Source organism: Streptomyces sp. BBFR102, assembly GCF_051397025.1.
In the GTDB taxonomy this organism is placed as follows: Bacteria; Actinomycetota; Actinomycetes; order Streptomycetales; family Streptomycetaceae; genus Streptomyces.
The window spans coordinates 1,569,399-1,684,741 of sequence record NZ_CP195757.1 but is presented as its reverse complement, the minus strand read 5'-3'; the positions used below and the strand labels follow the sequence as shown (position 1 = coordinate 1,684,741).

Here is a 115,343-nt window from a genome sequence, read left to right as displayed (position 1 = left end):
GCGGCCAGTACGGCGCCGGAGCCTGGACGACCAGCGAGTCGATGCGCTGCGCCTGCACCACGGGGCCGAGTACGGTCCCACCCGACACGGTGTTGCTCACCACGGCCCCCGCGCCCGCCTCGTCCCCGTCCACCACAGAACCCCTCCCCGAAGTCCGGTTGCCGTTGCTCACATTAGGCGACATGCCCCCGATCGTCCCGGGGCCGTGCCCCGGACGCGGCACCTCTCGGCTCGCACACCGCCTCCCGTACGGGCGGCTCGTCCGACCCCGCGAAGAACGCCGTCACCCGTCCCGCACACCCCCCACTCGCCAGAGTCCCGTGCTCCCCGTCGGCCACCACCAGCAGCGACCCCCCGGTACGCGCCCGCATCGCCCGCGCCCAGGGCAGTGGCGTCACCACCTCGTCCCGGTGGGCCACCAGCAGCAGCGGGCCACCGGCCCGGCCCGGCTCCACCGGCGGACGCGCGGGGGCGGGCAGGCCCGCGCACGTGCTGGTGCCCGGGACCTCGCCGCTGCCGGGGATCATCGGGCGGGTCGCCCCCAGCACCGGGTAGGCGGCCCGGCGTTCGCCGTAGGCCGCCCACTGCTCCGCGAACGACCCGGCGTGGGTCACCTGGGAGCAGAGCAGGGCGGTGCCCGCGAACGGCGCCACCAGCGGCGGCGCGGCGGCCCGCGCCTTCCCGTCGCCGCCCCCGCCCGGCGCCCGGCCCCGGGCCAGCGCCACCAGCGCGGTCGCCGCCTCCGCCCGGCCGGCCGGCTCGGCGTCCAGGTATTGGTCGGCCTCGGCCCGCCCGTACGTCCCGGCCGGGGTGCGCAGCGGACGCGCCGTCAGCCGGTCGCGCAGGGCCAGCAGCCGGGTGCGTACCTCGCCCGTGGTGGCGCCCAGCCGGTAGCGGCCCGAGCGGCCGGCGAGCCAGCCGGTGAACCCCTCGAACCGCTCCTCCCGCGCCCGCGTCACCCCCTCCAGCAGGCCGCGCAGGTCCGGGTCCGGGGACATGACCGACTCCAGCAGCATCCGGCCGGAGCGGGAAGGGAAGAGCGTGCGGTACGTGGCGCCGAGGCTGGTGCCCCAGGACACGCCGTAGTAGTGGAGCCGGGGCGCGTCCAGTGCCGTACGCAGCGCCTCCAGGTCGCGGGCGGCGTCCGCGGTGGTCAGGGAGGCGACCCAGGCGGGGTCGGCCTCCGCGCAGGCGGCGTGGGCGCGCGCCAGCCGGTCCCAGTAGGCGCGGGCGAAGCGGCGGGCGGGGGCGGCGGGCCGCGGGCCGGCGTCCAGGGACTCGGCGGCCGGACAGGCGGCCGGGCGGGAGCGGCCCGTGCCGCGCACGTCGAGGCCGACCAGGTCGTAGCGGTCCAGCAGGCCCCGGGCGCCGCCGCCCGCGACGCCCACCGGCATCAGCCGTCCGGAGACCCCGGGGCCGCCCGGGTTGAGTGCCAGCGGCTCGGCCCGCCCGCCGCCCGTGGAGGGCAGCACCGCCACCGCCAGCTCCAGCCGCCGCCCCCGGGGCGCCGCCCAGTCGAGGGGCACCGTCAGCGTGCCGCACCGCAGTCGAGCCGCGTGCTGGGCGTACGCCGGACGGTGCTCCGCCGCACCCCACACCTGCGCCTCGGCCTCGCTCGGTTCCGGGCACGTACCCCACGCCAGCTCGCCGACCCGCGCCTGTTCCCTGCTCCCGGCCGCCTGCTGACGGCCGTCACCGTCCGCGCAGCCGCTCGCCAGGACCCCGCCGAGCACCACCCCGGCCACCACCCGCACACCCCACGACCGCCCGCCCACCACACCTCCACCCGCGACAGACCCGAGCCCAGCCCCGCCGACGATAGGCACCCCGGCCCTCCCGCCCCGCCGACGCGCCCCGGCCCTGAGCCGACCGGGTGGCGACGTGGACGGGGGCCGGGCCCCCTTGCCGCGCGTCGGACCAGCGCGTGCCGAGACGCGGCGTCTCCCGCGTCTTCGGCCGACCACGCCGTCCGAGAGCCCCTCGCCGCCGCAGTCCGCCCTCGCCGGCGAGCAGCCCGTGCGCCCGCCGGCCCCGCGTGAACGCGCCGCACCTTCCCGGCTCCGCCCGCGTACCGGAGACATACCGCCGGCGCCGGTCCGGGGGGACGAGCCGTACGCCGGGCGGCCCCGCGCGCCCCCTGCCGAGCCCGCCGCCGGACCGGCTCCGCCCGTCCCCTTCCGCCGCGGCAAGGCCGCCTCAGCGTGCGCCGCGTCGCCGGGCCGGGCAGCGTGAAACCCCGCCTGCGGCGACGCATGACGCCGCGGGCGGGGTCGAACGAGACGGTCGTACCGCAGTGACGGCCGGGGGCCCGGCGCCCCCACCGCTCAGTTGTCGGAGTAGCTGAAGTCCCCCACCGTCCACGCGCTGACGTCCTCGATCGCCACGCGGTACATGCCGCCCGTCTCGGGGATGCCCACCGTGCCCTGGAGAATCCGCGCCACGTGGAAGTGCAGGTGCCGGGGCGGACCGTCCTCACGCCGCTCGTCGGTGAAGACGGCGGCGAACGCGCCGAGCTGGACCGAGTCCGCCAGGACCTCCGAGACGCGTTCGCGCCACACGGCCTCGGGAGCCAGCCGGCCCGTGATGACGGCGCCCCCGGTGACCACGGTCAGAGACATCTGATTGCTGCGCCCGGACTCCACCAGCGCGGCGACGTCAACGAGCAGTGCGTCAGTCTTCGACATGGAACCCGAGTCTAATCCCCGGTGGGCCGCCCCGAGCGGCGCCGCTCACCTGGCGGCGGCCCGCTGCCGGGACGCCTCGTAGAGCACCGTGGTCGCCGCGTTGGCCGCGTTCAGCGAACTGGCCGCCCCCGCCATCGGGATGCTCACCGTGACATCGCACCGCTCGCGCCACGCCCCGGCCAGCCCCGACGTCTCGTTCCCCACCAGCAGTAGCACCGGCTGGGTGAAGTCGAAGTCGTAGACGTCCGCGTCCCCCTTCTCGTCGGTCGCCACCAGCACGAGCGGACGGCCGCCCGCGCGCCGCCGCTCCACCCAGTCCAGCACCTCGGCCGGCGAGGGCACCCGTACGGTCGGCAGCGAGAACAACGACCCGGTCGTCGCCCGCACGCTCTTCGGGTCGTACACGTCGGCGGCGTGCCCCGAGACGATCATCCCGTGCGCCCCGAACGCGTCCGCCGACCGGATGATGCTCCCGATGTTGCCCGGGCTGGTCGGCCGGTCGAACAGCACACCCAGGAAGTCCGGCCCGGTCCCGATCCGGTCCAGATCGTCCGCCGGCACCTCCACCACGGCGATGACCTCGGGCGCCCCCTCGCTCTTCTCCCCCAGCTCCGCCATCAGCTCCGGCGCCAGCGCGACCCGCTCGGCCCCGACCGTCCCCAGCAGCTCCCGGGCCCACCCGGACAGCTTCCGGCTCCCGTCGTACAGCAGCGTCGTCACCGGCCACCCGTACTCCACGGCCAGCGAGATCGGCCGCACGCCCTGCACGAGGAACTCCCGCAGCTGATTGCGCTTCTTCCGGTTCCCGAGCAACGCCTCCCACTGCTGGAACCGCGCGTTTCGAGAAGTGACCCGCTGCACGGCCGGCATCCGTCCTCCAACATGATCGACACTGACGATGCGCCCCGATCATGGCGGAAACCGCACCAGCGAATGGGAAAGCGTACCTGGGGCGGGTGCGGGGGCCGGCGGGTGCGGCCCTGCGGCGCTTCGCCGACTCCTCGGTTGCGCGACCCCTTGGCCTCTTCCACTGTGGGACAAGGACCTCGCCGGGCCGGGCCGCACGCTTCGCAGGCCCCGACCGGACGCCGCACCCGGCGACGCGGGCGGCCTCCGGTGCGAAGGCGGACGCGGGCTCTCCCACATCGCCTTCACCACACCGGGCGAGGACCTCGGCAACGAGTGGCTCGAACCGGTCACCGACGAGGTGTACGGGCAGCTGCCGAAGAAGGGAGCGACGGCATGACCGTCCTGGACGAGACCTACCGGCTGGCAGACGGCGCCGAGATCCCGAGGCTGGGTCTTGGCACCTGGTTCATCGACGACGACAAGGCGGCCGACGCGGTCCGCGCGGCCGTGGGGATCGGCTACCGCAACATCGACACCGCCCAGGCGTACGGCAACGAGCGCGGCGTCGGCGAGGGGGTGCGCACCTCGGGAGTGCCCCGGGAGGAGCTGTTCGTCTCGACCAAGCTCGCAGCGGAGATCAAGGACCACGATCGGGCGCTCGCCGCGATCGACGGCTCGCTCGACGAACTGGGCCTGGACCACATCGACCTGATGCTGATCCACAGCCCGCAGCCGTGGGACGACTTCCGCGGCGGCGACTACGCCGAGGGCAACCGCGCGGCCTGGCGCGCCCTGGAGGAGGCCCACCAGGCCGGCAAGATCCGCTCCATCGGCGTCTCCAACTTCCAGCGCCACGACGTGGAGAACATCCTGCGGGGCGCCACCGTCGCCCCGCAGGTGAACCAGTTGCTCGTACACGCCGGCAACACCCCCACCGAACTGCTCGCGTACTGCGAGAGCGAGCAGATCCTGGTCGAGGCGTACTCGCCGATCGCGCACGGCGCGATCCTGAAGAACGCCGAGGTCAAGGCGATGGCGGAGAGGTACGGGGTCTCCGTCCCGCAGCTGTGCGTCCGCTACACCCTGCAACTGGGCACGGTGTCGCTGCCCAAGACGGCCAACCCCGACCACATGCGCTCCAACGCCGAGGTCGACTTCGCGATCTCCGAGGCCGACATGGAGACCCTGCGGGACCTGCGGGACGTGGACTACGGCGAGGACAGCGTCTTCCCCGTCTACAGCGGCAAGTGACGCCGGACCGCCTCGCGCCGGTGTCGCGGCCGATGCCGGCGAGCCGGGCTTCCTGGCCGCCGGAGGCCGTGAGCTGGCCGGGAGTCCTACGGAAGCGCATCCGGCGGAGCCGTCCCCGGCCTGCCCCGCACCTTCGGGATCTCTCTGACCGAAGCCCGACACCGCACGGAAGGCGAGCACCACGGCCCCCTGGAAACCCTCCGGCCTGGAGCGGATCGGAGCGGCGGGAGAACTGCGTCTGGAGTCCGAACGCGCCGACGGCAGCACCGGCGTGGACGCCGCCTACCGGGAGAAGTAGGGCCAATAGCCGACTCGGCCCGCGCCCTCCACCCTGTGCTTGGAACCTCGCTGATCGACAGGGCCGCCGCCACGCGCCCGGAACACGACCCACCCTGCGTGGTGTCGCTGGCGCCCCCGGCAGGACTCGAACCTGCGGCCAAGCGCTTAGAAGGCGCCTGCTCTATCCACTGAGCTACGGGGGCCGGTGCGGTGTGCCCGGGTACCGGGTGGTCCGGGGGCTGTGGCCGGGCACAAGGATAGGGCTCCGGCCGGGCTGGCCCGGTTGCTTCACGCGCGTGGCATGATGTGGAGGTTCGGTGAAGCACAGCGATAATCGCAGGTGAGTGCCGATCGCGCAGTTCTTTTGACGCCTTGTGCGGTGGGTGTTGTGCACTCGTTATACCTGCGTCACCTGGAGATCTGACCTTTCCCGCCATACGGGGCGATCGGGAACGGTGTGAGAGTGGGCCGACCCGGTCGGCGAGCGCACCGGTTCGGGCGGATGGCGGCGCGGGGTCAGCGCCCCATCCGCAGGCCGTCCCGGTCGGCGCCCCGGCCCAGCACCGCCTTGCGGACGGCCGCCAGTGCGGCGGTGTCCTCGGGGGCCGGGGCGGGGGCCTCGGTGGCGCGGGCGAGGTTGACCAGGCGTAGCGGGTCGTTGGCCATGCGGTGCGGGATGTACTCCGCGGAGGCCACCTCCCAGGCGGCGCCGGGCTTGCGGGGCGCGGTGAAGGTGAAGCGGGCGGCGGAGCCGAGCTGGCCGCGCGGGTCGGTCATCTCGCCGGCGACCTGGTCGCCCATGCCGTAGACCACCCAGGTGCCGTTGACCTTCTCGTACGCCTGGGGGACGTGGGCGTGGGTGCCGAGGATCAGGTCGATGTCGCGGCGGCCCTCGCTGCGGGAGGCGGTGAGCTGTTCGGCGACGGCGCGCTGCTGCCGGTCGGGGGCCTCCTGCCACTCCGTACCCCAGTGGACGCTGGCCACCACGACGTCGGCCCCGGCGGCGCGGGCCGCCCGCGCGTCGGCGACGACCTGGTCCGGGTCGAGTGCGTCGACGAGGTGGGGCTTGCCGGGCGGGACCTCCTTGTTGGTCCAGTGGGCGTAGGAGAGGTGGGCGACGTGGGCGTCCCCGGCGCGCAGCAGGAGCGGCCGGGCGCGGTCCTCCGGCGCCCGGGCGGTACCGGTGTGGGCGACGTCGGCGCGGTCCAGGGCGTCGAGGGTCCTGCGGACGCCCTCCTCGCCGTCGTCCATGGAGTGGTTGGAGGCGGTCGAGCAGGTGTCGTAGCCGGCGCCGCGGATCGCCCGGGCGATGTGCGGGGGTGTCTTGAACAGGGGGTATCCGGTGAACGGCCCGTAGTCCTCGCCGACGATGGTCTCCAGGTGGCAGACGGCCAGGTCGGCGCCGGCGGTGACGGCGCGGGCGCCCGCCAGCATCGGCCCGAAGTCGTACCGCCCGTCGTTCTCCGGCGCGAACGGGTCGGGTCCCGCGTCCCGGTCGGGTACGCCCGAGGCGTCGGCGGCGGCCTGCCGGATCACCGCGTCGTGGGCGAGGATGTCGCCGGTCGCGACCAGGGTGAACCGCCCGGGCCCCGGCGTCGGGGGAGCGGCGGCGCCCGGCCGGGGCGCGGGCGGCGCGGGTTCAGGGCCGGCGCAGCCGGCGGCCAGGGCGCCGAGGGCGAGCGCCGCGGCCAGGGTGGCGGTGCGGCGGCGGGTGAGGGTGCGGTGGTGGGGCGGGGGCATGGCCGACTCCGTGAGGGTGGGGGCGTTACCTCCAGTTATGTGATGATCCGACCGAACGGCATGCGGAGGGAGTGGGCGCCTCGGCGCAACGGAGCAGCGGCGTCACCCGGCAGGCGTGGCGGACGGCGGTGCGGTCCGGCCGCCCCAACCCTTTCGGGTAGGGGGATTCGGTCGACGTCTCGTGGAGGTTCCGCCGGGACCGGGCAAATCGGTCCGCCCGCCGCCTAGGGTGCGGGCTGTACGTTCACGCCCCGTCACCCGGCGTGCGCCGACCGTTCCGTACGGGGCGGTCGCGCCGCGCGAAACGGGTGCCGGATGCCCGTGACCGGGCGTGGCAGGGGGGTCGGGGCGTGCCTACCAGGGAGTTGTACGTGTCGAAGAAGAAGCTGTGGCTGCGTTCGGCGGCCTCCGTCGGCGTGCTGGCGCTGGCCCTCACCGCGTGCGGCGGGGACGACGGCGCGGGCGCCACCACCGACAAGGGTGGGTCCGTCTCCAAGGAGCCGGCCAAGGAGAAGGCTGAGGAGGAGAAGGGCGGCGGCGAGCTGGCGGCCGGCGAGAAGGCGACCAGCGAGTTCGACGAGGGCGGCACCAAGGTCACCTACGAGATCGTGGCCCAGAAGGTCGACGTCGGTACCGCCGAGGACACCAAGAAGCTGGTCTCCGACCCGAAGAAGGCGGCCGGCCTGGTCCCGGCCGTGGCGCACGTCGAGTTCACCGTGAAGGACGGCGGCCCGGTCGCCGACTACCCGGACGTCGGTCGCGAGATCGAGCTGTACGCGGACGGGCAGCGCGGCACGATCCTGATCGGCGCCTCCGACGACGCCCCCGGCTGCGAGAAGAGCACCGAGGTCAAGGACTGGAAGGCCGGGGAGAGCCACGTCCTCTGCGACACCTACATGGTGCCGGAGGGGGCGAAGGAAGTGACCGTCCAGTGGGCGGCCGACAGCGACACCGACCCGTTCATCTGGAAGTTCGCGAACTCCTGAGTCCGCGCCCACGGCGGTGTGCCGACGTGTCCGGGCCCACGCTCCTCGGCGGAGCGCGGGCCCGGTGTGCTGTGCGGGGCGGGGCTGCCGCGGGTCGACGGCGGCCTCGCCGGACGGCCGGGACCCGCTCCGCCTCCGGAGCCTCGTCAGCCCGGAGGCCGAAGCCGGACCTGGCGTCGAAGGCGGCGCCGCACCGGGCTTCTTCGTGCCGGTGACCCGGTGACCGGTGACCCGGTGGTCGGTGGTCGGTGGGGGCGGTGCCCTTGACGGGTGCCGGGGCTGGCCGCCGACGTGGTCGGCCTGGAACGCGATGCCGCTGTACGTCGGGCCGACGATGCCACTGTAGATCCGGATCTCCGGGAGACCTTCGAGGCGGGCGGAGGCGTGCGAGGGTGCGCCGGGGCGTGGCCGGGGAGGGCGTCGCGGGGCGCGACTCGGGGCCGGCGTTCCCTTCCCGTGTCCGGCGATCGGGGAATCGCGGAGACCTGTGCGCCGCTCTGCCGCGGCGGCGCGAGTTCCTTCCCCGGCCGCCGCCGGGCCCCGCCGCCAGGTGACAGCCGCGCGGAAATGCCCCATACGCTTCAAAATGGCGCCAAAATTGGGCATTCTTCGCTTGTGGTGACCTTGGACGTACGGCCTCAGCTCCTGGACGCTCTCTCCGCCCTGCGCGACCGCGTCGCCGCCGCGCGCTTCCCGCTACCCGTGCCCGGCGCCCCCCGAGCCCGCGTCAGCCGCGACGAACTCCTCGCCCAGCTCGACGACTACCTGCTGCCCCGCCTCCGCGCCCCCGAGGCCCCCCTCCTCGCGGTCATCGGCGGCTCCACCGGCGCGGGCAAGTCCACGCTGGTCAACTCCCTGGTCGGACGGCAGGTCAGCGAAGCGGGCGTCCTGCGCCCCACCACCCGTACCCCGGTCCTCGTCTGCCACCCCGACGACCACCACTGGTTCGGCGCCGGACGCGTCCTGCCCGGCCTCGCCCGCATCCCGCACCCCACCCGGCACACCGGCACTCCCGACCCCGACCCCGACCACGACGAGGACGACGACACCCCCGGCGGCCCCGGCGCCCCCGTGCTGCGCGTCGAGACCGCGCCGACCCTCCCGCGCGGCCTCGCCCTCCTCGACGCCCCCGACATCGACTCCCTGGTCACCGGGAACCGCCTGCTCGCGGCCGAACTCATCGCCGCCGCCGACATCTGGGTCATGGTCACCACCGCCGCCCGCTACGCCGACGCCGTCCCCTGGCACCTCCTGCGCACCGCCAAGGAACACGACGCCACCCTCGTCAGCGTCCTCGACCGGGTACCGCACCAGCTCGTCGCCGAGGTCTCCCGGCACTACGCCGCGCTCCTCACCAAAGCCGGGCTCGGCGACGTCCCCCGCTTCACCGTCCCCGAACTCCCCGAATCCGCCGGGGCCGGCGGCCTCCTCCCCGCCACCGCCGTCGCCCCCCTCCGCGCCTGGCTCACCCACCGCGCCCAGGACCCCGACGCCCGCCGCCACGCCATGTCCCGCACCGCCGAAGGCGCCCTCGACTCCCTGCGCGCCCGCATGCCGGAACTGGCCTCCGCCGTCGCCGCCCAGTACGCCGCCTCCCTCCGCCTGACCGGCGCCGTCGAGGACGCGTACGCCGGGCAGTACGACCGGCTGCGCGCCCGGCTCGACGACGGTGAGGTCCTGACCGGCGACGCCGTCAACCGCTGGCGCAGCTTCCCCCTCGACTGCACCGGCACCGAACTCCTCGACTCCCTCGTCGACGGGCTCGTCTCCCTGGCGCTGTGCGCCGTCACCGCCGCCGACGCCGCCGTCGAGGAGACCTGGCACACCGAACCCGCCGCCCGCGCCGACCGGCTCACCGCCGACCCACCCGACCACGCCGCCGTCGAGCACCGCCTCGGCATGGCCGTACGCCGCTGGCGCCGCGTGCTGGACGAGTACGTGGAGGACGAACTGCGCGGCTACGAACGGGCCGCCGCACCCGACCCGGAAGCGGTCGCCGGACTCCTGGGCGCGGTGCTGCTCGGCGGTCGCCGGGGCCGCGCCGCGGGCAAGGGCCTCGCCGAACGCGTCGGCGCCCAGGGCGCGACCCGGCTCCGCGACCGGGCCGGACGCCTTCTCGACGAGTACCTCGACCGGGCGGTGCACGCCGAACGCGACCGGCGGCTGGCCGCCGTCGAAAGCCTCGGAGTCCACCCCGAGCCGCAGGCCGAACTCATCGCCGCCCTGTCGGTCCTTCAGAAGGAGAGGTGACGCGACGGTGACCAGCACCGCCGAGCACGCCCAGCAGACCGAGGAAGCAGAGGAGACGCGGGAGAGCGAGGGCCCCCCGCCCCCGGCCGGGGCCGCCGCCGACTCCGGGGCCTGGGACGACGGGCTCATCGCCCGCCGTGCGGCCGCCGCCCCCGGGGGCGGGCAGCCCGCGGTGCCAGGCTTCCCCGCGCCGCCCACCACAAGGCCCGCGCCCGACGCGGACGGCGGCGCCGCCGACGACCTGTCGGCCCGTCTGGACGCCCTGCGCGAACTGACCGGGCTCTCCCGGCCGCGCGTCGACGCCGCCACCCTCGCCGAGGCCGGCCGCGTCCTGGACGACGCGGCCGCCCGGCGCCGCCTCTCCCGCAGACACACCGTCGTCGCCCTCGCCGGAGCTACCGGAAGCGGCAAGTCCACGCTCTTCAACACCCTCGCCGGAGTGACCATCTCCGACACCGGCGTCCGCCGCCCCACCACCTCCGCCGCGCTCGCCTGCAGTTGGACCGACGGCGCCGCCGCACTCCTGGACCGCCTGGAGATCCCCGGCCGCCTGCGCCGTCGCCCCGTCCAGGGCCCCGACGGGCCCGGCCCCCTCGACGGCCTGGTCCTCGTCGACCTGCCCGACCACGACTCGGCAGCCGCCGAACACCGCGCCCAGGTCGACCGCGTCCTCGCCCACGTGGACGCGGTGATCTGGGTGGTCGACCCGGAGAAGTACGGCGACGCCCTCCTCCATGAGCGGTACCTGCGCCCCATGGCCGGGCACGCCGAGGTCACCTTCGTCGTCCTCAACCAGGTCGACCGGCTCCCCGAGGACGCCGCCGACCAGGTCCTGGACGACCTGCGCCGCCTCCTCGACGAGGATGGCATCGCCCTCGGCGAGCACGGCGAACCCGGCGCCACCGTCCTCGCCCTCTCCGCCCTCACAGGTGACGGCGTCGGCGAACTCCGCGACTGCCTGGGCCAGCTCACCTCCGAACGCCGCGCCGCCGCCCGCCGCATCGGCGCCGACCTCGACGCCGCCGCCGACCGGCTGCGCCCCGTCTACGTGCCGACCGGCCGGGTCGGACTCAGCGAGGAGGCCCGCGAGGCGTTCACCGACCGCCTCGCCGAAGCCGTCGGCGCCGCCGCCGCCGGCCAGGCCGCCGAACGCGCCTGGCGCCGCAACGCGAACCGCGCCTGCGGCACTCCGTGGCTGCGCCTGTGGCGCTGGTACGAGGCCCGCCGCGCGCCCCGTACCGCGGAGCGGCCGCCCGGCGACATCCCGGACGGCGAGGCGACCACGGCCCGCCAGCGCGTCGAGCAGGCCGTCCGCGTCGTCGCCGACGAAGCCGCGTCGGGCCTGCCCGCGCCCTGGGCCGGCGCCGTGCGGGAGGCCGCGGGGCGCGGCGCCGACGGGCTGCCCGAGGCCCTGGACGGCCTCACCGCGCCCGAGCCGGCGCCGGCCCGCCCGCCCCGGCCCGGCTGGTGGCCGGTCGCCGTGCTGGCCCAGGTGTCGATGACGCTCCTCCAGGTCGTCGGCGGTGTCTGGCTGCTGGCGCAGGTACTGGGCGTGTTCCCCCCCGACCTCCTGCCGCCGGTCCTGCTGATGCTCGCGGGCATCGTCGGCGGCCCGTGCGTCGAGTACGGCAGCAGGCTGGCCGCCCGGGGGCCCGCCCGCCGGTACGGGGCCGACGCCGAACGGGCGCTGCGCGACGCGGCGGCCGGCTGCGGACGGGCCCGCGTGCTCGACCCGGTCGCGGCGGAACTCCTGCGGTACCGGGAGGTGCGTGAGCGGTACGCGCGGGTGCTCGACCCGGTGGGCGGGAGCGGTGCCCGGGGGCGAGCGGGCGGCAGTACCGGCGGCCGGGTGGGCGAGTTGTCCACAACCGGTCGGTAACCCACAGGCCCGAACAGGCGCTTCGCGGCCCGGCCAGAGTGGGCGGCGCGCGGGGCACCGGCCCCGGCACGGCTCCGGAGAGCCGGGCCGGAGGGCCGGGCCGTCCCGGGCACCGGTGGGCAGGTGACGGCGCGGGCGGTCCGCGCGGCCTCCCTCCGCGCCTGGCGGGGAGTGGACGAAGATGAACGAGACGATGGTCACCGTGGTCGGCAACGTGGCGACCACCCCGGTGTACCGGGAGTCGGCGCACGGCCCCATGGCCCGCTTCCGGATGGCGGCCACACCGCGCCGCTGGGACCGGGAGCGGCAGACCTGGACCGACGGCCCGACCAGCTTCTACACCGTCTGGACCACCCGGCAGCTGGCCTCCAACGTCACGGCCTCGGTCACCGTGGGGGAGCCCGTCATCGTCCAGGGCCGCCTGCGGGTCCGCGAGACCGAACGGGGCGGCCAGCAGTGGACCACCGCCGAGATCGACGCCGCCTCGGTCGGCCACGACCTGACCCGGGGCACGGCGGCGTTCCGGCGCGTCCGCAAGCCGGCCGGTACGTGGCCGGGTGCGACGGGGACCCAGGACAGCCGTTCCGCGGCGGCGGCGCAGCGGGCGGCGGGGGGTACGGGCGGCGCCGGCGGGGAAGGGGGCGGGGCGGCTTCATCAGGGGTGGAGCCTGATTGGAGTGCGAGTGGCGTGGGGGCTGGTGGGGAGTGGGGAGCGGGGGGTGGTGTCGACGGGGGTGCGGGTGCCGACGCCGGTGCGGATGGGGATGCGGTGACTGAGGCTCAGGCTGGTGCTGGTGCTGGTGCTGGTGCTGGTGCTGGTGCTGGTGCTGGTTCGGGAGCGGGAGCGGGAGCCGGGGCACGTCGGCGGGGGCGGGCCGCCTCGAAGGGGCGGGTGGGCGCCAAGGGGCGGGGCCTGGCGGAGGGCGGGGAAGGCGCTGGTGGAGACGGGAAGGGCGGGGAGAGCTGAGGGCGGGGGCAGTGCCCGTCACCGCCGTCAGGAAGGGTGCCCCTCGACCCGCAACGGGACCACGACCCGCAACGGGACCACGACCCGCAACGGGACCACGGCCCGCCGCGCGGCCCTGAGCCGGTTCGACCTTCCCCCGTGCCGTGCCCCATACAGCCGAACAACCCCCGCCCCCTCCCCATGGGCCGCCTATGCCTTCCTTACGCCCCTTCCCCCCGACTTCTGGCGCCCCGTCAATAACGATTCCGACGCGGATCGATTGGCCGGAAGCTCTCATGGGCAAGGCTTCTCCTTCGCCTCCTAGGATGCCCGGCGTAGCTCACGGGGCACTTGATTCTGCTGGCGGGACGACTTCCCCCCTCGTGAACACGTCCCGCCCGGAGGGGAATTGCATGTTTTCTGTTAGAAGTCGGGCCATTTCGCGCCTGGCGGCGGCGACCGTGGCGTCGGGCCTGGTCGCGGCAGGTGCCCTGACCGGAGCCGGGACCGCGGCGGCCGACGAGGCGGCGGCCGGGCACCCTGGCGGGGCCTCGGCCACGCTGAGCGGGCTGAAGACGTACGACCAGGCCGTCATCCGTGGTCAGGGCGGAGACCAGAGGGTGTCCGCCGGGCTCTTCGAGATGGTGGTCGACGGCGGCGGCTCGCTCCAGACGTACTGCATCGACATACACAACCCCACGCAGAAGGAGGCGAAGTACCGGGAGACCGCCTGGGACGCGACCTCCCTCAACGCCAACAAGGACGCCGGGAAGATCCGCTGGATACTCCAGAACTCCTTCCCCCAGGTGAACGACCTCGCGGCGCTGGCGAGCAAGGCCGGCGCGGGCGCGCTGACCGAGAAGACGGCCGCCGCCGGTACGCAGGTGGCCATCTGGCGCTACTCCGACGGTGCCGACGTCGAGGCGCTCGACCCGGCGGCCGAGAAGCTCGCCGACTACCTGGAGAAGAGCGCGCGGGCGCTGGCCGAGCCGAAGGCGTCGCTGACCCTCGACCCGCCGGCCGTCTCCGGCAAGGCCGGCGAGAAGCTGGGTCCGGTCACCGTCCACACCGACGCCGACAGCGTCAGCGTCACCGGTCCCGCCGACGCCTCCGCCGGCGCCACCGTGGTCGACGAGGCGGGCAAGCCCGTCACCGAGGCCGCCGACGGCAGCCGCCTCTTCTTCGACGTGCCCCCCGCCGAGGAGGGCGCCGAGCACAGCGGCAGCGCCACGCTGACCGTCCAGGCGTCCACCACCGTCCCGGTCGGCCGCGCCTTCGCCTCGGACACCAAGAGCCAGACCCAGATCCTCGCCGGTTCCAGCGAGTCGACCGTCTCCGCCACGGCCACCGCCAACTGGGCGGGCAAGGGCCCGGTCCCGGCCGTGTCCGCCGAGAAGAACTGCTCCGCCTCGGGTGTCGACCTCATCGCCTCCAACCAGGGCGACGAGGACTTCACCTTCGAGCTGATGGGCGTCGAGCACACCATCGCCGCGGGCAGGACCCGGACGGTCACGGTCCCGCTCAAGGAGGACCAGGCGTACGACTTCACGATCACCGGCCCGAACGGTTTCGAGAAGCGCGTCACCGGTGTCCTCGACTGCAAGACCGCCGGTGAGACCGGTGGTGGCGCGCAGCCGTCCAGCGAGCCCAGCCCGGTCTCCGCGCGCAGCACCCCGGTCGGCGGCGACGGCCAGGACCTGGCCGCCACCGGCGGTTCCAGCGCCACCCCCGTCATCGGCGGCATCGCCGTGGCCCTCGTGGTGATCGGCGGCGCGACCGTCCTCCTGCTCCGCCGCAAGAAGGCCTCCACCGAGAGCTGACCCGTCCCGGCGCGGCAGCGCGCCGTCGGTCCGCCGCCGTCCCGGCGTGCGGCGGACCCCCGCACGGGACCCCGCCCTGACCCGGGTCCCGGGCCCCGGCGCCGGGGCCCGTCCCTCCGGCGGGCCCCGGCGTTCCGCGCGTAGGGCGGCGGCCCGGGACCCCGGGCCGCCGCCGGACCGCGAGCCCCCTGTGGTACCCGTTTTCGCCGTGCGCCGCCCGTGCGGCAAGATGGGTGTATCTGCCCACACGGCGGAGCTGACCACCCACACGCCTGATCCAGACTGCCGGACGGTTTCTCTTGGCTGAGTACATCTACACCATGCGCAAGGCGCGTAAAGCGCACGGCGACAAGGTGATCCTCGACGACGTCACGCTGAGCTTCCTGCCCGGCGCGAAGATCGGCGTCGTCGGGCCCAACGGTGCCGGTAAGTCGACGGTGCTGAAGATCATGGCCGGGCTGGAGCAGCCGTCGAACGGCGACGCGTTCCTCTCCCCGGGCTACACCGTCGGCATCCTGCTCCAGGAGCCGCCGCTCGACGAGTCCAAGACGGTCCTGGAGAACGTCCAGCAGGGCGTCGCCGAGACCAAGGGCAAGCTCGACCGGTTCAACGAGATCGCCGAGCAGATGGCGACCGACTACTCGGACGCGCTGCTGGAGGAGATGGGCAAGCTCCAGGAGGAGCTGGACCACGCGAACGCCTGGGACCTCGACGCCCAGCTGGAGCAGGCGATGGACGCGCTGGGCTGCCCGCCCGGCGACTGGGCCGTCACCAACCTCTCCGGTGGTGAGAAGCGCCGCGTCGCGCTCTGCAAGCTGCTCCTGGAGGCGCCCGACCTGCTCCTCCTCGACGAGCCCACCAACCACCTCGACGCCGAGTCGGTGAACTGGCTGGAGCAGCACCTCGCCCAGTACCCGGGCACCGTCGTCGCCATCACCCACGACCGGTACTTCCTGGACAACGTCGCGGGCTGGATCATGGAGCTCGACCGTGGCCGCGCCATCGGCTACGAGGGCAACTACTCCACGTACCTGGAGACCAAGCAGACCCGTCTCAAGGTCGAGGGGCAGAAGGACGCCAAGCGCGCCAAGCGCCTCAAGGAAGAGCTGGAGTGGGTCCGCTCCAACGCCAAGGGCCGCCAGGCCAAGTCCAAGGCGCGCCTCGCCCGGTACGAGGAGATGGCGGCCGAGGCCGACAAGATGCGCAAGCTGGACTTCGAGGAGATCCAGATCCCGCCGGGCCCGCGCCTGGGCAGCGTCGTCGTGGAGGTCGAGCACCTCAGCAAGGCGTTCGGCGACAAGGTCCTCATCGACGACCTCTCCTTCACCCTGCCGCGCAACGGCATCGTCGGCGTGATCGGCCCGAACGGCGCCGGCAAGACCACGCTGTTCAAGATGCTCCAGGGCCTGGAGGAGGCCGACTCCGGCTCCATCAAGGTCGGCGAGACCGTCAAGATCAGCTACGTCGACCAGTCGCGCGCCAACATCGACCCGAAGAAGACGCTGTGGGCCGTCGTCTCCGACGAGCTGGACTACATCAACGTCGGCCAGGTCGAGATGCCCTCGCGCGCCTACGTCTCCGCCTTCGGCTTCAAGGGCCCGGACCAGCAGAAGCCCGCCGGCGTCCTCTCCGGCGGTGAGCGCAACCGCCTCAACCTCGCGCTCACCCTCAAGCAGGGCGGCAACCTCCTCCTCCTCGACGAGCCCACCAACGACCTGGACGTCGAGACGCTCTCCTCGCTGGAGAACGCCCTGCTGGAGTTCCCCGGCTGCGCCGTGGTCGTCTCCCACGACCGCTGGTTCCTGGACCGCGTCGCCACGCACATCCTGGCGTACGAGGGCAACTCCAAGTGGTTCTGGTTCGAGGGCAACTTCGAGTCGTACGAGAAGAACAAGGTGGAGCGGCTCGGCGCCGACGCGGCCCGTCCGCACCGCGCCACCTACAAGAAGCTGACCCGGAGCTGACCCGCGTGGCCCGTCACCTCTACCGCTGTCCCCTGCGCTGGTCGGACATGGACGCCTTCGGGCACGTCAACAACGTCGTCTTCCTGCGGTACCTGGAAGAGGCGCGGATCGACTTCATGTTCCGGCTGGCGCCGGGGAACGGCAGCAGGTCGTTCTCCGGCGGCTCCGTCGTGGCCCGCCACGAGATCGACTACAAGCGCCCGCTCGTCCACCGGCACGAGCCGGTGCTCGTCGAGTCGTGGGTGACCGGTATCCGCGGCGCCTCGCTGACCATCGCCTACGAGGTCAAGGACCCCGACACCGAGGAAGGACCGGGCACCGTCTACGTCCGCGCCTCGACCGTCGTGGTCCCCTACGACTTCGAGACGCAGCGCCCGCGCCGTATCACCGACGAGGAGCGGTACTTCCTGGAGAAGTACCTCCCGGAGGAGCCCGGTCCCGAGGACGCGGGCGTGCCGGGGGCGCGGACCGCGTGAGTACCGCACCCCTGCGCCCGGCGGACCGCGGGGAGGCGGCCGATCTGGCCGCCTTCCTGCGCCGCCTGGTCCACTACGACAAGGCCGCCGCCGTCCGCCTCCAGCTCACCGGGGAGCGGCTGGCGGTCTTCGGGCGCCCCGCCTCGTTCGAGGTGCTGGCGGTCCGCACCGTCCTGCTGGACTCCGCACCGGCAGCCCTGGACCGCACCGTCTCCGCGGGTGAACTGCTGGAACTGGTCCACGCCGAGGCCGAGCCCGGCGCGCCCTTCGGCGTCCCGGCGGCGGTGACCGGCCCGCCCTGGGCCGGGGTCCTGCCGCCCCGCACCGGCTGGCGGCCCGAACCGGGCCTTCCCGCCCCCGAGGCGCTCCGCGCGGCCGTCGCCGGCGTCGTCGCCGAGTTCCGCACCCGCACCGAGGCGCTGGCGCCCGAGGAGCGCACCCGTTCCGCGCTCGACGCGATCGGCCACGAGATCTGGTCCCGGCCGCTCGGCGACACCGCCCTGCCGGTCCGCGCCGCGCACGCCGCCCACGCCATGGGCTTCCTGCGCCCCGCGCCGGTCCGGGCACCCGCCGCCCCGGCCGAGCCGTTCGCACTGCGCTCGGCGGGCGCCTGGCTGCGGCTGCGTACGCCGTACGGGTCGGTGGCGGTACGCCGGGCCGGGCTCGGGGCGTTCGGGGTCAGCGTCCGCTGATCCACGAGGGCCCGGCCGCCCAGGTGCCGCACATCGGCCCGTACGACGAGGAAGGCCCCACCCTCGCGCGGCTGCACGACGACCACCTGCCCCGCCACGGCCTCCGGCCGCGCGGCGAGCACCACGAGATCTACCTCTGCGACCCGCGCCGCACCGACCCCGCCCGCCTGCGCACCATCCTCCGCCAGCCGGTCGAACCCTCCGACGGCTGACCGGACGCAAGCGGCCCCGGTCACTCCCCGCGCTGCTCCGGGTCCGGCCACACCCCGAGATGGTCGCTCTCCAGCTCCAGCAGGACCCGGTCGCGCAGGTCGAGGGCGGCGACGTGGTCGGCGGGGAGCTGGAGGCGCCCGGCCCGGTCCAGCATCGCGTACTCCCGGGCCACCACCGCCTCCTGGCCGGTGGCCGCGTCGACCTCGGTGCGGCGCAGCACCTCCGTGGACGTGCGGCCGTCGCGGATGGCGACCGTGCGCCGCACCTCGGAGGCGACCGCCTGGTCGTGGGTGACGATGACGATGGTGGTGCCCAGCTCCTCGTTGGCGGTGCGGAACGCGGCGAAGATCTCCTCGGCGGTGTGCGAGTCGAGTTCGCCGGTCGGCTCGTCGGCGAGGAGGACCGCCGGTTCGTTGGCGAGGGCCACCGCCAGCGCCACCCGCTGCTGCTGGCCGCCGGACATCTGGTGCGGTCGCCGGTCCCGGCAGTGCGCGACGCCCAGCAGGTCCAGCAGCTCCTGGGCGCGGCCGGCGCGCTTGCGGGCGCCGCCGCGCAACTGCATCGGCAGCGAGACGTTCTGCGCCGCCGTCAGGTACGGGAGCAGGTTGCGGCCGGTCTGCTGCCAGACGAAGCCCACCACCTCCCGCCGGTAGCGCAGCCGCTCCTTGGCGCCCATCGACAGCAGGTCGCACCCGGCGACGGTGGCCGCCCCGGCGCTCGGCTCGTCAAGGCCGGCCAGGATGTTCATCAGCGTCGACTTGCCGCTTCCCGAGGCACCGACCAGCGCCATCAGCTCGCCCTCGCGCACCAGCAGGTCCAGCCCCTGGAGCGCCTGCACCTCCACGCCGTCGGCGGAGAAGATCCGCACCAGCCGGTCGCAGGTGATCAACGCGTCCTGGCCGTACGCCGGACGGTCACGGCGGGCCGCGGCCCGCGCCTCCAGCTCGGCCAGCGACACGCCGCCGGTGCCGGGCCCGGGTTCGGTGGGGTGGGTCATGGTCGAACTCCCGCCTTGGATGCCGTACGGAATGGGGCACGCGCCCGCGTAGAACGGTCCCGGGGACCGGGGCGGGACCTCACCGGCCGTCCCCGGCGCGCAGTTCGGTCGCCGCCGTGCGGCGCGCCGTCCACCATGCCTGCGTGGCGGCCACCGCCACGGTCAGCAGGATGCTCCCGGCGGCCGGCAGCAGCAGCGACCAGGAGTCCGCCCGCAGCTGGACGGCGACCGCGTCGAAGCCGGGCGGCAGGGCGAGCCGCTCCAGGTTCACCCCGTCCACCATCAGCGCGATCGCGGCCCGCCCGACCAGGACGCAGCCGACCGCCGCCAGCAGCGCCTGCGGCAGCGCCTCCAGGACCAGCAGCCGGCGCCCCTGCCGCGCGCTCAGCCCCATCGTGCGCAGCCGCGCGAGCAGCGCCGTCCGCTCCGAGGCCGACTGGAGCAGCGCCAGCAGCACGGCGAGCGCGGCGAAGGCCACCCCCGCCGCGACCGCGCCGGCGTAGAGGCGCTCGGCGCCGGACTGGAGCGGCGAGTCGGTGAGGGCGGCGCGTTCGGAGGACCGCAGGGTCAGCTCCGTGTGCGTCCCGCCCGCCGCCGCGGCCTTCTTCAGCGCGGCGTTGTCCAGGCCGGTGCCGGCGGCGAGGACGAGCGTCGGGAGCGCCTTCGGCAGCCGCGCCCCGTCGACCAGCAGGAACTCCTGGTCGGGCAGGGCGGGCGTGGTGGCGCGCACCTCGGTGACCTGGACGGTGAACCGGCCCAGCGGCCCGCCCCAGCTGTGCCGTCCCTCGCCGAGCAGCTCGGCGGTCTTCGGCGAGGCGATGGCGGCCAGGACGGGCCCGGTCTCCTCGGTGGCCGCCGGGCCGGGCGGCGCCTCGCGCAGGATCTTCGGGTCGAAGGCGCCGAGTCCGCTCTCCCGCGCCAGCCGCGCGTACCCGCCGGGCTCGACCACGGCCATCGCGGTGGTCGTGCCGTCGGGCAGGGAGAGGCTGTAGTCGAGGTGGGCGGCGGTGACGTGCCGTACGCCGTCCACGGCGGCGATCCGGTCGGCGAACCCGTCCGGGAGCGCTGCCCGGCTGCGCTCCACCCGGGCGTCGGCGCCGGTCGCGAGGAGGGCCGCGCGATCGCGGGCGTCGTCGATCCCGGCGAGCACCGCGCCGCCGAAGGCCGCCGTGGTCAGTGCGATCAGCACCGCGAGCAGCGGCAGGACCTGCGCCGGTGAGCCGCGCCCGGTGCGGGCCACGGCGAGGAAGCCGAGGGCGCCCCGGGTCCGGGCGAGCGGGCGCAGGGCGAGGCGCAGCGGCAGCGGGTAGAGGCGGACCAGGACCAGCGCGGCGATCACCGCGACCAGCACCGGCGCGGCGGCGACCAGCGGGCCGGTGCTGGTCGCCGCGTCCGGACCGCCGCCCCGCAGCGCGAGCACCGCACCGGCGGCGAGCAGCAGCAGGCAGAGTTCGGCGACGGTGCGGCGCCGGGAGGGGCGGGCCAGCACCAGGTCGCCGCGGGCCTCGTGGACCCGGGGTGTGCGGTGGGCGAGGGCGGCGTGTACCGGCAGAGCCAGGCAGGCGAGGACGGCGACGGTCGCCGACGCGGCCAGCGAGGGCCAGGCACGGGCGTCGGGCAGCAGCAGCCAGGCCAGCGCCTGCCCGGCGGCGGCCGCCGGGAGCACCACCACGGCGGTCTCGGCCAGCAGCCGTCCGGCGATCCCGGCTGCGGAGGCGCCGCGCGCTCGCAGCAGGGTCAGCTCGGGGCGCCGCCGGGCCGCGGTCAGCGCCTGCGCCATCAGCAGCACCACAGCGGCGACGGTGCCGACCCCGACGAGGGCGACGGCGGTCACCGAGGAGACGGCCCGGCCGAGGCCGGCGAAACCGTCCAGTGCCCCGACGAGCCCGGTGCTGATCTCGGCGTCGGCGGAGACCACCGTCCGCAGCCGGGACTGGAGCGGCCCGCCGTCGAGCGAGGCCAGCCCCGCCTGGAGCGCCGGCGCGTCCCGCGCGGTGAGCCCCGTGGTGTCGGGGCTGATCCGCCAGTACGTCTGGGGGAGCTGGTCCAGGCCGTACAGGAACGGGCCCGCGTCGGGGGCGAGCAGCAGGGCCGCCTGCCAGTAGTAGCTGGTGGTGAAGGGGGTGCTGCTGGGTGCGGCGAGCAGGCCGGGGGCACGCAGCACGTCGGTGTGGGACCAGTAGGTGGTCCGGGGCGCCAGCGGTTCGACGACGCCGGTGATCCGCACGGCCATGTCCGGGCCCTGGACGGCGGGCAGATGGACGACCGAGCCGGGCTTCAGCCGCATCGTCTTCGCGGTGGCCCGGGTGACGACGGCCTCGGCGCTCCGGTCGGCGGCACGGACGCCCTCGCCCTTCGGCCAGGCCCCGTCGAGCAGCCGGGCATGGTCGGTGAGGCCGTCCTGGGCGGCGACGAGGAAGCGCGGCGGGAGCCCGTCGGGCCGGGGCAGGCCGGGGTCCTCGGAAGGCAGCGGTTCGGACAGCTGCACGCCGAGGGAGCTGTCCTTCGGCGCGGCGGTCAGCGGCGCCGGGAGGAGCGCGTCGATCTCCGCGCCGACCTCGCGCAGCGTCGCCGCGCGCACCGCCTCCTCCCGTAGGGCGGGGGACTGGTGCGGACCCGGCGGGCTGCCCAGCACCTCGACCGCCCCGCCGGCCGGTCCCGCGCCGGCCATCGCGTGGCGCAGCCCTTCCGCCTCGGCGCCCTCCACGGCGCGCGGCAGCGCCCCGGCGAGGAAGGCGGTCACGAGGACCAGGACGGCGAGGGAGAGCGCCTGGAGCGGCGCGGCCCGCAGCCGGGTGCGCACCCAGGGGGCGGCCGTTCGTCCGGCCATGTCAGCGGCCTCCCTCGTGGCGCAGGGTCACGGTCGGGTCGCCCCGGCGCAGAGCGAGCGCGGCGACGATGAGGAGGGGGACCGCGACGACCGCGGCGAGCAGCGCCGCGACCTGGCCCGCGGGGAGTTCGACGAGGACCTCCGGGAGCGGCCTGGTCGCCTCCCCGGTGAGGACGACCAGCGGCACCACGGCGCGGGCGAGGACCGCGCCGAGCAGTGGGCCGACCAGTAGGGCGATGCCGATCAGCACGGCCTGTTCGATGGCGATGAGCCGGGCGAGCTGGCGGCGGGGGGCGCCGAGGGCGCGCAGGACGGAGAGTTCGGCGCCGCGTTCGCGCAGCGATCCGGCGGCGCTGACGGCGAAGCCGACGGCGGCCAGCGCGGCGGCGACCACGGCGACGGCCAGCAGGGCGGCCTGCGGGCCCGCGCCCAGCGGGTCGTCGCGCAGCCGCTCGCCGATGGCCTGCCGGTCGGTGATCTGCTCCGGGTCGGTGTCGGGCCGGGCGGCGAGGGCGGCGGCGGTCTTCGCCGCGTCGCCCGGCGCGGTCCGCAGCCACCACTCGCCGGGGACGGGGGCGTCTGCGCCGATGGCGTGGAGGGCGGCGTTGACGGCCGCCAGGTCCAGCAGGAGCGCCCCGCCGTCCTCGCCCTCGTCGGCGCCCGGGGACCGGTCGCCGGTGGTGGGCACCGCCGCGACGGTGCCGGTGATCTCGGCGCTGAGCGTCTCGGAGCCCACCGGCACGTCGACCACCGACCCGGTGCTCGCGCCGCTGGAGGCGAGGAAGCGCGGGGTGGCGACGGCGGTCAGCCGCGGCGGTTTCGGCCGCTCGGCGGCGACGGTGACGTCGACGCCGGGCGCCGCCTCGGACTCGTAGAGGTAGGGGGAGTCCACCGTTGTCGGGGCGACCCCGGTGAGGTAGGTGACGCGCAGCGCGGTCCGAGCGGTGGTGGCGGGCTTCAGCGGGGTCACCTGCGGGGCGCCGCCCTCCACGGTCTCCTCGCCGGTGTCGCGGTGGCCCTCCCAGGCGAAGCCGTCCGGCAGCGGCACCTGTGTGCCCGGGCCGTCGTCGCCCGCCGGTACGGCGCGGAGTTCTTCCACGGTGAGTTCGTGGCGCTGACCGCGCTCGGCGGGCTGGTCGACCTGGAGCCGTATCTCGGTGACGGTGTAGGGCGCGGCGGCGTCGCGGACCCCGCCCTTCCCGCCGCCGAGCGGCACCTCGACGTCGCGCACCCGGCCGTCCGCGGGCAGCGCCCCGGCGTGGAGCAGGTGGCGGGAGCCGAACCGGTCCTCGACCACCACCGTCAGCCGGGGCGCCAGCGGCTCCCCGTGGTCCCCGCCGACCGCCTTCAGCCGCGTCGTCAGCACCGCGCGGCCGGTCTTCTCCGGCAGCGGCACCCCGGCCCGGCGCGGGGGAGCGGGGCGCAACCGCCGGGCGAGCTGTTCCCGGTCGCCGAGGTCCTCGCGGAGCAGCAGCCCGTCGGCGGCGAACCCGGCGTCCACGGAGAGGACCTCCGCCGTCCGGTTCCCCGCCAGGTCCATCGTGGAGCGCAGCACCGGCGCGGCGTCGCGTACGCCGTCCAGGCCCCCGTACACCGGGCCCCGGGCGGCCTCCGGCACCCGGCCGCCCGCCACCCGGACCTCGGCGCCGGCGGCGAAGTCGGCCTGGTCGCGCTGGGACCGTTCCCAGGTGGCGCCCTGGGCGACGGCGAGCATGCCCATCGCCATGGCGAGGACCATCAGCAGCACCGGGCCCGCGCCGCGCAGCGGGCGGCGGCTGAGCTGCCACCCGGCGAGCGCCCCCGCCAGCCCCCGGCCCTTGGCGGCTTGCCGCTCGGCGAGCTTCGCGACCGGCGGCAGCAGGCGCAGGGTCAGGACGGTGCCCGCGAGCAGGGCGAGGGCCGGGGCGGCGACCAGTAGCGGGTCGACACCGAACTCCCCGCCGTCCGGGGCCGCCTGACGGTCCAGCTGCCAGTACGCGGCCCCGGCGACGACCAGCAGCGCCACGTCCGCGCCCGCCTTGACCCAGCCGGGCAGCGCCCCGGTACGGGCCCCGGTCCGCTGCTCGCCGGAGGCGGCGGAGAGCGCCGGGGCGACCACGGCGAGGGCGCAGCCCAGCGCGGTCGCGGCGGCCACCAGCCAGACGGCGGGCGTCGGCGAGGTGTCGAGCCGCAGCCCGATCCGCTCCAGCGCGCCCTGCCCGGCCAGCAGCCGGGTGAGCGGCCCGGCGAGCAGCGGCGCCAGGACGACGGCGGGCAAGGCCAGCAGCAGCGCCTCCACGGCGGCGAGCGCGGCGACCCGGCGGCGCGAGGCGCCCCGGGCCAGCAGCAGCCCCGTCTCCCCGGCCCGCTCGGTGCTCAGCAGCCGGGCGACCAGCAGCAGCGCGTACCCGGCGAGCAGCACCAGTTGGAGCGCGACCACCAGCAGCGTGGTCCGGGAGACGGTCAGGGCCCGCTCCGAGCGCTCCAGGACCTGCGGCAGCCCGGTCCTCGCCGAGGCGCCGGGACCGAGTACGGGGTCCTTCGCGAGGCGGGCGGCGCCGGCGGTGGCGGCCCGGGCGAGTCTGTCGGTCGCGGTGATGTCGAGGGTGGCGTGGTCGGCGGTCGCCAGCCAGCCGGTGGGACCCGGAGCGACCCGGGGTGCCGCCAGCGCCTTCGGGCCGGTGAGCAGCGGGCCGTACGTGGTGAAGTCGACGGTGCGCTGGCCGCGTCCGCCCAGCTCGTCGAGGAGCCAGTACGGCGCCGAGGTGTCGGCGGGCCGGTACAGGCCGGTGATCTCCACGGTCAGGGTGCGGTCGCTGGCCCGGTCGGTGAGCGTCAGCGGCTCCCCGCCCGGCGCCAGCCGCAGCGCCGCCGCGGCACTCTCCGGCAGCGCCACCCGCAGCGGGTCGGCGCGGGTCCCGCTGCCGCCGTCGCGCGGCCACTTTCCGGCGCCCAGCCGCAGCTGGGAGCGGTCGAGGGCGGCGAGATGGGTGAGCGGCGGCTCCTCGCCCGCCCGCGCCCCGGGCAGCGCGTACGTGGCGGATCGCGGCAGCGTCCGTACGGTCACCGGCAGCCCGTCGAAGGTGCGGCGGGCCCCTTCGGCGACGGCCCGGTCGGCCACCTCGCGGTCCTTCGGGCCGGGTTCGCCGCGGACGACGAGGGCCGCGTCGGCGGCGGCGCGGTGGTCGAGGGTGTGGCGCAGGGCCGCCTCGCCCACCGAGCCGGAGAAGGCGGTGAGGGTGGCCAGGACCGAGGCGGTGAGCAGGACGGCGACGAGTGCGGCGGTGAGCAGCAGCCGGTGGGCACGTAGCCGCAGGAGCACGAACCTGGTCACGAACATCCCCCGTATCCCCGTCGTGGGGAGGCCGCCCCCTACCCGCAGCCGTCCCGCACGTCTGCGGGGAAGCCTGTCCGGGACAGGGGGCCGCCACAACGCCTCGGGAACCGACTTGATCAGATTGTGACCGGAATGCGCTTACCTGGTGCCGGAATGTGCGCATCCCCTCACGCAGGGGAGGGGATGCGGGGGAGCCGGGCGGGGATGGAGGAGGGGCGGCCGGTCAGCCCTCGGTGTTGACCATGGAGGCGGCGGCGTACGTCAGGTAGTTCCACAGGAGCCGCTCCTGCTCCTCGGGCAGGCCCAGCTCGTCCAGGGCCACCCGCATGTGCCCCAGCCACGCGTCGTGCGCGGCCCGGTCGACCTTGAACGGGGCGTGGCGCATCCGCAGGCGGGGGTGGCCGCGCCGGTCGCTGTAGGTGCGGGGGCCGCCCCAGTACTGCATCAGGAACAGGGCGAACCGCTCCTCGGCCGGGCCGAGGTCCTCCTCCGGGTACATCGGCCGCAGCAGGGGGTCCTCCGCGACCCCCTGGTAGAAGCGGTGCACCAGGCGACGGAAGGTCTCCTCGCCGCCGACCTGCTCGTAGAAGGACTGCTCCTGAAGCGTGTCGCGCGGGTCGTTAGTCACGTGACCATGGTGGCAGACGCGGGGGCGGAGGGCCGGGGACCTAGGGCCGGGGGCCCAAGGTCCTTCGGCCGGGCCGGGCCCCGGGGTCCCGGGGCCGTCAGGGCGGTGCATGCGGTGGCCTCGCTCCGACGGGGGCAGCACAGTGGAGGCATGACTGATCCGCGGGGAGCCGAGGGGACGCAGCCGGGCGCGGGCGGGGACGGCTGGGAGCAGGTGGTGGCGCGGGCGCGGGCCGGGCTGGTGCGGGACATCGCCGACCAAGGGGGCTTCGACGGGGAACCGGAGTGGCGGGAGGCGTTCGCGGCCGTGCCACGGCACCTCTTCGTGCCGAGTTACTTCGGGCCCTCGGCCGGCGGGTGGCGGCGGATGTGGGGCGAGGACCCCGACCCGCTGCGGCGCCGGGCCTGGCTCGGCGGGGTCTACACCGACACCCCGCTCGCCACCCGGCTGCGCGACGGCGAACTCCTCTCCTCCAGCAGCCAGCCCTCGCTGATGGCGAAGATGCTCGCCGACCTGCGCGTCCGCGAGGGCGACAAGGTCCTGGAGATCGGTGCGGGCACCGGCTGGAACGCCGCCCTCCTCGCCTACCGGCTCGGCTCCGCCCACGTCACCACCGTCGACCTCGACCCGGACATCACCGACTCCGCCCGCCGCCACCTCGACGCGGCCGGGCTCCACCCGCACGTCGTCACCGGCGACGGTGCCCGTGGCTGTCGCGCCGACGCGCCGTACGACCGCGTCCTCGCCACCTGCGCGCTGGACACCGTGCCGCGCCCGTGGTTGGAACAGACCCGGCCCGGCGGGCTGATCCTCACGCCGTTCGCGACCGGCCTCGTCCGCCTCGCCGTGCGCGGCCCCGACCACGCCGAGGGCCGCTTCCTGCCCACCCCGGCCTACTTCGTCCCGCTGCGCGGCACCGAGCCCCGCCCGGGCCGGGAACCGTCCACCGAGGGCATCGCCCGCCACCTGCTCCACAACGAGGGGTTCCGTTTCCTGCTGACGCTCACCGCCGGGCGGCTTCGCCCCGCCGAGGCGCTGGAGGTGTGGCGGCGCGAGCGGCACCCGGTCCGCGAGCGCTTCGGCCTCACCGCCGACTCGGGCACCCTGACCGCCTGGCTCGACGACCCCGGGGGGCCGTACCGCTGGCAGCTGGAATGACCCCGGGCGTACGCGCGAGGCCGCGCCCGCCCCGTCACGGGAGCGGGCGCGGCCTCGCGCGGAAGGCGGTGGCGGATCAGTCGCGGTGCAGGGTCAGCGTGGTCCAGGCGCCGACGTGGACCCGGTCGCCGTCGGAGAGCGGCACCGGCACGTACGGCTGGATCGGGTCCTCACCGCCGTTGACGGTGGTGCCGTTGGTGGAGTTCTGGTCCACCACCGCCCAGCCGCCGTCCGGCTGCTGCACCAGCATCGCGTGCTGGTGCGAGACGCCCGGGTCCTCCGGCGGCACCGACAGGTCGATGTCCGGGGTGTCACCGGTGGAGTGGCGCCGGCGGCCGATCGTGAACTGGTTCCCGACCAGCGCGTGGCGCTGCTCAGGCGAGTACGCCGGCAGGTTGAGCCCGTTGGCCTCGGGGCCGCTGCGCTGCATCATCGCCATGAAGTAGCCGCGGTCCGGCCCCACCGACACCGACCAGGCCGCCGGAGCCGACGGCGCGGGCGCCCCCGGCGGCCGGCCCTGCGCTCCGGGACCCTGCGGCCCCGGACCCTGGGGCGCGCCCGGTCCGCCCTGCGGCGCTCCGGCCGGGGCGGACGGCGGGGACAGCACCCAGTCGTCGTCCCGCCCGCCGCCGGTCCGCCCGGCCGGGCTCGGCGCCGGCGCGGGGAAGGCCCCGCCGCCGGTCGCGGGCGGGGGCGGCGGCGGGGCCTGCGCGGGGCCGCCCGCGTACGGCGGCGCCGGGTAGGCCGTGGGCACGCCCGGCTGGTTCGGCACCACCGGCGGGGGCGGCGTCTGCTGGGGGCCGGGGGTGAGCGGCTCGGCGGGGCGGTTCACCTGCGAGGGCCGCGAACCCTGGTACTCGTGCGACCGCGGGGGCGTGCGGAAGCCGCCGGGCGGGGAGCCGGCCGGGGGCCGGGGGGCGGCGGGGGTGTACGAGGTGGCCATGTTGGTGAGGAAGTTCCACCGGCACTCCTCGCAGAACGGCTCGTCGGCCTCGCGCGGGGTGTGGCACTGCGGGCACAGCTGCGGCCGGGCGCCGGCACCACCGGGGCCGGGACCGCCGGGGCCGGGACCGCCGGGCCGGCTGCCCGGGCCGGGCGGCGGGTAGCCGTGGCCGGGGGCGGGCGGCGGCGGGGGAAAGCCGCCGACGGGGCGGCCGGGGCCGGCCATGCGGTGGCCGCAGACCTCGCACCAGTCGTCGGCGTCCGACTGGTGTCCGTTCGGGCAGGTCGGCATGGTGGGCCTTTCCCCTCTTCTCCGGCGGCCACGGGGCCGCGTGTGTGCCCGGGGGCACGTCGTCGTCTCGTCGGTGTACGGCACCGCCGCCCACCACGGGCACCGCGCACGGCGACCGCAGTCGTCAGTGTCGGCGGTGACCGCACGGACGGCAATGCCCGCCGTCACGCCCCGGATCGAGGCGCAGGCGGGTGCTGGTGCAGGCGGGCCGTCTTCGTCGAGCGGGTGTCCAAGGTCATCTCGTCGGCGTCCTCGACCCGTGCCTTCAGCCGCACAGTACCGTTCGCCTCGTCGAGCACGTCCACCACCTTGGCCAGCAGCTTCGCCGTATCGGCGTGGCCGGAGGCGCCCGCCAGCTGCACCGCCCGGCCCAGCTTCGCCGTCGCCCCGTCGACGTCCCCGGCCTTGCGGGCGGCCAGCCCGTCCTGGATCGCCTGGGCCAGTTCCGCCTGGCCCGTGTAGTGCGCGACCTGCGGGTTCAGCGCGGTGGAGGCCGCCGCGTCGTCGGTCCACACCGCCCGCACCAGTCCCTGGGCGAGCGGTGCCACGCCGCCCTCGCCCCGAGGTACGGCCAGCGAGACACGGGCGGCCAGCATCTCCCGGCCCACGTCGGCGGCGGGCACCCGTACACACAGGTGGTAGTCGCGGGACTCGTCGCCCCACGAACCGGTCGGATAGTCCCCGGCGCGCGGCCCGGCCTCGATGCGACGCGCCGTCAGATCGGCGACGGCGGGCGCCACTTGCTTGACGAAGACGACCTCCGCGCCCTGCGGCGTCCACAGCCGCAGCGCCACGTCGGCGACCTCCTTGCCCATCGCCGCCTCCATCATCCGCCGGAAGTCCGGGGCGAGCCCGGCCGGGTCGGCGACGATGTCGGCCGAGCCGAGCAGCGCCGTGGCGATCCCTGTGACCTCTTTCACCTCCCAGTCGGTGCCGACGCCGCGCGCGTCGCAGGTGAACCGCCCGGCGCAGGCGTCCAGCGCGGCCCGCAGCTCCTCGGGCGTCTCGTGCTCGTTGCGCCCGTCGGTGAGGAGGATGCCGTGCCGGACGCCGGCCGGTTCCGAGGTGAGCAGCCGCTCCGCCAGCCGCAGCCAGGTGCCGATCGCGGTGCCGCCGCCCGCCCGCAGCCCGAGCACCGCCTCCCTGGCCTCCGCCCGCGTCCGGTCGTCGGCGGTGGCCAGCCGCCCGTCACCCGGGTAGATCTCCCGGGCGACGTGGGTCCCGGCGATCACCGCGAACCGCGTCCCGTCGCGGAGCGCGGCCACGGCGGTCCGGGTGGCGTCCCGGGCGTGCCGCATCTTCGAGGAGGGGTGGTCCATCGAACCCGAGCAGTCCACCATCAGCGCCACCGCCGAGGCCGTCCCCGGTGCGGCGGCGGGCGCCGGTACGCCGCCGAGGGTGCCGCCACCCGTGGCGGTGACCGCCACGATCGCGTGGACCTCCCGCCCGCCCTCCGGCAGGAACTCGTTCTGGTAGACCTCCACGGCGAACCGCGGTACGTCCGGTTTGGCGAAGTTGGCCATCAGTTCGGGTCCCCCCTGGGAACCGCGCGGCCCGGTCGGCCCGGCCGCGCGGACAGCGTCGACGTACGCCGGGCGCCTTCGGCCCGGCCCGGTCAGCCCGATCCTGCCCCTGAGCGGCGGCCGGTCAACCCTTCGCCACGCCCGGCGTGTCCGGTACGTACCGTCGGCGGACCGGCGCCGCCGCCGGCACGCGGGGTCAGGCGCTCTCCCGAGGCGGCACGTCGAAGGGGACCACGGCCACGGTCACGTTGTCGTGCCCGCCGCCGTCCAGCGCGTGGCCCACCAGGACCTGGGCGCTGTGCAGCGGGCGGGTGAGGGCGTCGGCCGGGAGCGCCGCCGCCATCTGCTCGGCGGACTCGGCGTAGTTCCACAGGCCGTCGCTGCACACCACGGCGACACCGGGCCGGTCCGGTTTGAACGAGGCGGTGTGCGGGTCGAGTTCGTAGGCGTCGGCGCCGAGCCAGCCGGTGATGGCGTGGGCCCGGGCGTCGGCGTGCGCCTCGGCCTCGCTCATCAGGCCGGCGGCGACCATCTGGGCCGCCCAGGAGTCGTCCTCGGTGAGCCGGGCGGCCGGCCCCTCGCGGTCCGCGGGCACCCAGTAGACGCGGCTGTCGCCGATCCAGCCGACGACCAGCAGGCCGCCCGCCGCCACCGCGCCGACGATGGTGCAGGCCGGGGCGTTCTGCCGGGGTGCCTCCGCGTCGGCGGGCCGCTCCTCGGCCAGGTCGTCCACGGCGCGGGCCGCCGCGACGATCGCCTCGTGCATCGCCGTCTGCGGGTGCGTGCCCTGCCCGAGCGCCGTGACCAGCGCATCCGTGGCGGCGCGGGAGGCGGCCAGGGAAGCCTCGTCGGGCCGGGTCGCGGACGACACCCCGTCACAGACGATCGCCACCACGGCCGGTGGGCCGTCCGGCAGCGCCGCCGGGGCCAGCGCGAACGCGTCCTCGTTGCGGTGGTGGCGCAGCCCCCGGTCGCTGACGGCCGCGGCCCCCGCGATCACCTCCTCCATGTGGTCGCGTGCGCGCGGCTGGGCGTGCCCGCAGTTCTCGCAGTACCCGTCCGGGTCCACCCGCCCGGCCCGGCACGCCACACAGGTCTTCGCCCCGCCGCTCGCGGGAGCGGCCACGGCGGCCCGGGGATCGGCGGGGGCGTCGCCACCGGCCGGCTCCTCCTCCGCCTCCACCTCGGCGGGCGGCAGCGCGGAGACCGGGTCGACCAGCGTCGGCGGCCCGCTCCCGGCGGGCGGCGCGGGCGGTGCGGTCCCTGGCTCGGCGAGCGTGAAGTCGCCCGGCTCACCGGCGGACACGGGTCCTTCCCCGGCTCCGCTCCGCGCCTTCGGCACGTGCTCCCCGGCGGCGGGCGGCGCCCCCCACGGCTGCCCGGGCGCGGGTGCCGGAGCGCCGGCGGGACCGGGCTCGGCCGGGGGAGCCGGGGAGTCCTCCGGAGCGCCCGGCAGCGGCGCGCCCGCCGCGTCCGTGCCCGGCACGTCCTCCGCCCGGTGCGGCGGCGAGGCCGCGCCGGGGTCCGCCGACGACGGTACGGGCCCGGCGTCCGGCCAGGTCACCGGGGTGCCCGCGGTGGCCTGGGCGGCCGGCCCGTCGGGCGAACCCGTGCCGGGGCGGTCCCGGGGCGGCTCGGGCAGGGACGACAGGTCGAACCCGCACGCCCCGCAGAAGTGGTCGGCCGGCTCCAGCGGCTCCTCGCAGCTGGGGCAGGCGGAGAGTTGGGGAATCCGCGACATCAATCACACCATCGTCCGGGGGCGGAAGCGGTTGGCCCGCTCCACCAGTTCGATCCGCTCCTCGCCGCGCCGGGCGAGTCTGGCCAGCGTCCGGTAGGCGCGCTCCAGACCGAATCTGAGACCGCGCTCGTCCAGTTCGCTGCCCAGTAGCACCGTTCGGGCCGTGCCACCGGCCCGAAGCCCGGAACCGGAAGCTCCGTCGGGCGTCTGCCCCGGGCTACCCGAGAGTACCCAGTCGAGTGCCGTGCCCAGCACCTCCGCGGCCAGCCCCTCCCGGCGGACCGGGTCGAGTCCCAGCCCCTCCAGCGCCTCCAACTGGGCCGCCGCCGCCGTCAGGTCGGCCAGCAGGGGTTCGGCCGGGTCACGTCTGCGCAGCCGGGCGCGGATCGCCGCGACCCGCGCCGCGGTGTAGTGGATGGAGGCCTCCGGAACCGACTCCAGGGTCCGTACTGCCTCCTGGCGCAGCCCCGCCGCCCACTGCACGCGCGCCAGCGAGAACGCCGCGCTGACGAAGCTCGGGTCGCAGGCCCACACCAGGCGGTAGTACTCGGCGGCGTTCTCCCCCTGCCCGAGCACCTCGGCGGCCAGGCCCAGCGCCAGCTTGGGCGCCGGCTCGCCGGGGAACGCGTCGTACAGCGCGTCGAAGGCGAGCGCCGCCCCCTCGAAGTCCCGCGATACCAGGCTCGTGACACCCCGGTACCAGACCAGGCGCCAGTCGTCCGGGACGTAGCGCTCCAGTTCCCGCAGCCCCGCCTCGGCGGTCGCCACCCGGCCCCCCTCCAGCTCGGCGCGGAGCCTGCGCAGCCGCAGTTCCGGCGAGTCGACCGGGGCCAGCGCGAGTGCCGAGGCCAGCTCACCGGGGGCGGCGGCCGCCAGCCCCGCCAGGAACCCGGCGTTCGGGTCGCCCGGGTCGACCCGGGGCATCGGCAGGGCCAGCGCTGCCGCCGCCGGGTCCGGGGCGCCGTGCGTCGCCGCGCCGTGCGGCACCGGCACCGGGGGCGCCCCGGCCGTCGCCTCCGGCGCGTTCACCACCCGCCTGAGCCCGCGGGTGACCGGCGCGGGACGCTCGCCGAGCCGCGACACCACCCCGTCGTCCGGCACCGCCTCGGTGTCGGTGACCCGCAGTTCGGGCCCGAAGAGCGTGGAGACCGCCGGACGCGGCCGCCCCGACTGGAGCGCCACCACCTCCCGCAGCACCCCCGTCAGCTGCTCCGCCATCTCCTCGGCCGTCGCGAACCGCCGCGTCGGATCAGGGTCGGTGGCGCGGATCAGCAGCCGGTGGAACGACTCGTACGTCCACAGGACCGGCACGTCGTGCGGGTCCGGGAGGCTGTCCGCGTAGACGGTGGTGTAGCCCTGGAAGTCGAAGGTGAGGACGGCCAGGGTGCGCGCGACCGTGTACAGGTCCGAGGCGACGGACGGGCCGTGGGTGGCGACCTCGGGGGCCTGGTAGCCGACCGTGCCGTAGATCGCCGACTCCTCGTCGTCCATCCGCCGGACCGCGCCCATGTCGATCAGTTTGAGCTGGCCCTCGGTCTGGATGGCGTTGTCGACCTTGAAGTCGCAGTACAGCAGGTTCCGGCTGTGCAGGTGGCCCAGGGCCTCCAGCGCCTCGATGCCGTACGCGCACGCCTGCTCCACCGGCAGCGGGTCGCGCCGCCCCTCGGGGGTGCGCCGCTCGTTGGCCAGTTCCTTGAGGGACTTGCCGCCGACGTACTCCATCACGATGTAGCCGTCGAGGGAGCCGGTGCGCTGGTCCAGGTGCTCCACGAAGTTGTAGATCCGCACGATGTTGGCGTGCTCGATCTCGGCGAGGAAGCGCCGCTCGGAGATGGCCGCCTCCATGGCGTCCTGGTCACCGGTGTCCAGCAGTCCCTTCAGCACCACCCACCGGTCCGACACCGCCCGGTCCACCGCGAGGTACACCCAGCCGAGCCCGCCGTGCGCCAGGCACCCCACCACCTCGTACTGCCCGTGCACCACCTCACCCGCCCGCAGCTTCGGCACGAACGAGTACGGGTGCCCGCACGTGGTGCAGAACCCCTCGGTGCGGCCCGGCCGCTCACCGCGCGCCCGGCCCACCGGCGCCCCGCACTCCGCCCGGCTGCAGAACCGCTTGCGCTCCGGCACCTTCGGGTCGGCCGCCACCGCCGTACGCGGATCGGGGCGCGGGACGTCCGGCACCGACACCAGGCCCACGCCCAGGCGCCCGCGCTGCGAGGAGCTGTTCGAGGCCGAACTGCGCACCGACACCGAGCGCGTGGTGGCCCGCCCCGACTGCGACCGCGACAACTGCCCCGACACCGACCGGCGCGAGGAACGCGACCCCGCCGAGGCCGCCGAACGCGCCGACGCCGAGCCGCGCGCCGAACGGCCCGAGCGCGCGGAGCCGCCCGCCGCCAGCGCCGTCGGCGGCGAGGAGAGCGAGCCGTCGGGCGAGACCACCGGCGCCATCCCGCACTCGTCGCAGTACAGCTCGCCCCCGCCGACGTCCTCGTACGCGCCGGTGCACCCCGGCCGCTGGCAGCTCCGTCTCACGCCCCGCTCCTCCCGTCGTCACACTCGCCCGGTGCCAGCGCCTCGGCGGCGGCCCGCTGGAACCTGAGGACGGACTCCTCGGCCACCCGCAGATCGCACGGGGCGCTCCACAGCACCCGCCGCGCCGCGTCGTACCGCTCCGCCAGCACCGGGTCCTCCGCCAGCCCCAGCCGGGACACCTTCGCCCGGTACGCGTCCAGCCGCCCGCGCAGCTCCGCGCGGACCGCCAGCGGGGCCGTCACCGCCGTCAGCGAGGCGCGGGCCCGCTCCAGTTCGTCGTCGGCCCGCCGCTCCAGCGACTCCAGCAGCGGCGAGAGCCGGTGCCACCGGCCGTGCCTGCGGTGGTCGGCCGCCGCCGACAACTGCTCCTTCAGCGCGCTCGGCGGACCGCTCACCGCCGGCACCTCCGAGGCGGCGATCTTCGCCAGCACCTCGCCGCGCGCCGTCCGCGCCTCCGCCAGCGTACGGTCGGCCCGCGACAGCACGTCCCGCAGCCGGGCCAGGCGCGCCTCGGCGTCCTGGCGCACCTGGAGCACCGCCTCGATCTCCCGGCGCACCTCCTCCAGCGCCCGCGCCTCCCGGTCGTAGCGCCGGGTGTCCGGGCGGCCCGCGCCGGGCGTGGCACCGCCGTCGGAGGCCACCCAGAAGGAGAGCGGGTCCGAGACGGCCTGTTCGCGCAGGACCGTCAGCACCCGCCCGATCCGCTCCAGGTCGTCCCCGGCCGGATGCTCACCCGGCACCACCCCCACCGACCTGGCGAGCGACTTCGTCCGGCGCTGCTCGGCGGCGAGCAGGTCGATCCGGGCGGGCAGCGCCGACCACACCGCGTCGGCCGCCACCACCACCGCCAGCGACCGGGCGTACAGCGTGTTCATCCGGTCCACCAGCTCGGCCGGCGACAGCCGTTCGGCCAGCACCGCCGACCCTGGGCCGCCGCCCGGCGTGCCCGGCACCGCCACCGAGGCGCCCCGAAGCAGCTCGCGGAGGGCCGCCAGCTCCTCCCGGCCCGGCCAGCGGCGCCGCGACCGCACCGCGCGGGCCTCGGCGACCACCGCCGAGTACACGTCGAAGTACGCCCACAGGCGGGTGATGTCCGCCTCCGTCGCACGCCACCGCTCAGCCGTCGTCCCGGTCAGCGCGGCGCCCTCCAGCAGCCGCCGCCCGGCGTGGTCCTGGAGGGCCAGCAGCGAGGACTCGACGGCCTCCCGCTCCGCGGCCAGCCGCGCCAGCGCGCGGTCCGCCTCGTCCCTGTCGAGCACCGGCCCACCGGCCGTACCCCTGGGCCCCTCGGACCCGGGGTCCGCTCGCGCGACACCCATCGCTCCCCTTTCACCGTGCGCCCGCCGGGCGACCACCGCCCGGCGGCCCGCCGCCGCATCCGTCCCGTGCGTACGCGCCCTGTCCCGCCGTCCCGGTCAGTCCCGGTAGGTGGCGGGCGGCGGCCCGGGGGACTTCCCCAGGCCGGCCTTCAGCCACGTGTCGTACGACTGCTCCCAGCCGTCCTCGCGGTACTCCACCAGCACCTGGTTGACCCGGGCCACCAGGTCCTTCGCGTCCTTGTGCATCGCCACGCCGTAGAACTCCTCGGTGAACGGCTCTCCCACCAGCTTCACCATCGGGTCCTGCGCCGCCTGTCCGGCCGCCAGCGCGCTGTCGGTGACGACCGCGTCGACCTCGCCGAGCTGGAGCCGCACCAGACAGTCCAGCTGGTTGGGGACGGTGGTGGAGATGTCCGCGCCGTGCGACTGCGCCTCCAGTTCCGACAGGGCCGTCGACCCGGCCGCCGCGCAGACCTTGCGGCCCCGCAGCGACGGGTCGTGACCGGTGATCCCCGACCCGTTCGGCACCAGCAGTTGCTGGCCGGTCTCGAAGTAGGCGGTGGAGAACGCCACCTCCTTGATCCGGTCGCAGGTGATGGTCATGGTGCGCACCACCATGTCCACCTCGCCGCTGTCGATCGCCTGGACCCGTCGGTTGGTGGGTATGGCCCGGAAGACCACGGCCTCGGGATCGCCCATCAGCTCCGCCGCTATGGCCCGCACCAGGTCGATGTCGAAGCCCTCCAGGGAGCCGGTGGCCGGGTCGCGGTAGCCCCACCGGTAGCTGTTCTGGTCGATGCCGACGATCAGCTTCCTCGGCTTGTCCGTACGGGACTTGATCCGCTTCAGCGTCGGCCCCTCCGCCGGCGAGGGCCGCGCCGTCGACTCCTCGGGCCGCTCGCACGCCTCGGCCCGGACCGGTTCGGCCGCCGCCGGGCCGCGCGGGGTGCCCTCGTCGTGGGTGCCGAGCGTCGCCTCACCCACCCGCTGGAGCGGCAGGAGCGCCAGCGTGGCCGTCAGCGTGCACGCCGCCGCCATCGCGGTCACCCCGCCCCAGCCGCGCAGCCGGGCCCGGGGGCGCCGCCGCTCACGGTCGCTACGGTTCATGGCGTCTCCTGTCACCGGTACTCCGCCAGTCTGCGGGCGATGCCGACCCCGGCCCCCGCCGTGCCCAGCGCGGCGAGCGCCAGCGCCCCCGCGACCAGCCCCGTCAGCGCGCCCCCGCCGGCCCGGGCGGCCCGCTCGAACTCGTCCTGCTCATGGGCGAGGGCCTTCTCCAGCGCGGCGTCGAGACGGTCGAAGGAGGCACCGGTCGCCTCGTCCTTCCCGGTGCCGATCACCCGCTTCAACGCCTGCTCGTACTCGCCCGCCTCGTCGTACTCCCGGGCCTTCAGGTGGCGCTCGCGCCACTCTCCGGCCCGGTCGACGGCGGCCCGTACCGGGTCGCGGCCTCCCGCGTCGTCGGCCAGCTCCAGCGCCCGCCCGAGCAGCCCGCCGGCCTCGCCTTCACCCTCCGGGCCGAGCAGCCGCGCCATCTCCGCCCGGTACGCCACGTCGTAAGTGTCCTGCCCCGCGAAGCTCCGCCCCGCCGGAACCGTCACCGCGCCCCGCGCCACCAGCGTCAGATTCTCCCCGCCCCGCGCCTTCAACGCGCTGATCCGCGCGTCGTTGAGCACGTTCAGCGACCGCACCCCCCGCTCGTACGAGTCGAAGAGCGCGCCGGACGCCAGCGTATGACCGACTGCCACCCACACCAGCAGCACCCCGCACGCGGCGGTGGCGCCGAGCAGCCCCACGTTGAAACGCCGGTTGGTCCGCCGGTACAGGGCGTGCTGCACCCCGCCCAGCGCTCCCACCGTGAGCACCCCCAGTCCGACCGCCACCCACGGGAAGTCCCGCGCGGTGGCGTAGTCGGTGCGCAGCCGCTCCTCCTCCGCCTTGTAGAGCCGTTCGGCGGCGGGCAGCATCTCCTCCTGCATGAGGTCGTTGGCGTTCCGCAGCCAGGCACCGCCGAGCGGCAGCCCCTGCCGGTTGTTGGCCCGGGCCGCCTCGATCCGGGCGGTGTACACCGGGAGCAGCCGGCTCAGCTTCTTGATCTCGGCCGCCGACTCGGCCGACCCGTCGGTCGCCGCCGCGGCCGTCACCAGCTTCCGCGAGGCCGTCGCGATCCGCCGGTCGTACCGCTCCCGCACCTTCGCCGGCTCCAGCCCTCCGGCCAGGAACCCGCTGGACGCCGCCGTGTTGGCGTCGGCCAGCGACCGGTACACCGCCGCGGCGTCGGCGGTCAACGGCTGCGACCGCCTCAGCACGTCGTGCGCGGCGTCCGAGCGCTCGGCCACCTGGAACGACGCCACCACCCCGAACGCCCCGATCAACACCGTCAACAGCCCCGCCACGACCCGCAAGCCGCCGGGGACGGTGCGGGCCTGCGCCCGGAGCCGCGCGGGCAGGCCGGGGCCGGCGGGGGGCTCCGGGAGCGGGCCCGCGGCGCCGGGCCGCCGACCGGGCGGGGCGGGAGCCGGCACGGGCGGGCGCGGCGGTGGCACGACCGGCGCCGGCACGGCGGAACCCGGCGGCGCCCCGCCCGTCGGCTGACTACTCACGCGACCTCCCCCTCGGCCCTGTCGGTGAACACCCTTCCCCGGGCCCGGGGAAGCCAGTGCTCGGCCGCCAGTATGGCCGCACTCCCCGCGGACCACACGGGCGTTCACCTGATCCGGCGGCCGGGTCACCCTGACCGGTGCGCTCCTACGGGCCCGTTCTGGAATACGCGTCGGACAGGGGAAACGGTTCCCGGGGCGGGCACGGGCGTCCGTACGCCCGGCACCCCGGCCCGCCCCTCGCGCCGTTGTCCGCGCAGTTCCGGCGTCCCCCGGGAACGGCTCGGAGCCGCCCCGGCTTCAAGGCGCCACCTCCACCCGCCTGGAGGCCGCCTCACGTCCCCGTGCCGCCCCCTCTCACCCGAACCACTCCCGCACCCGCGCACAGGCCCTCGCTTCGGCGCCCACCGCGTCCAGCCCCAGCAACACCGCCCCCAGCACCGGCGCGGCCTCGACCACCCGTGCCCGCGCGAGTGGCGCCCGGCGAGCCAGCGCCGCCCGCACCCCCGCGTCCAGCCCGGGCCGGCGTGCGGCCAGGATGCTCCCGCCCAGCAGCACGGGAGCCGGCGAGCCGAGCAGCCCCAGCCGCCCCAGCGCGACCGCCGCCATGGTGGCGACCTCCTCCGCCAGCCGGTCCACCAGGCCGGCCGCCACCGGGTCCCCCGCCTCCGCCACCGTGAAGAGCACCGGCGCCAGCTCGTGCCGCCGCTGCGCCGGTACGTCCCCCAGGTGCAGCGCCTCGATCAGCGCGTACATCGACCCCAGTCCGAAGTGCGCGGGCAACGCCTGGGCCAGGGCGGTGGGTTCGCCCCGCCCGTCCTCGGCGCGGGCCGCGTGCCACAGGGCCTCCTCGGCGAGGCCGCCCCCGCCGCCCCAGTCGCCGGAGACGCGGCCGAGGGCGGGGAAGCGGGCGGTCCGGCCGTCGGGGAGCATGCCGGCGCAGTTGATGCCGGCACCGCAGACCACGGCGACGCCGCGGGGGGCGGCGTCCTCCAGGAGGCCGGCGCGCAGGACCGCGAAGGTGTCGTTGCGGACCGCGACCGCCGCGCCCCAGCCGCGTGCGGTGAGCGCGGCGGACAGCCGCTCCTCCTCCACCGGGAGGTCGGCGTTGGCGAGGCAGGCCGACACCTGGGCGACGGGCAGGTGCCCGGCCGCCTCCTGGGCCCGGCCCACCACCTCGGCCAGCGTGTCCACGGCCCGTTCGACGCCGGTCGCGGGCGGCCGGAAGCCGCCGCCGCGCGCGGTGCCCGCGACCTCGCCGTCGGCCCGCACCACGGCCACGTCGGTCTTGCTGTTGCCCGCGTCGATGGCGAGCACCGCTGTGCTCACGCCCACGGCAGGTGCTCCCGGTTGTGGGAGAGGAGCAGGTCGGTGAGGGCCTCGGCCTGGTCGTACTGGCCGATGAGGGGGTGGGCGAGGAGGGCGGCGAAGACGCGGTCCCGGCCGCCTTCGAGAGCCGCCCGCAGCGCCAGGTCCTCGTACGCGGTGACGTGCGAGACGAGTCCGGCGTGCAGCGGGTCGAGGGCGGGGACGGCCAGGGGGCGGGCGCCCTCGGGGCCGACCTCGGCCTGGACCTCGATCACCGCGTCGTCGGGGAGGAAGGGGAGCGTGCCGTCGTTGCGGGCGTTGACCACCTGGAAGGGGCTGCCGCCGCGGCCGAGCAGGGCGGCGGCGAGGTCGACGGCGGCCTCCGAGTAGAAGGCGCCGCCGCGCCGGGCGAGCAGGGCGGGCTTCTCGTCGAGCGACGGGTCGGCGTACAGCTCCAGGAGTTCGCGCTCCATGGCGGCGACCTTCTCGGCGCGCGAGGGGCCGGTGCGCAGCTCGTCGACGACGCGGTCATGGGCGTAGAAGTAGCGCAGGTAGTACGAGGGGACGACGCCGAGGCGGTCCAGCAGGGGGCGGGGGAGGTGCAGGTCGGCGGCGACGGCGTCGCCGTGGTCGGCGAGCAGGCGCGGCAGGACGTCCTCGCCGGCGGGGCCGCCGATCCGGACCGAGGTCTCCCAGGAGAGGTGGTTGAGGCCGACGTGCCCGAGGTGGACGTCGGCGGGCGCCACGTCGAGGAGCCGGGCGAACTTCCGCTGGAAGCCGATGGCGACGTTGCAGAGCCCGACCGCCTTGTGACCGGCCTGGAGCAGGGCGCGGGTGACGATGCCCACCGGGTTGGTGAAGTCGATGATCCACGCGTCCGGGTTGGTCCGCCGGACCCGCTCGGCTATGTCGAGGACGACCGGGACGGTCCGCAGCGCCTTGGCCAGGCCCCCCGCGCCGGTGGTCTCCTGCCCGACGCAGCCGCACTCCAGCGGCCAGCTCTCGTCGCGCCGCCGGGCCGCCTGCCCGCCCACCCGGAGCTGGAGCAGTACGGCGTCGGCGCCCTCCACGCCCGCGTCCAGGTCGCCGGTGGTGGTGACGGTGCCGGGGTGCCCCTGCCGGGCGAAGATCCGCCGCGCCAGGCCGCCGACCAGCTCCAGCCGTCCGGCGTCGGGGTCGATCAGGACCAGCTCGGTCAGCGGCAGCGTGTCCCGCAACCGGGCGAACCCGTCGATCAGCTCGGGAGTGTAGGTGGACCCGCCCCCTACGACGGTCAGCTTCATGGTGCGCTCCTCGGGTTGTCGGTGTGTCGATGAAGCGGTACGTGCCGTTCCCGCTACCGGGCGGCGGTGTCGAAGACCTCGTCGCGGACGGCGGCCAGGGCCGTCTCCAGGCCGCCGCGCACCACCGGGTCGCCGGTGACCTCGCCGGCCAGCAGACGGGGCCGGGACGGCGCCAGCTCGGCCAGCTCCTCCTCGGTCAGCCGCAGCAGCGGCTCACCCCCGGCGGCCAGCACGCGGCCGGTCAGCACGATCACCGAGGGATCGAGCACGGCGACGAGCGAGGCGATCCCGGTCGCCAGCCGCACGGCGTACGCCCGCAGCAGCGCCACGGGACCGGCGGGCGGCGGACACGTCCCCACGGCCCCCGGCGCCAAGTCGCCGCCGGGCCGGGCGTACGCCTCGGCCGCCGTCCGCAGCAGTGCCGCCGCGACCGCCTCACCGGCGGCCGGGTCCGCGTCCTCGGGCCCGGCCTCCGGAACCGGCACCCCCAGCTCCCGCGCCAGCGCCGGCAGCGCCCGCGCTCCCGCCAGCTCCTGGAAACCGCCGCTGCCGGCCCCGGCCACGCCCCGCATCAGCGGTGTGCCGGCGACCGGCAGGAAGCCGATCTCGCCCGCGCCGCCCGTCCGGCCCCGGTGCAGCCGGCCGCCGATGACCAGGGCCGCGCCCAGTCCGGTGCCGTTCCACAGCAGGACGAAGTCCTCGTGGCCGCGGGCCGCACCGAGGCGCCGCTCGGCGACGGCGGCGAGGTTCACGTCGTTCTCGTACTCGACGGGTACGGGGTGCAGGGCGGCGGCCACCTCGGCCGGCAGGCCGGGGGAGTGCCAGCCGGCCAGGTGGCCCGCGTACCGCAGCCGGCCGGTGCCCGGGTCGAAGGCGCCGGGCGTGCCGATCACCACCCGGCGCAGAGCGGTCCGGGCGACCCCGGCCGCGCGCGCCGCGCCGTCCAGCGCGGCGGTGAGCTGGGCCGCGACCCCGTCCGGGCCCGGACGGGCGGGGGTGACGAGGGTGTGGGAGGCCAGGACGGCGCCGGTGAGGTCGGCGACCGCCGCGCGGATACGGCCGGGGCGCACGTCGAGCGCGGCCACGTACGCCACCTCGCCGCGCAGGGCGTACAGCCGTGCGCCGGGGCCCGGCCCGCCCTCGCTGGTGCCGGCGGGTCCGACCAGGCCGGCCGCCTCCAGCCGGGCCAGGAGTTGGGAGACGGTCGGCTTGGAGAGGCCGGTCAGCGCGCCGAGCCGGGCCCTGGAGAGGGCGCCGTGTTCGGTCAGCAGGTCCAGCGCGGCCCGCTCGTTCATCACCCGCAGCACCCGGGGGCTCCCCGCCACCATCCGCCCGCCTCCGCGCCGAAAAAACCGACAGGAAACTTTCCTGCCGGTCCGCGAACCTACCGAGCCACCGCCCCGCCGGGCAAGCCTGCGGACACGCCGCCGCCCCGCCCCCGAGGACCGGGAACGGGGCGGCGGAGCGGGCTACTTGCGCAGCCTGGGGCCGGACGCGGGCGGCGGGATCGGGGAGGCGGCCAGCGACTGGGGCGAGGTCGCGGAGGCGTAGGCCGAAGGCGCGGCCATACCGGCCGACGGGTCGGCGGGGGCGTCGTCCTCGGCGGCCTCCTGCGGGCCGCCCACGATGGAGATGCCCGCCGCGTCGAACGCCTTCTTGATCCGCCAGCGCAGCTCCCGCGCGACGGCGAGGTCCTGGCCGGGCATGGTCTTGGCGGAGACGCCGACCACCATGGAGTCCAGCAGTACGGAGTCGAGGCCCAGGACCTCCACCGGGCCCCACAGCCGCTCGTTCCACGGCTCGTCCTTGGCGATCAGCGCGCCCACCTCGGCGAGCGTGTCGCGGACCTTGTCGAGGTCCTCGTCGGCCCGGACGGTGACCTCGACGGAGGCGGTGGACCAGCCCTGGCTGAGGTTGCCGATCCGCTTGACCTCGCCGTTGCGGACGTACCAGACGGCGCCGTTGGGGCCGCGCAGCTTGGTGACGCGCAGGCCCACCTCGACCACCTCACCGGTGGCGACGCCCGCGTCGATGGTGTCGCCGACGCCGTACTGGTCCTCCAGGATCATGAAGACGCCGGAGAGGAAGTCCGTGACCAGGTTGCGCGCGCCGAAACCGATGGCGACACCGGCGACACCGGCCGAGGCCAGCAAGGGCGCCAGGTTGATCTTGAAGGTGTCGAGGATCATCAGCGCGGCCGTGCCGACGATGAGGAACGAGGCGACCGAGCGCAGCACCGAGCCGATCGCCTGCGACCGCTGGCGCCGCCGCTCCGCGTTGACCAGCAGCCCGCCGAGGGCCGTGCCGTCCACCGCCGACGCGGTGCGGTTCATCCGGTCTATGAGGTTGGTGATCGTCTTGCGGACGATCACCCGCAGCGCCGACGCCACGATGATGATCAGCAGGATGCGCAGCCCGGTCTCCAGCCACGTCGACCAGTTCTCCGACACCCAGCTCGCCGCGTCGGTGGCCCGCTCCTGTGCCTCTTCGAGCGTGACGGAGTCCTCCCGGCCTGCGGCCGGTGCGGATGGGAACACGGGGTACCTCCGGGCGGTGACGGGCCGCCCACCGGAGTACGCGGCCCCGTCGCGCGACGGGGCGAAGACGGTGTGGACGGCCTCTCCACACTAACGGCCCCTCATCGCGGCGCCAGGCCGCCGTCCGGGGCGCACCGCCCCCGGCCTGCGGCGCTGCCCGCGCGCTCCGCCACCGGTGTGGCCGACCGCACACCCGAGCGGCCCGCGCTGCCGCCGGACCGGCCGCACCCCAGGTCACAGCCGCCCGTCCGGCCCCACGGCGGGACCGGTGGCGCACAGACCCCTCACCCCGTTACCCGGACATGGTGGCGCTCGGGCCGGGCGTGAGGGGAAACTGAAACAGATCGTCCCGGCGCGAGCCACGCGCCGCCGGCGTACAAGGAGGCGCACGTGCCGCACGTCCTCGTCCTCAACGCGTCCTACGAGCCACTCGGCGTCGTACCGCTCCGCCGCGCACTCGTGCTGGTGCTGGAGAGCAAGGCGGTCTGCCTGGAGGAATCCGGCGCCTACCTGCACAGCGAGAGCCGCACCGTCCCCGCGCCGAGCGTCGTGCGGCTCAAACGCTTCGTGAAGGTTCCGTACCGGGGGCCCGTGCCGCTGACCCGGCGGGCGCTGTTCGCCCGGGACGGCGGACGGTGCGTGTACTGCGGGGGCGTCGCCACCAGCGTCGACCACGTCGTTCCGCGCAGCCGCGGCGGGCGGCACGTGTGGGACAACGTGGTCGCCTCCTGCCGACGGTGCAACCACGTCAAGGCCGACCGGCACCTCATGGAACTGGGCTGGCGCCTGCGCACCGAGCCGGCGCCGCCGACCGGGCTGGCCTGGCGGATCATCGGGACCGGGCACCGGGACCCGCGGTGGCTGCCCTATCTGCAGCCGTTCGGCGGGGATGACGCGCTGGCGCGCATCGAGAAGGTGGGGGCCGGGGGCGAGGGCGTCTCCATGCGCCCCGCCCGGGCGAGGGCGTAGGGGCCTCAAGCGCCGGCCGGGCCGATGCCGGGCCGATGCCGGGCCGAGGTTCGGCTTCGTGTGCCGGTTCACGAGGGCCTCAAGCGCCGGCCGGGCCGGCGGTGGGCCACTCCACCGGGGCGGGGGACCGGACGGGGGTGGCGCCGACTCGGGCACCCCGGGCCGACGGGCCGCCGTCCTCGGCGCCGACGCCGAGACGGCACGTGACGGCGGTCGCGAGCGGGGCGGGAGTGGGCCGGAGCCCGGCGGTTCCTAGTCGCGGCCGGGCTTCTCCTTCTCCTTCTCCGCGACCGCGTACGCCTCCACGGAGAAGAGGGAGTAGCCGTACGCGGTGGCGCGCTTGTCGCCCTGGACGCGCAGGAACCGTACGTCCTTCGCGTCCAGCCCGACGCGTTCGTGGCCGCCCTTGCCGTCCTTCACCGTCGCCGCCGTCCGCCAGATCCGGCCGTCCTTGGAGACCTGCACACGGTAGGCGGCGGCGTACGCGTCCTGCCAGCGCAGTTCCACACGGCCGATCCGGGCCGGTTCGGGCAGTTCCGTCTGCCACCAGGCGTTGTCCTCGGCGGGGGAGGACCAGCGGCTCTCCGGGTCGCCGTCGGCCGCCGCCCCGGCCGGGAAGTCCTCCGTCTCGTCGGCCGAGGAGGTGGCCGTGCCGGAGCGGACCAGGTCGGTGTCCTCGGTGGGCGGGAACGCCCGCACCGTCAGCGTCGCCGAGCGGCCCCCGAACTCGACCGGCACCTCGTAGCTCCCCGGGCGCACACCCTTCGCGACCCGCACCGAGACGGGGATGCGGACCTCGGTGCCGCGCGGCAGGACCGACTCGCCGGGGGCGGAGACCTCGATGCCCTCGGGAGTCCTCGCGCGCAGGGCGCCGCGTACGGTGCCCGGGCGGTGGGCCGTCAGACGGGCCGTCACCTCGCTGCGCCCGCCGCCGATCTCGGCGTCCGCCTCGCCCCGGCCCAGCCGCAGCCCGGCCTCGGCGCCGTCCTCGTACCAGGGCACGAGCCGGTCGACGCGCTCGGCTTCGGGGCCCGAGACCCGCAGCGCGTCGGCGCTGAGCCCCGCACTCTCCACGTCGGTCCAGCCGCCCGGCTCCAGCCGCGTCACCGGCTGCCAGCCCTTGCCCGGCACCCGCGCCTCGACCACCCCGCTGACCCCGGGGTCGGTGCGCACCGTCACCCCGGCCAGCGGCCTTACCCGGGGCAGCGCCACCGTGTAGGCGGAGCCGGTGTCGGCGACCTTCTCGCCGTCGCCCCCGACCGTGCCGTGCCAGCTGTCGGCCGTCTTCACCACCTGGTCGAGGAACGGGCCGAGGACGCCGTCGCCGACCGTCACCTTGTTCCGCGAGGTCTCCGCGCGGACCGCCCGCAGCGCCCGTTCGGCGTGCCAGGCGGCGGTGCCGTCGCCGCGCGCCTGCGCCGCCAGCAGATCGACCGCCAGCTCACCGGCGTGCCCGAACCGGGCCAGCTGCTCCGACCAGGGCCGCACCTCCGCGGCCAGCCCCGACTCGCCGTCGGCCAGCCGCTCGGGGGCCGCCCGCATCACCGAGAAGGCGGCGCGCAACTCCTTGGCGGCCCGCGCGGCGGCGTTCCCCGCCTCCGTGCCGGGCCGCCCGGCCGCCCGGGCCGCGTCCGGCCGGGTCGCCCAGAACTTCGCCAGCAGCGGCCGCAGGTACGCCGACTCGTCGGCGCCCAGCACCGAGGAAGCGGTGTTGCCGGCCAGCGCCCGGACCGCCTCACGGGTCTTCGGGTCGTCCCCGGCGAGCGTGTCCATGGCGGCCTGCCAGGACTCCACGGGCCGGTAGTCCTTCGGGTTCCAGGCGTAGTCCCCCGAGGTGAACAGCGGGATGCGGGAGGCGGTCGACTGCTCCATCGCGGTGGCGATCAGCGCCGCCGAACCGGTGGCGACCGCCGGTTCCCGGCCCGTGTAGGGGCCGAGGAAGATCCGGTCCCGCGCGTAGTCGTTGACCGGGTAGTTGTCCAGGGTGACCAGCGGGTGGCCGAGCACCTCGCGGGTGCCCGCCAGCTCCCGGCCGGTGATGGTGCGCGGCACCACCCCGACACCGGTCCACGCCACCTGCACGTCGGCCTCCAGCTCGGAGGCGAGCGCGCGCCGGTACGAGGTGGCGCCCTTCTGGTAGTACTCCGTCGGCATCAGCGACAGCGGCCGCGAACCGGGGTGGCGCTCCGCCAGGTGCGCGGCGACCGCGTTGGCCACCCGGGCCTGGGCGCGGGCCGCGGCGGCCGGACCCGAGCCGAACTCCGCCTCGTCCTCGTCGCAGTGCCACTCGCTGTACGACACGTCCTGGAACTGGAGCTGGAAGGCGCGCGCCCCCAGCGCCCACATCGCGTCGATCTTCCGGTTGAGCGCCTTCACGTCGTCCTGGGAGGCGAGGCACATCGCCTGACCCGGCGCCACCGCCCAGGCCAGCGTCACGTGGTTCTCGCGGGCCCGCTCCGCCAGCGCGCGGAACGCCGTCCGCTGCTCGGCCGGGTACGGCTCACGCCAGCGCGCCTGCCGGTACAGGTCGTCGCCCGGCGCGTACAGGTAGTGGTTCTGCTTGGTGCGGCCCAGGAAGTCGAGCTGGCCCAGGCGCTGCCCGGTCGTCCAGGGGGTGCCGTAGAAGCCCTCGGAGAGGCCGCGCACCGGCGTCCCCGGCCAGTCGCGGACCACCACGCCCGGCACCACGCCGTCGCGCACCAGCTGACGCAGCGTCTGCACCGCGTGGAACAGGCCGTCCTCGCCGACGCCGGCCATCGCCACCGCCGGCCGTCCGGCGGCCTCCCCGGCCGCCAGCCGGTACCCGCCGGGCGGCAGATCCCCGCGGGCGCCCGCCCCCAGCGCGCGCAGCGCCTTCTCCAGGGCCGCGCCGCCGGCGCCCGGCCGGGCGGAGGACTCGCCGCCGACCCGCACCACCGGCGTCCCGCCCGCGGGCACGTCGCCGTCGGTGCTCACCTCGGTGATGTCGCGGACCCCGGCCGCGCGCAGCACCTCCCGCAGTGCCTTCAGCGCGTACGGATCGGTGCCGAGCGGCGCCACCAGCACCACCCGCGTCCCCAGCGCCACCTTGCCGCCGGCGGGTCGCAGCGACTGCGGGCGCGGCCACACCGAGGGCAGCCCCGCGGCCTCGCCCTTGGTGTCGTCCGGGGCCTCGTCGGCGGCGGTGGCCGGGTCCGGGGCGGGCGGAGCGGCCAGCGCGGTCGGGGCGCCCCCCAGGGTTCCGGCGATCACCGCCACCGCCAGGGCGGCGGCGGTCCTGCTGCGGCGGAGCTGCACGGGTCCTCTCCCAACGAACGGCGGGGGCGGGCGGGCCAGAAGGAGTATGACGCGCGAGGTGTGGCGCGCGGCCGACGGGGCACGCGCCTCGGGGCGATGCTCCGGCGACGACGGACCGGCAAGGAAGCCCATCACCCCTGGGGAACGGTGTCAACGACCGCAAGGGGCCTCACGCGTTCCCTGGCGGCCCCTCCATTCTGCGTGCCCCGGGCGCGCCCCCTCGCGATGTTCCGCCCACCGCGCACAATGTGACCCGGAACACGTTGTGCGGACGCGCACGTCTGCGTGTCGACAAGTTGGGTAGGGCTGCCGTGACCGTGCTTCGCACCCGCGACCAAGGAGGCCCCTGTGGCCGCATCGGCACACCTGCTCCTGTCCGCCCTCTCCAAACGTCCGGAACTGCACGACCTCCCGGCGATCCCCAGCCCCACCACCCTCGCCGGCCGACCCGAGGACCCCTTCGACCCCGACACCGTCGACTACTCCCTGGTGTCCCACCCCGACTCCGGTCTCGAAGGCTCCTGCGCCTACGGACTCTCCGAGCCGCCCCTCACCAGTGAGCCGCCGCTGGCCGACGCCGCGCCGCTCACCAGCGAACCACCCCTGCCCGACACCGCCCCGCTGACCAGCGAGCCGGCCGCGGCCGCCGCCGTCGTCGCGGAGGACGCCCTGCTCGGAGCGGTTTCCTCAGGAGGCTGAATTGGCCCTGTCCCGGCTCGCCGAGCTCCACGGTGTCGCCACCTCTTACTCCCCCTCCCCGGGCCGCACCGTCGCGGCGGCCGAATCCGCCGTCGTGGCCGCCCTGGCCGCCCTCGGCGTCGACGCGAGCGGCCCGGAAGCGATCCGGAGCGCCCTGGAGAAGGCCGAAGCCGGACAGGTCGGCCGCCTGCTGCCGCCCACCCTGGTACTCCGGTCCGCCGCCCCGTCGGCCGACCCGCGCACCGCGCCCGAACTGGCGGCACTGCCCCCGGGCACCCGGGTCCGCCTGACCCGCGACCCCGACCCCGTCCCGGCCCGCCCCGGCCCGTCGACCGGCCGGGACGCGGGCGAAGCGGTCCGCCGCGCCGCCCCCGCCAAGGAGGCCCCGCCCCCCGCCTGGAACTGGACCGTTCCCCTGGTCCCCGCGGCCACCGCGCCGCCGCCCCGCGCGGGCGGTGGCCTGCCCCCGGCCGCCGACGTGCTCTGGGCCGTCCCGCTGGGCGTCCACCGGATCGAGGCCACCACCCCCGACGGACGCACCGCCACCAGCCACCTCGTCATCGCCCCCGACCACGTCCGCGCACCCCGGAGCCGGACCTGGGGACTGCTCGTCCAGCTCTACTCGCTGCTGTCGCACCGCTCCTGGGGGATGGGCGACCTCGGCGACCTCACCGAACTCGCCACCTGGGCCGGACGCGTCCACGGCGCCGGGTTCGTCCAGGTCAACCCGTTGCACGCGGCCGTCCCCGGCACCCCCACCGACCCCTCCCCGTACCGTCCGTCCTCCCGCTGCTTCCCCGACCCGGTGCACCTGCGCGTCGAGGCGATCCCCGAGTACACCGCGCTCACCGCCGACGTCCGCCCGCACCTCGACGGGCTGCTGCGCCGCGCCGCCGAACTGCGCGGCCGGGTCCTGGCCGGCGAGGCCCTCATCGACCGCGACGCCGTCTGGGAACTCAAGCGCGAGGCGCTCGAACGCCTCTGCGCCGTACCGCTCCCCCCGGGCCGCCAGGCCGCCTTCGCCGACTTCACCGCCGCCCAGGGCCAGGCCCTCACCGACCACGCCACCTGGGCCGCCCTCACCGAACGCCACGGCCCGCACTGGTCCCGGTGGCCCGCGCCCCTCACCGACCCGCGCTCCCGGCAGACCGCCGCCGCCCGCACCGAACTCGCCGCCCGCGTCGACTTCCACCGCCGCCTCGCCTGGTACACCGACACCCAGCTCGCCGAGGCCCAGCGCGCCGCCCGCGAGGCCGGGATGACCGTCGGCCTCGTCCACGACCTGGCCGTCGGCGTCCACCCCGACGGCTCCGACGCCTGGTCCCAGCAGGACGTCTTCGCCGCCGGCATCTCCGTCGGCGCGCCCCCCGACGCCTTCAACGCCCTCGGCCAGGACTGGGGCCTGCCGCCCTGGCGCCCCGACCGCCTCGCCGAGAGCGGCTACGCCCCCTACCGCGGCCTGCTGCGCTCCCTGCTGCGCAACGCCGGTGCCCTGCGCGTCGACCACGTGATGGGCCTCTTCCGCCTCTGGTGGGTCCCCGTCGGCGCCCCGCCCACCGACGGCACCTACGTCCACTACGACGCCGAGGCGATGCTCGCCGTCCTCGCCCTGGAGGCCCACCGCGCCGACGCCCTCGTCATCGGCGAGGACCTCGGCACCGTCGAACCGGGCGTCCGCGAGACCCTCCAGCGGCACGGGGTGCTCGGTACCTCCGTGCTCTGGTTCGAGCGCGACTGGGACGGCACCGGGCTGCCGCTGCCCGCGGAGGCGTGGCGCGCCTCCTGCGTCGCCACCGCCACCACCCACGACCTGCCCTCCACCGCCTCCCGCCTCACCGGGGACCACGTCCGCCTCCGCCACCGGCTCGGGCTGCTCACCCGCCCCCTCGCCGAGGAGGAGGCCGAGGAGGCCGCCGCCACCGCCACCTGGCTCACCGTCCTCGACGGCCTCGGCCTGATGGGCGCGGCGCCCGGCGGCCACCCGCCCGGCGCCGCCCCCGACGAGGAGGCCGCCGTCCTCGCCGTGCACCGCTTCCTGCTCCGCACCCCGGCCCGCATGATCGGCGTCTGGCTCCCCGACGGCACCGGCGACCGCCGCCCCCAGAACCTCCCGGGCACCTGGGACCAGTACCCCAACTGGCGCCTGCCCATCGCCGACGCCCACGGCCACCCCGTCGCCCTGGAACAGCTGACCGCCTCCCCACGCCTGGCCCGACTGCTGCGCACCGTCGCCACCGAGGACCAGGCACCCGCCCCCGTGGCCCGTACGGCACCCCCGGACGCGCGGCCCGTCTAGGCGTTCGCTACGTTGGCACCGTGGACAAGAAGAACTCTCTGCGCGCCGGTGCGGTGGTCGCCGGTACGACGCTGACGACGCTGCTCATGACGTCCCCCGCGCTGGCGCTGACGCGCGACGACGGGGATGACCCCGGGGCGGGGCTGAGTGTGCTGGAGACCCTCGGGCTCTTCGTGGCGCTGCCCATCGTGCTGTTCGTGGCGATTGCCGGGCTCGTCATGGTCATGGACAAGTCCCGCAAGAGCGCCTGACCTCTACTTTCCGGTCCGGCTCGGTGGCCTTGGCCCCGGGCCGGGCCGGTCTTTTTGCTGCGCTCCTCCGGCCGTGCCGGTCATTCGGTGGCCTCAGGCGCCGGCCGGGCTGATCTCGGCTGCGCTTCGTCCGGCCGTGCCGGTCGGGCTTGAGGCGGAATGTTATGACCGACGGTAGTTCTTACGGGAGTCGTCCGGAACACCTTCCGGACTGTGCATGACCCCCGTGACGATGACGGCCGGCAGGTGGTGAAGCTGGATCTCGCCGAGAACCGCGCGCTGGCGGCGGACCTGCGAGACGGGCGGACGTGCACGTGCGGCCCTGATGGAGGATCAGCAGTTCTCCGTCGGGCCCGGTCCAGGTTCCGACGGTGCTGTCGACGGACGCCTCTGCCCGCACGTCCGCGCTGGAGCGCGAAGTGAGCGGCAGGCGCGAGGCGAGGGCGAGCCCGGCAGTGCGACTCGGCGCGACAGCGGTGCGGGGCATCCGCACACTGCAAGGGTGGGCTGGGGACGTGAAAGGCCGGCCCCGGCCTCACGGGGAAGACGGGTGTATCGGGCCTGTTCGGGCCGCTCCGAACAGTTCGCGCACTGATTCACGGGCCATTCCTCTCCCCGGGGAAAGCCCTGGGTCACGGCCGCGCCGAACGTACCGGGTAGTCGCACGGCGCGAGCGGAGGCATCGGCCTTGATTCTTCAGGCGCGGCGGCTGTAGTTCCTGATCACGGCTGGTCGTGACGGTGGTGCCGTTGCTGGTGGTTGCGGCGCGGGTGATCCGTCGGGAGCGCGCAGCGTGTGCGGGCGACTTTGCCGCGCCGGCAACCTGGGAGAAATATTCCCAATGGGTGGGAAAATGATTGGACCGAGTCCCCATCCCGCGCATATGTTCCCGTCATGACCACCTCTCCGGCCACCGGCGGGGCCGGGTCGGGCGCCCGCCTGGCCGCGGTTCTGGCGGTCTTCGCTGAACTTCCCAGCCCCAGCGTGGAAGACATCCGCCGCGCCACGGGGGTCCCGGCCAGTGCCGTCTACCGGCATCTGGCCACCTTGATCGACGCGGGTCTGGTCACCACGACCGGGACCCGAGGCCGATACTGTGCGGGCCCGCGTAGCGTGCAGATGGCGGGGAACTACCGACGGCACGTCCTCTCCCAGGGGGCCGTCGCCCGGCGGCTCGCCCAGCTCGCCGAGGACACCGGTGAGCTGGCGGCGTTCCTGATTCCCAGCGGTGACCGCGTCCTGTGCGTGGAGGCCGCCGAGGGGGCCGAGGTCGTCCGCTGCTGCTTCTCGTCGGGGGCCAGTCGTCCGCTCATCCGCGGCGCCAGCGCCCAGGCACTCCTCGCGCACCTACCCACCGCACGGGTGCGCGAACTGGCCACCAGATACGGACTTGATCCCATCGAGTGGGAAAAACTTGACCGGGAACTCGCCCTCGTCCGGGAACGCGGGCACGCCACCAGCGTCGGCATGCTCGACCAGGGTGTGTGGGGTGTGAGCGTCCCCGTCCTCGACGCCAAGGGCGCGCTGCTCGCCACGATCAGCACCATGGCGCCCGAGTTCCGGGTCCGCTCCCGCCACGACCACCTGGTCACGCTCACCCGCGCCGCCGCGGCCGACGTGGCCCGCCTGAAACACCCCGCTCCGTGAACGGGCGCCCGCCCGTCCCCGTCGGGTCCGGTCGGCCTTACTGACCCCCGGTCCGACCCCTCAAGCCCCTCCAGCCTCGTCACCTTTCCCGGCGCCCCCGTCGAAGCGGGCCCCGGCGCACCGCCGCGCACGGATCGGACCCGGGGCCGCAGAGCAGGCGCACCGCCGCGCCACCCACCCGCACCCTCCTGGCACGGGTTGCCTGGTGCACCGGCGCCAGGCCCGCTCCTGTCGCGACCGACGCCCGTGCCTCATCCGGGCCCAGAAACGAGGCGAACCTTGTCCACCCTCTTCGGAGCGCGCATACGCCGCTGGTCGACCGCGCTCCTGCTCCTGATCAGCCTCGTCGGCGCCCTCGGCGCCGTGGCTACGACATCCGCCCAGGCCGCCGACGGGGGCGACGCCAAGCTCGACCGACTGCGCAGCGGCAAGGCCACCCTGCGGGTGGGCACCGACGCCACCTTCCCGCCCTTCGAGTTCACCAAGGCCGACGGCACCAAGACCGGCTTCGACATCGACCTGGTCCAGGCGCTCGCCAAGAAGGCCGGCATCAAGCACGTCAAGTTCGAACAGATCGGGTTCGGCAACATCGTGCCCGCGCTCCAGGCCGACCAGGTCGACGTCGGCGCCTCCGCGATCTACGTCAGCGAGGAGCGCGAGAAGGCCGTCGAGTTCTCGGACATCTACTACCCCGGTGGCCTCGGCCTCTTCGTCCCCGAGGAGAACGACGACATCAGCTCGATCAAGGACGCCGCGGGAAAGCGGATCGCCGTCCAGGTCGGCACCAAGTCGGTGGAGTGGCTCAAGGAGAACGCTCCCGACGCCGAGGTCGTCTCCGTCCAGACCAACGAGCAGATGTTCTCCTCGGTCGCACTCGGCCAGGCCGACGCTGTGGTCACCGGCGCCCCGGCCGCCCAGTACTACATCGCCCAGCACGGCAAGTTGAAGATGGTCGGCGACCCGCTCACCGACGAGAACTACGGCTACGCCTTCCAGCGCGGTGACGACTCCCTCACCGAGGCGTTCGACACGGCCCTCGCCTCGATGAAGAAGGACGGCTCCTACGACGCCCTGACCGCCGAGTGGTTCGGCCAGAAGCCCAAGGCCGACACGGCCGACGAGCAGGGCTTCATCAACCTCGGCACGATCACCGAGTCGGCGGGGGAGATCTGGAGCGGTCTGCTCCTGACCCTCGCGGTGATCGGCATGGCCCTGGTGCTCAGTCTCGTCCTCGGGCTGCTGGGTGGTCTGGGTCGGCTCAGCCGCCTGCGGCCGCTGCGCTGGATCGCAGGGATCTACGTCTCCGTCATCCGCGGCACCCCCTTCGTGGTGCAGATGTTCTTCGTCTACTTCGGCCTGCCCCAGCTCGGCCTGCAGCTGCCCCCTGTGACGGCGGGCGTGCTCTCCCTGGGCCTCTACTCCGGCTCCTATGTCACCGAGATCCTGCGCGGAGCCGTCCAGTCCGTCGAGAAGGGCCAGTACGAGGCCGCCCGCTCCACCGGCATGTCGCACGCGAAGGCGATGCGCCACGTCGTCCTGCCACAGGCGGGGTTGCGCATGCTGCCACCCCTGGCCAACGAGTTCGTGGCCATGACCAAGAACAGCGCCCTGGTCAGTTTCATCACCATCCACGAGCTGTTCCTCGTGGGACAGACGATCATCTCCCGCACCTTCGACGCGGTGACCGTCTACGTGTTCATCGGCCTCCTGTACTGGCTGATCACCAACGCGATCAGCCTGGGCATGAGCAAGCTCGAGAAGAAGATGGCGGTGTACGTCTGATGGCTCTCCTGGAAACGCACGGCCTGCGCAAGTCCTACGGAGACCACGAAGTCCTCTCCGGCGTGGACTTCGCCGTCGAATCCGGACAGGTGGTCGCCGTCGTCGGTCCCAGCGGCGGCGGAAAGTCCACCTTCCTGCGCTGTCTGAACCTGCTGGAGGAACCCACCGGCGGGAAGGTCGTCTTCGACGGCGGCGAACTGGGCCCCGGCAGCGACCTGGACCAGGTGCGCTCCCGCATGGGCATGGTCTTCCAGCAGTTCAACCTCTTCCCGCACATGACCGCGCTGAAGAACGTGATCCTGCCCCAGACCAAGGTCCACCGGCGGCCCGGGGAGGAAGCCGAGACCAAGGCGCGCGCCCTGCTCGCCCGCTTCGGCCTGGCGGACCGCGAGGACGTCTACCCCAACCGGCTCTCCGGCGGCCAGCGGCAGCGCGTCGCCATCGCCCGCGCCGTGGCCATGGACCCCAAGGTCATGCTCTTCGACGAGCCGACCTCCGCTCTCGACCCCGAGGTCGTGGCCGACGTCCTCGGCGTCATGACCGACCTGGCCAAGGAGGGTATGACCATGGTCGTCGTCACCCACGAGATGGGCTTCGCCCGGGAGGTCGCCGACCGCGTCGTCTTCATCGCGGGCGGCACCATCGTCTGCGACCTGCCCCCGGACGAGTTCTTCTCGCCCGCCAACCCCAACGAACGTGTCCGCTCCTTCCTCGACAAGGTTCTGTGATGTCCGCCGTCAACACTTTCCGCAGCCTGTGGGACGATCTCGCGCCCCTCGGCCGCGACCCGCGCACCCGTGGCTACCACCGGCACGCCTGGACCGGAACCGACCTCGACCTGCGGCACTGGTTCGCCCATGAGGCCGGCCGCCGCGGCCTCGACGTGGAGACCGACGGCAACGGCAACCAGTGGGCCTGGTGGGGAGCGCCGGGACCCGACGCGGTGATCACCGGCAGCCACCTCGACTCCGTGCCGAACGGCGGAGCCTACGACGGTCCGCTCGGCGTGGTGTGCGCACTGCTCGCCGTCGACGCGCTGCGTGCCCGCGGCATCATCCCCGCCCGGCCCTTCGCCGTCGTCAACTTCACCGAGGAGGAGGGCTCCCGCTTCGGCATCGCCTGCCTGGGCTCGCGCCTGATGACCGGGGCCCTGGACGCCGACCGCGCCCTAGCGCTGAAGGACCGCGACGGCAACCGGCTCGCCGACGCGCTGACCGAAGTCGGCCACGATGCGCGCCGACTGGGCGCCGACCCCGAACGCCTGGCCCGCGTGGGCACCTTCGTCGAGCTCCACGTCGAACAGGGCCGCGCCCTCGTCGACATGGACCGGCCGGTGGGAGTGGCCAGCACGATCTGGCCGCACGGCAGGTACCGGTTCGACATCCGGGGACGCGCCGACCACGCCGGCACCACCCGCATGGAAGACCGCGCCGACCCGATGCTGACCTATGCGGCCATCGCGCTGGCCGCCGCGCGGCACGCCCGGGCCGGCGGCCGACGGGCCACCTTCGGCCGCCTCGACGTCGTCCCCAACGGCACCAACGCCATCCCCTCCCAGGTGACCGCGTGGCTCGACGCCCGCTGCGCCGACGAGGAGACGCTGGACAGCGTCGTCGCCCTGATCGAGGCCGACGCCGCCGAGCACGCTCGGGCCGACGGCACCACGGTCCACGTCACCCCCGAGTCGGTCACCCCGGCGATCACCTTCCCGCCCGCGTTGGCGGCCCGGGTCGCCGGTGCCGGCGATACGGCACCGTGGCCCCTGCTCCCCACCCAGGCCGGACACGACGCGGGTATCCTCGCCGCCGCCGGTGCCCAGGCCGCCATGCTCTTCGTCCGCAACCCCTCGGGGGTCTCGCACAGCCCCGAGGAGTACGCCGAGGAAGCCGACTGCGTCGCGGGCGTCGAGGCGCTGACCGACGTACTCGTCGATCTCCTGGAGGCCTCGTGAACGCCTTCCTGCTCGAACACGCCCTGCTCCCCGACGGCGTGCGCGAAGACGTCCTGGTCGAGATCGAGGACGGGCGCTTCACCGCCGTGACACCCGGCCCCCCTGCCCGGGGTGAGGCGGCCGGCCCGGACGCGGCACGCCGCGTGGCTGCCGAGCGCGTTCCCGGGCTGACCGTCCCCGGGCTCGCCAACGCACACTCGCACGCCTTCCACCGCGTGCTGCGCGGCCGGACCCAGCGCGCCCGCGGCACCTTCTGGACCTGGCGCGAGCAGATGTACGCCGCCGCCGAACGTCTCGACCCCGACCTCTACCGCGACCTGGCCACCGCGGTCTTCCGCGAGATGGCAGCCGCCGGGTTCACCACGGTGGGGGAGTTCCACTACCTCCACCACCAGCTCGACGGGCGGCCCTACGCCGACCCCAACGCCATGGGCCTGGCCCTCGTCGACGCCGCGCGCGCCGCCGGCCTGCGCATCGCCCTGCTCGACACCTGCTACCTCTCCAGCGGCTTCGGCGCCCCGCCCGTCGGCGTCCAGACACGCTACAGCGACGGCGACGCACACGGCTGGGCGGAGCGGTTCGCCCGCCTGCGCGAGCAGGTGGCGGGGGCCGCCGACGTCGTGGCGGGCGTGGCCGTGCACTCCGTACGTGCCGTGCCCAGCGGGCAGCTGGCGACGGTGGGCGGGGCCGCGGACGGGCTGCCGCTACACGTACACCTGAGCGAGCAGACCGCCGAGAACCGGGACTGTCTGGCGGCCACCGGTCGCACCCCCACCCAACTTCTCGACGATCACGGCTTGTTGGGGCCGAACACCACCGCCGTGCACGCCACGCACCTGACGGGGGACGACATCGCGCGACTCGGCGCGCACCGTGCCTTCGCGTGCTTCTGCGCCACCACCGAGCGTGACCTCGGCGACGGCATCGGCCCCAGCCGGGCCCTGCACGAGGCAGGGGCCCGCCTGTCGATCGGTTCGGACAGCCACGCCGTCGTCGACCCCTTCGAGGACATGCGCGCCGTCGAACTCGACGAACGGCTGGCCAGCCGGGAGCGCGGCCACTGGACCGCCGCCGAACTCCTGACCGCCGGCGCCCGTCACGACAGCCTCGGATTCCCCGACGCCGGCCGGATCGCGGTCGGCCTCCGCGCCGACCTGGTCACTCTCGACCTGTGCTCGCCCCGCACCGCGGGTACCGGCGTGACCCCGGAGACAGCCGTCTTCGCGGCTACCGCAGCCGACGTCGTCCGCACGATGACCGATGGCCGACTGGTGTACCGCAGGGAGGAGCAGGCGGACATCGGCCGCGCGCTGGCACGGTCGATCGCCCGCCTGACGGAGTGACGCCACGTCACCTCGGCTCCCCTCGTACGCGCGGCTCTTCAGCCGGGCCCCCGCCGCCGCGGCCGGCGGCCGGTCGTCTCGGCCGGGCGGTCCCGCCGGAAGTTTCGATGGACGCGAGCACGCCCCCCTGCCACAGTCGCCCCATGACCCCGCACCCCGCCACCCCGGACAGCCAGGACGCCCACGCCGACGACCCGCACGCCAACGACGCCTCCCCCTACCCCGGAGGCGACCCCTACGGCGACTACCGCACCCACGGAGTCGACTTCTCCGCCACCGACCTGGTCGACCTCGCCGACCGCAGGCTGGGGGCCGGGGTGATCGCGGCCAACGACGAGTTCTTCGCGCAGCGGGAGAACCTGCTGGTGCGCGAGCGGGCCGTCTTCGACCCGGAGCACTTCGGGCACAAGGGCAAGGTCATGGACGGCTGGGAGACCCGGCGCCGGCGCGGCGCGGGCCCGGACACGCCGTTCCCGGCGCCCGGGGAGTACGACTGGGCGCTGATCCGGCTCGGCGCGCCCGGCCTGGTCAAGGGCGTGGTCGTGGACACCGCGCACTTCCGCGGCAACTACCCGCAGCGCGTCTCGCTCCAGGCCACCTCCGTCGAGGGCACCCCCGGCCCCGAGGAGCTGCTCGCCTCCGACGTGAAGTGGGAGGAACTGCTGCCGCCCACCCCGGTCCTGGGCCACGCCGCCAACGGCTTCGCCTTCGACGTCGAGCGCCGCTTCACCCACCTGCGCCTGTGCCAGCACCCCGACGGCGGCATCGCCCGCCTGCGGGTCCACGGCGAGGTCGTCCCCGACCCCGAGTGGCTCGGCCTGCTCGGCACCGTGGACCTCGCCTCCGTACTCCACGGCGGCGTGTACGAGGACGCCTCCGACCGGTTCTACTCCTCGCCGACGCAGATCATCCTGCCGGGCACCTCGCGGAAGATGGACGACGGCTGGGAGAACCGGCGCCGCCGCGTCCGCGACACCCACGACTGGGTGCGGTTCCGGCTCGCCGCGCAGGGCGTGATCCGCGCCGTGGAGATCGACACCGCCTACCTCAAGGGGAACGCGGCCGGCTGGGTCGCGCTCAGCGCCCGGGACGGCGAGATGGGCGAGTGGTACGAGATCCTGCCGCGCACCCGGCTCCAGCCCGACACCCCGCACCGCTTCCGCCTGGCCGCCCCGGCCACCGCGACCCACGTCCGCCTCGACGCCTTCCCCGACGGCGGCGTCGCCCGGATGCGGCTGCACGGCGAGCTGACCGAGGCGGGGGCCGCCGTCCTCGCCGACCGCTTCCGCCGCCTGACCGGCTGAGCCGCACCCCCGCCACGTACGACGGTCCCGCCCGCCCCTCGCGAGAAGGGACGGGCGGGACCGTTCGTACGGCGGGGGAGCGGGGTCAGGCGCGGCCGGCCGCCGCGTCCGCCTCGCGGGCGCGCAGGGCGCGCTCGACGCCCGCCCGGCACTCGGTGATCATGCGGCGCAGGCCCGGGGTCGGGTCGTTGGCCTCGATCCAGGCGTCGGTGGCGTCCAGGGTCTCCTGGGAGATCTGGAGCGCCGGGTAGAGCCCCACCACGATCTGCTGGACCATCTCGTGGCTGCGGCCGGCGGCCACGTCCTTGACGGCCGCGAAGTACTTCGCGGTGTACGGCGCCAGCAGCTCGCGCTGGTCGTACTGGACGAAGCCGCCGATGACGGCCTCCTGGGCCGCGTTGGCGAGCTTGTCCGACTCCACCACCGAGGCCCACGCGGCGGCCTTGGCCTCCGGGGTGGGGCGGGCCGAGCGCGCCGAGGCGGCGTGCCGCTCACCGGCGGCCGTACGGTCCCGGGCCAGCTCCGCGTCGACGGCGCCCTCGTCGGCGCGGCCGGTCGCGGCCAGGCGGTGCAGCAGCGCCCAGCGCAGCTCGGTGTCGACGGCCAGGCCCTCGATGGTCTCGCCGCCGTCCAGCAGCGCCTCCAGCAGGTCGAGCTGGGCGTCGGTGCGGGCGGTGTCGGCGAAGGCGCGGGCCCAGGCCAGCTGGTGGTCGCTGCCGGGGGCAGCCGCGCGCAGCTGCTCCAGGGCGAACGCGGTCCAGCGGGTCAGGCCCTCGGGACGCCAGGCGGGGTCGGCGTACTGCTCGATCGCCATGTGGACCTGCCGCTGGAGGGACTGGACCACGCCGATGTCGCTCTCCTTGGCGATGCCGGTGACCACCAGGTCGAGGTAGTCGCGGGTGGCCAGCTCGCCGTCGCGGGTCATGTCCCAGGCGGAGGCCCAGCACAGGGCGCGCGGCAGCGACTCGGCGAAGTCGCCCAGGTGCGCGGTGACGACGGCGAGGGAGTCCTCGTCGAGGCGGACCTTGGCGTACGACAGGTCGTCGTCGTTGAGGAGGAAGACGGCCGGGCGGCGGGTGCCGGCCAGTTCGGGGACCTCGGTCAGCTCCCCGTCGACGTCCAGCTCGATCCGTCCGGTGCGCACCAGGCGGCCCGCCTCGTCCAGGTCGTAGGAGCCGACGGCGATGCGGTGCGGGCGCAGCACGGCGGTGCCCTTGGCGCCGGCGGGCAGCGCGGGCGCGGTCTGGCGGACCGCGAAGGAGGTGACGTGGCCGTCCGCGTCGGTGCTGATCTCCGGGCGCAGCACGTTGATCCCGGCCGTCTGGAGCCACTTCTCGGCCCAGGTGGTCAGGTCGCGGCCGGAGGTCTTCTCCAGCGCGCCGAGCAGGTCGGTCAGCTTGGTGTTGCCGAAGGCGTGCTGCTTGAAGTACGCCTGCACGCCCGCGAAGAACGCGTCCTCGCCGACGTAGGCGACGAGCTGCTTGAGGACGGAGGCGCCCTTGGCGTACGTGATGCCGTCGAAGTTGACCAGGACGTCGTCGAGATCGTTGATCTCGGCCATGATCGGGTGCGTCGAGGGCAGCTGGTCCTGCCGGTACGCCCAGGTCTTCTCGGCGTTGGCGAAGGTGGTCCAGGAGTGCGGCCAGCGCGAGCCGGGCGCGGCGGCCTGGCAGGCGACCGAGGTGAAGGTGGCGAACGACTCGTTCAGCCAGAGGTCGTTCCACCACTCCATGGTGACCAGGTCGCCGAACCACATGTGGGCCAGCTCGTGCAGGATGGTCTCCGCGCGCCGCTCGTAGGCCGCGTCGGTCACCTTGGAGCGGAAGACGTACTGGTCGCGGATGGTGACCGCGCCCGCGTTCTCCATCGCGCCCGCGTTGAACTCCGGGACGAAGAGCTGGTCGTACTTGGCGAACGGGTACGCGTAGTCGAACTTCTCCTGGAACCAGTCGAAGCCCTGCCGGGTGACGTCGAAGATGTGCTCGGCGTCGAGGTGCTCGGCGAGCGAGGGGCGGCAGTAGATGCCGAGCGGCACCCGCTGGCCGTCCTTCTCGTAGACCGAGTGGACCGCGTGGTACGGGCCGGCGATGAGCGCGGTGATGTACGAGGAGATGCGCTCGGTCGGCTCGAACCGCCAGACCTCGCCCTCGGGTTCGGGCGTCGGCGAGTTGGAGATCACCGTCCAGCCGGCGGGCGCCGTCACGGTGAAGGCGAAGGTGCCCTTGAGGTCGGGCTGCTCGAAGACGGCGAAGACCCGCCGCGAGTCCGGCACCTCGAACTGGGTGTACAGGTACGCCTGCTCGTCCACCGGGTCGACGAAGCGGTGCAGGCCCTCGCCGGTGTTGGTGTAGGCGCAGTCGGCGACGACCCGCAGTTCGTTGCGGCCCTGGAGCAGGCCGTCGAGGGCGATCCGCGAGTCGCGGAAGACCGTGCCGGCGTCGAGCGCGGTGCCGTTGAGGACGACCTCGTGCACGGCCGGGGCGATCAGATCGACGAAGGTCGAGGCACCGGCCTCGGCGCTGTCGAAGCGCACCGAGGTCACCGAGCGGAACGTGCCGCCCTCCTGGGCGCCCGAGAGGTCCAGCTCGATCTCGTACGCGTCCACGGTCAGCAGGCGCGCCCGCTCCTGCGCCTCTTCACGGGTCAGATTCGTGCCAGGCACGCGGTCATCTCCTTCGATGGGTACGCCGATGGTGACGTTCGGCTCATCTTTCCACGGGCGGCCCGGGTAGGGGGAAGGGCGGGCACCGGATACCGGTACCCGCCCTCCGGCGAGCGGTACGCGGGGCGCGGCGCGGGCCGCGCGGCGGCGTCAGCCCTTCAGCTCGGCGGCGACCAGCTCGGCGATCTGGACGGCGTTGAGGGCCGCGCCCTTGCGCAGGTTGTCGCTCGTGACGAACAGGGAGAGGCCGTTCTCGACGGTCTCGTCCACCCGGATGCGGCCCACGTACGACGGGTCCTGGCCGGCGGCCTGGAGCGGGGTGGGGATCTCGGACAGCTCGACGCCCTCGGCGGCCTTCAGCAGCTCGGTGGCGCGCTCGACGCCCAGCGGGCGGGCGAAGCGGGCGTTGATCTGGAGGGAGTGGCCGGAGAAGACCGGGACGCGCACGCAGGTGCCGGAGACCTTCAGCTCCGGGATCTGAAGGATCTTGCGGGACTCGTTGCGGAGCTTCTGCTCCTCGTCGGTCTCGAAGGAGCCGTCGTCCACGATCGCGCCGGCCAGCGGCAGGACGTTGAAGGCGATGGGGCGGGCGTAGACGCCGGGCTCGGGGAAGTCCACGGCGGCGCCGTCGTGGGTGAGCTGGTCGGCCTCGGCGACGACCTTCCGGGTCTGGCCGTGCAGCTCGGCGACGCCGGCCAGGCCCGAGCCGGAGACGGCCTGGTAGGTGGCGACGACGAGGGCTTCGAGGCCGGCCTCGTCGTGCAGCGGGCGCAGTACCGGCATGGCCGCCATGGTGGTGCAGTTCGGGTTGGCGATGATGCCCTTGGGCCGGTTGGCGACCGCGTGCGGGTTGACCTCGGAGACGACCAGCGGGACCTCGGGGTCGCGGCGCCAGGCGGAGGAGTTGTCGATCACGACCGGGCCCTGGGCGGCGACCTTCTCGGCGAGCGCCTTGGAGGTGGCGCCGCCGGCCGAGAAGAGCACGATGTCCAGGCCGGAGTAGTCGGCGGTGGAGGCGTCCTCGACGGTGACCTCGCCGCCCTGCCACTCGATGGTGGACCCGGCGGAGCGGGCCGAGGCGAAGAGGCGCAGCTCGGAGAGGGGGAAGTTCCGCTCGGCGAGGATTCTGCGCATGACCGTGCCGACCTGACCGGTGGCTCCGACGATTCCGACCCGCACTGTGACTCCTTCAGTCTGGCTCACCGGCGGGCGCCCGCCGGACGTACGAAGTGGGCAGCCCGCCCATGATGCGACAGCCTGCCCATGATGCGTATGACCAGGACCTTCCTGTCCAATCCTCTGTCCGGAAGGTGGGACGCGATCGTCCGCCTGGTGAGCGGTGCGGCCGGGCCGATCCGCCGTCCTGCCCGCTTTCGTCCCGCATTTCCGTGACGCACGTCCCACCGGCCGGAGCGCGGGTACGCCAAAGGGGCGGGTCCCCGGAGGGACCCGCCCCGATCCCGCCGGCCGCCCGCGTGAGCCCGGGGTGGGTGTGGGCTCAGCGCGGGCGGCCGGGGGTCACTCGGTGACCTTGCCGATCTCGACGCTGCCGCTGCCCGCGGCGGTGCCCTTGGCGTTCAGCACCTGGACCTCGCCGAAGAACTTCCGGCCCTCGGGGGCCGGAGCGGCGACGACGACCTCGGCGGCGATCTTCGCCGAGGCGCCGGTGGCGAGCTCCACCTTCGCGGCGTCGACCTTCACCTCGCCGAGGGCGGCGGAGAAGTACACGTCGCGGTAGTCGTACGCGGTGGTCCCCGACGGGACCGAGTAGGCGACGACCTCGACGGTGTACGTGCCGGGCTTCGGCTCGGCGACCGACAGGGCCTCCTCGGAGTCGCCGTCGGCGGTCTGCGCGACCTGGTTGCCCTGCTCGTCGTAGAGGGTCAGGTCCAGGTCGGCCGCGACGTCGGAGACGTTGCCGATGGCGACGTCGAGACGCTCGACGTTCTCACCGACGGTGATCTCCCTGGTCTGCGTCTCGCCGTTCTTGACCTCCGGGCGCTCGCTCAGCGAGGAGCCGAGCGGGCCGCCCTTGAGCTTGCCCTCCAGCGCGGCGTTCTGGTTGGTGATCTCCCACTCGACCGGGGCCGGGGTGCCGACCTCGGCCTCGGGGACGGTCTGGACCGCCGGGTCGAAGGCGACGCCGAGCAGCGCCACCTCCAGCTGGTACGGGTTGCGCAGCAGCGGCGAGGTGCGGCGCGCCTCGACCTCGATCTCCCAGACGCCGGGGGCCGGGTCGGTGTAGGAGCGCAGGTCGGGGCGGCAGCCGTTGCCGTTGTTGTAGTTGTTGTAGCAGTCCGGGGTCGAGGTCGAGTCGACCGGGACGCCGTACGGGTGGATCGAGACGAACCGGACCTGGCTCTTGCCGAAGAGGCCGCCGAGGGAGACCTCCAGCGACTTGGCGCCCTCGGGCACCCGCACGAAGTACGAGCGGGTCTCGTTGCGGTCGACCTCGCCCGACTTCTTCACCGTGAACGAGGGCTCGGCCAGCTCGTCCGCGGCGACCACGGTCGTCATGATCTGCTTGTCGACGCCCTCGGTGGACGGGTCGTCCACGGTCAGGATCGCGGAGTGCAGGCCCTTGGCGGCCGCCTTGGCGGAGACCTTCACGGTGACCGGCTCGTTCAGCTTGAGGCCGACCTTCTTGCCGCCGGCCAGCTTGAACGTGTTTCCGTGGTTGTTGACCAGGGCCAGCTTGTGGCTGACGGTCTTCGCGGGACCGGTGGTGCGGGTCACCGTGATGTCGTACTGCCGCTTCTCGCCGACCTTGAGGCCGCCCTCGCGGTCGTAGAGGCCGGTGCCGTGGCCGGGGTCCTTCAGCAGCTCGTCGACGGCGGTGTCGACCGGGGCGCGCACGGCGTACTCGTGCACGTCACCGTCCTGCTTCTTGATCTGCTTCCAGGCGTCGACGATGTCGATCAGTCCGGCGCCCTGCTCGTACGCCTGGACGCCGTCGATCGGGGTGGCGGTCGAGGTGAGCGCGGAGCGCAGCTTGGCCGGGGTCAGGGCGATGCCCTGCTGCTTCGCCTTGGAGAGCAGCAGCGCGGAGGCGCCGGCCGCCTGCGGGGAGGCCATCGAGGTGCCCTGGAGCATCGAGTACCCGGCGGGCAGGTCGTAGCCGGCCTCCAGCGTCGGGCCGCCCGGGGACCAGGTCTGGGTGGTGTTGATGGACGCGCCGGGCGCGGAGAGGGTCGGCGTGAAGCCGCCGTCCTCACGCGGGCCGCGCGAGGAGAAGGGCATCATCGCGTACGGCTTGCGGACCTCGGAGCCGTAGTTGGCGAGCCAGGTCTCCTTGGAGATGGTCGCGCCGACCGAGATGACCTTGTCGGCGAGGCTGGGGTCGCCGATGGTGTTGGCGCCGGGGCCGCTGTTGCCCGCCGAGATGACGAGCTGGACGCCGAACGTGTCGATGATGCGGGTGTACAGCTCCGCGCGGGCGTTGTTGCCGTCGTTGAGCGCCGGGAGGCCGCCGATGGACATGTTGATGATGTCCACGCCGCGGTTGGCGGCGAGGTCGATCATGCCCTCGGTCAGCGCGACGGAGGTGCAGCCGCCGCTCCAGGTGCAGGCGCGCGAGGAGACCAGCTTGGCGCCGGGCGCCGCGCCGTTCATCCTGCCGCCGAAGAGCGAGTGGGCGGCGGTGATGCCGGCGACGTGGGTGCCGTGCGAGCCCTCGATGATGCCGATGTTGACGAAGTCGGCCTTCTTGCCGGTCCAGCTGCCCCCGTACGGGTCCATGGGGACGCCCTTGCGGACCTCCACCACGAAGGGGATGCGCTCGGCCACGTCGGTCTTCGGGTCGTCCTCGCCGAAGTAGCCGACCTGGAACTTGTCCTTGTACGGCCGCATCACCTCGTCGTCGGTGAAGTCGCCGTTGTCGTTCAGGTCGACGCGCACCGTGCCGTTCTCGGCGTCGTAGAGGACGCCCCAGGTGTCGGTGGTGTCGCCGTCGCGGTTGAGGTCGCCGTCGGCGTCGCCGCCCTTGGAGGCCGCCTCCGCGAAGACACTCACCTGGTACGAACCGGCCGGGGCCTTGTACGAGCGGCCCTTGTGGGTGAACGCCGGCCCGGAGACCGCGTCCACCATCGGGCGCCAGGTCTGGTCGCCGTCGACGATCGGGTCGGTCGCGGTCACCCAGTCGGTGATCTTGCGCTCGCCCGTGGTGGTCTTCTGCAGCGCCGGATGGCCCAGGTCGACGCCCGAGTCGAGGATGCCGATGGTGATGCCCCGGCCGTCCGCCTTCGGGTTCTTCTCGACGAACTCGACCGCGCCCGTCTCGAAGGACGGGTTGAACGGGTTCTTCGCCGGCGTCTTCGCGTTCGGAGCGCCGTGGGCGTCGTCCGCCTCGGCGGCGCTGCTCCCGGCGCCCTTGGCCCGGTCGCCCGCGGGCGTCGGGTCGTCCAGCTGGATCTCCTGGTTCAGGTCGATCCCGTGGACGGCGGAGAGCTTGGCCGCGGCCTTGATGGCGGCGTCCGCCCGGCCGGTGGGGACGGTCGCCCGGACGTAGCCGAGCTTGTCGTGGGTCTTGCCCACCGACCCGCCCTTGACCGCCTTCAGCTTCCCGGCGACCTCGGCGGTCTTCCCCGGCTGGGTGGCGATCATCATGGTGACGTGCTTGTCGCCGTCGGCCTTGGCCTCGGCGAGGCGTTCGGCGTCCGCGGAGCCGAGCTTCTCGGCGGCGCTCTTGACGGTCGGCGCGGCGGCCGGCTCGTCGGCGGCGAAGGCCATGGGCAGCGGTGCGCCGGCGCAGAGGGCGGCCACCAGGCCGGCCGCGACCGCGACGCGGGCGGCCCGTCTGGCACCCGATATGGGCGCCTGCGGGGATTCGGAGGTCATCAGCATCCCTGTAAGTGGAAGAAGGGGTCCGGATTTCGGTGCCGGATGACCGGTCAGCTTTGCGTAAGTGGCCGTTGTTTGGGGAGAGTTGCCCGGGCCTGACGGGGAAGCTGGCGGGATTCCGCCATACGCCAACGGCGCCGTACCCGCTCATAGGTGGACAGGTCCACGTCAGGCGGAACAGCTTCCTCCGGTCGCCCGGACCGCGCCGACCCCCGGAATGTGCCGCTTCCGTGAGGGGAATGGAGGAGTCGCGGGAAACCCCTGGGGCGACGCGCCCGGCCGTGCTGTCATGCCCCCTGCGAACGTGGCCCGGCAAGGCCGAAAACCGCCTCTTGCGCCCGGGGTCCGCGCAACGTCCCGGCCCGCCCTGCCGGTCCCTCCCACCGCAGTACCCGCCCCCCGCCCAGGGCGGCGGCACCTGAGGAAGGGACCACCGATGACCGGTACCACCGAGCACCAGCGGCGCGCCGCCCGCGGACGCCGCCGCCCGGCGCGCTTCGCCGCCGCCGCGCTCGCCGCAGCAACCGCCCTCGGCACCCTCACCATGGCCCCGCAGGCCGCCGCCGACGAGCGCGCCACCCCCGGTCACGAGGAGACCCAGCGGGCCCTGGACGCCGTCGTCGCCGACGGCGTCCCCGGGGCCCTCGCCCGGGCCCGTGACCGGCACGGGGTCTGGAACGGCACGGCCGGCACCGCGGACCTCGACACCGGCCGGGCGCGCGGCGCCGACGACCGCTTCCGGGTCGGCTCCCTGACCAAGACCTTCGTCGCCACCGTCCTCCTCCAACTCCAGGGCGAGGGACGGCTCGACCTCGACGACACCGTGGACCAGCACCTCCCCGGCGTGGTCACCGGCAACGGCCACGACGGCACCGCGATCACCCTGCGCCAGCTCCTCAACCACACCAGCGGCATCAGCAACTACACCGCCGACCCCGAATTCCAACGGGTGGTCCTCGGCGAGGAGTTCCTGGAGCACCGCTACGACACCTGGACACCCGGGCAGCTCGTCACCGTCGCCATGGGCCACGCCCCGGACTTCGCCCCCGGCACCGCCTGGAACTACTCCAACACCAACTACATCCTCGCCGGCATGGTCATCGAGGAGACCACCGGCCGCAGCTGGGAGCAGGAGGTCGAGCGCCGCATCCTGCGCCCCCTCGGCCTCAGCGGCACCAGTGCCCCCGGCACCGACCCGCACCTGCCCCGCCCGGCCGGCCGCGCCTACTCCCACCTCGGCGACCTCGACCAGGAACGGCCCCACGACGTCACCGAGCTGAACCCCAGCCAGGCGGACGCCGCCGGAGCGATGATCTCCACCACGGCCGACATCGACCGCTTCCACCGGGCCCTGCTCGGCGGCAGGCTCCTCCCCGCCGCCCAGCTCCGCCAGATGACCACCACCGTTCCCGTCGGCCCCTCCCACCCCGAAGACCGTTACGGCCTCGGCCTGATGTGGCAGAAGCTCTCCTGCGGAACCGTGGTCTGGGGTCACAACGGCGGCATCCACGGCTCCACCACCACCGCCCTGACCACGCGCGACACCCGTCACAGCTATCAGGTCAACCTCAACGGCGACTGGTCCCCGAGGGACCCCGCCGAGGCCGCCTTCCTCGTCGAGTCGGAGTTCTGCGGCAAGGGGTGACCCGGAGGGCACGGGCCCGGGGCCGCCTGCCCGGCACGCCGACGGGCCCGCCGCCCCGCCCCGCGCGGGGGAGGGACGGCGGGCCCGTCCGCCGGAGAAGGGGCCGGCTCAGCCCGCCGTACCGGCGTCCGCCGCCTGCGCCCGGTGGGCGCGCGCCAGGTCGTCGCGGGCCTCCAGGACCAGGCGGCGCAGGGCCGGCGGCGCGTCGGCGTGCTCGCCCAGCCACGCGTCGGCCGCCGCCAGCGTCCTGGTGCCGTCCTGGAGCGAGGGGAACAGCCCCCGCACGACGAGCACGCCGATCTGGATGGACCGCTCCTGCCAGACCCGCCCGATCGCCTCGAAGTACTTCGCCGCGTACGGCGCGATCAGCTCCCGCTGCGAGGGCTGCGTGAACCCGGCGATGGTCGCCTCCACCAGCGCGTTCGACAGCACGTCGGACTCGACCACCTGCGCCCACGCCCGCGCCTTGACCGCCTCCGAGGGCCGCGCCGCCAGGCACCGCACCTGGTGCCGCCTGCCCGAGGCGGTGTCGTCCCGGGCCAGTTCGGCCGCGATCCGCTCCTCGTCGACCACGCCGTACGTGGCCAGCGGCTCCAGGAACGCCCAGCGCAGCTCCTGGTCCATGTCGAGGCCGTCGATGCGGGCGGGGCCGTCCAGCAGCGCCCCCAGCAGCTGGAGGTCGGCCTCGTCGGAGGCGACCGAGGCGAAGAACCGCGCCCAGGTCAGCTGCGCGGGTCCGCCCGGCTCGGCCGCCCGCAGCTCGGCCAGCGCCCCCTGCGCCAGCGCCCGCCCGGCCTCCTCGCGGTGCGCCGGGACGACGTAGTGGACCAGTGCCGTACGCGCCCAGGCGTGCAGCATCTGCAGGACGCCGAGGTCGGACTCGCGTCCCGCGTGCTCCAGCACCAGGGAGAGGAAGTCGCGGGCCGGCATCAGCGCGTCGCGGGTCATGTTCCACAGGGCCGACCAGCACAGCGCGCGGGCCAGCGGATCGGCGATGTCACCGAGCCGGGACCTGAGCGTGGCCAGCGAGTTCTCGTCGAACCGGACCTTGCAGTACGTGAGGTCGTCGTCGTTGACGAGGACCAGGTCGGGCGCCTGGGCCCCGGCCAGCTCGGAGACGACGGTGCGCGGCCCGGTCACGTCCAGCTCGGCGCGGGCGTACCGCACCAGCGTGCCCTCGACGCCGTCCACCCGGTACAGGCCCACCGCGACCCGGTGCGGACGCAGCTGCGGGTGGGAGGCCGCGGCCTCCTGGGCGACGGCCAGCTCGGTGATCCGGTTCTCCGCGTCCAGGGTCGGTTCGGGGGTGAGCGCGTTGACCCCGGCGGTCTGGAGCCACGCCTTCGACCAGCCGGTGAGGTCGCGCCCGGAGGTCTCCTCCAGCACCGCCAGCAGATCGGCGAGGGTGGTGTTGCCGAAGGCGTGACGCTGGAAGTAGCGGCGGGCGCCCTCCAGGAAGGCGTCCCGGCCGACGTAGGCGACGAGCTGCTTGAGGACGGAGGCGCCCTTGGCGTAGGTGATGCCGTCGAAGTTGAGCTTGGCGTCCTGCAGGTCGCGGATGTCGGCGGTGATCGGGTGGGTGGAGGGCAGCTGGTCGGCGCGGTACGCCCAAGCCTTGCGGTTGTTGGCGAAGGTGGTCCAGCCGCCGGTGAACCGCGTCGCCTCGACGAGCGCGAAGGTGCCCATGAAGTCGGCGAAGGACTCCTTCAGCCACAGGTCGTCCCACCACTTCATGGTGACCAGGTCGCCGAACCACATGTGCGCCATCTCGTGCAGGATCGTGGTGGCGCGCCGTTCGTAGGCGGCGGCGGTGACCTTGCCCCGGTAGATGTACTCCTCGCGGAAGGTCACCATCCCCGGGTTCTCCATCGCGCCGAGGTTGTACTCGGGTACGAACGCCTGGTCGTACTTGCCGAACGGGTACGGGTAGCCGAAGTGGTCGTGGAAGAAGTCCAGGCCCTGCTTGGTGATGAGGAAGACGTCGTCCGCGTCGAAGTGCGGGGCCAGCCCCTTGCGGCACATCGCGCCGAGCGGAATCCGCAGCTCGGAGCCGTCGGGGAGAGTCCGCCGGTAGTCGTCGGTCACGTAGTGGTACGGCCCGGCGACCACGCAGGTGATGTACGTGGAGATGGGCTCGGTCTCGGCGAACCGCCACACCCCGTCGGCGTCCCGCTCGCCCGCGCCGTTGGACCACACACCCCAGGCTTCGGGTGCGGTCACCGAGAAGCGGTAGCGGCCCTTGAGGTCGGGCTGCTCGAAGTTGGCGTAGACCCGGCGGGCGTCGGCCGGCTCGTACTGGGTGTAGAGGTAGACCTCGCCGTCCTCCGGGTCGACGAAGCGGTGCATGCCCTCGCCGGTCCGGCTGTAGGCGCACTGGGCGTCGACCACCAGGGTGTTCTCGGCCTCCAGGCCCTCCAGGGCGATCCGGGTGCCGTCGAAGACCTCGGCCACCTCCAGGCTCCGCCCGTTGAGCACCACCGAGGTCACCGAGGGCGCGATCAGGTCCACGAAGGTCGCGGCGCCCGGCTTCAGCCCGGCGAACCGGAGGGTGGTCACCGAGCGGAAGGTGCGCGGACCGTCCCCCGCCACCTCCCCGAGGGCGGAGCGCAGGTCGAGTGCGACGTCGTAGGACTCGACGGCGACCAGGGCGGCCCGCTCGCGGGCCTCGTCTCGGGTCAGGTTCTCTCCGGGCACGGCGGTACTCCTTCGTGGCGCATTTCCGACAGGCCGATCCTGTCATGTGCGCTTCCCGGCGCCTCCCGTGACGCCCGGGAATGGGACCGGCCCCCGCGCGGTTGCCGCTCGCGTACGGCCGTAGCCGGCCCGCCCGACCATCTGAGGGAGAGACATGACCGACCCGCAGCAGAACACCGAGGTCACCGCCGACTTCTGGTTCGACCCGCTGTGCCCCTGGGCCTGGATGACCTCTCGCTGGATGCTGGAGGTGGAGAAGGTCCGCCCCGTCCGCGTCCGTTGGAACGTGATGAGCCTCGCCGTCCTCAACGAGGACCGCCTCGACGAACTCCCCGAGGAGTACCGCGAGCTGCTGACCCGGGCGTGGGGCCCGGTACGCGTCGTCATCGCCGCCCAGCAGCTGCACGGCGCCGAGGTCGCCGGCCCGCTCTACACCGCGCTGGGCACCCGCTACCACAACCAGCAGCAGCCCCAGGACCGCGCCACCCTGGTCGCCGCCCTCGAAGAGGTGGGCCTTTCCGCCGACCTCGCCGACTACGCCGACAAGGACACCTACGACGCCGAGCTGCGCGCCTCGCACGCCGCCGGCATCACCAAGGTCGGCCAGGACGTCGGCACCCCCGTCATCGCGGTCCCCGGCGCCGACGGCGAGGAGGTCGCCTTCTTCGGTCCCGTCGTCACCCCGGCGCCCAAGGGCGAGCAGGCCGCCGCCCTCTGGGACGGCACCCTGCTGGTCGCCTCGGTCCCCGGCTTCTACGAGCTGAAGCGCACCCGCACCGCCGAGCCCAGCTTCGACTGAGCCCACCCGGCCGGCGCTCGGGGGCAGCCCGTGCGGCTGCGGAAAGGCCCCTGTGGGGCACGTCCTCACAGGGGCCTGCTTCATCCGCCCGCCGGGCGAAGGCTGAGAAGACGACCACGAGGCGGACGCTCAGGAGGGCTCAGGGAGCGGGCAGCAGGTTCTCCCGCGCCTTGGCCGAGGCGTGAGGCCGGGCCACGTCCCGCCAGTTGACGATTGCCCCGGGCGGGGGCCCTGACCTGCGGCGGACAGGGCGGGTCAGTTCTCGCCGGCCCCGGCGGGCGAGGCGGCGCGCCTGCGCTGGAGGAGGTAGCCGGCCAGGGCCAGGGCCAGCGTCAGCCCGCCGGTCGACAGCAGTTGGACGCGGGTGTCGGGCTCCTTCGCCATCAGGACGAAGACCCCGGCCATCGCGGCGAGCGCCACCCAGGTCAGCCCCGGGAACAGCCACATCCGCACCACCAGCCGCTCCGGCGCCTCCCGCTCGGTGCGGCGGCGCAGCACCAGTTGCGAGGCGGCGGTGAAGAACCAGACCACCAGGATGACCGCGCCGATCATGTTGAGCAGCCAGGCGAAGACGTCGTCGGGGCGCCAGTAGCTGAGCAGTACGCAGACGAAGCCGAAGAACGACGAGGCCAGCACGGCGATGCGCGGCACCCCGCCGAAGACCTGGCCGAGCCTGCGCGGGCCCTGGCCCCGGGCCACCAGCGAACAGGCCATCCGGGAGGAGCCGTAGATGTTGGCGTTCATCGCGGAGAGCAGCGCGATCAGCACGACCACGTTCATGATCTGGCCCGAGCCGGGGATGCCCAGGTGGTCCAGGGTCGCCACGTACGGGCCCTTCTCGACGACCGCCGGGTCGTCCCAGGGCACCAGGGTGACGATGACGGCCATCGAGCCGACGTAGAAGATCCCGATCCGCCACATCGCGGTACGCACCGCCTTCGCGACGCCCTCCACCGGCCGCTCCGACTCGGCCGCCGCGATGGTCACCGTCTCCAGTCCGCCGTACGCGAAGACCGAGGCGAGCAGGCCGACGACGAACCCCTCGGAGCCGTTCGGCATAAGGCCGCCCTCGCCGGTGAGGTTCGAGGCGCCCGGAGCGTCGCTGCCCGGCAGCACACCGGCCATCGCCAGCACACCGACGAGCAGGAAGACGGCGATCGCCACCACCTTCAGCGTGGCGAACCAGAACTCGAACTCGCCGAAGTTCTTCACCGCGGCCAGGTTGGTGCCGCAGAAGACCACCACGAAGAGCGCCACCCAGGCCCACTCCGGGGTCCCCGGCAGCCAGCCCGTCATGATCTCGGCCGCGCCGATGCCCTCCAGGCCCACCGCCACACAGAGCAGGAACCAGAACGCCCAGCCCGCGGTGAACCCGGCCCACGGGCCGATCGCCCGCTCGGCGTGGACGGAGAACGAACCGGAGGCGGGGTTGGCTGCGGACATCTCGCCGAGCATCCGCATGACCAGCATCACCAGCAGGCCGGAGGCCGCGTAGGCGAAGACGATCGACGGGCCCGCGGCGGCGATGCCCGCGCCCGAGCCGACGAAGAGGCCGGCGCCGATGACGCCGCCGAGGGCGATCATCGACAGGTGGCGCTGCTTCAGCCCGTTCGACAGGGCGGAACCGGTGTCGGACGCCTGGTCGCAGCCGGGGAGCCGGTCGGCACCCGGCGTGTCCTCAGGAGTGAGGGTTGTCCGAGTCATGGTCGTATCGGTCCAGTACGTGAGATGGCGGGGGAGTGCCTCAGTCTGCGCGCACCGTCCGCTCGGGCGACGGGCCCGACCGTTATCCGGACACTTCGCTCACCTGGCGTGCACGCCCGCGCACGGCCGCCGCGCACCCCGTCCGCGCCGTCACGCCCCCGCGCGCCTCATTCGGCGCCGCCACTCCCGTACCCCGGCGACCAGCAGCACCAGCACCGCCGCGCCCGAGGACCAGAGCAGTTGCGGCCGGGCGGTGGCGTCGAAGAGCATCAGCGTGAACACCGCCGCCACCGCCACCAGCGCGGCCCAGGTCAGCCACGGGTACCCCCACATCCGCAGCACCAGCCGCTCCGGCGCCTCCCGCTCGATCAGCCGCCGCAGCCGCAGCTGCGAGACGGCGATCAGCGCCCACACGAAGAGCAGTACGGCGCCCACCGCGTTGAGCATGTAGAGGAAGACCGAGTCGGGCCACTTCAGATTGAGCAGCACCGAGACGAAGCCGAACGCCACCGAGGCCAGCACCGCCCGCCGCGGCACCCCGCCGGGCGCCACCTTCAGCAGCGAACGCGGCGCCTCCCCGCGTTCCGCCAGCGAGAAGACCATCCGCGAGGAGCCGTACAGGTTGGCGTTGAGCGCCGACAGCAGCGCCACGAAGACCACGATGTTCATGATCTGGCCCGCCGAGGGGATGCCGATCCCGTCCAGCACCGCCACGTAGGGGCTCAGCCCCGGCCGCATCGCCGTCCACGGCAGCACCGTCACGATGACCAGCATCGAGCCGACGTAGAAGAAGAGGATGCGGTAGACCGCGCTGCGCACCGCGCGCGCCACCGAGCGGGCCGGATCGTCCGACTCGGCCGCCGCGATCGTCAAGACCTCCAGGCCGCCGAAGGCGAAGACCACGGCCAGCACCCCGGAGACCACGCCCGACCAGCCGTGCGGCAGGAAACCGCCGTCACCCGACAGGTGGGCCAGCCCCACCGGCTCCGTCTGCGGCAGCCACCCGAGGATCGCCGCCACGCCCAGCGCCAGGAAGAGCACGATCGCCCCCACCTTCAGCGTGGCGAACCAGAACTCGAACTCGCCGAAGTGCTGCACCGCCGCCAGGTTGGCCCCGGTGAAGACCAGCATGAAGGCCAGGACCCACGCCCACTGCGGCACCGAGGGCACCCAGCCGTGTGCGATCTGCGCGGCGCCGGTCGCCTCCACCGCCAGCACCACCACCAGCAGGAACCAGTACAGCCACCCCACGCTGAACCCGGCCCACCGCCCGAGCGCCCGCTCCGCGTGCACCGAGAACGACCCCGAGGCCGGCATCGCCGCCGACATCTCCCCGAGCATCCGCATCACCAGCATCGCCAGCGTCCCCGCGATCAGGTACGAGACCACGATCCCCGGCCCCGCCACCGCGATGCCCGCACCCGAGCCCACGAACAGGCCCGCGCCGATCACCCCGCCCAGCCCCAGCATCGTCAGATGGCGCTGCTTCAGTCCGCGGCCGAGTGGCTCGGCGGTGCCGAAGGGGTCCCGGGCCGTGGTGGCGCTGGTGGCCCCGGGATCGGCGGGGTCTGCGGGGGAGTCGTGCATGGCGGTGCTCACTGCTTCGTCGGTCCCCCACGAGCCGGGCTGCGCCCGCGCGCGGGGGGTGTGAGGGGTGTCCCCGAATTGGCGGGACCCTACAGTCTCCCCATCCCGCGGCCCCGGGAGCAACGCGGTAAAGCGACCGTACGGGGGCGAGTGAGCAGCGTCACGCCCTCGCGGGTGTACAAGCGGACCTTTGTGCGGAGTCCACCAAGGGCCCAACCGCCGCTTTGTCGGCGGCTGCTGGTGATCGCGTGGCCGCGCTGGGATAGCGTCGGCCTGTCCTCAGCCGTTCCATGAGCTGTCCCACCCTTCACCCTCGGGGAGCCCCGATGAGCACTGCCGCCGCCTCCACCCGACCGGGACAGGTCCTCGCCGACCTGCTGCCCGCCTCCACCGTCCCCGGGGCCCGGCTGCGTGACGCCGCCCTCGTCACCGGCGGTGCCGCTCTCACCGGGCTGGCGGCGCAGGTCGTCCTGCCCGTCCCCGGCTCGCCCGTCCCCGTCACCGGGCAGACCTTCGCCGCCCTCCTGGTGGGCACCGCGCTCGGCGCGGGGCGGGGCTTCGTCTCGCTCGCCCTGTACGCGCTGGTCGGCATGGCCGGGGTGCCGTGGTTCGCCGAGGGCGTCTCGGGGGTCTCGGCGCCGTCCTTCGGATACGTCCTCGGGATGCTCCTCGCGGCCACCGTCGTCGGCGCACTCGCCCGGCGCGGGGCCGACCGCTCGGTGCTGCGCACGGCCGGGCTCATGGTGCTGGGCTCCGCCCTGATCTACGCCGTCGGCGTCCCCTACCTCGCCCTGTCCACCGGCATGACCCTCGGCTCCGCCGTCGCCGCCGGACTCGTCCCCTTCCTCGTCGGCGACGCGCTGAAGGCGGCCCTCGCCATGGGCGCCCTGCCCCTGGCGTGGCGGCTCACCCGCCACTGAGACCTGGCCGGCCCGAGACGGCCGCGAACCGAGGCGAAGAGAGAGGAACCCCGGGCCCGCGACGGGACCCGGGGTGAGGGGGCGCGGGGTTCAGACCCGCGCCCCCCGGTGCTTCACGAGGGACACCCCCACGACCAGTACGGCCACGAGCAAGGACAAGGCCATCTGCGTCCGCCCGGCCTCGTCGAAGAGCATGTACCCGATGACGAAGACGATCCCCGCGATGGTCACCCAGGTGAGGTAGGGGAACAGCCACATCCGCACCACCAGCTTCTCGGGCGTCTCCCGGGAGATCACCCCCCGCAGCCGCAGCTGCGAGAAGCAGATGACGAGCCAGACGAACAGCGCCACCGCTCCGGAGGAGTTGAGCAGGAACTGGAACACCGTCTCGGGCCACTGGTAGTTGAACCACACCGCGGCGAACCCGAAGACGACCGACCCGAGGATCGCCGCCTGCGGCACCCCTCGCGCGTTGACCCGGGCGAACGCCGCCGGCGCGTCCCCCCGCCTCCCGAGCGAGAACGCCATCCGAGAGGCCGTGTAGAGCCCGGAGTTGAGACAGGACAGCACGGCGGTGAGCACGATGACGTTCATGATCTGCCCGGCGTGCGGAATCCCGATGGAGTCGAGCGCGGCCACGTACGACCCGTCCTCGACGATCGACGCGGAGTCCCACGGCAGCAGCGCCACGACGACGAAGATCGACCCGAGGTAGAAGACGGCGATCCGCCAGATCACGCTGTTGGTCGCCTTGCGCACCGCACGCTGCGGGTTGGCCGACTCGCCGGCGGCCAGCGTGACGATCTCGCTTCCCATGAAGGAGAAGACGACCATCAGCACGCCGGTGAGGATCGACCCGGCCCCGTTGGGCAGGAACCCTCCGTGCGCCGTGAGGTTGGCGAACCCCGCGCCGGGGTTGTCCGAGCCGGGCAGCACCCCGAAGACGGCCAGCACACCGATGAACACGAAGGCCGCGATGGCCACGACCTTGATCCCGGCGAACCAGAACTCGAACTCCCCGTAGGAGGCGACCGAGGCGAGGTTGGTCCCGGTCAGGACCACCATCACGATCAGCGCCCACCCCCACTGGGGCACGGCCGGAACCCACCCGTTGAGGATCACGGCCCCGGCGGTCGCCTCCACGGCGAGCACCACGACCCAGAAGAACCAGTAGAGCCAGCCGATGGAGAACCCGGCCCAGCGCCCGAGCGCCATGTCGGCGTAGGCGGAGAAGGAGCCCGAGGAGGGCCGGGCGGCGGCCATCTCCCCGAGCATCCGCATCACCAGCACGACCATGAGGCCGACGACGGCGTACGAGACGAGGATGGCCGGTCCGGCGGCGGCGATGCCCGCGCTGGAGCCGACGAAGAGGCCGGCTCCGATGACACCGCCGATGGCGATCATCGACAGATGGCGGTTCTTGAGTCCGGCCTGGAGGCCGTCGCTCCCCTGTGCGGCAGCCGGGGTGGGGCCGGCGGGGCCGTCGGGGAGCTCTTCCACCTTCGCAAGTGGGGGCTGCGAGGTCATGCGCCTTTTTCCTTTGTTCTCGGGTTCCGAGCTGAGCCAATGAATCCACAAGAATCCACAGTTCGGAACCCCCGGTCTCGTTCTGTTCCGTCGCCGAGCGTCGTCCGGCCTCCGCGGCAGGGGCCGGGATGCCAGTCCCCCCACGGTCTCTCACGACCGGCCGAAAGCGGTGTGGAACAGATCACATCGAGTGGCTCCGTGGAACGAAACGCACCCGCCGGACGTCTCTGAACGCCCGCGGGACGGCGTCCGGCACATGCGACGCCGCCGTCCGCCGTGGACCCGGAATCAGCTACCCCGCTCCCGGCATGCCACACTCCCTCCATGCGCGTGTACCTCGGCTCCGACCATGCCGGCTACGAACTCAAGAACCACCTCGTCGACTGGCTGAAGGCGAACGGCCACGACCCGGTGGACTGCGGCCCCCACATCTACGACGCCGCCGACGACTACCCGCCGTTCTGCCTGCGGGCGGCCGAGCGGACCGCCGCCGACCCCGACTCGCTCGGCATCGTCATCGGCGGCTCCGGCAACGGCGAGCAGATCGCCGCCAACAAGGTCGAGGGTGTCCGCTGCGCCCTCGCCTGGAGCAAGGAGACCGCGGCCCTCGGCCGCGAGCACAACAACGCCAACGTCGTCTCCGTCGGCGCCCGCATGCACACCCAGGAGGAGGCGACCGACTTCGTCGCCACCTTCCTGGCGACCCCGTACTCCGGGGACGAGCGCCACACCCGCCGGATCGACATGCTCTCCGCCTACGAGACCACCGGCGAGCTGCCCCCGATCCCGGCCCACCACCCCCAGCACGACGCCTGATGCCCGAGGGGCACACGCTGCACCGGCTGGCCGCCGACCACCAGGAGTGGTTCGGCGGCCGGCCGGTGCGCGTCTCCAGCCCCCAGGGCCGCTTCGCCGCCTCCGCCGCCCTGCTGGACGGCGCGGTGTTCGCCGGGGCCGAGGCGCACGGCAAGCACCTCTTCCTCGACTTCGCCGACCTGGGCTGGGTCCACATCCACCTCGGCCTCTTCGGCAAGGTCGCCCGCGGCACCGGCGCCCCGCCCCCGCCCACCGACACCATCCGGCTCCGGCTCACCGCCGAGAACGCCTGGTCGGACCTGCGCGGCCCGACCGCCTGCGCCCTGGTCACCGACGAGGGCAAGCAGGCCGTCCACGACCGCCTCGGCCCCGACCCGCTGCGCGCCGACGACACCCCCGACGCCGCCTGGCGCCGGGTGTCCCGCTCGCGCACCACCGTGGCCGCCCTGCTCATGGACCAGAAGGTCGTCGCGGGCGTCGGCAACGTCTACCGGGCCGAGGTCCTCTTCCGGCACGGCATCGACCCGTACACCCCCGGCAACCGCCTGACCCGCGCCACCTGGGAGGTCCTCTGGGGCGACCTGGCGGCGCTGATGCGCGAGGGGGTGCGGCACGACCGGATCGACACCGTCCGGCCCGAGCACACCCCCGAGGCGATGGGCCGCCCGCCCCGCGTCGACGACCACGGCGGCGAGGTCTACGTCTACCGCCGTGACGGGCGCCCCTGCCTGGTCTGCGGCGAGCAGATCCGTACCGCCTCGCTCGCCGCCCGCAACCTCTTCTGGTGCCCGCGCTGCCAGTCGGGCACCACCGCCCAGCCCCCTCAGAAGCCGTGCGGCAGCCAGGGCGCCAGGTCCGAGCCGAACGCTGCCGAGGTCCGGGCCAGCGTCCCCGGCCGCAGCTCGCGCACCCGCCCGGCCGCCGCCAGGCCGCTCAGCGGCACCCCGCCGAGGTAGGCCGCGCCCAGCTCCCGCACCGACAGCGCCAGATCCGGCTCGGCCCCGGTGCGCTCGCAGGCGGCGCCCCCGGCGTCGGCGGTCAGCCGCCAACGCCCCTCGTTCCAGGGGCAGAACGCGTCGCTCACCTCCAACACCACGTCCAGCGGCACCCGGTAGGACCGCTGCCGGAGCGCACCACCCACGTCGACCAGCCGCACCTGGAGCTCGTCCCGCAGCCGCGGCACACAGCGCCGGACGTCGCTCACCAGGTACTGCCAGGCGTCGTCCACCGGCCGGTTCGCCAGCCCCACCGTGCGCATCAGGTCCAGCCCGCACAGGTAGCGCAGCAGCGCGGCGTAGACCGCCGGGCCGAGCGCCTCCAGGTCCTGCACCGCCACCGTCCCGTCGGGCCCGCCCGCCGTCCAGGCGGGACGGGTGCGGTAGCGGGTGTACCCCACCACCTCGCCGTCCCGCTCGGCCAGCACGCACTGGAGCGGCGAGCCGCCGTCGCGCCGGCTCGGCGGGTCGAGCACTGCCTGCTCCTCCCAGCCCGGCGCCCGCGCGAGCATCCCCGGCCGCCCGGCCACCTGTCGCGCGTACAGCTCCTCGCAGACCTTCAGGGCCTCACGCGGGTCGGCCCGCCGCAGTACCACCCCGTCCGTCCCCTCCGGGACGGTGAGCCGCACCTGCGCGGTGTCGATCTCGGCGCTCACCTTCATCGTGGCGATCCCGTACCCGAACCGTCCGTAGATCTCCGGCTCGGAGGCGGTCAGCACCGCCAGCGCCTCCCCGCGCGCCCGTACGTCGTCGAGCTGGCGGCGCATCATCGTGGTGAGGATGCCCCGGCGCCGGTGTGTGGGCGCCACTCCGACCATCGTCACGCCCGCCGCCGCGGCCAGCCGTCCGCCGGGCACCGAGACCCGGAAGGTGAACGCCCCCGTGGTCCCCACGACCTCCGTGTCGTCCCACACCGCGAGGGAGCGCTCCGGCTCCGTCAGCCGCTGGTACAACTCCCGCTCCTCGGGCGCCTCCGGCACCCCGCCGAACGCCAGCTCCAGCAGGCTGTACCACTGTTCCCAGTCCTCGGCCCGCAATACCTCTGCACCAGATGTCATACGCCATCCCTACCAGCCAAGACGGGACGCGGCGAGGCGTTTTCGCTCCGCCCGGATCAGGGGACAAGAGGGACCTCCCGTGCGAAGTGACGGCCCGGCTCGGTAAGGTCCCGAACAATGGCACAAGCAAGGGCGGCAGCAGAGACGACCCGGGCCCGGATGCACAAGCGCTGGCACCGGGCCCGCACCGGGCTGCGCAAGTCCGCCGTCGACTACTTCCGGGGGGACGGCTCCGACTGGGTGGCCTTCGCCGGCCTCTTCCTCACCGTCCCCGCCCTCGCCGCCGGCACCGTCGTCGGCCCTCAATGGTGCGACCCCGCCGCCCTGGTCCTCCCGGTCGTCGCCGGCGGCCTCGTCCTGCGCCCCGCCACCCTCCTGCTCCTCTACGCCTCGGCCACCGCGGCCCTCGTCGTGGAGTCCCTGGTGCTCGGCGGCGGCCCGACCTCCGAGGTGCCCGTCGGCGTCACCCCGGGCACGGTGCTGACGGTCGCCGCCGCCGGGCTCTTCGGCCTGCTCATCGCCCAGTTCCGCAGCCGGGTCGGCGTGCCCTGGCGGCGCGGCGGCACCATGCTCTTCGACCTGCGCGAACGCATCCGCGTCCAGAGCCGCCTGCCGCACCTGCCTTCCGGGTGGCACCACGAGATGGCACTGCGTCCGGCGGGCGGCCAGTCGTTCTCCGGGGACTTCGTCGTCGCCGCCCGCACCCACGGCGGCCGCACCCTCGAAGTGGTCCTCACCGACGTCTCCGGCAAGGGCATGGACGCCGGTTCGCGTGCCCTGCTGCTCTCCGGCGCCTTCGGCGGGCTCCTCGGCTCCCTGCCGCCGCACGCCTTCCTCCCCGCCGCCAACGGCTACCTCCTGCGCCAGGACTGGGACGAGGGCTTCGCCACCTCGATCCACCTCGTCCTCGACCTGGACTCCGGCGACTACGAGATCTTCTCCGCCGGCCACCTCCCCGCCGTCCAGCTCCACTCCGGCACCGGCCAGTGGGAGGAGAAGACCGCCGAGGGCCCCCTGCTCGGCGTCTACGACGGCTGCCGGTTCGACCCGGTCAAGGGCTCCCTCGCCCCCGGCGACGTCCTCATGCTCTACACCGACGGCCTGGTCGAGGCCGCGGGCCGGGACCTCTCCGAGGGCATCGACCGCCTCACCGGCGAGGCCGACCGCTATGTCTCCGGCGGCTTCGAGGGTGCCGCCTGGCACCTCATAGAAGCCGTGGCCAAGGACGTCAACGACGACCGGGCCCTTCTCCTGCTCTGCCGCACCGGCGACTGACCGCGGACGGCCCCGCGTCCGGCGTCCGGCGCGCTCCGCCCCGGAACGTCCCTGCCCCGGTACGCCGCGGGCCCGCCTCCCCGGAGGGAGACGGGCCGGAAGGACGGGCCGCGGGAAGCGTCAGACCGAGGTGCGCTCGGACACCGAGGACTGCGACGCCCCCGCGTCGTCCTCGTCGGACTTCGCCGTCTTCGGCTCCTTCATGGGCAGCAGCCGGGCCAGCCACTGACTGCGGCCGGCCGCCAGCGGCGCCAGGACGGCCAGGACCAGGACGTAGCCGGCGATGAACGGCGTGAGCCGCTCGTCGAGCCCGGCCGAGGCCGCCATGGTGGCGAGGATCAGCGCGAACTCGCCGCGGCCCAGCAGAGTCGTGGCGATGTTGGCGGCGGGCCCCGGCCCGAAGCGGTAGATGCGGGCGGCCAGGACACCGGAGACCGCGTTCATGAAGAACGTGATCGTGACGGCGATGAGCACCGGCCACACGACGCCCGGCAGGTCCCCCGGATTGATGGAGAGACCGAAGGCGAAGAAGAAGATGGCGCCGAACGCGTCCCGGAGCGGGTGGACCAGTTTCAGGATGCGCTTGCCGGAGGTGGTGGACCCCAGCATCAGGCCGACCATGAAGGCGCCGATGGCGTCGGCCACGCCGAACCACTCGGACACGCCCGCCACCAGGACCGCCGCACCGATGAAGGAGATGGTGAGGATCTCGTCGTCGGGGGTGTTGATGATCCGTCCGACCAGGCGCGTGCCGAACCGGGCGACGAGGGCCAGCGCGAACAGGAAGCCGAACGCTTTGGCCCCGTCCGCCACCGCGCTGCCCACGCTGTCCGCGCCGGACAGGATGGGCTGGAGAGCGGCCAGGTAGAGCGCGAGGAAGACGTCCTCGACGACGGTGATGCCGAGGACGGGTTTGGTCTCCGGATTGCCGAGACGGCCCGTCTCGACCAAGATCTTGGTGACGATGGCCGAGGAGGAGAAGCCGAGGACGCCGGCGAGCACCAGTGCCTCCGCCAACCCCCAGCCGAGGGCGAAGCCGAAGCCCAGACCGGCGCCCACGTTCAGCGCGAGGTAGATCCCCCCGGCGATGGCCATGTTGCGGCCGCCCGCTTTGAGATCGTCGATGTGGAACTCGAGGCCCAGGTAGAACAGCAGCAGTACCAGGCCGAGGGCGGAGAGCATCCCCAGGTCGTGGGGGTCGGAGACGAGGACGACTCCGGGAGTGTGGGGGCCGAGCAGAATGCCGGCCAGGATGAAGAGCGGAATGGTCGGCAACCCGATACGGCGACCGAGGCGTGCCAGCACGGCGGCGCCGACGAAGGCACCGCCCATGGCTATCAGCGTCTCTGCGTGTCCGATGAGCTCGTCCTCCTTCTTGAGTCAAGGGGGCGTCAAGGAATCGTCAATACTTAGCTTACCAAAGCATTACGCCCGCTCGCGTACGCCCGGGAGCAACGCGAAACGGGCCATCAACGCGCTGTGATCAAGGGGGAGTTGAGGGAATCGGAGGTACTCGGGCGGTGCCGGCGCCGCGCTCTGGGGGCGCGGGACGTGCCGGGGAAAGGCAGAAGCCCGGCCGGGGAGTGGAGTACTCCCCGGCCGGGCTCCCGGTCGTTCCGCCACCGGCCCCGGCGACCCGCCCTGGGCAGGCCGCGCGGGCGGGTCAGCGGATGGGCGATCCCGACTTGGCGCGCTCGCGCGCCAGCTCGGTCGCGTCCCGCTTGAAGGCCCAGTTCATCCTGGGCTCCATCGCGAAGCGGAAGAGGCGCTGCACCGGTGGTGTGCACAGCACGGTGACCACCGCGCCGGCGATCAGCGTCACCCCGACCATGCCGAGCGGTGTACGCACCCAGTCGTACGTCTCGTACCAGCCCCCGAAGCGCGACCCCTTGGCGAGGAAGCCGTGCAGCAGGTAGCCGTAGAGCGTGCCGGCGCCCAGTGCGGTGAACCACATGTGGCGGCGCGGCACCCAGGCGAAGAAGCAGGCGGTCAGGACCATGGAGCAGCCGAAGAGGGCCAGGGTCATGACGATCCCCACCCACCAGGCGAAGCCCATCTCCTGGGCGCTGTCGCGGTGGTAGAACCAGGCCGAGGACATCCGCGGCGCGGCCCAGTAGCCGACCAGCAGCGCGGCGGCGAAGACCGGCAGCGCCAGCAGTCGGACCTCGCGGCGGCGCACCATCTGGAAGTGCTCCGGCTTGAGGACCAGGCCGACCACGAAGAACGGCAGGAACTGGAGGACCCGCTGGAGGTCCAGGTCGTCCCCGATGTCGGGGGAGGCCGAGGCGAGCAGCGCCACGGCCAGCGCCAGCGGCACCGGCCAGCGGACGATCTTCCACAGCGGCGTGGTGAGCCGCCACACGAACAGGGCGACCAGGAACCAGGTCAGGTACCAGGGGTCGAGCAGGCTGATCGGATGGGTCGGGTCGTCATCGGCCCAGCGCTTGAAGAGGCTGTACGCGGCCTCGAAGAGGATGTAGGGGACGGCGACGCCCGTCACCAGGCGTTGCAGCCGGTCCTTGCGCATGTCGAAACTGCGCGAGAAGTAGCCGGAGATCACGATGAAGGCCGGCATGTGGAAGGCGTAGACGACCATGTACAGGGCTTCGGCGGCCCGGCTGTCGGCGGTCAGCGGCTGCCAGGCGTGGCCCATCGCGACCAGCACGATCGCGAGGTACTTGGCGTTGTCGAAGAAGGGGTCCCGCGGCTTGGCGGGTTTCGAGGCTGCGGCGGGGGGTCTCTCAGGACCGGGGGGCCGCTCCTGTGACGTGGGGGAGGGCCGTGGAGCCGTCATGCCGTCCGCCGGTTCCTGGACCGGGGGCAGCGGCTGACTGTGGCGGCCGTGCGGACGCAGCGAGTTCGTCACCAGGCGCCCTGCCCGAGTTCGGGGGAGACGCGCCATGACCTCACTGCACGGGTGGGGGTCGGGGCGGTGGGGAACATTTTCAGCACCCTAGCGTCGGCGGAAGGGGTTCGTAAAACCACGTGGTTCATTCGTGGTGCGGCTCTCGTGTACCCCCGATACGGCGAAGTCTGCCTCCCCGTCCCGATACCGCACGCCGGGGCACGGGACAAGGTGAAAGGTGCCGGAGTGTCCAGATGTAAAGGGGGGTGCATCCCCTCGGGTGGGCCCCTCGCGCCCCCCTGACCTGCGCCTGCGGCGACGGCGTACGGGTGGACGGCCATGCTGGGGCGCGCGGTTGACGCCGGGCGGTGGCGGGCGGTGGCACCGGGTGCCGCAATACCGCTATTCGCCGGGCGGACCGCGGCTATCTGTCGCCTATTTCACAGGGCGTGTTCGCCGGCTGAGTGATCGGGCGCGCAATTCGAATTCCTTGCGGAGGGCTCGTGAGCGCGCGTGGGGACAGGGAAACGATCAAGCCGAATTCGGTGCCCGGTAATGGCCTGGGCGCCCGGGAGCGGTGCGCCGGTCCGGCGGGTCGCCGCCCCGCCACCGGCGCACTCTCCGCGCAGGTCGCGGGGGCGGCCTGCCGAGTGTGGCCCACGCCATGGCCGACGTTGCGTCACCAGCCGCATGAAGAACGGCTGTTGGTGGCACGATGGTCCTGGCGAGGGGTGCGCGCGGCGTGTGTCACCCGGGCCGGGAGAGCGGACCGACGCGAAGGTGTGATCAGTTGTGGCCATTTCACTGTCCGTGGTGGTGCTGTTGGCGATCGTCATGGTCGTCCTCATCCGGGGCGGCTCACTCAAGGCCGGCCCCGCCGTGGTCGCCATCCTGTTCGGCTTCTTCCTCGCCTCCAGCGGCGTGGCCCCGGCGATCCGGCGCGTCCTCGACTCGATAGCGCAGACCGTCAGCGGCATCAGCTTCTGAACCCGCGGCGCCCGCGCGCCCCGGTGCGCGTGGCCACCCCGCCCGCGGGCGCGCGCCCGCACGCTCCCCCGCGCTCCCGAACGCCTCCGCCGGTCGTACACGGAAAGACCGAAGGGCCCGGCAGATCAACTGCCGGGCCCTTCGGTCCTGTTGGAGCGGGCGACGGGAATCGAACCCGCGTAGCTAGTTTGGAAGACTAGGGCTCTACCATTGAGCTACGCCCGCACATCGCGCACCGCCGGTCAGTGACCGGGGGCACGCAGAGCATGTTAGCCGCTCACCGGGCCGACGCGCACACCCCGGCGGCGAGCCGTCAGTGCCCCGCGCTCCCGGGCGCCGAAGGGCGACGGGGCATGTACCCTTCGTGTCGCACCGACGGGGTGTGGCGCAGCTTGGTAGCGCGTCCGCTTTGGGAGCGGAAGGTCGTCGGTTCGAATCCGGCCACCCCGACCACCTGCAAGATCGCGTTGGGGGTCTCCTCCGCCACACGGTTACTATGCGAAGTGCGAGCCCGTGTGTCCGCGTGCCTCTGTGCGTGTCCGCGGCGGGCTTGATCCGCCGGTGTCCCTCATCCGCCTCCGTGTGGTGCGGTGTACCGGCAGAACCCCCAGAAGTCAGCCATCAAGGAGACCGAACCGTGAAGAGCGCCGTGGAGACCCTGAACCCGACCCGGGTTCGGCTCACTGTCGAGGTGCCCTTCGAGGAGCTCAAGGACAGCCTCGACGCGGCGTACAAGAAGATCAACCAGCAGGTCACGGTGAAGGGCTTCCGCAAGGGCAAGATCCCGGCCCGCGTCATCGACCAGCGGTTCGGCCGCGGCGCCGTGCTGGAGGAGGCCGTCAACGACGCGCTCCCGAAGTTCTACACCGAAGCGGTCAACGAGGGTGAGCTGAACGTCCTCGGCCAGCCCGAGGTCGACATCACCGAGCTGAAGGACGGCGAGCTGCTGGCCTTCACCGCCGAGGTCGACATCCGCCCCGAGATCGAGATCCCGGACTACTCCGGCATCGAGGTCGAGGTGGACCCGGTCGAGGTCACCGACGAGGACGTCGACAAGGCCGTGGAGGAGCTGCGTGAGCGCTTCGCCTCCACCGCCCCGGTCGAGCGCCCCGCCGAGGACGGCGACGTCCTCACCCTCGACCTGGAGGCCAAGGTCGACGGAGAGGTGCTGGAGGACGGGCTCGCGTCCGACGTCTCCTACACCATCGGCTCCGGTGAACTGCTGGACGGCATCGACGACGCCGTGAAGGGCCTGGAGGCCGGTGGCGAGGCCACCTTCACCTCCGAGCTCAAGGGCGGCTCGGCGGCCGGCAAGGAGGCCGAGATCACGGTCAAGGTCTCCAAGGTCGCCAAGCGTGAACTCCCCGAGCTGGACGACGACTTCGCGCAGCTCGCCAGCGAGTTCGACACGCTGGAGGAGGTGCGCGCGGACAGCCGCAAGCGCCTGGAGAACATGAAGCAGTACGACCAGGCCACCCAGGCCCAGGAGCGCGTCCTGGACGCCCTGCTGGAGCTGGCGGAGGTGCCGATCCCCGAGAAGCTCCTCGAGGACGAGGTCAACACCCGCAAGCACAACCTGGAGCACCACCAGCTCGGCCAGATGGGCCTCGACCTCGCGAAGTACCTGGAGATCCAGGGCAAGACCGTCGAGGAGTTCGACGCCGAGACGCGCGAGCAGGCGATCAAGGGCATCAAGACCCAGTTCATCCTCGACGAGCTGGTCAACAAGGAGAAGCTCAACGTCGACCAGGAGGAGCTCACCGAGCACCTCATGCGGCGTGCGGCCTCCTCCGGCATGTCCCCCGACCAGTTCGCCCAGGCCGTCGTCGAAGGCGGCCAGGTCCCGATGCTGGTCGGCGAGGTCGCCCGCGGCAAGGCGCTGGCCGTCGTCGTCGAGGCCGTCACGGTCAAGGACACCAACGGTGAGGTCATCGACCTCTCGGACGGCGAGGACGAGGCGGCCGAGGCCACCGACGCCGCCGAGCAGACCGAGGGCGACGCCGCCGAGGCCAAGGCCGACAGCGACAAGTAAGCACCTTCGGGCCGGACGGCCCCGTACCGCCGTCACCGAGCGCCGGGCCGGCTGATTCCCTCAGCCGGCCCGGCGCTCGCGTTCCGGGCCCGCGCCAGGGCCGTCCTGCCCGCCGTACGGCCCTGGTCCGTACGGGCCGAAGAGGCCCCCGGGGCACCGGACCTGCGCTCACAGCGAACAGTTCCGAATGCGGGATGGCCCGCGACGGCCCGCGCGTTAGGGTCCATGAATAACGAGGGCTGGGGAGTCCCCTCATATCGCCGCCCAAACGGCGGGCGCGGACCCCCGCGCCCCGTCAGAAGACGTGAGACGGCCCGGCGCCGTCGTAAGACGAGCAGGTGGATACGTGACGAATCTGATGCCCTCCGCCGCCGGCGACCCCTCCATCGGTGGTGGCCTCGGCGACCAGGTCTACAACCGGCTGCTCGATGAGCGGATCATCTTCCTCGGCCAGCCCGTGGACGACGACATCGCCAACAAGATCACCGCGCAGCTGCTGCTCCTTGCCAGGGACCCTGACAAGGACATCAACCTCTACATCAACAGCCCCGGCGGCTCGATCAGCGCCGGCATGGCGATCTACGACACCATGCAGTTCATCAAGAACGACGTGGTCACCATCGCCATGGGACTGGCCGCCTCGATGGGCCAGTTCCTGCTGAGCGCCGGCACCCCCGGCAAGCGTTTCGCCCTGCCGAACGCCGAAATCCTGATCCACCAGCCGTCCGCCGGTCTGGCCGGTTCCGCCTCGGACATCAAGATCCACGCGGAGCGGCTGCTGCACACCAAGAAGCGGATGGCCGAGCTGACCGCCTTCCACACCGGCCAGAGCGTCGAGCAGATCACCCGGGACTCGGACCGCGACCGCTGGTTCTCCGCCGAGGAGGCCAAGGAGTACGGCCTGATCGACGAGGTCATGGCCTCCGCGGCCAACGTGCCCGGCGGCGGCGGCACCGGCGCCTGACCAGACCTTTACCGGTACCCAGGCCGATTCCAGACCACTGCTCATCACCAGGACGGTGAACACCCAGATGAACAACTTCCCCGGCAGCGGCGCACTCGGCGCCGGCGGCGAGTACGCGGGTCCGCGTGCCGAATCCCGTTACATCGTTCCGCGGTTCGTCGAGCGCACCTCGCAGGGTGTGCGGGAGTACGACCCGTACGCGAAGCTCTTCGAGGAGCGCGTGATCTTCCTCGGCGTGCAGATCGACGACGCGTCGGCCAACGACGTGATGGCGCAGCTGCTGTGCCTGGAGTCGATCGACCCCGACCGGGACATCTCGATCTACATCAACAGCCCCGGCGGCTCCTTCACGGCGCTGACCGCGATCTACGACACGATGCAGTTCGTGAAGCCCGACATCCAGACGGTCTGCATGGGCCAGGCCGCCTCCGCCGCCGCCGTGCTGCTGGCCGCCGGCTCGCCGGGCAAGCGCATGGCGCTGCCCAACGCCCGCGTGCTGATCCACCAGCCGTACAGTGAGACGGGGCGCGGCCAGGTCTCCGACCTGGAGATCGCGGCCAACGAAATCCTCCGTATGCGTTCGCAGTTGGAGGAGATGCTGGCCAAGCACTCGACGACGCCGCTGGACAAGATCCGCGACGACATCGAGCGCGACAAGATCCTCACGGCCGAGGACGCCCTCGCCTACGGTCTGATCGACCAGATCGTGTCGACCCGGAAGCTCAACGCCGGAGTCTGACCCGACCAGGCGGCGGCTTTGTCTCCCCTTGGCGGGGTTCGCCCCACAGCGGACCCCGCCAAGGGGGGCCGGACGAGGGCCCCGGCAAGGTACCGTCGAATATGAGGCACCAGGAGGGGCTCGCACGAGCGTCTCCCAGGCGAAGGGGAAGTACCTCGTGGCACGCATCGGTGACGGCGGCGATCTGCTCAAGTGCTCGTTCTGCGGCAAGAGTCAGAAGCAGGTCAAGAAGCTCATCGCAGGCCCCGGTGTGTACATCTGCGACGAGTGCATCGACCTCTGCAACGAGATCATCGAGGAGGAACTCGCCGAGACCTCGGAAGTGCGCTGGGACGAACTGCCCAAGCCGCGCGAGATCTACGAGTTCCTGGAGAGCTACGTCGTGGGCCAGGAGCCCGCGAAGAAGGCGCTCTCCGTCGCGGTGTACAACCACTACAAGCGCGTGCAGGCGGGGCAGAACGGCGCACCCGGCGGGCGTGAGGACGCCATCGAGCTGGGCAAGTCCAACATCCTGCTGCTGGGGCCGACCGGCTCCGGCAAGACCCTGCTCGCGCAGACGCTGGCCCGGATGCTCAACGTGCCGTTCGCCATCGCGGACGCCACGGCGCTGACCGAGGCCGGCTACGTCGGCGAGGATGTCGAGAACATCCTCCTCAAGCTCATCCAGGCCGCCGACTACGACGTCAAGAAGGCCGAGACCGGGATCATCTACATCGATGAGATCGACAAGGTCGCCCGCAAGAGCGAGAACCCGTCGATCACCCGTGACGTCTCCGGCGAGGGCGTGCAGCAGGCGCTGCTGAAGATCCTGGAGGGGACCACCGCCTCGGTGCCGCCGCAGGGCGGGCGCAAACACCCCCACCAGGAGTTCATCCAGATCGACACGACGAACGTGCTGTTCATCGTGGGCGGCGCCTTCTCCGGCCTGGAGAAGATCATCGAGTCGCGGGCCGGTGCCAAGGGCATCGGGTTCGGCGCCACGATCCGCTCCAAGCGGGAGATCGAGGAGAAGGACCAGTTCCAGGAGGTCATGCCGGAGGACCTGGTGAAGTTCGGGATGATCCCCGAGTTCATCGGCCGCCTGCCGGTCATCACCTCGGTCCACAACCTCGACCGCGAGGCGCTCCTGCAGATCCTCATCGAGCCGCGCAACGCACTGGTCAAGCAGTACCAGCGCCTCTTCGAACTCGACGGTGTGGAGCTGGACTTCGAGCGTGAGGCGCTGGAGGCCATCGCCGACCAGGCGATCCTGCGCCAGACCGGCGCCCGCGGCCTGCGCGCCATCATGGAGGAGGTCCTCATGTCGGTGATGTACGAGGTGCCGTCCCGCAAGGACGTCGCCCGCGTCGTCATCACCGCCGAGGTCGTCCAGTCCAACGTCAACCCGACCCTGATCCCCCGGGACGCCCGGGGGCGGGGGAACGGGGAGCAGAAGTCGGCCTGAGGCCAGGCGGTACGCGGAAGGGCCCCACCGTGATGGTGGGGCCCTTCCGCCGTGTCCCGTCCGGGACTCCGTACCCGCTCTACTGCGGTACCCGCACCTCGGCGCGGAGCTTGGCGGCGATCTCCGCGGCCTCGTCCATGGTGGTGCCCGTGACGCCCTGCACCGGCTCGACCAGGCCGATGGTGCTGTAATCCGCCCACATGCACATGTTGGTCTTCTGCTGCATGCCGCTGGTCGGGTTCTTCGTCTCGGCGCCCTGGCACTTCATGACCGCCCCGTCGAGTCCGGCCGGGGTGACCGCCGCGGCCTCGCCGGAGAGCGTCGTGCCGTTCTGCTCGGCGGTCTTGGTGAACTCCGCGAAGGTCTTGTCGAGCGTCGCCTGCGGGTCGGCCACCTTGCCGAAGACCCCGAAGAACGTGACGTTCTTGGCGGCCGCGACCTTCTGCGCGGTCTGCGGGTCGTTCGGGTCGAGCGTGGTCAGGTCGATGGTCGAGTAGATCGTGCCGAGGCCCTTGGCGCCGGTGATGCCCGCCGTCGCCAGCGACTTGGCGTCCGAGGACGAGGCGTCCTTGGCCGGAGTGTCGGGCGTACCGCGGGTGTACTGGCCGCCGAGGACCGTGTCCGGGGTGGTCAGCTTGTGCGGACCGTCGTCCTGCAGGCCGCCGGAGGCGACGTCGCCCCCGCCCCCGCCGCCGCCCGGCTTGTCCTCGCCGCCCGAGGTCAGCAGCCAGGCGCCGCCCGCGAGGACGGCCACCGCGACCACGCAGGCCGCGACGACCAGGCCGGTCTTCTTCTTCCCGCCGTCCCCCGAGGGCGGCGGGGGGACCTGGCCGTAGGGGCCGCCGGGCTGGCCGGGCTGCGGCGGGACCTGGTTGTACGGCCCCGGCTGCTGTCCCTGCTGCGGGTACCCGTACCCGGGCTGCTGGGGCGCCCCGCCCTGCTGGGGGTGGCCGTAACCGGGCTGGCCGCCGGCGGGCGGGGCCGGGGGCGGCTGCTGGCCGTAGGGGCCGGGCTGCTGCGGCTGGCCTCCGTACGGGCCGGGCTGGTTGTAGCTCATGGGCGTGGTTCCCCTCCGTTGTACCTGCGTTGGGCTCATCCTGACGGACATGACCGCGTCATGGCGAAACCGGGGCGCCTCCGTTACCGAGAATCCGGTTTCGGGACGGGGCGGTGACGCCCGTAAACTGTGCCTCGTGACCGACAACACTCAGCAGCAGCAAGCAGCCACCCCCGACCTGCCGACCCAGTACGTGCCGGCCGACGTAGAGGGGGAGCTGTACGAGCGCTGGGTGGAGCGGGGCTATTTCGAGGCCGACGAGCACAGCGAGAAGCCCCCGTACACCATCGTCATCCCGCCGCCGAACGTCACCGGCTCGCTCCACCTGGGCCACGCCTTCGAGCACACGCTGATCGACGCCCTCACCCGCCGCAAGCGGATGCAGGGGTACGAGACGCTGTGGCAGCCCGGCATGGACCACGCCGGCATCGCCACGCAGAACGTCGTCGAGCGCGAGCTGGCCAAGGAGGGCAAGTCCCGCCACGACCTGGGCCGCGAGGCGTTCATCGAGCGCGTCTGGAAGTGGAAGAACGAGTCGGGCGGCCAGATCTCCGGCCAGATGCGCCGGCTGGGCGACGGTGTCGCCTGGTCCCGCGAGCGGTTCACCATGGACGAGGGGCTCTCCCGCGCCGTCCAGACCGTCTTCAAGAAGATGTACGACGACGAGCTGATCTACCGCGCCGAGCGCATCATCAACTGGTGCCCGCGCTGTCTGACGGCCATCTCCGACATCGAGGTCGAGTACAGCGACGACGACGGCGAACTCGTCTCGATGAAGTACGGCGAGGGCGAGGACAGCCTCGTCGTCGCCACCACCCGCGCCGAGACGATGCTCGGGGACACCGCGGTCGCCGTCCACCCCGACGACGAGCGGTACCAGCACCTGGTCGGCAAGCAGATCAAGCTGCCGCTCACCGACCGGACCATCCCGGTCGTCGCCGACGCCCACGTCGACCCGGAGTTCGGCACCGGCGCGGTCAAGGTCACCCCGGCCCACGACCCGAACGACTTCGAGATCGGCCGCCGCCACGACCTGCCCTCGCTCACCGTCATGGACGAGCGCGCGGTCATCACCGTCCCCGGCCCCTTCGAGGGCCTGGACCGGCTGGAGGCCCGCGCGGCGATCGTCGCCGCGCTGCGCGCCGAGGGCCGGATCGTCGCCGAGAAGCGCCCGTACGTCCACTCGGTCGGCCACTGCTCGCGGTGCAAGACCACCGTGGAGCCCCGCCTGTCGATGCAGTGGTGGGTCAAGGTCGGCCCGCTCGCGCAGGCCGCCGGCGACGCGGTCCGCGACGGCCAGGTCAAGATCCACCCGCAGGAGATGGAGAAGCGCTACTTCGACTGGGTCGACGACCTGCGCGACTGGTGCATCTCCCGGCAGCTGTGGTGGGGCCACCGCATCCCGATCTGGTACGGCCCCGACGGCGAGATCGTCTGCGTCGGCCCCGACCAGGAGCCGCCGAGCGGCGAGGGCTGGCACCAGGAGACCGACGTCCTCGACACCTGGTTCTCCTCGGGCCTGTGGCCCTTCTCCACCCTCGGCTGGCCCGAGCAGACCGACAGCCTCGCGAAGTTCTACCCGAACTCCGTCCTGGTCACCGGCTACGACATCCTCTTCTTCTGGGTCGCCCGGATGATGATGTTCGGCCTCTACGCGATGGACGGCACCCCGCCGTTCCACACCATCGCCCTGCACGGCATGGTCCGCGACCAGTTCGGCAAGAAGATGTCGAAGTCCTTCGGCAACGCCGTCAACCCGCTCGACTGGATGGACGCCTACGGCTCCGACGCCCTGCGCTTCACCCTGGCGCGCGGTGCCAACCCGGGCGTCGACGTGCCGATCGGCGAGGACTGGGTCCAGGGCTCGCGGAACTTCGCCAACAAGATCTGGAACGCCACCCGCTTCGCCCTGATGAACGGCGCCACGGTCGAGGGCGAACTGCCCGCCGCCGAGGAACTGTCCGCCACCGACCGGTGGGTCCTCTCCCGCCTGAACACGGTGGTCGCCGAGGCCGACGCGTACTACGAGGACTACCAGTTCGCGAAGGTCTCCGACGCCCTCTTCCACTTCGCGTGGGACGAGGTCTTCGACTGGTACGTCGAGCTGTCCAAGACCACCTTCATGGGTGGCGGGCGCCCCGCAGAGGTCTCCGCCCGCGTCCTCGGCGAGGTCCTCGACACGACGCTCCGGCTGCTCCACCCGGTCATGCCGTTCGTCACCGAGACGCTCTGGACCACCCTCACCGGCCAGGAGTCGCTGGTCATCGCCGACTGGCCGGCCGACAGCGGCTTCCGCGACACCGCCGCCGAGGCCGAGATCGAGCAGGTCCAGCAGGTCATCACCGAGGTCCGCCGGTTCCGCTCGGACCAGGGCCTTCAGCCGGGCCAGAAGGTCCCCGCCCGCCTCACCCTGGAGGGCACCGCCTTCGCCCCGCACGAGGCGGCCATCCGTCAGCTGCTCCGGCTGACCCCGGAGGGCGAGGCATTCCAGGCGACCGCGAGCCTGCCGGTCTCCGGCGCCACCGTCGCCCTCGACCTCTCCGGCACCATCGACGTCGAGGCCGAGCGCAAGCGCCTGGCCAAGGACCTCGCGAACGCCGAGAAGGAGAAGGCCGCCGCCGAGGCCAAGCTGGGCAACGAGGCGTTCCTCGCCAAGGCCCCCGACAAGGTCGTGGACAAGATCCGCGGCCGCCTCACCAAGGCCGAGGCCGACATCGAGCGCATCACCGCGCAGCTGGCGGCACTGCCCGCCGCCTGATCCGCACGGCACGTCCGAGGAGGGGCCCCACCGCGCCGGTGGGGCCCCTCGCGGCATACCCGGGCCCGGCGAGAGATCCACGGCGCTCTCCGTAGACTGGGGCGCGTGAGCGACCACCCCCCGCACGACAGCGGCGAGCCCGAGCAGCCCGGACCCGATGACGAAGCCTTCCAGGAGATCGTCGACGCAGAACAGGACCGCGACCCCGACCTCGCCGTGATCGAGGCGGGCAGCCGCACGCTGCGCACCCAGACCGCTCCGCCGCAGGACGAGCCGGTCCGCCCCGCCGACCCCGAGACCGCCGCGGCCCTGCGCGAGGTCGAGACGGAGCTGGCCGGCCGCTGGGGCGAGACCAAGCTGGAGCCCTCCGTCACCCGCATCCAGGGGCTGATGGACGTACTGGGCGACCCGCAGCGCGCGTACCCCTCGATCCACATCACCGGGACCAACGGCAAGACCTCCACGGCCCGCATGGTCGAGGCGCTGCTCGGCGCCTTCGAGCTGCGCACCGGGCGGTACACCTCGCCGCACGTCCAGTCGATCACCGAGCGGATCAGCCTGGACGGCGCGCCGATCGCCCCCGACCGGTTCGTGGACACCTACCGCGACCTCAAGCCGTACGTCGAGATGATCGACAACCAGGGCCCGTACCGGCTCTCCTTCTTCGAGGTCCTCACCGGGATGGCCTACGCGGCCTTCGCCGACGCGCCGGTGGACGTCGCCGTGGTCGAGGTCGGCATGGGCGGCAGCTGGGACGCGACCAACGTCATCGACGGCCAGGTCGCCGTGATCACCCCGATCGACCTGGACCACACCGACCGGCTCGGCACCACGCCCGGCGAGATCGCCGGGGAGAAGGCCGGGATCATCAAGCCCGACGCCACGGTCATCATGGCGCAGCAGCCCGTGGACGCCGCCCAGGTCATCCTCAAGAAGGCCGTCGAGGCCGACGCGACGGTGGCCCGCGAGGGCATGGAGTTCGGCGTGGTCTCCCGGCGGATCGCGGTCGACGGCCAGTTGGTCACCCTGCGCGGGCTCGGCGGCGAGTACGAGGACATCTACCTGCCGCTGCACGGCCCCTACCAGGCGCACAACGCAGCGGTCGCGCTCGCCGCCGTCGAGGCGTTCTTCGGCGTCGGCTCCGAGCACGCCCGCGAGCTGGACATCGACACCCTGCGCAAGGGGTTCGCCTCGGTGACCGCGCCGGGCCGCCTGGAGATCGTCCGCAAGTCGCCGACGGTCGTCCTGGACGCCGCCCACAACCCGTCCGGCGCCCGCGCCACCGCGACCGCCGTCAGCGAAGCCTTCGACTTCAGCCGCCTGATCGGCGTGGTCGGGGTGAGCGACGGCAAGGACGCCAAGGGGCTCCTGGAAGCCTTCGAGCCGCTCCTCGCCGAGGTCGTCGTCACCCGTAACTCCAGCGAGCGGGCCATGGACGTCGACGAGTTGGCGGCGCTCGCCGTCGAGGTCTTCGGCGAGGACCGGGTCCAGGTCGAGCCGCGGCTCGACGACGCCCTGGAGGCGGCGGTCACCCTCGCCGAGGAAGAGGGCGAGTACTCCGGCGGTGGCGTCCTCGTCACCGGTTCCGTCATCACGGTCGGCGAGGCCCGGCTGCTTCTGGGAAGGGGCTGAGCGGCGCCATGCGGATGCTCTGCGCTTCGACGCTCATCGGCGAGTTCTTCGTCATCGGCTTCGCTGGACTGGTCGCGATGAAGGACCCCGACCTCGCCATGGGCACCGTCTGGACGGTCTGCGGCGTCCTGATGGCCGTCAGCGTCCTGCTCTGCGGGCTGCTCTCACGGCCGGCCGGCGTCTGGCTGGGCTGGGCACTGCAGGGCGCGCTGGTCCTCAGCGGCTTCTTCGTGCCGGTCATGTTCGCGCTGGGGGCCTGCTTCGCCGGGCTGTGGTGGGCCTCGATCCACTTCGGCCGGAAGATCGACGAGGCCAAGGCGCGCTGGGCAGCGCAGGCGGCGGGCGAACCCGAGGCGGCGTAAAAGGGGACGGGCCGGGCGACCGGGTGCGTCGGCGGGGGTCCGGCTGCGGCCTCGCCGGTCACACCCGGTAACCTCGGCCCGACCGCACACCCCGGCCGTCAAGGAGCCCTACATGACCGAGCGCACCCTCGTCCTGCTCAAGCCCGATGCCCACCGCCGTGGCCTGATCGGCGAGATCATCGGCCGCATCGAGCGCAAGGCGGGCTGGGAGATCACCGCGCTGGAGCTGCGCACCCTGGACGCCGGGACGCTGGAGCAGCACTACGGCGAGCACAAGGGCAAGCCCTTCTACGAGCCGCTGATGGGCTTCATGCAGTCCGGCCCGGTCGTCGCCCTGATCGTCGAGGGCGAGCGAGTCGTCGAGGGCGTCCGCCAGCTGGCCGGTCCCACCGACCCGATCGCCGCCGCGCCCGGCTCCATCCGCGGCGACTTCGGCACCATCGTGCGCGAGAACCTCATCCACGCCTCCGACTCGCCCGAGTCGGCCGAGCGCGAGGTCGCCCTGTTCTTCCCGGGCCGTGCCTGAGCCTTCCCGTGCCCGGGGAGTAAGACGTTCCGTTCCGTGGATTGCGCGGCGGGCCCGTCCGCACCAGACTGTGCGGACGGCCGCGCGGCGTGCCGGGGGCTGCCCCGGCCGGTGACGTCGGGTCAGCACGACGACGTGCCGACGCGCGGCGGCCGGCGGGAGTCGGCCGCCTTTCGCATATGCGGGCTGTTCGGGGGAACCCGTGGCCCGGATGGCACGTCTCCCAGGGCGAGGCGGCCCGTCATCTGCTGACAATGGCGAAGACCCTTGCGCCGTGCCCGTGCGGGCGAGACTACGATGGAAGCCTTCACGCCACAGCACCCACCCTCGCCATCCTGAGAAGCCGTCAACGCTCCACTTTGGGAAGGCCAGACGAATCCTGATGGGGAACACAATGTCGTTCATCGGCCGTGACATGGCTGTCGACCTCGGGACCGCCAACACGCTGGTGTACGTCAGGGGCCGGGGGATCGTTCTCAACGAACCGTCCGTCGTCGCCATCAACACCAACACCGGCGGCATCCTCGCGGTAGGTGCCGAAGCCAAGAAGATGATCGGCCGCACACCCGGCAACATCGTCGCCGTGCGACCGCTGAAGGACGGCGTCATCGCCGACTTCGAGATCACCGAGCGGATGCTCCGCTACTTCATCCTCAAGATCCACAAGCGGCGCTACCTCGCCCGCCCCCGGGTCGTCGTCTGCGTCCCCTCCGGCATCACCGGGGTCGAACGCCGTGCCGTGATCGAGGCGTCCACGCAGGCCGGTGCCCGTCAGGTGCACATCATCGAGGAGCCCATGGCCGCCGCCATCGGCGCGGGCCTGCCCGTCCACGAGGCCACCGGCAACATGGTCGTGGACATCGGCGGCGGCACCACCGAGGTCGCCGTGATCTCGCTCGGCGGCATCGTCACCGCCCAGTCCATCCGGGTGGCCGGCGACGAGCTGGACAACGCGATCATCCAGCACGTCAAGAAGGAGTACAGCCTCCTCCTCGGCGAGCGCACCGCCGAGCAGATCAAGCTCACCATCGGCTCGGCCTACGACCTCGACACCGACGAGCACACCGAGATCCGCGGCCGCGACCTGGTCAGCGGGCTCCCCAAGACCGTCGTGATCTCGGCCGCCGAGGTCCGCAAGGCGATCGAGGAGCCGGTCAACGCCATCGTCGACGCGGTCAAGACCACCCTCGACAAGTGCCCGCCGGAGCTGTCCGGCGACGTCATGGACCGCGGCATCGTGCTCACCGGCGGTGGCGCCCTGCTCCGCGGCCTGGACGAGCGGCTGCGCCGCGAGACCGGCATGCCGATCCACATCGCCGAGGACCCGCTCGACTCCGTCGCGCTCGGCTCCGGCAAGTGCGTCGAGGAGTTCGAGGCCCTCCAGCAGGTCCTGGACGCCTCCCCGCGCCGGTGATCCCTCCGGGCGGGCCCCCGCGGCCCGCCCGGTGACCGCGGCCGGAGCACCCGCGGACCGGCCCGCACGCGCCCCCTGCTCCGGCACCACGGCACCCGGGTCACCGCCCCGCGCCGCACCCCCGGAACCGGGCCCGCCGCCCCTTGCACGACCCGAAGCCCGAACCCATTCCGACGAGGAAGGCACGGCCGCCGCACGTGAGGGACACACGAGAGAGTCGGCTGCTCCTGGTGCTGCTGATCGTCATCGCGTTCGCACTGATCACGGTGGACATCCGCGGCGGCGAGGACTCGCCGATCGATGGCGCCCGCAAGGCCGCAGCCACCGTCCTCGGACCGGTGGAGAGCGGCGTCGCCGGCGCGGTAGACCCGATCGGCGACGCCGTCGGAGCCGTCCGCGACTCCGGCGGCCGCCACGACCGCATCGCCGCCCTGGAGCGCGAGAACGCCGCACTCAAGACCCGCCTCGGCAGCGACGCGCGCAACCAGAGCCGCGTCCGCCAGCTCGACGCCATGCTGAAGAAGGCCGGCGCCGGGCAGTACGGCATCCGCGGGGCCGAAGTCGTCGCCATCGGCCCCGCCCAGGGCTTCTCCTGGACGATCACCATCGACGCGGGCAGCAAGGACGGCATCGCCCGCGACATGACCGTCATCAACGGTGACGGCCTCGTCGGCCGCATCACCACCGTCGGCCCGCACACCGCCACCGTGCTCCTCGCCAGCGACCCCGACTTCACCGTCGGCACCCGCATGGAGGGCTCCGACGAACTCGGCTTCGCCACCGGCCAGGGCGACCGCCCGCTCGCCGTCCAACTGCTCAACGGCAAGTCCAAGGTCAAGAAGGGCGACCGGATGGTCACCTTCGGCTCCCACGCCGACAAGCCCTTCGTGCCCGGGGTCCCCCTCGGCGAGGTGGTCCGCGTCGACCCGCTCGGCGGCGACCTGACCCGCACCGTCCACCTCAAGCCGTACGTCGGCTTCACCAAGCTCGACCTCGTCGGCATCGTCGTCCAGGCCCCCCGCGAGGACCCCCGCGACACCGTGCTGCCGCCCAAGTCGAAGCCGGTCCCCACGCCCACCGTGACGGTCACCGCCCCGCCGCCCGGCGAGAACCCCGAAGGCGAGGCCGACGAGGCCGGCGCCGCCGGGGCCGGACAGCCCGAGCCCGGAACCGACCAGGAGTAGAGCTGCCATGCGCCTCAACAGGATTCTGCTCTCCACCGCGCTGATCGTGGTCGCCCTCGTCGTCCAGGTCAGCGTCCTGGCCCGGCTCCAACTGCCCGGCGCCGTCCCCGACCTGCTGCTGCTCACCGTCCTCGCCCTGGCCATGGTCTACGGGCCCACCGGCGGCAGCCTCGTCGGCTTCGGCGCCGGACTCCTCGCCGACCTCGCGCCCCCCGCCGACCACGCGGTGGGCCGCTACGCCCTGGTCCTCTGCGTCGTCGGCTACCTCGCCGGGCTCGCCAAGCCCGAGACCGGCAAGCTGCGCTCGGCCACCGGCCCGCTGGTCGTCGTGGTCGGCGCCGCCATCGGCTCCACCCTGCTCTACGCGGGCGTCGGCGCCCTCGTCGGAGACACCGCCGCCAGGGACGTGGGCCTCGGCGGGCTGCTCTTCACCGCCTCGCTGTACGACCTGCTGCTCGCGCCGTTCACCGTGCCGTGGATCATGGCGCTGGCCCGCCGAGGCGAACACGACCCGGTCGCCGACGCCTCCGGCGGCTCCGGCGGCGACGTCGCCGCCGGCTGGCTGACCTCCGGCGGCGCCAAGGGCCTCGCCATCGGCCGCCAGCGCGGTCTGCGCGCCAGAGCCATGAAGTCCCGGGTCGCCCGGGCCGGACGTATCAAGGGGGTCAAGCGCCTGTGACCGCAACTCCCGCCGCACCTCGCGCGAGGAGGCCCCGCCCGTGAGCAACATCCCCGAGACCGGCCGCACCCCCCGCGTGCAGATCCGGCTCATCGTCATCCAGGTCCTCGTCGTCTCCCTGCTGCTGACCCTCGGCGGACGGCTGTGGTACCTCCAGATCCGCCAGGGCGACGAGTACGCCGCCCAGGCGTCCGGCAACCACGTCCAGCAGGTCGTCAAGCCCGCCGTGCGCGGCGCCATCCTCGACGCCCGCGGCGTACCCATCGCCGACAACGAGACCCGGCTCGTCGTCTCCGCCTCGCGCACCGAGCTGATGAAGATGAAGGATGACGGGAAGGCCGTCCTCGGCCGCCTCGCCGAGGTCCTCGGCATGGCGCCGAAGGAGGTCACCGACAAGGTCCGCCTCTGCGACGCCGAGACCCCCCAGCCCTGCTGGAACGGCTCCCCGTACCAGCCCATCCCCATCACCGACGAGGCCACCGCCAAGCAGGCCCTGCAGATCCGCGAGCGGACCGAGGAGTTCCCCGGCATCACCGCCGAGCCGACCGCGGTCCGCCGCTACCCGGCCCCCGGCAAGTCCCAGACCTCCCAGGTGCTCGGCTACCTCTCCCCGGTCACCGACGAGGAGATCAAGAAGGCCGAGAACTCCGACTCGCCCTACCTCCGCTCCGACCAGGTCGGCCGCTCCGGCCTGGAGCGCACCTACGACAAGGAGCTGCGCGGCAAGGCCGGCGTCACCCGCTACGAGGTCGACAACCTCGGCCGCGTCATCGGCGAGGCCGAGTCCGACCCGGCCGAGGCCGGCGCCAACGTCGTCACCAGCATCGACTCCCGCGTCCAGGCGGTCACCGAGTACGAGCTGAACGAGGCGATGAAGGCCGCCCGCAAGGAGATGGACCGCAACACCAACCGGCTCTACGAGGCCGACGCGGGCGCCGCCGTCGTCATGGAGAACAAGACCGGCCGCGTCGTCGCCATGGCCTCGCTGCCCGACTACGACCCCAACGCCTGGGTCGGCGGCATCTCCGGCAAGGACTACGCCAAGTTCACCAGCAAGAAGTCGAACTACCCGCTGCTCAACCGGGCCATCCAGGGGCAGGCCGCACCCGGCTCGATCTTCAAGGTGATCTCCTCCACCGCCGCCGTCAACGCCGGGTACGACTTCGACGGCAACTACCCCTGCCCCAGCTCGTACTCGATCGGCGGCCAGGTCTTCAAGAACTTCGAGTCCCAGGGATACGGCTCCATCAACCTCGGCCGCGCCCTGGAGGTCTCCTGCGACACCGTCTTCTACCACCTTGCCCACCAGCAGTGGCAGAAGGACGGCGGCAACAACCCCAAGAACCCCAAGGACTGGTTCTACAAGACCGCCCACCAGTTCGGCCTCGGCGAGGAGACCGGCATCGACCTCCCCAACGAGGTCTCCGGCCGCGTCCCCGACCGCCAGTGGAAGAAGGACTACTGGAAGGCCAACAAGGACGCCTGGTGCAAGACCGGCAAGAAGGGCGGCGAGTACGCCGAGCAGATCGCCTACGAGAACTGCCTCGAAGGCATGCGGATGCGCGCCGGTGACTCGGTCAACTACTCCATCGGCCAGGGCGACACCCTCGTCACCCCCATCCAGATGGCCACCATCTACGCGGCCATCGCCAACGGCGGCACCCTCTACGACCCCGCCGTCGGCAAGGCCGTCATCAGCGCCGACGGCAAGAAGACCACCGAGATCGAGCCCAAGGCCCACGGCAAGCTGCCGATGAACCAGAAGACGAGGAAGCAGATAGAGCAGGCACTCGCGGGCGTCGCGACCACCGGCTCGGCCGCCTGGCGCTTCGGCGGCTGGCCGCAGGACAAGATCCCGATGCACGCCAAGACCGGCACCGCCGAGGTCTACGGCAAGCAGACCACCTCCTGGTTCGCCAGCTACACCCCCGACTACACCATCGTCATGACGATCTCCCAGGGCGGCACCGGCTCCGGCGCCTCCGGACCCGCGGTCCGCAAGATCTACGAGGCGATGTACGGGCTCACCGAGGACGGCACGCAGGACGTCAAGAAGGCCCTGCTGCCCAAGCCCCAGTCGGCGCTGCCCAAGGTCGAGCCCGACGGCTCGATCCACGCCCCGACCGTCAAGCCCTACCTGCCCGTGAAGCCCTCCCCGCCCGCCGACACCCAGGACCTCGCCACCGGCCCGGGTGGCTCCCTTCTCTGGAGGCGCGACTGATGGTCGGCTTCTCCGTCCCCGGCTACGGGCCCGAACGCGCCTCCTGGACCCGGGTCTTCGCCCGCGACTCGGTGGTGCGCCGGCTCGACTGGCCGATGCTGCTGAGCGCGCTCGCCCTCTCGCTGGTCGGCGTCGTGCTCGTCTACTCCGCCACCCGCAACCGCATGGGGCTCAACCAGGGGGACCCGTACTTCTTCCTCCTCCGCCACCTGCTCAACACCGGCATCGGCATCGCCCTCATGGCGGGCACCATCTGGCTGGGCCACCGCACCCTCAGGACCGCCGTCCCGGTCCTCTACGGCATCTCGGTGCTACTGATCCTGCTGGTCCTCACCCCGCTGGGCGCCACCATCAACGGCGCCCACGCCTGGCTTGTCGTCGGCGGCTTCAGCCTCCAGCCCTCCGAGTTCGTCAAGATCACCATCATCCTCGGCATGGCCATGCTGCTGGCCGCCCGCGTCGACGCCGGCGACCGGGAACACCCCGACCACCGCACCGTCCTGCTCGCCCTGGCCCTGGCCACCGTGCCGATGCTCATCGTCATGCTGATGCCGGACCTCGGCTCCGTGATGGTCATGGTGATGATCGTGCTCGGCGTGCTGCTCGCCTCCGGCGCCTCCAACCGCTGGATTCTCGGCCTCATCGGCGCCGGGGCCGCCGGGGCGATCCTGGTCTGGCAGCTCGGTGTACTGGACGAGTACCAGATCAACCGGTTCGCCGCCTTCGCCAACCCCCAGCTCGACCCGGCCGGCGTCGGCTACAACACCAACCAGGCGCGCATCGCCATCGGCTCCGGCGGCCTCACCGGCACCGGCCTCTTCCAGGGCACCCAGACCACCGGCCAGTTCGTCCCCGAGCAGCAGACCGACTTCGTCTTCACCGTCGCCGGCGAGGAGCTCGGCTTCCTGGGCGCCGGCCTCATCATCGTCCTGATCGGCGTCGTCCTCTGGCGCGCCTGCCGCATCGCCCGCGCCACCACCGAGCTGTACGGCACGATCGTGGCCGGCGGCATCATCGCCTGGTTCGCCTTCCAGTCCTTCGAGAACATCGGCATGACGCTCGGCATCATGCCCGTCGCCGGCCTCCCGCTGCCGTTCGTCAGCTACGGCGGCACCGCCATGTTCGCGGCCTGGATCGCCATAGGGCTCCTCCAGTCGATCAAGCTGGAACGCCCTCTCTCCGCCACGTGACCCACCCCGCCACCGGTACGGGCACCGGTGCGGTACCCGCACAGGGACTGCACCGATGCCCGTACCGCCGTTAATGTCGGTTTCATGGCCTCTGTCGCGCGTGAGACCGGGCGGACGTACGAAGCCCCTGCCGCACCTGCGGGCACCGAGGGCCCGGACGGCGCCGCCCCCGGCGCCCTCCTCGGCGCGCTGGCCCGCACCGACGGCGTCGCCCGCGTCACCGGCCGGGGCGTCGAGGAACTCGACGCCACCTACTTCGACACCGACGACGGCCGCCTCGCCGCCACCCGCGCCACCCTGCGCCGCCGCACCGGAGGCCACGACGCCGGCTGGCACCTCGAACTCCCCGTCGCCGCGGGCGGCGACTCCCGCGACGAACTCCACGCCCCGCTCGGCGACGCCCTCCCCGCCGACCTCGCCCCGCTGCTCCGCTCCCGCACCCGCGAGGCACCGCTCGGCCCCGTCCTGCGGCTGCGCACCACCCGCCGCCGCCACACCCTGCACGCCGCCGACGGCACCGCCCTCGCCGAGGCCGCCACCGACACCGTCCGCGCCGAACGCCTCGACGGCGCCCCCGGCGGACTCGCCGGAGCCACCACCGCCTGGCGCGAGATCGAGGTCGAACTCGCCGAGGGCGCCCCCGCCGGCCTCCTCGACCGGATCGAGGAACGCCTCGCCGCCGCCGGAATCCGCCGCTCGCGGTACCGCTCCCCGTTCGCCCGCGCCCTCACCGGCACCGGCCCGCCGCCCGAGACCTGGCCCGCCCCCGACCCGGCGCCCGCCTCCGGTACCGCCGGCGCCGAACTCCTCGCCTACCTCGCCCGGTGGCACCGCGCCCTCGTCGCCCTGGACACCGACGTCCGCCGCGACCTGCCCGACGCCGTCCACCAGCTGCGCGTCGCCACCCGCCGCCTGCGCGGCGCCTTCAAGGCGTACCGCGAGGTCCTCGACCGGGCCGCCACCGACCCGGTCGGCGAGGAGCTGAAATGGCTCGCCGGGGAACTGGCCCCCGCCCGTGACGGCGAGGTCCTCACCGCCCGCCTCGGCCACCTCCTCGCCACCACCGACCCCGCCCTCGTCCTCGGCCCCGCCGCCGCCCGGCTCCGGCGCTGGTCAGCCGCCCGCGCCGTCGAGGCCCGCGACCGCGTCCACGCCGCCCTCGACAGCCCGCGCCACCTCGCCCTGCTCACCGCCCTGGCCGGCCTCGCCACCGATCCACCGCTGCGCGAGGCCGCCCACCGGCCCGCCCGCGAAGTGCTGCCCGCCGCCCTCGCCCGCGGCCACCGGCGCCTGGCCACCCGCCTCGACCACGCCCTCGCCCTGCCGCCGGGCCCCGGCCGCGACCACGCCCTCCACCAGGCCCGCAAGGCCGCCAAGCGCGCCCGTTACGCCGCCGAGGCCGCCGGCCCCGCCCTGGGCGAGCCGGCCAAGCGCTACCGCAAGCGGGTCAAGGCCGTGCAGCGGCTGCTCGGCGCCCACCAGGACAGCGTGGTCGCCCGCGAGGCCCTGCGCCGGCTCGCCGTCCAGGCACACGGTGCGGGGGAGTCCGCCTTCACCTGGGGCCTGCTGCACGGCACCGAGCGGGCCCGCGCCGAGGCGGCCGAACGCGGACTCCCCGAGGCGTGGCGGGCGGTCCGCGCCGAGGGGCTCCCGAAAGCGGGCCGCTGACGGTGTCAAGGGCCCTTCCGTACCACGCTAGGCTTGAGGATCAGCCCTGCCCGCTCACGAAGGTTCCCGATGACTGACCAGTCGACTGCGGAGTCGGTCTTCCCCCAGCTCGAAGCGCTGCTCCCGCACGTACAGAAGCCCATCCAGTACGTCGGCGGTGAGCTGAACTCCACCGTCAAGCCGTGGGAGTCCTGCGACGTCCGCTGGGCCCTGATGTACCCCGACGCGTACGAGGTCGGCCTGCCCAACCAGGGCGTCATGATCCTCTACGAGGTGCTCAACGAGCGCGAGGGCGTCCTCGCCGAGCGCACCTACAGCGTCTGGCCCGACCTCGAAGAGCTGATGCGCGAGCACCGCGTGCCGCAGTTCACCGTGGACAGCCACCGGCCCGTCGGCGCCTTCGACGTCTTCGGCCTCAGCTTCTCCACCGAGCTGGGCTACACCAACATGCTCACCGCGCTCGACCTCGCGGGCATCCCGCTGAACGCCGCCGACCGCACCGTCGACGACCCGGTCGTCCTCGCCGGCGGCCACGCGGCCTTCAACCCGGAGCCGATCGCCGAGTTCATCGACTGCGCCGTGGTCGGCGACGGCGAGCAGGCCGTCCTGGAGATCACCGACATCGTCCGGGCCTGGAAGGCCGAGGGCCGCCCCGGAGGCCGCGAGGAACTCCTCTTCCGCCTCGCCCGCACCGGCGGCGTCTACGTCCCCGCGTTCTACGACGTCGAGTACCTGCCCGACGGCCGCATCGCCCGGGTCGTGCCCAACCGCTCCGGCGTCCCGTGGCGCGTCTCCAAGCACACCGTCATGGACCTCGACGAGTGGCCCTACCCGAAGCAGCCGCTGGTCCCGCTCGCCGAGACCGTCCACGAGCGGATGTCGGTGGAGATCTTCCGCGGCTGCACCCGCGGCTGCCGCTTCTGCCAGGCCGGCATGATCACCCGCCCGGTCCGCGAGCGCTCCATCACCGGCATCGGCGAGATGGTCGACAAGGGCCTCAAGGCCACCGGCTTCGAAGAGGTCGGCCTGCTCTCCCTCTCCTCCGCCGACCACAGCGAGATCGGCGACATCGCCAAGGGCCTCGCCGACCGGTACGAGCAGGACAAGATCGGCCTGTCCCTCCCCTCGACCCGCGTCGACGCCTTCAACGTCGACCTGGCCAACGAGCTGACCCGCAACGGCCGCCGCTCCGGGCTCACCTTCGCCCCCGAGGGCGGCTCCGAGCGGATGCGGAAGGTCATCAACAAGATGGTCTCCGAGGAGGACCTGATCCGCACCGTCGCCACCGCCTACGGCAACGGCTGGCGCCAGGTCAAGCTGTACTTCATGTGCGGCCTGCCCACCGAGACCGACGAGGACGTCCTCCAGATCGCCGACATGGCGACCGGCGTCATCGCCAAGGGCCGCGAGGTCTCCGGCTCCCAGGACATCCGCTGCACCGTCTCCATCGGCGGCTTCGTCCCCAAGCCGCACACCCCCTTCCAGTGGGCCCCGCAGCTCTCCGCCGAGCAGACCGACGCCCGCCTGGAGAAGCTCCGCGACAAGATCCGCGGCGACAAGAAGTACGGCCGCTCCATCGGCTTCCGCTACCACGACGGCAAGCCCGGCATCGTCGAGGGCCTCCTCTCCCGCGGCGACCGCCGCGTCGGCGCGGTCATCCGCGCCGTCTACGAGGACGGCGGACGCTTCGACGGCTGGCGCGAGTACTTCAGCTACGACCGCTGGATGGCCTGCGCCGAGAAGACCCTCCCCGAACAGGGCGTCGACGTCGACTGGTACACCACCCGCGAACGCACCTACGAGGAGGTCCTCCCCTGGGACCACCTCGACTCCGGCCTCGACAAGGAATGGCTCTGGGAGGACTGGCAGGACGCCCTCGACGAAACCGAGGTCGAGGACTGCCGCTGGACCCCCTGCTTCGACTGCGGGGTGTGCCCGCAGATGGACACCAGCATCCAGATCGGCCCCACCGGCAAGAAGCTGCTGCCGCTGAGCGTGGTGGGCCAGGGCGAGTAGCGAAGGGCCCACGTGCCGGGGACCGTGCGGCGGTCCCCGGCACCTTCATGTCCGGGGGTCGGTGGGCCGGTCCGGCGAAGCCGGGTGGCAGGGCGGGACGGCGGCGCCGAAGGCGGTCCCATGGACGCGCGTACCCGGGGAGCCGCGGAGCGCCGAGTGCCCGGTCGGCGTACCTCCGCGCCGACCGCCGCCGAGGAGGTCGGCCCCCGGCCCGGCCGACTGGCTCGACCCCCTCGGTCGGGTGCTGCTGTGGGTGGCCGTGGCCGCGGCGGTCCGGGCGCTGGTCGCGGCGGGGCTGGTGCGACGGCTGGCAGGGTCGGCATTGCGCCGTACGCCGTAACCGGGGGAGCGGAGGCCGGGAGCGGGGCCGAGCATGGGGGGCGAGCGGGCGGTCCGGCGCTCCTGACGACGCCATTCCGTGGAGCGGACCGCCCGCTTGCCGCTGTCGGGGCAGGGCGGCGCCCGGGGCCGGGAACCTCCCGGCGCGGTGGCGCGTACCCTAGGTAGTGGTATGACCGCACTCACGAGGGACTGAACGACACTGGGTAAGCGACAGCCCGTAGGGCCTCCGCCCGCACCGACGGTGCAGCGGATTCGTCTGCGCTACACCAAGCGCGGCCGCCTGCGGTTCACCAGCCACCGAGACTTCCAGCGCGCCTTCGAGCGGGCCCTGCGCCGCGCCGAGGTGCCGATGGCCTACTCGGCGGGCTTCACGCCCCACCCGAAGGTGAGTTACGCCAACGCCGCGCCCACCGGTACGGGCAGCGAGGCGGAGTACCTGGAGATCGGGCTCTCCGCGCCGCGCGACCCCGCCACGCTGCGGGAACTGCTCGACTCCTCGATGCCCGAGGGGCTCGACATCACCGACGCCGTCGAGGCGCGTACCTCCGGTCTCGCCGACCGGCTCCAGGCATCGGTCTGGGAGCTGCGGCTCGACCAGGTCGAGCCGGAGCGGGCCCGGGCGGCGGTCGCCGCCTTCGAGGCGGCCGAGACGGTCGAGGTCCAGCGGCGCACCAAGAACGGCATGCGGACCTTCGACGCCCGCGCCGCCGTGGTGTCGCTCGAAGTCGCCGAGGCCTCCGGCGAGCCGGGTGATAGGCCGTCGGCGCGGCCCTGTGCGATACTGCGCCTGGTTGTGCGGCACGAGACACCCGCCGTGCGACCCGACGACGTCCTGTCCGGTCTCCGAGTAGTGGCCGACCTGGCGCCGCCGGTCCCCGCCGCGGTGACCAGGCTGGCGCAGGGGCCTTTCGACGACGAGACCGGCACGGTGACCGATCCGCTCGCGCCCGACCGCGAGGCAGTCGAGGCCGTCCCCTCCGAGGGCGCCCCGCACGCCGCCGCGCAGGCCACCACAGCGGTGGGTCCCGCGTAGGGACGCTCGCCGCCGCGCCGCCCTCGAATCCGGGAGCCACCTGGGTCGGGCAGCGCACCGACCAGAAGACTTTCGCCAGGCCGCCCGCGAGACGCGTTCGGAACCGGCGAGAACAGGACAGAGAAGCTCCCGTGCGGCGCCCGCGCCCCGGAGGACGGTCCCGCGCACCTTTCGCGCGAAGGCGACCGCCACCGGATTCGACGCGGCGCCCGGGAGCGTGACGGGAGATACCCCCGCATGCTCGGATCGAACGATCCCGCCGAAGGCGTGGACGTGGACAACGACAGCCCCAGCGACACCCTGCCGCCGCGCAGGCGACGGCGGGCCGCTTCCCGGCCCGCCGGTCCGCCCGCGGCGGCCGAGAGCGCGGCCGTGGCCATACCGGCTCCGGTGCCGGCCGACACCGAGGCGCCCGCCGCCGACGCGTCGTCCGGAGACGAACCGGCGCCGCGCCCGCGCCGCCGCGCCTCCCGGCGGGCCTCCGCGCCCGCCGGAACCCCCGCCGCCGAGGCGGAGACCACCGTGGCGAGCCCGGTGGAACCGCAGCCCGCCGCCCAGGCGGAGGAGCCGGCCGAGGAGCCGACTGCGGTCCGCCCGCGCCGCCGCGCCACCCGCCGCGCCTCCGCCCCGGCCGGTACACCCGCCGGTACGCGGGAAGCGCCCGCCGCCGCGGAGGCCACCGCCCCCGTCGAGCCGCAGGCCGCCGAGGCGCCCGCCGAGGCCGCCCCGGCACGGCCGCGTCGGCGTGCCACCCGGCGCGCCACCGCGCCCGCCGGTGCCCCCGCCGCCGAGGCGGCGAGCCCGGTGGAGCCGCAGCCGGACGCCGCCCAGGTGGAGGAGGCGGCTCCGGCCCGCCCGCGCCGCCGTGCCGCCCGCCGCGCCTCCGCACCGGCCGGTGCCCCCGAGCCCGCCGAGACCACCGCCGCCCCCGAGCGGGAGCCCGCCGAGCAGGCAGCTCCCGCCGAGGAGAGCGCCGCCCCCGCGCGCAAGCGCCGCCGCGCCACCCGGCCCGCCGAGGCCGCCGCGCCCGCCCCCGCCGAGGAGGAGCCGGTCGAGGAGCCGGCCGCCGCCGAGGCGGAGCCCGCCGTGCAGGCCGAGGAGGCCGCCCCCACCCGTACGCGCCGCCGTGCCACTCGTCGCGTTTCCGCACCCGTCTCCAGCCCCGTGGCTGCCGAGGCCGAAGGCACGCCGGAGGAGACCCCCGTGGCCGAGGACAGCAGCACCGAAGTGACCGGCGGCGACACCGCCGAGGAGGCCGCGCCGCGTCGCGCCCGCCGCAAGCCGGTCCGTAAGGGCGGGCTGTTCAGCGAGCCCGACCAGCCGAAGGCCGCCCGAGAGGAGCGCCAGGAGAGGGAGTCGGGCGGGCGCGGTTCGCGCCGTCGTCCGGCGGTCGCCGTCTTCCAGGCGCCGGTCTTCTCCGAGCCCATGTTCCAGACGCCGGAGCGGGCCGCCGCCGAGGCCGCCTCCTCGGCCGCCGCCGACACCTCCACGCAGGAGCAGGAGCAGGAGCCGGAGACCGAGGAGCAGGCACCGCGCAAGCGCCGTCGCCGCCGCGGTGAGGACGCGCCGGCGCAGGAGACCGCGCCGGTACGGGAGGAGCCGGTCGAGCAGGCCCCCGAGCCCGAGGCCGACGACGCCGAGGACGAGACCCGCGGCGCCCGGGACGACGAGGAGCACGAGAACGGCGACCGGCCCTCGCGCCGCCGTCGCCGGGGTGGCCGCCGCCGCCGTCGCGGCGAGTCGGGCGACGCCGACCACGAGCAGGACGAGCAGCAGGAGCAGGGCTCCGAGGCCGACGCCCGTACCGGTGACGAGGACCGCGCCGCCGAGGACGAGAAGGACGACCAGGCCGAGGACGAGCACGAGGACCGCGGGGAGCAGCGGGACGAGGACGCCGACAACGGCTCCGGCTCCAGCAGCAGCCGGCGGCGGCGCCGTCGCCGCCGCCGTGCCGGGGACGGCGCGGGCGAGCAGGAGCAGCCCTCCTCCGGCGACGACCCGGAGCGCACCGTCGTCAAGGTCCGCGAGCCGCGCGAGCGGAAGAAGGACGAGCCGGGCACCGGTCCCGACGAGGTCCAGTCCATCAAGGGCTCGACCCGTCTGGAGGCGAAGAAGCAGCGTCGCCGGGAGGGCCGCGAGCAGGGCCGGCGCCGGGTGCCGATCATCACCGAGGCGGAGTTCCTGGCACGCCGCGAGGCCGTCGAGCGGGTGATGGTCGTCCGCCAGAGCGGCGAGCGCACCCAGATCGGCGTGCTGGAGGACGACGTCCTCGTCGAGCACTACGTCAACAAGGAGCAGGCCACCTCCTACGTCGGCAACGTCTACCTGGGCAAGGTGCAGAACGTCCTGCCGTCGATGGAGGCCGCCTTCATCGACATCGGCAAGGGCCGCAACGCCGTGCTGTACGCCGGTGAGGTCAACTTCGCCGCGCTCGGCATGGCGCACGGCCCGCGCCGCATCGAGTCGGCGCTCAAGTCGGGCCAGTCGGTCCTGGTGCAGGTCACCAAGGACCCGATCGGCCACAAGGGCGCCCGCCTGACCAGCCAGGTCTCGCTGCCCGGCCGGTATCTCGTCTACGTCCCCGAAGGGTCGATGACGGGCATCAGCCGCAAGCTGCCCGACACCGAGCGGGCCCGCCTCAAGAGCATCCTCAAGAAGATCGTCCCCGAGGACGCGGGCGTCATCGTGCGCACCGCCGCCGAGGGGGCGAGCGAGGAGGAGCTGCGCCGCGACGTGGAGCGGCTGCACGGCCAGTGGCAGGAGATCCAGAAGAAGGCGAACGCGAGCAACGCCAGCTCGCCGAGCCTGCTCTACGGCGAGCCGGACATGACGGTCCGGGTCGTCCGCGACATCTTCAACGAGGACTTCTCCAAGGTCATCGTCAGCGGTGACGAGGCGTGGAGGACCATCCACGGCTACGTCAGCAAGGTCGCCCCCGACCTGGTCGACCGGCTCAAGCGGTGGACCTCGGAGACGGACGTCTTCGCGACGTACCGGATCGACGAGGGACTCGCCAAGGCGCTGGACCGCAAGGTGTGGCTGCCCTCGGGCGGTTCGCTGGTGATCGACAAGACCGAGGCGATGATCGTCGTCGACGTCAACACCGGCAAGTTCACCGGCCAGGGCGGCAACCTTGAGGAGACCGTCACCAGGAACAACCTGGAGGCGGCCGAGGAGATCGTGCGCCAGCTGCGGCTGCGCGACCTCGGCGGGATCGTCGTCATCGACTTCATCGACATGGTCCTGGAGTCCAACCGCGACCTGGTCCTGCGCCGCCTGCTGGAGTGCCTGGGCCGCGACCGGACCAAGCACCAGGTGGCCGAGGTGACCTCGCTGGGCCTGGTCCAGATGACCCGCAAGCGGGTCGGCCAGGGACTGCTGGAGTCGTTCTCGGAGACCTGCGTCCACTGCAACGGGCGGGGTGTCATCGTCCACCTCGACCAGCCCTCCTCCTCCGGCAACGGTGGCGGCAAGCGCAAGAAGCGCGGCAAGGGCGGCCAGGAGGACGGCGTCCACCCGCACGACCACGGCCACGACACGGAGCCGGAGAGCTTCGAGGCCGAGACCGAGGCCGAGGTGGCCGCGGAGACGGCCGAGCCCGCCGCTCTGCCGTCGCCGGAGTTCGTCCCGGACGAGGAGTTGTACAGCAGCGCCGCCGAGGCCGAGGCGGCCGCCGGCGGTGGCCGCCGCAACCGCCGTCGCGCCACCCGCCGGGCCTCCGCGCCCGCCGGTGCGCCGCGCCGGGAGCAGGCCCCGGTCGCCGAGCAGGCCGTGCCCCTCGCCGAGGAGCCGGCCGTGGCGCCGGAGCCGGTCGTCGAGGAGCCCGCAGCCGTGACCCCGGTCACCGAGGCTCCGGTGGCACAGGCGCCGAAGGAGGACGAGGCACCCAAGCGGGGTCGCCGCCGGGCGGTCCGCCGGGCCTCCGCGCCCGCCGGTGCGCCCGGCCGCGGCGGAGCCGGTGAGCGAGCCGGTCGCCGAGGCCCCTGCCGAGGTCGCCCAGGCGCCCGAGGCGTCGCCGGTGGCCCCGGAGCCCGAGGTCGAGCCGCAGCCGGAGCCCGCTCCGGCCACCGCGGCTCCGGCCCGGCCGCGCCGGCGTGCCGTCCGCAAGGCGTCGGCGCCGACCGCGTCGGAGGAGGCGGCCGTGGTGGTCGTCGCCGCCGACCGCCCGGAGCCCGCGCCCGAGGCGGCTCCCGCCGAGGCCTCGGCCGAGACCCCCGCGGGGGAGGATGCCGAGACCGCGCCCGCCAAGAAGACGGCGCGCAAGACGGCGAAGAAGGCCGCCACGAAGAAGGCCACGACCAAGAAGGCCGCCACCAAGAAGACGGCGGCGAAGAAGGCCACGGCCAAGTCGGCCGCGGCCGAGGAGGCGGCTCCCCAGGAGGCGGCCTCCGACGAGGCGGCGGCCGAGAAGGCTCCCGCCAAGAAGACGACGGCCCGTAAGACGGCCGCCAAGAAGGCCCCGGCGAAGAAGGCCACCACGGCCAAGAAGACGACGGCGAAGAAGGCCACGACCAAGAAGGCGGCGGCCAAGAAGACGGCCGCCACCGCTCAGGCCGACGAGGACTGAGCAGCGTGAGCGCGGGGGCCGGCCGGGACCATCCCGGCCGGCCCCCGCGCCAGGTGGGACCCGGTTTGACCCCCGGGGTGGCCCTCCCGTAGCCTTTACCCTCGGCGTTTGTGCGCCACCCTCTGAGCACCTTCCTCCCGCGATGCGGCGCTCGCAGCGCCTGTCAGGGAGAGGCCGCTCATCCCTCCCAGGATTGCCCGGGCCCTTTGCGGGCCCGAGTGGGCGGCTGGCTTCAGAGGTCCGTTTCTGAGTGACAGAGAGTGAGATCCGCGTGTACGCCATCGTGCGCAGCGGTGGCCGCCAGCACAAGGTTGCTGTCGGTGACATCGTTGAGGTTGACAAGATTTCCACCGCCAAGGTCGGCGACACGGTCGAGCTCTCGACCCTGCTGCTCGTGGACGGCGAGTCGGTCACCAGCGACCCGTGGGTGCTGGACGGCATCAAGGTCCAGGCCGAGGTCGTCGACCACCACAAGGGTGCGAAGATCGACATCCTTCGCTACAAGAACAAGACCGGTTACCGCCGTCGCCAGGGCCACCGCCAGCAGTACACGGCGGTCAAGGTCACCGGCATCCCCACGGCTGCGAAGTAAGGGACTGAGGAGACATGGCACACAAGAAGGGCGCATCGTCCACTCGGAACGGTCGCGATTCCAATGCTCAGCGGCTCGGCGTGAAGCGCTTCGGCGGTCAGGTCGTCAACGCCGGTGAGATCCTGGTCCGCCAGCGCGGCACCCACTTCCACCCCGGCGCGGGCGTCGGCCGTGGCAAGGACGACACGCTGTTCGCGCTGAACGCCGGCGCGGTGGAGTTCGGTACCCACCGCGGCCGCAACGTCGTGAACATCGTTCCGGCCGCCTGATCTTCTTCTCAGGCAGCTGACAGCGGTTTTTCGCGAGGGCGGACCTCACTTCCCCGAACGGGAAGGGGGTCCGCCCTTCGCTTGTTGTGGACAATTGAAGAGGAGGGCGGGCTTTCGCCGCGCTCCGCAGCACCATCAGTACCCCTTGTTTTCCCCTGTGCGTAGGAGGCACCTTCCATGACCACCTTCGTGGACCGCGTCGAACTGCATGTCGCCGCGGGTAACGGAGGCCACGGCTGTGCCTCCGTCCACCGTGAGAAGTTCAAGCCGCTCGGCGGCCCGGACGGCGGCAACGGCGGCCGGGGCGGGGACGTCGTCCTCGTCGTCGACCAGTCCGTGACCACCCTGCTCGAATACCACTACAGCCCGCACCGCAAGGCGACCAACGGCAAGCCCGGCGAGGGCGGCAACCGCTCCGGCAAGGACGGCCAGGACCTGATCCTGCCGGTGCCGGACGGCACCGTCGTCCTCGACCGGAACGGGGAGGTCCTGGCCGACCTGATCGGCGAGGGCACCACCTACGTCGCCGCCAGCGGCGGCCGTGGCGGTCTCGGCAACGCCGCGCTGGCCTCGGCTCGCCGCAAGGCGCCCGGCTTCGCGCTGCTCGGCGAGCCGGGCGACGCCGGTGACGTGGTCCTGGAGCTGAAGACCGTCGCCGACGTGGCCCTGGTCGGCTACCCGAGCGCGGGCAAGTCCTCGCTGATCTCGGTGCTCTCCGCGGCCCGCCCGAAGATCGCCGACTACCCCTTCACCACGCTGGTCCCGAACCTCGGCGTGGTCACCGCCGGCTCGACCGTCTACACGGTGGCGGACGTGCCCGGCCTCATCCCCGGAGCCAGCCAGGGCAAGGGCCTCGGCCTGGAGTTCCTGCGCCACGTCGAGCGCTGCTCGGTGCTGGTGCACGTGCTGGACACGGCGACGCTGGAGTCGGACCGCGACCCGGTCTCCGACCTCGACGTGATCGAGGAGGAGCTGCGGAGCTACGGCGGGCTGGACGACCGTCCGCGCATGGTCGTCCTCAACAAGATCGACGTGCCCGACGGCCAGGAGCTGGCCGGCATGGTCCGCCCGGACCTGGAGGCGCGCGGCTACCGCGTCTTCGAGATCTCCGCCGTGGCCCACAAGGGGCTCAAGGAGCTGTCGTTCGCGCTGGCGGAGCTGGTCGGCGAGGCCCGTGCGGCCCGTCCGAAGGAGGAGGCGACCCGCGTCGTCATCCGCCCGAAGGCCGTGGACGACTCCGGGTTCACCGTGACCCGCGAGGAGGACTCGCTGTACCGGGTGCGGGGCGAGAAGCCGGAGCGCTGGGTGCGGCAGACCGACTTCAACAACGACGAGGCGGTGGGCTACCTCGCCGACCGGCTCAACCGCCTCGGTGTCGAGGAGGCGCTGATGAAGGCCGGTGCCCGCGCGGGCGACGGCGTCGCCATCGGCCCCGAGGACAACGCCGTGGTCTTCGACTGGGAGCCGACCATGCTGGCCGGCGCCGAGATGCTCGGCCGTCGCGGTGAGGACCACCGGCTGGAGGGCGAGCGTCCCGCCGCCCAGCGCCGCCGCGACAAGCAGGCCGCGCGCGACGAGGCGCAGGACGAGTACGAGGGCTTCCACCCCTTCGCCGGGGGCTGAGCCGCAGCCGGGCCGCCGGGCGACCTTCCCGGCGGCCCGGCCGTACGTACGCCGAAGGGGCGGACCTGGTTCGGGTCCGCCCCTTCGGCGTACTGGGTGTCGCGGTGACGCGGGTCAGA

At 73.7% G+C, this 115,343-nt stretch carries 79 protein-coding genes, 3 tRNA genes and 2 pseudogenes (2 of these 84 cut by a window edge); 49 read left to right on the top strand and 35 right to left on the bottom strand.

Annotated features, from left to right (window positions below; translation table 11 throughout):
- From ACSLIC_RS07550 to ACSLIC_RS07535, 4 genes are all read right to left on the bottom strand, one after another.
- Nucleotides 1-133: the beginning of an NB-ARC domain-containing protein gene (locus ACSLIC_RS07550; protein WP_436736904.1), read on the bottom strand. 2,006 nt of this gene lie to the left of the window's left edge; the window shows 133 of its 2,139 coding nt (coding positions 1-133); its start codon is at nucleotides 131-133; its stop codon lies off the left edge, out of view.
- Nucleotides 134-173: 40 nt separating this feature from the next.
- On the bottom strand, nucleotides 174-1,775 hold the full coding sequence (locus ACSLIC_RS07545; protein ID WP_436736903.1) for an alpha/beta fold hydrolase: 1,602 nt from the start codon (nucleotides 1,773-1,775) through the stop codon (nucleotides 174-176).
- Between the two features lie 549 nt (nucleotides 1,776-2,324).
- The gene (locus ACSLIC_RS07540) at nucleotides 2,325-2,684 is read right to left on the bottom strand and encodes a hypothetical protein (protein WP_436736902.1); all 360 of its coding nucleotides are present in this window, start codon (nucleotides 2,682-2,684) and stop codon (nucleotides 2,325-2,327) included.
- Nucleotides 2,685-2,729: 45 nt separating this feature from the next.
- Nucleotides 2,730-3,554, bottom strand: a complete 825-nt coding sequence (locus ACSLIC_RS07535) for a TrmH family RNA methyltransferase (protein ID WP_436736901.1) — start codon at nucleotides 3,552-3,554, stop codon at nucleotides 2,730-2,732.
- A gap of 372 nt (nucleotides 3,555-3,926) precedes the next feature.
- On the opposite strand from ACSLIC_RS07535, the gene ACSLIC_RS07530 reads away from it, so the two are divergent.
- On the top strand, nucleotides 3,927-4,784 hold the full coding sequence (locus tag ACSLIC_RS07530; RefSeq protein WP_436736900.1) for an aldo/keto reductase: 858 nt from the start codon (nucleotides 3,927-3,929) through the stop codon (nucleotides 4,782-4,784).
- Between the two features lie 406 nt (nucleotides 4,785-5,190).
- Here the strand turns inward: ACSLIC_RS07530 and ACSLIC_RS07525 are convergent.
- Nucleotides 5,191-5,266, bottom strand: a tRNA-Arg gene (locus ACSLIC_RS07525).
- Nucleotides 5,267-5,579: 313 nt separating this feature from the next.
- Nucleotides 5,580-6,803 carry a CapA family protein gene (locus ACSLIC_RS07520; protein WP_436736899.1) on the bottom strand — a complete coding sequence of 408 codons (1,224 nt, stop codon included), beginning with the start codon at nucleotides 6,801-6,803 and terminating at the stop codon, nucleotides 5,580-5,582.
- Between the two features lie 371 nt (nucleotides 6,804-7,174).
- Between ACSLIC_RS07520 and ACSLIC_RS07515 the strand changes: the two genes are divergently transcribed.
- The 9 genes from ACSLIC_RS07515 (at nucleotide 7,175) to ACSLIC_RS07475 (ending at nucleotide 18,028) form a co-directional block, all read left to right on the top strand.
- Entirely contained in the window at nucleotides 7,175-7,789 is a 615-nt protein-coding gene (locus tag ACSLIC_RS07515) for a hypothetical protein (RefSeq protein ID WP_436736898.1), read from the top strand.
- A gap of 567 nt (nucleotides 7,790-8,356) precedes the next feature.
- Complete coding sequence (locus ACSLIC_RS07510) at nucleotides 8,357-10,039, top strand: dynamin family protein (protein ID WP_436736897.1); 1,683 nt, start codon at nucleotides 8,357-8,359, stop codon at nucleotides 10,037-10,039.
- A gap of 7 nt (nucleotides 10,040-10,046) precedes the next feature.
- Nucleotides 10,047-11,918 carry a GTPase gene (locus ACSLIC_RS07505; protein ID WP_436736896.1) on the top strand — a complete coding sequence of 624 codons (1,872 nt, stop codon included), beginning with the start codon at nucleotides 10,047-10,049 and terminating at the stop codon, nucleotides 11,916-11,918.
- 181 nt (nucleotides 11,919-12,099) lie between these two features.
- Nucleotides 12,100-12,885 (top strand): single-stranded DNA-binding protein, encoded by a 786-nt coding sequence (locus tag ACSLIC_RS07500; protein ID WP_436736895.1) that lies wholly within the window; start codon nucleotides 12,100-12,102, stop codon nucleotides 12,883-12,885.
- Between the two features lie 392 nt (nucleotides 12,886-13,277).
- Nucleotides 13,278-14,684: a Cys-Gln thioester bond-forming surface protein gene (locus tag ACSLIC_RS07495; RefSeq protein WP_436736894.1), complete on the top strand. Its 1,407-nt coding sequence runs from the start codon at nucleotides 13,278-13,280 to the stop codon at nucleotides 14,682-14,684.
- Nucleotides 14,685-14,983: 299 nt separating this feature from the next.
- Complete coding sequence (gene ettA / locus ACSLIC_RS07490) at nucleotides 14,984-16,648, top strand: energy-dependent translational throttle protein EttA (protein WP_436736893.1); 1,665 nt, start codon at nucleotides 14,984-14,986, stop codon at nucleotides 16,646-16,648.
- 5 nt (nucleotides 16,649-16,653) lie between these two features.
- The gene (locus ACSLIC_RS07485) at nucleotides 16,654-17,124 is read left to right on the top strand and encodes an acyl-CoA thioesterase (RefSeq protein ID WP_436736892.1); all 471 of its coding nucleotides are present in this window, start codon (nucleotides 16,654-16,656) and stop codon (nucleotides 17,122-17,124) included.
- Nucleotides 17,121-17,816 (top strand): hypothetical protein, encoded by a 696-nt coding sequence (locus ACSLIC_RS07480; RefSeq protein WP_436736891.1) that lies wholly within the window; start codon nucleotides 17,121-17,123, stop codon nucleotides 17,814-17,816. Before ACSLIC_RS07485 ends, ACSLIC_RS07480 begins: the two co-directional genes overlap by 4 nt.
- Before the next feature lie 23 nt (nucleotides 17,817-17,839).
- Nucleotides 17,840-18,028, top strand: a complete 189-nt coding sequence (locus ACSLIC_RS07475) for a GyrI-like domain-containing protein (RefSeq protein WP_436736890.1) — start codon at nucleotides 17,840-17,842, stop codon at nucleotides 18,026-18,028.
- A gap of 20 nt (nucleotides 18,029-18,048) precedes the next feature.
- Here ACSLIC_RS07475 and ACSLIC_RS07470 read toward each other — a convergent pair whose 3' ends face one another.
- The 4 genes from ACSLIC_RS07470 to ACSLIC_RS07455 all read right to left on the bottom strand — a co-directional run bounded on the left by ACSLIC_RS07470 (nucleotide 18,049) and on the right by ACSLIC_RS07455 (nucleotide 25,800).
- Nucleotides 18,049-19,026 (bottom strand): ABC transporter ATP-binding protein, encoded by a 978-nt coding sequence (locus tag ACSLIC_RS07470; protein WP_436736889.1) that lies wholly within the window; start codon nucleotides 19,024-19,026, stop codon nucleotides 18,049-18,051.
- Between the two features lie 79 nt (nucleotides 19,027-19,105).
- Nucleotides 19,106-21,856 (bottom strand): ABC transporter permease, encoded by a 2,751-nt coding sequence (locus ACSLIC_RS07465; RefSeq protein ID WP_436736888.1) that lies wholly within the window; start codon nucleotides 21,854-21,856, stop codon nucleotides 19,106-19,108.
- A gap of 1 nt (nucleotide 21,857) precedes the next feature.
- On the bottom strand, nucleotides 21,858-25,175 hold the full coding sequence (locus ACSLIC_RS07460; protein ID WP_436736887.1) for an FtsX-like permease family protein: 3,318 nt from the start codon (nucleotides 25,173-25,175) through the stop codon (nucleotides 21,858-21,860).
- Nucleotides 25,176-25,395: 220 nt separating this feature from the next.
- Nucleotides 25,396-25,800: a globin gene (locus tag ACSLIC_RS07455; RefSeq protein ID WP_436736886.1), complete on the bottom strand. Its 405-nt coding sequence runs from the start codon at nucleotides 25,798-25,800 to the stop codon at nucleotides 25,396-25,398.
- 216 nt (nucleotides 25,801-26,016) lie between these two features.
- On the opposite strand from ACSLIC_RS07455, the gene ACSLIC_RS07450 reads away from it, so the two are divergent.
- Entirely contained in the window at nucleotides 26,017-26,958 is a 942-nt protein-coding gene (locus tag ACSLIC_RS07450; protein WP_436740305.1) for a methyltransferase domain-containing protein, read from the top strand.
- Nucleotides 26,959-27,034: 76 nt separating this feature from the next.
- Here the strand turns inward: ACSLIC_RS07450 and ACSLIC_RS07445 are convergent, their stop codons facing one another.
- From ACSLIC_RS07445 to ACSLIC_RS07395, 11 genes are all read right to left on the bottom strand, one after another.
- On the bottom strand, nucleotides 27,035-28,192 hold the full coding sequence (locus tag ACSLIC_RS07445; RefSeq protein ID WP_436736885.1) for an FHA domain-containing protein: 1,158 nt from the start codon (nucleotides 28,190-28,192) through the stop codon (nucleotides 27,035-27,037).
- 164 nt (nucleotides 28,193-28,356) lie between these two features.
- Entirely contained in the window at nucleotides 28,357-29,715 is a 1,359-nt protein-coding gene (locus ACSLIC_RS07440; RefSeq protein ID WP_436736884.1) for a vWA domain-containing protein, read from the bottom strand.
- Between the two features lie 196 nt (nucleotides 29,716-29,911).
- Complete coding sequence (locus ACSLIC_RS07435; protein ID WP_436736883.1) at nucleotides 29,912-31,456, bottom strand: PP2C family protein-serine/threonine phosphatase; 1,545 nt, start codon at nucleotides 31,454-31,456, stop codon at nucleotides 29,912-29,914.
- A gap of 3 nt (nucleotides 31,457-31,459) precedes the next feature.
- On the bottom strand, nucleotides 31,460-33,994 hold the full coding sequence (locus tag ACSLIC_RS07430) for a tetratricopeptide repeat protein (protein ID WP_436736882.1): 2,535 nt from the start codon (nucleotides 33,992-33,994) through the stop codon (nucleotides 31,460-31,462).
- Complete coding sequence (locus ACSLIC_RS07425) at nucleotides 33,991-35,313, bottom strand: hypothetical protein (RefSeq protein ID WP_436736881.1); 1,323 nt, start codon at nucleotides 35,311-35,313, stop codon at nucleotides 33,991-33,993. The genes ACSLIC_RS07430 and ACSLIC_RS07425 overlap by 4 nt, the downstream gene beginning before the upstream one ends.
- 96 nt (nucleotides 35,314-35,409) lie before the next feature.
- The gene (locus tag ACSLIC_RS07420; protein WP_436736880.1) at nucleotides 35,410-36,420 is read right to left on the bottom strand and encodes a glutamate ABC transporter substrate-binding protein; all 1,011 of its coding nucleotides are present in this window, start codon (nucleotides 36,418-36,420) and stop codon (nucleotides 35,410-35,412) included.
- Between the two features lie 11 nt (nucleotides 36,421-36,431).
- Complete coding sequence (locus ACSLIC_RS07415; protein WP_436736879.1) at nucleotides 36,432-37,916, bottom strand: hypothetical protein; 1,485 nt, start codon at nucleotides 37,914-37,916, stop codon at nucleotides 36,432-36,434.
- Between the two features lie 354 nt (nucleotides 37,917-38,270).
- Nucleotides 38,271-39,248, bottom strand: a complete 978-nt coding sequence (locus ACSLIC_RS07410; protein ID WP_436736878.1) for an N-acetylglucosamine kinase — start codon at nucleotides 39,246-39,248, stop codon at nucleotides 38,271-38,273.
- On the bottom strand, nucleotides 39,239-40,504 hold the full coding sequence (locus tag ACSLIC_RS07405; RefSeq protein ID WP_436736877.1) for a 6-phospho-beta-glucosidase: 1,266 nt from the start codon (nucleotides 40,502-40,504) through the stop codon (nucleotides 39,239-39,241). Before ACSLIC_RS07405 ends, ACSLIC_RS07410 begins: the two co-directional genes overlap by 10 nt.
- A 53-nt stretch (nucleotides 40,505-40,557) precedes the next feature.
- Nucleotides 40,558-41,832: an ROK family transcriptional regulator gene (locus ACSLIC_RS07400; protein ID WP_436736876.1), complete on the bottom strand. Its 1,275-nt coding sequence runs from the start codon at nucleotides 41,830-41,832 to the stop codon at nucleotides 40,558-40,560.
- A gap of 141 nt (nucleotides 41,833-41,973) precedes the next feature.
- Nucleotides 41,974-43,041 (bottom strand): mechanosensitive ion channel family protein, encoded by a 1,068-nt coding sequence (locus ACSLIC_RS07395; RefSeq protein ID WP_436736875.1) that lies wholly within the window; start codon nucleotides 43,039-43,041, stop codon nucleotides 41,974-41,976.
- A 390-nt stretch (nucleotides 43,042-43,431) separates the two neighbouring features.
- On the opposite strand from ACSLIC_RS07395, the gene ACSLIC_RS07390 reads away from it, so the two are divergent.
- Nucleotides 43,432-44,010, top strand: coding sequence for an HNH endonuclease (locus tag ACSLIC_RS07390; RefSeq protein ID WP_436736874.1), 579 nt, complete (start codon nucleotides 43,432-43,434; stop codon nucleotides 44,008-44,010).
- Nucleotides 44,011-44,262: 252 nt separating this feature from the next.
- Here ACSLIC_RS07390 and ACSLIC_RS07385 read toward each other — a convergent pair whose 3' ends face one another.
- Nucleotides 44,263-47,286, bottom strand: a complete 3,024-nt coding sequence (locus ACSLIC_RS07385; protein ID WP_436736873.1) for a beta-N-acetylglucosaminidase domain-containing protein — start codon at nucleotides 47,284-47,286, stop codon at nucleotides 44,263-44,265.
- A 348-nt stretch (nucleotides 47,287-47,634) separates the two neighbouring features.
- Here ACSLIC_RS07385 and ACSLIC_RS07380 point away from each other — a divergent pair, with 348 nt between their 5' ends.
- The 9 genes from ACSLIC_RS07380 to alc all read left to right on the top strand — a co-directional run bounded on the left by ACSLIC_RS07380 (nucleotide 47,635) and on the right by alc (nucleotide 58,559).
- Nucleotides 47,635-47,985: a hypothetical protein gene (locus tag ACSLIC_RS07380; RefSeq protein ID WP_436736872.1), complete on the top strand. Its 351-nt coding sequence runs from the start codon at nucleotides 47,635-47,637 to the stop codon at nucleotides 47,983-47,985.
- Between the two features lies 1 nt (nucleotide 47,986).
- Nucleotides 47,987-50,281, top strand: coding sequence for a 4-alpha-glucanotransferase (gene malQ / locus ACSLIC_RS07375; protein WP_436736871.1), 2,295 nt, complete (start codon nucleotides 47,987-47,989; stop codon nucleotides 50,279-50,281).
- Between the two features lie 20 nt (nucleotides 50,282-50,301).
- Entirely contained in the window at nucleotides 50,302-50,532 is a 231-nt protein-coding gene (locus tag ACSLIC_RS07370; RefSeq protein ID WP_436736870.1) for a hypothetical protein, read from the top strand.
- 894 nt (nucleotides 50,533-51,426) lie between these two features.
- Nucleotides 51,427-52,179: an IclR family transcriptional regulator gene (locus tag ACSLIC_RS07365; protein WP_436736869.1), complete on the top strand. Its 753-nt coding sequence runs from the start codon at nucleotides 51,427-51,429 to the stop codon at nucleotides 52,177-52,179.
- Between the two features lie 279 nt (nucleotides 52,180-52,458).
- Nucleotides 52,459-53,961: an ABC transporter substrate-binding protein/permease gene (locus ACSLIC_RS07360; RefSeq protein WP_436736868.1), complete on the top strand. Its 1,503-nt coding sequence runs from the start codon at nucleotides 52,459-52,461 to the stop codon at nucleotides 53,959-53,961.
- Entirely contained in the window at nucleotides 53,961-54,689 is a 729-nt protein-coding gene (locus ACSLIC_RS07355) for an amino acid ABC transporter ATP-binding protein (protein WP_436736867.1), read from the top strand. Before ACSLIC_RS07360 ends, ACSLIC_RS07355 begins: the two co-directional genes overlap by 1 nt.
- Entirely contained in the window at nucleotides 54,689-55,912 is a 1,224-nt protein-coding gene (locus tag ACSLIC_RS07350) for an allantoate amidohydrolase (protein ID WP_436736866.1), read from the top strand. The genes ACSLIC_RS07355 and ACSLIC_RS07350 overlap by 1 nt, the downstream gene beginning before the upstream one ends.
- Nucleotides 55,909-57,255, top strand: a complete 1,347-nt coding sequence (locus ACSLIC_RS07345) for a formimidoylglutamate deiminase (protein ID WP_436736865.1) — start codon at nucleotides 55,909-55,911, stop codon at nucleotides 57,253-57,255. Before ACSLIC_RS07350 ends, ACSLIC_RS07345 begins: the two co-directional genes overlap by 4 nt.
- Nucleotides 57,256-57,398: 143 nt before the next feature.
- Nucleotides 57,399-58,559 carry an allantoicase gene (gene alc, locus ACSLIC_RS07340; RefSeq protein ID WP_436736864.1) on the top strand — a complete coding sequence of 387 codons (1,161 nt, stop codon included), beginning with the start codon at nucleotides 57,399-57,401 and terminating at the stop codon, nucleotides 58,557-58,559.
- Nucleotides 58,560-58,644: 85 nt separating this feature from the next.
- Here the strand turns inward: alc and pepN (ACSLIC_RS07335) are convergent, their stop codons facing one another.
- The 3 genes from pepN (ACSLIC_RS07335) to ACSLIC_RS07325 all read right to left on the bottom strand — a co-directional run bounded on the left by pepN (ACSLIC_RS07335) (nucleotide 58,645) and on the right by ACSLIC_RS07325 (nucleotide 66,057).
- Nucleotides 58,645-61,221, bottom strand: coding sequence for an aminopeptidase N (gene pepN, locus ACSLIC_RS07335; protein ID WP_436736863.1), 2,577 nt, complete (start codon nucleotides 61,219-61,221; stop codon nucleotides 58,645-58,647).
- 150 nt (nucleotides 61,222-61,371) lie between these two features.
- Complete coding sequence (locus ACSLIC_RS07330; protein ID WP_436736862.1) at nucleotides 61,372-62,400, bottom strand: aspartate-semialdehyde dehydrogenase; 1,029 nt, start codon at nucleotides 62,398-62,400, stop codon at nucleotides 61,372-61,374.
- A gap of 339 nt (nucleotides 62,401-62,739) precedes the next feature.
- On the bottom strand, nucleotides 62,740-66,057 hold the full coding sequence (locus tag ACSLIC_RS07325; protein WP_436736861.1) for a S8 family serine peptidase: 3,318 nt from the start codon (nucleotides 66,055-66,057) through the stop codon (nucleotides 62,740-62,742).
- Nucleotides 66,058-66,496: 439 nt separating this feature from the next.
- Here ACSLIC_RS07325 and ACSLIC_RS07320 point away from each other — a divergent pair, with 439 nt between their 5' ends.
- Nucleotides 66,497-67,705, top strand: coding sequence for a serine hydrolase domain-containing protein (locus tag ACSLIC_RS07320; RefSeq protein WP_436736860.1), 1,209 nt, complete (start codon nucleotides 66,497-66,499; stop codon nucleotides 67,703-67,705).
- Between the two features lie 108 nt (nucleotides 67,706-67,813).
- Here ACSLIC_RS07320 and pepN (ACSLIC_RS07315) read toward each other — a convergent pair whose 3' ends face one another.
- Nucleotides 67,814-70,399: an aminopeptidase N gene (gene pepN / locus ACSLIC_RS07315; protein WP_436736859.1), complete on the bottom strand. Its 2,586-nt coding sequence runs from the start codon at nucleotides 70,397-70,399 to the stop codon at nucleotides 67,814-67,816.
- Nucleotides 70,400-70,553: 154 nt separating this feature from the next.
- Here pepN (ACSLIC_RS07315) and ACSLIC_RS07310 point away from each other — a divergent pair, with 154 nt between their 5' ends.
- Nucleotides 70,554-71,198 (top strand): mycothiol-dependent nitroreductase Rv2466c family protein, encoded by a 645-nt coding sequence (locus ACSLIC_RS07310; RefSeq protein ID WP_436736858.1) that lies wholly within the window; start codon nucleotides 70,554-70,556, stop codon nucleotides 71,196-71,198.
- Nucleotides 71,199-71,453: 255 nt separating this feature from the next.
- On the opposite strand, the gene ACSLIC_RS07305 is transcribed toward ACSLIC_RS07310, so the two are convergent.
- Complete coding sequence (locus ACSLIC_RS07305) at nucleotides 71,454-72,902, bottom strand: amino acid permease (protein WP_436736857.1); 1,449 nt, start codon at nucleotides 72,900-72,902, stop codon at nucleotides 71,454-71,456.
- A gap of 150 nt (nucleotides 72,903-73,052) precedes the next feature.
- Complete coding sequence (locus ACSLIC_RS07300) at nucleotides 73,053-74,489, bottom strand: amino acid permease (protein WP_436740304.1); 1,437 nt, start codon at nucleotides 74,487-74,489, stop codon at nucleotides 73,053-73,055.
- 326 nt (nucleotides 74,490-74,815) lie between these two features.
- Here ACSLIC_RS07300 and ACSLIC_RS07295 point away from each other — a divergent pair, with 326 nt between their 5' ends.
- A complete protein-coding gene (locus ACSLIC_RS07295; RefSeq protein ID WP_436736856.1) occupies nucleotides 74,816-75,409 on the top strand; it encodes a biotin transporter BioY in 594 nt (197 codons plus the stop codon).
- Nucleotides 75,410-75,499: 90 nt separating this feature from the next.
- On the opposite strand, the gene ACSLIC_RS07290 is transcribed toward ACSLIC_RS07295, so the two are convergent.
- Nucleotides 75,500-76,936, bottom strand: a complete 1,437-nt coding sequence (locus ACSLIC_RS07290) for an amino acid permease (protein WP_436736855.1) — start codon at nucleotides 76,934-76,936, stop codon at nucleotides 75,500-75,502.
- 324 nt (nucleotides 76,937-77,260) lie between these two features.
- Here ACSLIC_RS07290 and ACSLIC_RS07285 point away from each other — a divergent pair, with 324 nt between their 5' ends.
- The gene (locus ACSLIC_RS07285) at nucleotides 77,261-77,752 is read left to right on the top strand and encodes a ribose-5-phosphate isomerase (RefSeq protein ID WP_436736854.1); all 492 of its coding nucleotides are present in this window, start codon (nucleotides 77,261-77,263) and stop codon (nucleotides 77,750-77,752) included.
- Nucleotides 77,752-78,552, top strand: a pseudogene (locus tag ACSLIC_RS07280) (Fpg/Nei family DNA glycosylase); the annotation flags it as partial. The gene ACSLIC_RS07285 and the pseudogene ACSLIC_RS07280, both read left to right, overlap by 1 nt.
- Nucleotides 78,553-78,575: 23 nt before the next feature.
- Here ACSLIC_RS07280 and ACSLIC_RS07275 read toward each other — a convergent pair.
- On the bottom strand, nucleotides 78,576-79,805 hold the full coding sequence (locus ACSLIC_RS07275) for a GNAT family N-acetyltransferase (RefSeq protein ID WP_436736853.1): 1,230 nt from the start codon (nucleotides 79,803-79,805) through the stop codon (nucleotides 78,576-78,578).
- A gap of 159 nt (nucleotides 79,806-79,964) precedes the next feature.
- Between ACSLIC_RS07275 and ACSLIC_RS07270 the strand changes: the two genes are divergently transcribed.
- On the top strand, nucleotides 79,965-81,080 hold the full coding sequence (locus ACSLIC_RS07270) for a PP2C family protein-serine/threonine phosphatase (RefSeq protein ID WP_436740303.1): 1,116 nt from the start codon (nucleotides 79,965-79,967) through the stop codon (nucleotides 81,078-81,080).
- Between the two features lie 120 nt (nucleotides 81,081-81,200).
- Here the strand turns inward: ACSLIC_RS07270 and ACSLIC_RS07265 are convergent, their stop codons facing one another.
- Entirely contained in the window at nucleotides 81,201-82,412 is a 1,212-nt protein-coding gene (locus ACSLIC_RS07265; RefSeq protein WP_436736852.1) for a cation:proton antiporter, read from the bottom strand.
- A 331-nt stretch (nucleotides 82,413-82,743) separates the two neighbouring features.
- Nucleotides 82,744-83,946, bottom strand: coding sequence for an acyltransferase family protein (locus tag ACSLIC_RS07260; protein WP_436736851.1), 1,203 nt, complete (start codon nucleotides 83,944-83,946; stop codon nucleotides 82,744-82,746).
- 771 nt (nucleotides 83,947-84,717) lie between these two features.
- Here ACSLIC_RS07260 and ACSLIC_RS07255 point away from each other — a divergent pair.
- Nucleotides 84,718-84,912: a hypothetical protein gene (locus tag ACSLIC_RS07255; RefSeq protein ID WP_436736850.1), complete on the top strand. Its 195-nt coding sequence runs from the start codon at nucleotides 84,718-84,720 to the stop codon at nucleotides 84,910-84,912.
- A gap of 151 nt (nucleotides 84,913-85,063) precedes the next feature.
- Here ACSLIC_RS07255 and ACSLIC_RS07250 read toward each other — a convergent pair.
- Nucleotides 85,064-85,137 (bottom strand) — tRNA-Gly (locus tag ACSLIC_RS07250).
- Between the two features lie 151 nt (nucleotides 85,138-85,288).
- On the opposite strand from ACSLIC_RS07250, the gene ACSLIC_RS07245 reads away from it, so the two are divergent.
- The 5 genes from ACSLIC_RS07245 (at nucleotide 85,289) to clpX (ending at nucleotide 90,091) form a co-directional block, all read left to right on the top strand.
- Nucleotides 85,289-85,365 (top strand) — tRNA-Pro (locus tag ACSLIC_RS07245).
- 184 nt (nucleotides 85,366-85,549) lie between these two features.
- Complete coding sequence (gene tig / locus ACSLIC_RS07240; protein WP_436736849.1) at nucleotides 85,550-86,944, top strand: trigger factor; 1,395 nt, start codon at nucleotides 85,550-85,552, stop codon at nucleotides 86,942-86,944.
- Between the two features lie 346 nt (nucleotides 86,945-87,290).
- Entirely contained in the window at nucleotides 87,291-87,908 is a 618-nt protein-coding gene (locus ACSLIC_RS07235; RefSeq protein WP_436736848.1) for an ATP-dependent Clp protease proteolytic subunit, read from the top strand.
- A gap of 67 nt (nucleotides 87,909-87,975) precedes the next feature.
- Nucleotides 87,976-88,647, top strand: coding sequence for an ATP-dependent Clp protease proteolytic subunit (locus ACSLIC_RS07230; protein WP_436740302.1), 672 nt, complete (start codon nucleotides 87,976-87,978; stop codon nucleotides 88,645-88,647).
- A gap of 157 nt (nucleotides 88,648-88,804) precedes the next feature.
- Nucleotides 88,805-90,091, top strand: a complete 1,287-nt coding sequence (gene clpX / locus ACSLIC_RS07225; RefSeq protein ID WP_003948046.1) for an ATP-dependent Clp protease ATP-binding subunit ClpX — start codon at nucleotides 88,805-88,807, stop codon at nucleotides 90,089-90,091.
- A 79-nt stretch (nucleotides 90,092-90,170) separates the two neighbouring features.
- Here clpX and ACSLIC_RS07220 read toward each other — a convergent pair whose 3' ends face one another.
- The gene (locus ACSLIC_RS07220; protein ID WP_436736847.1) at nucleotides 90,171-91,148 is read right to left on the bottom strand and encodes a hypothetical protein; all 978 of its coding nucleotides are present in this window, start codon (nucleotides 91,146-91,148) and stop codon (nucleotides 90,171-90,173) included.
- Nucleotides 91,149-91,284: 136 nt separating this feature from the next.
- Here ACSLIC_RS07220 and ACSLIC_RS07215 point away from each other — a divergent pair, with 136 nt between their 5' ends.
- The 16 genes and pseudogenes from ACSLIC_RS07215 (at nucleotide 91,285) to obgE (ending at nucleotide 115,224) form a co-directional block, all read left to right on the top strand.
- Entirely contained in the window at nucleotides 91,285-93,906 is a 2,622-nt protein-coding gene (locus ACSLIC_RS07215) for a valine--tRNA ligase (RefSeq protein ID WP_436736846.1), read from the top strand.
- Nucleotides 93,907-94,011: 105 nt separating this feature from the next.
- A complete protein-coding gene (folC, locus tag ACSLIC_RS07210) occupies nucleotides 94,012-95,538 on the top strand; it encodes a bifunctional tetrahydrofolate synthase/dihydrofolate synthase (protein WP_436736845.1) in 1,527 nt (508 codons plus the stop codon).
- A gap of 8 nt (nucleotides 95,539-95,546) precedes the next feature.
- A complete protein-coding gene (locus ACSLIC_RS07205) occupies nucleotides 95,547-95,900 on the top strand; it encodes a DUF4233 domain-containing protein (protein WP_436736844.1) in 354 nt (117 codons plus the stop codon).
- Between the two features lie 112 nt (nucleotides 95,901-96,012).
- A complete protein-coding gene (gene ndk, locus ACSLIC_RS07200; RefSeq protein ID WP_436736843.1) occupies nucleotides 96,013-96,426 on the top strand; it encodes a nucleoside-diphosphate kinase in 414 nt (137 codons plus the stop codon).
- Nucleotides 96,427-96,820: 394 nt separating this feature from the next.
- Nucleotides 96,821-97,840, top strand: coding sequence for a rod shape-determining protein (locus tag ACSLIC_RS07195; RefSeq protein WP_436740301.1), 1,020 nt, complete (start codon nucleotides 96,821-96,823; stop codon nucleotides 97,838-97,840).
- Between the two features lie 197 nt (nucleotides 97,841-98,037).
- A complete protein-coding gene (mreC, locus tag ACSLIC_RS07190) occupies nucleotides 98,038-99,024 on the top strand; it encodes a rod shape-determining protein MreC (RefSeq protein ID WP_436736842.1) in 987 nt (328 codons plus the stop codon).
- Nucleotides 99,025-99,031: 7 nt separating this feature from the next.
- Nucleotides 99,032-99,703 carry a rod shape-determining protein MreD gene (gene mreD / locus ACSLIC_RS07185; protein WP_436736841.1) on the top strand — a complete coding sequence of 224 codons (672 nt, stop codon included), beginning with the start codon at nucleotides 99,032-99,034 and terminating at the stop codon, nucleotides 99,701-99,703.
- A gap of 40 nt (nucleotides 99,704-99,743) precedes the next feature.
- Nucleotides 99,744-101,924, top strand: a complete 2,181-nt coding sequence (gene mrdA / locus ACSLIC_RS07180) for a penicillin-binding protein 2 (protein WP_436736840.1) — start codon at nucleotides 99,744-99,746, stop codon at nucleotides 101,922-101,924.
- Nucleotides 101,924-103,114 (top strand): rod shape-determining protein RodA, encoded by a 1,191-nt coding sequence (gene rodA / locus ACSLIC_RS07175; RefSeq protein ID WP_436736839.1) that lies wholly within the window; start codon nucleotides 101,924-101,926, stop codon nucleotides 103,112-103,114. Before mrdA ends, rodA begins: the two co-directional genes overlap by 1 nt.
- Nucleotides 103,115-103,198: 84 nt before the next feature.
- On the top strand, nucleotides 103,199-104,782 hold the full coding sequence (locus ACSLIC_RS07170; protein WP_436736838.1) for a CHAD domain-containing protein: 1,584 nt from the start codon (nucleotides 103,199-103,201) through the stop codon (nucleotides 104,780-104,782).
- Nucleotides 104,783-104,851: 69 nt separating this feature from the next.
- Nucleotides 104,852-106,798, top strand: a complete 1,947-nt coding sequence (locus ACSLIC_RS07165) for a TIGR03960 family B12-binding radical SAM protein (RefSeq protein ID WP_436736837.1) — start codon at nucleotides 104,852-104,854, stop codon at nucleotides 106,796-106,798.
- 583 nt (nucleotides 106,799-107,381) lie between these two features.
- Nucleotides 107,382-108,173: a TIGR03936 family radical SAM-associated protein gene (locus ACSLIC_RS07160; protein ID WP_436736836.1), complete on the top strand. Its 792-nt coding sequence runs from the start codon at nucleotides 107,382-107,384 to the stop codon at nucleotides 108,171-108,173.
- Between the two features lie 237 nt (nucleotides 108,174-108,410).
- A pseudogene (locus tag ACSLIC_RS07155) lies at nucleotides 108,411-112,740 on the top strand (Rne/Rng family ribonuclease).
- A 271-nt stretch (nucleotides 112,741-113,011) separates the two neighbouring features.
- Entirely contained in the window at nucleotides 113,012-113,332 is a 321-nt protein-coding gene (gene rplU, locus ACSLIC_RS07150; protein ID WP_003948029.1) for a 50S ribosomal protein L21, read from the top strand.
- A 14-nt stretch (nucleotides 113,333-113,346) separates the two neighbouring features.
- A complete protein-coding gene (rpmA, locus tag ACSLIC_RS07145; RefSeq protein WP_436736835.1) occupies nucleotides 113,347-113,601 on the top strand; it encodes a 50S ribosomal protein L27 in 255 nt (84 codons plus the stop codon).
- 177 nt (nucleotides 113,602-113,778) lie between these two features.
- Nucleotides 113,779-115,224, top strand: a complete 1,446-nt coding sequence (gene obgE, locus ACSLIC_RS07140; protein ID WP_436736834.1) for a GTPase ObgE — start codon at nucleotides 113,779-113,781, stop codon at nucleotides 115,222-115,224.
- 114 nt (nucleotides 115,225-115,338) lie between these two features.
- Here obgE and ACSLIC_RS07135 read toward each other — a convergent pair whose 3' ends face one another.
- Nucleotides 115,339-115,343, bottom strand: partial view of a CDP-alcohol phosphatidyltransferase family protein gene (locus ACSLIC_RS07135; RefSeq protein WP_436736833.1) — the final stretch only. 1,096 nt of this gene lie beyond the right edge of the window; the window shows 5 of its 1,101 coding nt (coding positions 1,097-1,101); the start codon falls outside the window, past its right edge; the stop codon is at nucleotides 115,339-115,341.

Excerpts from the sequence above, each read along its gene's own strand:
- ACSLIC_RS07405 (WP_436736877.1), bottom strand. The coding sequence starts at position 40,504 with ATGAAGCTGACCGTCGTAGGGGGCGGGTCCACCTACACTCCCGAGCTG.
- mreD (WP_436736841.1), top strand. The coding sequence starts at position 99,032 with ATGCGCCTCAACAGGATTCTGCTCTCCACCGCGCTGATCGTGGTCGCC.
- rodA (WP_436736839.1), top strand. The coding sequence starts at position 101,924 with ATGGTCGGCTTCTCCGTCCCCGGCTACGGGCCCGAACGCGCCTCCTGG.
- ACSLIC_RS07165 (WP_436736837.1), top strand. The coding sequence starts at position 104,852 with ATGACTGACCAGTCGACTGCGGAGTCGGTCTTCCCCCAGCTCGAAGCG.
- ACSLIC_RS07520 (WP_436736899.1), bottom strand. The coding sequence starts at position 6,803 with ATGCCCCCGCCCCACCACCGCACCCTCACCCGCCGCCGCACCGCCACC.
- ACSLIC_RS07305 (WP_436736857.1), bottom strand. The coding sequence starts at position 72,902 with ATGACTCGGACAACCCTCACTCCTGAGGACACGCCGGGTGCCGACCGG.
- ndk (WP_436736843.1), top strand. The coding sequence starts at position 96,013 with ATGACCGAGCGCACCCTCGTCCTGCTCAAGCCCGATGCCCACCGCCGT.
- ACSLIC_RS07445 (WP_436736885.1), bottom strand. The coding sequence starts at position 28,192 with ATGCCGACCTGCCCGAACGGACACCAGTCGGACGCCGACGACTGGTGC.
- ACSLIC_RS07495 (WP_436736894.1), top strand. The coding sequence starts at position 13,278 with ATGTTTTCTGTTAGAAGTCGGGCCATTTCGCGCCTGGCGGCGGCGACC.
- ACSLIC_RS07320 (WP_436736860.1), top strand. The coding sequence starts at position 66,497 with ATGACCGGTACCACCGAGCACCAGCGGCGCGCCGCCCGCGGACGCCGC.
- obgE (WP_436736834.1), top strand. The coding sequence starts at position 113,779 with ATGACCACCTTCGTGGACCGCGTCGAACTGCATGTCGCCGCGGGTAAC.
- ACSLIC_RS07270 (WP_436740303.1), top strand. The coding sequence starts at position 79,965 with ATGCACAAGCGCTGGCACCGGGCCCGCACCGGGCTGCGCAAGTCCGCC.
- ACSLIC_RS07400 (WP_436736876.1), bottom strand. The coding sequence starts at position 41,832 with ATGGTGGCGGGGAGCCCCCGGGTGCTGCGGGTGATGAACGAGCGGGCC.
- ACSLIC_RS07290 (WP_436736855.1), bottom strand. The coding sequence starts at position 76,936 with ATGACCTCGCAGCCCCCACTTGCGAAGGTGGAAGAGCTCCCCGACGGC.
- ACSLIC_RS07295 (WP_436736856.1), top strand. The coding sequence starts at position 74,816 with ATGAGCACTGCCGCCGCCTCCACCCGACCGGGACAGGTCCTCGCCGAC.
- ACSLIC_RS07285 (WP_436736854.1), top strand. The coding sequence starts at position 77,261 with ATGCGCGTGTACCTCGGCTCCGACCATGCCGGCTACGAACTCAAGAAC.
- alc (WP_436736864.1), top strand. The coding sequence starts at position 57,399 with ATGACCCCGCACCCCGCCACCCCGGACAGCCAGGACGCCCACGCCGAC.
- ACSLIC_RS07350 (WP_436736866.1), top strand. The coding sequence starts at position 54,689 with ATGTCCGCCGTCAACACTTTCCGCAGCCTGTGGGACGATCTCGCGCCC.
- ACSLIC_RS07535 (WP_436736901.1), bottom strand. The coding sequence starts at position 3,554 with ATGCCGGCCGTGCAGCGGGTCACTTCTCGAAACGCGCGGTTCCAGCAG.
- ACSLIC_RS07530 (WP_436736900.1), top strand. The coding sequence starts at position 3,927 with ATGACCGTCCTGGACGAGACCTACCGGCTGGCAGACGGCGCCGAGATC.
- ACSLIC_RS07275 (WP_436736853.1), bottom strand. The coding sequence starts at position 79,805 with ATGACATCTGGTGCAGAGGTATTGCGGGCCGAGGACTGGGAACAGTGG.
- ACSLIC_RS07355 (WP_436736867.1), top strand. The coding sequence starts at position 53,961 with ATGGCTCTCCTGGAAACGCACGGCCTGCGCAAGTCCTACGGAGACCAC.
- ACSLIC_RS07230 (WP_436740302.1), top strand. The coding sequence starts at position 87,976 with ATGAACAACTTCCCCGGCAGCGGCGCACTCGGCGCCGGCGGCGAGTAC.
- ACSLIC_RS07310 (WP_436736858.1), top strand. The coding sequence starts at position 70,554 with ATGACCGACCCGCAGCAGAACACCGAGGTCACCGCCGACTTCTGGTTC.
- ACSLIC_RS07170 (WP_436736838.1), top strand. The coding sequence starts at position 103,199 with ATGGCCTCTGTCGCGCGTGAGACCGGGCGGACGTACGAAGCCCCTGCC.
- ACSLIC_RS07540 (WP_436736902.1), bottom strand. The coding sequence starts at position 2,684 with ATGTCGAAGACTGACGCACTGCTCGTTGACGTCGCCGCGCTGGTGGAG.
- ACSLIC_RS07425 (WP_436736881.1), bottom strand. The coding sequence starts at position 35,313 with ATGGGTGTCGCGCGAGCGGACCCCGGGTCCGAGGGGCCCAGGGGTACG.
- ACSLIC_RS07365 (WP_436736869.1), top strand. The coding sequence starts at position 51,427 with ATGACCACCTCTCCGGCCACCGGCGGGGCCGGGTCGGGCGCCCGCCTG.
- ACSLIC_RS07300 (WP_436740304.1), bottom strand. The coding sequence starts at position 74,489 with ATGCACGACTCCCCCGCAGACCCCGCCGATCCCGGGGCCACCAGCGCC.
- ACSLIC_RS07435 (WP_436736883.1), bottom strand. The coding sequence starts at position 31,456 with ATGTCGCGGATTCCCCAACTCTCCGCCTGCCCCAGCTGCGAGGAGCCG.
- ACSLIC_RS07420 (WP_436736880.1), bottom strand. The coding sequence starts at position 36,420 with ATGAACCGTAGCGACCGTGAGCGGCGGCGCCCCCGGGCCCGGCTGCGC.
- ACSLIC_RS07470 (WP_436736889.1), bottom strand. The coding sequence starts at position 19,026 with ATGACCCACCCCACCGAACCCGGGCCCGGCACCGGCGGCGTGTCGCTG.
- ACSLIC_RS07325 (WP_436736861.1), bottom strand. The coding sequence starts at position 66,057 with ATGACCTCCGAATCCCCGCAGGCGCCCATATCGGGTGCCAGACGGGCC.
- ACSLIC_RS07220 (WP_436736847.1), bottom strand. The coding sequence starts at position 91,148 with ATGAGCTACAACCAGCCCGGCCCGTACGGAGGCCAGCCGCAGCAGCCC.
- ACSLIC_RS07195 (WP_436740301.1), top strand. The coding sequence starts at position 96,821 with ATGTCGTTCATCGGCCGTGACATGGCTGTCGACCTCGGGACCGCCAAC.
- ACSLIC_RS07460 (WP_436736887.1), bottom strand. The coding sequence starts at position 25,175 with ATGTTCGTGACCAGGTTCGTGCTCCTGCGGCTACGTGCCCACCGGCTG.
- ACSLIC_RS07500 (WP_436736895.1), top strand. The coding sequence starts at position 12,100 with ATGAACGAGACGATGGTCACCGTGGTCGGCAACGTGGCGACCACCCCG.
- ACSLIC_RS07205 (WP_436736844.1), top strand. The coding sequence starts at position 95,547 with ATGCGGATGCTCTGCGCTTCGACGCTCATCGGCGAGTTCTTCGTCATC.
- ACSLIC_RS07440 (WP_436736884.1), bottom strand. The coding sequence starts at position 29,715 with ATGGCCAACTTCGCCAAACCGGACGTACCGCGGTTCGCCGTGGAGGTC.
- ACSLIC_RS07265 (WP_436736852.1), bottom strand. The coding sequence starts at position 82,412 with ATGGGCGGTGCCTTCGTCGGCGCCGCCGTGCTGGCACGCCTCGGTCGC.
- ACSLIC_RS07510 (WP_436736897.1), top strand. The coding sequence starts at position 8,357 with ATGCCCCATACGCTTCAAAATGGCGCCAAAATTGGGCATTCTTCGCTT.
- ACSLIC_RS07465 (WP_436736888.1), bottom strand. The coding sequence starts at position 21,856 with ATGGCCGGACGAACGGCCGCCCCCTGGGTGCGCACCCGGCTGCGGGCC.
- rpmA (WP_436736835.1), top strand. The coding sequence starts at position 113,347 with ATGGCACACAAGAAGGGCGCATCGTCCACTCGGAACGGTCGCGATTCC.